General features: G+C 52.3%; 91 protein-coding genes, 1 tRNA gene, 7 pseudogenes and 1 riboswitch (2 of these 100 running past the window's edge). Of the genes and pseudogenes, 44 read left to right on the forward strand and 55 right to left on the reverse strand.

Annotated elements, in window-relative coordinates; genetic code table 11:
• The 3 genes in view from H2P46_RS09250 to H2P46_RS09260 are tightly spaced (at most 31 nt apart) and all read left to right on the forward strand, a layout consistent with a single transcriptional unit that may run on beyond the window.
• Positions 1-96: the 3' portion of an HdeD family acid-resistance protein gene (locus tag H2P46_RS09250; protein WP_238938973.1), read on the forward strand. It extends 1293 nt beyond the left edge of the window; 96 of the gene's 1389 nt are visible here — the last part of the coding sequence; its start codon lies off the left edge, out of view; it ends in the stop codon at positions 94-96.
• A complete protein-coding gene (locus tag H2P46_RS09255; RefSeq protein WP_193404809.1) occupies positions 93-1208 on the forward strand; it encodes an MFS transporter in 1116 nt (371 codons plus the stop codon). The genes H2P46_RS09250 and H2P46_RS09255 overlap by 4 nt, the downstream gene beginning before the upstream one ends.
• A gap of 31 nt (positions 1209-1239) precedes the next feature.
• Positions 1240-1689: a GNAT family N-acetyltransferase gene (locus H2P46_RS09260; protein ID WP_193404810.1), complete on the forward strand. Its 450-nt coding sequence runs from the start codon at positions 1240-1242 to the stop codon at positions 1687-1689.
• Between the two features lie 30 nt (positions 1690-1719).
• Here the strand turns inward: H2P46_RS09260 and H2P46_RS09265 are convergent, their stop codons facing one another.
• Positions 1720-3378, reverse strand: coding sequence for a glucan biosynthesis protein D (locus H2P46_RS09265; RefSeq protein ID WP_193404811.1), 1659 nt, complete (start codon positions 3376-3378; stop codon positions 1720-1722).
• Positions 3379-3713: 335 nt separating this feature from the next.
• On the opposite strand from H2P46_RS09265, the gene elaB reads away from it, so the two are divergent.
• A complete protein-coding gene (gene elaB / locus H2P46_RS09270) occupies positions 3714-4025 on the forward strand; it encodes a stress response protein ElaB (RefSeq protein WP_193404812.1) in 312 nt (103 codons plus the stop codon).
• 51 nt (positions 4026-4076) lie between these two features.
• Here the strand turns inward: elaB and H2P46_RS09275 are convergent, their stop codons facing one another.
• On the reverse strand, positions 4077-5513 hold the full coding sequence (locus tag H2P46_RS09275; RefSeq protein WP_193404813.1) for a catalase: 1437 nt from the start codon (positions 5511-5513) through the stop codon (positions 4077-4079).
• 215 nt (positions 5514-5728) lie between these two features.
• On the opposite strand from H2P46_RS09275, the gene H2P46_RS09280 reads away from it, so the two are divergent.
• A complete protein-coding gene (locus H2P46_RS09280; RefSeq protein WP_193404814.1) occupies positions 5729-6925 on the forward strand; it encodes a nicotinamide mononucleotide deamidase-related protein YfaY in 1197 nt (398 codons plus the stop codon).
• Between the two features lie 32 nt (positions 6926-6957).
• On the opposite strand, the gene yfaE is transcribed toward H2P46_RS09280, so the two are convergent.
• The 4 genes from yfaE to ubiG form a co-directional block, all read right to left on the reverse strand.
• The gene (yfaE, locus tag H2P46_RS09285) at positions 6958-7218 is read right to left on the reverse strand and encodes a class I ribonucleotide reductase maintenance protein YfaE (protein WP_193404815.1); all 261 of its coding nucleotides are present in this window, start codon (positions 7216-7218) and stop codon (positions 6958-6960) included.
• A 2-nt stretch (positions 7219-7220) separates the two neighbouring features.
• Positions 7221-8351, reverse strand: coding sequence for a class Ia ribonucleoside-diphosphate reductase subunit beta (gene nrdB, locus H2P46_RS09290; RefSeq protein ID WP_193404816.1), 1131 nt, complete (start codon positions 8349-8351; stop codon positions 7221-7223).
• A gap of 77 nt (positions 8352-8428) precedes the next feature.
• Complete coding sequence (nrdA, locus tag H2P46_RS09295; protein ID WP_193404817.1) at positions 8429-10714, reverse strand: class 1a ribonucleoside-diphosphate reductase subunit alpha; 2286 nt, start codon at positions 10712-10714, stop codon at positions 8429-8431.
• Positions 10715-11184: 470 nt separating this feature from the next.
• On the reverse strand, positions 11185-11913 hold the full coding sequence (ubiG, locus tag H2P46_RS09300; RefSeq protein ID WP_193404818.1) for a bifunctional 2-polyprenyl-6-hydroxyphenol methylase/3-demethylubiquinol 3-O-methyltransferase UbiG: 729 nt from the start codon (positions 11911-11913) through the stop codon (positions 11185-11187).
• Between the two features lie 176 nt (positions 11914-12089).
• On the opposite strand from ubiG, the gene gyrA reads away from it, so the two are divergent.
• Positions 12090-14729, forward strand: coding sequence for a DNA topoisomerase (ATP-hydrolyzing) subunit A (gene gyrA / locus H2P46_RS09305; RefSeq protein WP_193404819.1), 2640 nt, complete (start codon positions 12090-12092; stop codon positions 14727-14729).
• Between the two features lie 292 nt (positions 14730-15021).
• Positions 15022-17874 (forward strand): two-component system sensor histidine kinase RcsC, encoded by a 2853-nt coding sequence (rcsC, locus tag H2P46_RS09310; protein WP_193404820.1) that lies wholly within the window; start codon positions 15022-15024, stop codon positions 17872-17874.
• Between the two features lie 223 nt (positions 17875-18097).
• Here rcsC and rcsB read toward each other — a convergent pair whose 3' ends face one another.
• From rcsB to H2P46_RS09325, 3 genes are read right to left on the reverse strand one after another with little or no spacing between them, the layout of a single operon-like run.
• Positions 18098-18748 carry a response regulator transcription factor RcsB gene (gene rcsB, locus H2P46_RS09315; RefSeq protein ID WP_193404821.1) on the reverse strand — a complete coding sequence of 217 codons (651 nt, stop codon included), beginning with the start codon at positions 18746-18748 and terminating at the stop codon, positions 18098-18100.
• A gap of 1 nt (position 18749) precedes the next feature.
• A complete protein-coding gene (gene rcsD, locus H2P46_RS09320; RefSeq protein WP_193404822.1) occupies positions 18750-21404 on the reverse strand; it encodes a phosphotransferase RcsD in 2655 nt (884 codons plus the stop codon).
• A gap of 19 nt (positions 21405-21423) precedes the next feature.
• Positions 21424-22578 carry an MFS transporter gene (locus H2P46_RS09325; protein WP_193404823.1) on the reverse strand — a complete coding sequence of 385 codons (1155 nt, stop codon included), beginning with the start codon at positions 22576-22578 and terminating at the stop codon, positions 21424-21426.
• Between the two features lie 174 nt (positions 22579-22752).
• Here H2P46_RS09325 and H2P46_RS09330 point away from each other — a divergent pair.
• The 3 genes and pseudogenes from H2P46_RS09330 to ompC form a co-directional block, all read left to right on the forward strand.
• A pseudogene (locus H2P46_RS09330) lies at positions 22753-22989 on the forward strand (beta-barrel domain-containing protein); the annotation flags it as partial.
• Between the two features lie 110 nt (positions 22990-23099).
• A protein-coding gene (locus tag H2P46_RS09335) for an IS5 family transposase (protein ID WP_193403474.1) occupies positions 23100-23905 on the forward strand; the annotation gives its coding sequence in 2 pieces (ribosomal slippage) (positions 23100-23450 and positions 23453-23905; 804 coding nt in all).
• Positions 23906-24457: 552 nt separating this feature from the next.
• Positions 24458-25573 (forward strand): porin OmpC, encoded by a 1116-nt coding sequence (gene ompC, locus H2P46_RS09340; RefSeq protein ID WP_193404824.1) that lies wholly within the window; start codon positions 24458-24460, stop codon positions 25571-25573.
• Positions 25574-25903: 330 nt separating this feature from the next.
• Here the strand turns inward: ompC and H2P46_RS09345 are convergent, their stop codons facing one another.
• On the reverse strand, positions 25904-26017 hold the full coding sequence (locus tag H2P46_RS09345; protein WP_193404825.1) for a response regulator: 114 nt from the start codon (positions 26015-26017) through the stop codon (positions 25904-25906).
• A gap of 145 nt (positions 26018-26162) precedes the next feature.
• On the opposite strand from H2P46_RS09345, the gene apbE reads away from it, so the two are divergent.
• From apbE to H2P46_RS09360, 3 genes are all read left to right on the forward strand, one after another.
• Positions 26163-27197 carry an FAD:protein FMN transferase ApbE gene (gene apbE, locus H2P46_RS09350; RefSeq protein ID WP_193404826.1) on the forward strand — a complete coding sequence of 345 codons (1035 nt, stop codon included), beginning with the start codon at positions 26163-26165 and terminating at the stop codon, positions 27195-27197.
• A 17-nt stretch (positions 27198-27214) separates the two neighbouring features.
• Positions 27215-27856, forward strand: coding sequence for a DNA oxidative demethylase AlkB (gene alkB, locus H2P46_RS09355; RefSeq protein WP_193404827.1), 642 nt, complete (start codon positions 27215-27217; stop codon positions 27854-27856).
• A 91-nt stretch (positions 27857-27947) separates the two neighbouring features.
• Positions 27948-29600 (forward strand): multidrug ABC transporter permease/ATP-binding protein, encoded by a 1653-nt coding sequence (locus tag H2P46_RS09360; RefSeq protein WP_193404828.1) that lies wholly within the window; start codon positions 27948-27950, stop codon positions 29598-29600.
• A 19-nt stretch (positions 29601-29619) separates the two neighbouring features.
• On the opposite strand, the gene H2P46_RS09365 is transcribed toward H2P46_RS09360, so the two are convergent.
• The 3 genes from H2P46_RS09365 to H2P46_RS22965 all read right to left on the reverse strand — a co-directional run bounded on the left by H2P46_RS09365 (position 29620) and on the right by H2P46_RS22965 (position 30991).
• Complete coding sequence (locus H2P46_RS09365; RefSeq protein WP_193404829.1) at positions 29620-30369, reverse strand: 4'-phosphopantetheinyl transferase family protein; 750 nt, start codon at positions 30367-30369, stop codon at positions 29620-29622.
• A gap of 71 nt (positions 30370-30440) precedes the next feature.
• Positions 30441-30644: a hypothetical protein gene (locus H2P46_RS09370; protein ID WP_193404830.1), complete on the reverse strand. Its 204-nt coding sequence runs from the start codon at positions 30642-30644 to the stop codon at positions 30441-30443.
• Positions 30645-30913: 269 nt separating this feature from the next.
• Positions 30914-30991 (reverse strand): hypothetical protein, encoded by a 78-nt coding sequence (locus H2P46_RS22965; protein WP_238938976.1) that lies wholly within the window; start codon positions 30989-30991, stop codon positions 30914-30916.
• A 137-nt stretch (positions 30992-31128) separates the two neighbouring features.
• Between H2P46_RS22965 and H2P46_RS09375 the strand changes: the two are divergent.
• A pseudogene (locus tag H2P46_RS09375) lies at positions 31129-31239 on the forward strand (DUF4113 domain-containing protein); the annotation flags it as partial.
• A 105-nt stretch (positions 31240-31344) separates the two neighbouring features.
• Here the strand turns inward: H2P46_RS09375 and H2P46_RS09380 are convergent.
• The 3 genes from H2P46_RS09380 to H2P46_RS09390 form a co-directional block, all read right to left on the reverse strand.
• Positions 31345-31421 (reverse strand) — tRNA-Pro (locus H2P46_RS09380).
• A gap of 73 nt (positions 31422-31494) precedes the next feature.
• Entirely contained in the window at positions 31495-33246 is a 1752-nt protein-coding gene (gene yejM / locus H2P46_RS09385; protein ID WP_193404831.1) for an LPS biosynthesis-modulating metalloenzyme YejM, read from the reverse strand.
• Positions 33247-33267: 21 nt separating this feature from the next.
• Positions 33268-33495, reverse strand: coding sequence for a YejL family protein (locus H2P46_RS09390; protein ID WP_193405004.1), 228 nt, complete (start codon positions 33493-33495; stop codon positions 33268-33270).
• A gap of 158 nt (positions 33496-33653) precedes the next feature.
• On the opposite strand from H2P46_RS09390, the gene yejK reads away from it, so the two are divergent.
• Entirely contained in the window at positions 33654-34658 is a 1005-nt protein-coding gene (yejK, locus tag H2P46_RS09395) for a nucleoid-associated protein YejK (RefSeq protein ID WP_193404832.1), read from the forward strand.
• Between the two features lie 129 nt (positions 34659-34787).
• On the opposite strand, the gene rplY is transcribed toward yejK, so the two are convergent.
• Both rplY and radD read right to left on the reverse strand, forming a co-directional pair.
• Positions 34788-35072, reverse strand: a complete 285-nt coding sequence (gene rplY / locus H2P46_RS09400) for a 50S ribosomal protein L25 (protein ID WP_193404833.1) — start codon at positions 35070-35072, stop codon at positions 34788-34790.
• 122 nt (positions 35073-35194) lie between these two features.
• Positions 35195-36949, reverse strand: coding sequence for a DNA repair helicase RadD (gene radD / locus H2P46_RS09405; RefSeq protein ID WP_193405005.1), 1755 nt, complete (start codon positions 36947-36949; stop codon positions 35195-35197).
• A gap of 155 nt (positions 36950-37104) precedes the next feature.
• On the opposite strand from radD, the gene rsuA reads away from it, so the two are divergent.
• From rsuA to H2P46_RS09420, 3 genes and pseudogenes are all read left to right on the forward strand, one after another.
• Entirely contained in the window at positions 37105-37824 is a 720-nt protein-coding gene (gene rsuA, locus H2P46_RS09410) for a 16S rRNA pseudouridine(516) synthase RsuA (protein WP_193404834.1), read from the forward strand.
• An 11-nt stretch (positions 37825-37835) separates the two neighbouring features.
• Positions 37836-39029 (forward strand): annotated as a pseudogene (locus tag H2P46_RS09415) (Bcr/CflA family multidrug efflux MFS transporter).
• A gap of 327 nt (positions 39030-39356) precedes the next feature.
• Entirely contained in the window at positions 39357-39677 is a 321-nt protein-coding gene (locus H2P46_RS09420; RefSeq protein WP_193405006.1) for a YejG family protein, read from the forward strand.
• Here the strand turns inward: H2P46_RS09420 and yejF are convergent.
• The 8 genes and pseudogenes from yejF to yeiP form a co-directional block, all read right to left on the reverse strand.
• Positions 39664-41268 (reverse strand): microcin C ABC transporter ATP-binding protein YejF, encoded by a 1605-nt coding sequence (yejF, locus tag H2P46_RS09425; protein WP_193404835.1) that lies wholly within the window; start codon positions 41266-41268, stop codon positions 39664-39666. The genes H2P46_RS09420 and yejF overlap by 14 nt on opposite strands.
• Positions 41269-42291 (reverse strand): ABC transporter permease, encoded by a 1023-nt coding sequence (locus H2P46_RS09430; RefSeq protein WP_193404836.1) that lies wholly within the window; start codon positions 42289-42291, stop codon positions 41269-41271.
• Positions 42291-43414 (reverse strand): annotated as a pseudogene (locus H2P46_RS09435) (microcin C ABC transporter permease YejB). Before H2P46_RS09435 ends, H2P46_RS09430 begins: the two are co-directional and overlap by 1 nt.
• Positions 43415-43425: 11 nt before the next feature.
• Positions 43426-45231: an extracellular solute-binding protein gene (locus H2P46_RS09440; protein WP_193405007.1), complete on the reverse strand. Its 1806-nt coding sequence runs from the start codon at positions 45229-45231 to the stop codon at positions 43426-43428.
• Positions 45232-45661: 430 nt separating this feature from the next.
• Complete coding sequence (mepS, locus tag H2P46_RS09445; RefSeq protein WP_193404837.1) at positions 45662-46237, reverse strand: bifunctional murein DD-endopeptidase/murein LD-carboxypeptidase; 576 nt, start codon at positions 46235-46237, stop codon at positions 45662-45664.
• A gap of 514 nt (positions 46238-46751) precedes the next feature.
• Positions 46752-47459, reverse strand: a complete 708-nt coding sequence (locus tag H2P46_RS09450) for a phosphatase PAP2 family protein (protein WP_193404838.1) — start codon at positions 47457-47459, stop codon at positions 46752-46754.
• A 43-nt stretch (positions 47460-47502) separates the two neighbouring features.
• A complete protein-coding gene (locus H2P46_RS09455) occupies positions 47503-48483 on the reverse strand; it encodes a CobW family GTP-binding protein (RefSeq protein WP_193404839.1) in 981 nt (326 codons plus the stop codon).
• Between the two features lie 78 nt (positions 48484-48561).
• A complete protein-coding gene (gene yeiP / locus H2P46_RS09460) occupies positions 48562-49134 on the reverse strand; it encodes an elongation factor P-like protein YeiP (RefSeq protein WP_193404840.1) in 573 nt (190 codons plus the stop codon).
• A 163-nt stretch (positions 49135-49297) separates the two neighbouring features.
• Here yeiP and H2P46_RS09465 point away from each other — a divergent pair, with 163 nt between their 5' ends.
• The 4 genes from H2P46_RS09465 to fruA all read left to right on the forward strand — a co-directional run bounded on the left by H2P46_RS09465 (position 49298) and on the right by fruA (position 53589).
• A complete protein-coding gene (locus H2P46_RS09465) occupies positions 49298-49552 on the forward strand; it encodes a YkgJ family cysteine cluster protein (RefSeq protein ID WP_193404841.1) in 255 nt (84 codons plus the stop codon).
• Between the two features lie 272 nt (positions 49553-49824).
• A complete protein-coding gene (gene fruB, locus H2P46_RS09470) occupies positions 49825-50955 on the forward strand; it encodes a fused PTS fructose transporter subunit IIA/HPr protein (RefSeq protein WP_193404842.1) in 1131 nt (376 codons plus the stop codon).
• On the forward strand, positions 50952-51890 hold the full coding sequence (gene fruK / locus H2P46_RS09475) for a 1-phosphofructokinase (protein ID WP_193404843.1): 939 nt from the start codon (positions 50952-50954) through the stop codon (positions 51888-51890). Before fruB ends, fruK begins: the two co-directional genes overlap by 4 nt.
• A 16-nt stretch (positions 51891-51906) precedes the next feature.
• A complete protein-coding gene (fruA, locus tag H2P46_RS09480) occupies positions 51907-53589 on the forward strand; it encodes a PTS fructose transporter subunit IIBC (protein ID WP_193404844.1) in 1683 nt (560 codons plus the stop codon).
• A gap of 36 nt (positions 53590-53625) precedes the next feature.
• Here the strand turns inward: fruA and nfo are convergent, their stop codons facing one another.
• Together nfo and H2P46_RS09490 are read right to left on the reverse strand one after the other, a co-directional pair.
• Positions 53626-54471, reverse strand: a complete 846-nt coding sequence (gene nfo / locus H2P46_RS09485) for a deoxyribonuclease IV (protein WP_193404845.1) — start codon at positions 54469-54471, stop codon at positions 53626-53628.
• Between the two features lie 54 nt (positions 54472-54525).
• Positions 54526-55581 (reverse strand): YeiH family protein, encoded by a 1056-nt coding sequence (locus H2P46_RS09490; protein WP_193404846.1) that lies wholly within the window; start codon positions 55579-55581, stop codon positions 54526-54528.
• 103 nt (positions 55582-55684) lie between these two features.
• Here H2P46_RS09490 and H2P46_RS09495 point away from each other — a divergent pair, with 103 nt between their 5' ends.
• From H2P46_RS09495 to H2P46_RS09515, 5 genes are all read left to right on the forward strand, one after another.
• Positions 55685-56056 carry a YkvA family protein gene (locus tag H2P46_RS09495; RefSeq protein ID WP_193404847.1) on the forward strand — a complete coding sequence of 124 codons (372 nt, stop codon included), beginning with the start codon at positions 55685-55687 and terminating at the stop codon, positions 56054-56056.
• 18 nt (positions 56057-56074) lie between these two features.
• Positions 56075-56941, forward strand: coding sequence for a DNA-binding transcriptional regulator YeiE (yieE, locus tag H2P46_RS09500; RefSeq protein WP_193404848.1), 867 nt, complete (start codon positions 56075-56077; stop codon positions 56939-56941).
• Between the two features lie 125 nt (positions 56942-57066).
• The gene (locus H2P46_RS09505; RefSeq protein WP_193404849.1) at positions 57067-58533 is read left to right on the forward strand and encodes an amino acid permease; all 1467 of its coding nucleotides are present in this window, start codon (positions 57067-57069) and stop codon (positions 58531-58533) included.
• A gap of 146 nt (positions 58534-58679) precedes the next feature.
• Positions 58680-59756, forward strand: a complete 1077-nt coding sequence (locus tag H2P46_RS09510) for a FecCD family ABC transporter permease (RefSeq protein ID WP_193404850.1) — start codon at positions 58680-58682, stop codon at positions 59754-59756.
• Positions 59753-60541 carry an ABC transporter ATP-binding protein gene (locus tag H2P46_RS09515; protein WP_193404851.1) on the forward strand — a complete coding sequence of 263 codons (789 nt, stop codon included), beginning with the start codon at positions 59753-59755 and terminating at the stop codon, positions 60539-60541. Before H2P46_RS09510 ends, H2P46_RS09515 begins: the two co-directional genes overlap by 4 nt.
• Positions 60542-60569: 28 nt before the next feature.
• Here H2P46_RS09515 and fghA read toward each other — a convergent pair whose 3' ends face one another.
• The 3 genes from fghA to ptrR form a co-directional block, all read right to left on the reverse strand.
• Complete coding sequence (gene fghA / locus H2P46_RS09520) at positions 60570-61412, reverse strand: S-formylglutathione hydrolase (RefSeq protein ID WP_193404852.1); 843 nt, start codon at positions 61410-61412, stop codon at positions 60570-60572.
• Between the two features lie 12 nt (positions 61413-61424).
• Positions 61425-62549, reverse strand: coding sequence for an S-(hydroxymethyl)glutathione dehydrogenase/class III alcohol dehydrogenase (locus H2P46_RS09525; protein ID WP_193404853.1), 1125 nt, complete (start codon positions 62547-62549; stop codon positions 61425-61427).
• Between the two features lie 83 nt (positions 62550-62632).
• Entirely contained in the window at positions 62633-63544 is a 912-nt protein-coding gene (ptrR, locus tag H2P46_RS09530) for a putrescine utilization regulator PtrR (RefSeq protein WP_193404854.1), read from the reverse strand.
• A gap of 105 nt (positions 63545-63649) precedes the next feature.
• Here ptrR and H2P46_RS09535 point away from each other — a divergent pair, with 105 nt between their 5' ends.
• From H2P46_RS09535 to mglC, 7 genes and pseudogenes are all read left to right on the forward strand, one after another.
• The gene (locus H2P46_RS09535; protein WP_193404855.1) at positions 63650-64777 is read left to right on the forward strand and encodes a YbfB/YjiJ family MFS transporter; all 1128 of its coding nucleotides are present in this window, start codon (positions 63650-63652) and stop codon (positions 64775-64777) included.
• A gap of 125 nt (positions 64778-64902) precedes the next feature.
• Positions 64903-65568: a GTP cyclohydrolase I FolE gene (gene folE / locus H2P46_RS09540; protein ID WP_193404856.1), complete on the forward strand. Its 666-nt coding sequence runs from the start codon at positions 64903-64905 to the stop codon at positions 65566-65568.
• Between the two features lie 40 nt (positions 65569-65608).
• Positions 65609-66769 (forward strand): DUF418 domain-containing protein YeiB, encoded by a 1161-nt coding sequence (gene yeiB / locus H2P46_RS09545; protein ID WP_193404857.1) that lies wholly within the window; start codon positions 65609-65611, stop codon positions 66767-66769.
• Positions 66770-66915: 146 nt separating this feature from the next.
• On the forward strand, positions 66916-67956 hold the full coding sequence (galS, locus tag H2P46_RS09550) for an HTH-type transcriptional regulator GalS (protein ID WP_193404858.1): 1041 nt from the start codon (positions 66916-66918) through the stop codon (positions 67954-67956).
• Between the two features lie 309 nt (positions 67957-68265).
• Positions 68266-69261 carry a galactose/glucose ABC transporter substrate-binding protein MglB gene (gene mglB / locus H2P46_RS09555; protein WP_193404859.1) on the forward strand — a complete coding sequence of 332 codons (996 nt, stop codon included), beginning with the start codon at positions 68266-68268 and terminating at the stop codon, positions 69259-69261.
• A 67-nt stretch (positions 69262-69328) separates the two neighbouring features.
• Positions 69329-70849 (forward strand): annotated as a pseudogene (mglA, locus tag H2P46_RS09560) (galactose/methyl galactoside ABC transporter ATP-binding protein MglA).
• A gap of 19 nt (positions 70850-70868) precedes the next feature.
• On the forward strand, positions 70869-71879 hold the full coding sequence (gene mglC, locus H2P46_RS09565; RefSeq protein ID WP_193404860.1) for a galactose/methyl galactoside ABC transporter permease MglC: 1011 nt from the start codon (positions 70869-70871) through the stop codon (positions 71877-71879).
• 40 nt (positions 71880-71919) lie between these two features.
• On the opposite strand, the gene sanA is transcribed toward mglC, so the two are convergent.
• The 6 genes from sanA to metG form a co-directional block, all read right to left on the reverse strand.
• Entirely contained in the window at positions 71920-72639 is a 720-nt protein-coding gene (gene sanA / locus H2P46_RS09570; RefSeq protein ID WP_193404861.1) for an outer membrane permeability protein SanA, read from the reverse strand.
• A gap of 134 nt (positions 72640-72773) precedes the next feature.
• Positions 72774-74471, reverse strand: a complete 1698-nt coding sequence (locus tag H2P46_RS09575) for an NAD-dependent malic enzyme (protein WP_193404862.1) — start codon at positions 74469-74471, stop codon at positions 72774-72776.
• 181 nt (positions 74472-74652) lie between these two features.
• Complete coding sequence (gene cdd, locus H2P46_RS09580) at positions 74653-75543, reverse strand: cytidine deaminase (RefSeq protein WP_193404863.1); 891 nt, start codon at positions 75541-75543, stop codon at positions 74653-74655.
• Positions 75544-75662: 119 nt separating this feature from the next.
• The gene (locus tag H2P46_RS09585; RefSeq protein WP_193404864.1) at positions 75663-76355 is read right to left on the reverse strand and encodes a CidB/LrgB family autolysis modulator; all 693 of its coding nucleotides are present in this window, start codon (positions 76353-76355) and stop codon (positions 75663-75665) included.
• On the reverse strand, positions 76348-76737 hold the full coding sequence (locus H2P46_RS09590) for a CidA/LrgA family protein (RefSeq protein WP_193404865.1): 390 nt from the start codon (positions 76735-76737) through the stop codon (positions 76348-76350). The genes H2P46_RS09585 and H2P46_RS09590 overlap by 8 nt, the downstream gene beginning before the upstream one ends.
• Positions 76738-76896: 159 nt before the next feature.
• On the reverse strand, positions 76897-78930 hold the full coding sequence (gene metG / locus H2P46_RS09595) for a methionine--tRNA ligase (protein ID WP_193404866.1): 2034 nt from the start codon (positions 78928-78930) through the stop codon (positions 76897-76899).
• A gap of 174 nt (positions 78931-79104) precedes the next feature.
• Here metG and apbC point away from each other — a divergent pair, with 174 nt between their 5' ends.
• Complete coding sequence (apbC, locus tag H2P46_RS09600) at positions 79105-80217, forward strand: iron-sulfur cluster carrier protein ApbC (protein WP_193404867.1); 1113 nt, start codon at positions 79105-79107, stop codon at positions 80215-80217.
• Here the strand turns inward: apbC and H2P46_RS09605 are convergent.
• A complete protein-coding gene (locus tag H2P46_RS09605; RefSeq protein WP_193404868.1) occupies positions 80214-80669 on the reverse strand; it encodes a GNAT family N-acetyltransferase in 456 nt (151 codons plus the stop codon). The genes apbC and H2P46_RS09605 overlap by 4 nt on opposite strands.
• 226 nt (positions 80670-80895) lie before the next feature.
• Between H2P46_RS09605 and ahpC the strand changes: the two genes are divergently transcribed.
• Positions 80896-81459: an alkyl hydroperoxide reductase subunit C gene (gene ahpC / locus H2P46_RS09610; protein WP_193404869.1), complete on the forward strand. Its 564-nt coding sequence runs from the start codon at positions 80896-80898 to the stop codon at positions 81457-81459.
• A gap of 72 nt (positions 81460-81531) precedes the next feature.
• On the forward strand, positions 81532-83100 hold the full coding sequence (gene ahpF, locus H2P46_RS09615; protein WP_193404870.1) for an alkyl hydroperoxide reductase subunit F: 1569 nt from the start codon (positions 81532-81534) through the stop codon (positions 83098-83100).
• A gap of 113 nt (positions 83101-83213) precedes the next feature.
• Here ahpF and H2P46_RS09620 read toward each other — a convergent pair whose 3' ends face one another.
• Both H2P46_RS09620 and H2P46_RS09625 read right to left on the reverse strand, forming a co-directional pair.
• Positions 83214-84173, reverse strand: a complete 960-nt coding sequence (locus H2P46_RS09620) for an AEC family transporter (RefSeq protein ID WP_193404871.1) — start codon at positions 84171-84173, stop codon at positions 83214-83216.
• A 531-nt stretch (positions 84174-84704) separates the two neighbouring features.
• The gene (locus H2P46_RS09625; protein WP_193404872.1) at positions 84705-86180 is read right to left on the reverse strand and encodes a flagellin N-terminal helical domain-containing protein; all 1476 of its coding nucleotides are present in this window, start codon (positions 86178-86180) and stop codon (positions 84705-84707) included.
• 344 nt (positions 86181-86524) lie between these two features.
• A riboswitch (TPP riboswitch) is annotated at positions 86525-86625 on the forward strand.
• Positions 86626-86656: 31 nt separating this feature from the next.
• Here H2P46_RS09625 and thiM point away from each other — a divergent pair.
• The 3 genes from thiM (at position 86657) to fbaB (ending at position 89442) form a co-directional block, all read left to right on the forward strand.
• Positions 86657-87448, forward strand: a complete 792-nt coding sequence (gene thiM / locus H2P46_RS09630; protein ID WP_420846538.1) for a hydroxyethylthiazole kinase — start codon at positions 86657-86659, stop codon at positions 87446-87448.
• A complete protein-coding gene (gene thiD / locus H2P46_RS09635) occupies positions 87445-88245 on the forward strand; it encodes a bifunctional hydroxymethylpyrimidine kinase/phosphomethylpyrimidine kinase (protein ID WP_193404873.1) in 801 nt (266 codons plus the stop codon). The genes thiM and thiD overlap by 4 nt, the downstream gene beginning before the upstream one ends.
• Positions 88246-88389: 144 nt before the next feature.
• A complete protein-coding gene (fbaB, locus tag H2P46_RS09640) occupies positions 88390-89442 on the forward strand; it encodes a class I fructose-bisphosphate aldolase (protein ID WP_193404874.1) in 1053 nt (350 codons plus the stop codon).
• A 104-nt stretch (positions 89443-89546) separates the two neighbouring features.
• Here the strand turns inward: fbaB and H2P46_RS09645 are convergent, their stop codons facing one another.
• From H2P46_RS09645 to H2P46_RS09705, 13 genes are all read right to left on the reverse strand, one after another.
• Positions 89547-90236 carry a GntR family transcriptional regulator gene (locus H2P46_RS09645; RefSeq protein ID WP_193404875.1) on the reverse strand — a complete coding sequence of 230 codons (690 nt, stop codon included), beginning with the start codon at positions 90234-90236 and terminating at the stop codon, positions 89547-89549.
• 59 nt (positions 90237-90295) lie between these two features.
• Positions 90296-91798 carry a mannitol dehydrogenase family protein gene (locus H2P46_RS09650; RefSeq protein ID WP_193404876.1) on the reverse strand — a complete coding sequence of 501 codons (1503 nt, stop codon included), beginning with the start codon at positions 91796-91798 and terminating at the stop codon, positions 90296-90298.
• Positions 91799-91865: 67 nt separating this feature from the next.
• Positions 91866-93149, reverse strand: coding sequence for an MFS transporter (locus H2P46_RS09655; protein ID WP_193404877.1), 1284 nt, complete (start codon positions 93147-93149; stop codon positions 91866-91868).
• Between the two features lie 80 nt (positions 93150-93229).
• Positions 93230-94240 carry a Zn-dependent oxidoreductase gene (locus H2P46_RS09660; RefSeq protein WP_193404878.1) on the reverse strand — a complete coding sequence of 337 codons (1011 nt, stop codon included), beginning with the start codon at positions 94238-94240 and terminating at the stop codon, positions 93230-93232.
• Positions 94241-94250: 10 nt separating this feature from the next.
• Positions 94251-95465, reverse strand: a complete 1215-nt coding sequence (manD, locus tag H2P46_RS09665) for a D-mannonate dehydratase ManD (protein ID WP_193404879.1) — start codon at positions 95463-95465, stop codon at positions 94251-94253.
• Between the two features lie 167 nt (positions 95466-95632).
• Complete coding sequence (gene yegS / locus H2P46_RS09670) at positions 95633-96532, reverse strand: lipid kinase YegS (protein ID WP_193404880.1); 900 nt, start codon at positions 96530-96532, stop codon at positions 95633-95635.
• A 327-nt stretch (positions 96533-96859) separates the two neighbouring features.
• Positions 96860-98260, reverse strand: a complete 1401-nt coding sequence (gene trhP / locus H2P46_RS09675; RefSeq protein ID WP_193405009.1) for a prephenate-dependent tRNA uridine(34) hydroxylase TrhP — start codon at positions 98258-98260, stop codon at positions 96860-96862.
• Between the two features lie 127 nt (positions 98261-98387).
• Positions 98388-99095 carry an envelope stress response regulator BaeR gene (baeR, locus tag H2P46_RS09680; protein ID WP_193404881.1) on the reverse strand — a complete coding sequence of 236 codons (708 nt, stop codon included), beginning with the start codon at positions 99093-99095 and terminating at the stop codon, positions 98388-98390.
• A 6-nt stretch (positions 99096-99101) separates the two neighbouring features.
• Complete coding sequence (gene baeS, locus H2P46_RS09685; protein ID WP_193404882.1) at positions 99102-100490, reverse strand: envelope stress sensor histidine kinase BaeS; 1389 nt, start codon at positions 100488-100490, stop codon at positions 99102-99104.
• Positions 100487-101893, reverse strand: coding sequence for an MFS transporter (gene mdtD / locus H2P46_RS09690; RefSeq protein WP_193404883.1), 1407 nt, complete (start codon positions 101891-101893; stop codon positions 100487-100489). The genes baeS and mdtD overlap by 4 nt, the downstream gene beginning before the upstream one ends.
• A 12-nt stretch (positions 101894-101905) precedes the next feature.
• Positions 101906-104983, reverse strand: a complete 3078-nt coding sequence (mdtC, locus tag H2P46_RS09695; RefSeq protein WP_193404884.1) for a multidrug efflux RND transporter permease subunit MdtC — start codon at positions 104981-104983, stop codon at positions 101906-101908.
• Entirely contained in the window at positions 104980-108102 is a 3123-nt protein-coding gene (locus H2P46_RS09700; RefSeq protein ID WP_193404885.1) for an MdtB/MuxB family multidrug efflux RND transporter permease subunit, read from the reverse strand. Before H2P46_RS09700 ends, mdtC begins: the two co-directional genes overlap by 4 nt.
• Positions 108102-109334, reverse strand: coding sequence for an MdtA/MuxA family multidrug efflux RND transporter periplasmic adaptor subunit (locus tag H2P46_RS09705; RefSeq protein ID WP_193404886.1), 1233 nt, complete (start codon positions 109332-109334; stop codon positions 108102-108104). Before H2P46_RS09705 ends, H2P46_RS09700 begins: the two co-directional genes overlap by 1 nt.
• 239 nt (positions 109335-109573) lie before the next feature.
• Between H2P46_RS09705 and H2P46_RS09710 the strand changes: the two genes are divergently transcribed.
• From H2P46_RS09710 to H2P46_RS09725, 4 genes and pseudogenes are all read left to right on the forward strand, one after another.
• Positions 109574-110533 carry an aldo/keto reductase gene (locus H2P46_RS09710; protein ID WP_193404887.1) on the forward strand — a complete coding sequence of 320 codons (960 nt, stop codon included), beginning with the start codon at positions 109574-109576 and terminating at the stop codon, positions 110531-110533.
• Positions 110534-110757: 224 nt separating this feature from the next.
• A pseudogene (locus H2P46_RS09715) lies at positions 110758-111039 on the forward strand (porin); the annotation flags it as partial.
• Positions 111040-111094: 55 nt separating this feature from the next.
• A protein-coding gene (locus H2P46_RS09720; protein ID WP_239952247.1) for an IS1 family transposase occupies positions 111095-111792 on the forward strand; the annotation gives its coding sequence in 2 pieces (ribosomal slippage) (positions 111095-111344 and positions 111344-111792; 699 coding nt in all).
• 11 nt (positions 111793-111803) lie between these two features.
• Positions 111804-112906 (forward strand): annotated as a pseudogene (locus tag H2P46_RS09725) (carbohydrate porin); the annotation flags it as partial.
• 141 nt (positions 112907-113047) lie between these two features.
• Here H2P46_RS09725 and yegD read toward each other — a convergent pair.
• On the reverse strand, positions 113048-114400 hold the full coding sequence (gene yegD, locus H2P46_RS09730) for a molecular chaperone (protein WP_193404888.1): 1353 nt from the start codon (positions 114398-114400) through the stop codon (positions 113048-113050).
• Positions 114401-114819: 419 nt separating this feature from the next.
• A protein-coding gene (locus H2P46_RS09735; RefSeq protein WP_193404889.1) for a phosphatase PAP2 family protein crosses the window boundary here: on the reverse strand, positions 114820-115343 show its 3' portion. The gene runs 91 nt beyond the window's last position; only the last 524 of its 615 coding nucleotides appear in the window; its start codon lies off the right edge, out of view; its stop codon occupies positions 114820-114822.

The raw sequence follows: 115343 nt of genomic DNA on the forward strand, positions 1-115343 counted from the left end.
AGCCAGTTATGGCCGTTGCGCCTGTGGCAGGGTCTGCGTTTACGTCATGCGCTGTGGCAGAAAAAGCGGGCGCCATCGCGTAGCGTGGTGAAATGACACGTAACCGTCTGGCGGTTCTGCTCGCCGTGACTATCTTCGGCCTGACCTACGGACTCAGCTCGCCGCTGATAGCGTTGCGCCTCTCCGTCGCTGGTTATAGCGAGGCATTCATTGGTATCAATGCGGCGATGCACGCGTTGGGTGTGCTACTGATTGCGCCTGGGTTACCCGCGCTGTGCCGCCGTTTTTCAGCTACCGGCTTACTGATCACCTCGCTGATCGCTGCTGCGCTACTGTTAACTCTTTTTCCTTTTTTGCCGCTGTGGAGCAGTTTTGTGCTGCGTCTGCTGTTAGGAATGGCGACCGAAGTCATGCTGGTGGTCACCGAAACCTGGCTTAATCAGCAAAGTACCGAAAGCAACCGGGCCAAAATGCTGGCGACCTACACCGCCATGCTGTCGTTCGGTTTTGCCCTTGGCCCGTTCATTCTCACCCTTCAGGGCAGTGGAACAGATGCATTTATCACCGCTGCCAGCTTAGCGGCGCTGGCGGCCTTAACGCTATTAGCCTCGCGTCATTTGCGGCTCAACGCCGAATCCAGCGTACCGCATAAACTTTCCCGCTGGCTGCGGTTGTTGCCGCTGGCGCTGGCGGCGACCTTGCTTAATGCCGCGCTGGAAGCGGCAGGTATGAATTTGCTGGCGATTTACGCGATGAATCTTGGCTGGCCCGAAGCGCAGGCAACTTCATTCATTACCATTCTGATGGTTGGTGCGATTGTGCTGCAGTTACCGATTGGCTGGCTGGCCGATCGTCTCGATCGTCATCGTCTTATCATCTGGCTGGCCGCACTCTCGACTCTTGGTGCGTTAGTCTGGCCGCTGGCGTTGCAGCATCTGTGGCTGGCGCGGCTATTGCTGTTTTGTTGGGGAGGCGTGTTTGTCGGAATCTACACGGTCATCATCACCCTGACGGGTCAACATTTCCAGGGCGCGGAACTGGCCGGAGCTTATGCGGCATTGTCTGTGGCGTGGGGCGTTGGCGCTTTGCTGGGGCCGGCATTAGGCGGTGTGGCGATGTCACTGACCGTACACGGTTTGCCGTGGCTGGCCGCCATTTTATGTGCGCTTTTTACCGGTTTCGCGTTGATGCAGAGGCGCCGCAGTTAATTTATAGTGGCGGCTTTAAAAAGGAGAAAGCATGGAAATTAACTGGCTGGATCTTCATCATCGTGACTTAAGCGTGCAACAGCTTTATGCCTTGCTGGCGTTGCGCTGTGAGGTATTTGTGGTGGAGCAGAATTGCCCCTATCAGGATGTCGATGGTCAGGATCTGCTGGCAGAAAACCGTCATCTGCTGGGAATGCACGGCGACCAGCTGGTCGCTTACGCGCGCATTCTTTCTCCGATGGATGCAGCAAGCCCGGTAAAAATCGGTCGTGTCATCGTCTCCGATAAGGTGCGCGGCATAAGTCTGGGCAACCGCCTGATGGAGCAGGCGTTAACCTGCTGTCAGCAGCACTGGCCCGATCGCACCCTATTTCTTTCTGCTCAGGCGCATCTGCAAACATTCTATGGCCGACATGGTTTCACGGCGGTGAGCGCGGAATATCTTGAAGATGCTATTCCGCACGTTGATATGCAGAAATAAAAACGGCGAGGAATTTTCCTCGCCGCCCGGTTAACCCGGCGTCATTTGCCGGTCATCAACGTATTTACGCTGGTCTGGTGGTGGTGGAAAATACTGATACAGCCAGGTTTCACTCAGCGTCTCATCTTTGGTACGCAGGAACAGGCGCATCTCTACCGGCTGGGTGGCGTCGCTGTCTGGATACCAGTCGAACAGAATGCGATAACCGTCAATCGGCTCGACATAAAGAATTTCAACCTGCTTAAACGTACCGGAAGACACGGTAATTACGGGTTCAATCCCTTTCGGCGCTGCGGCTTTAAGATCGCCACCGATGAAGTCGATAGCAAAACGGCGGCACCACGTATCCGGGAAGTGTTCGCCAGGTGCCCAGCCTTCAGGGAAGCCACCAATACCGGTGCGGGTGGCATCAACGCGCGCCAACGCGCTACGAACGGGCGGTAAGCCGCTCCAGTAGAGTTTGTAGGAGAAACTTAATTCGCTACCGGCTTTAACCGGCTCCGCGGGTTGCCAGAAGCAAACCACGTTATCTAACGTTTCCCCGGTAGTGGGGATCTCCATCAAATTGATAGCACCTTTACCCCATTTTCCGACTGGTTCAACCCATAAGCTTGGACGTTTGTCGTACCAGCCAATAACGTCCTGATAATCCTTGAAATCATGATTAAGCTGCAGCAGACCAAACCCGCGGGGGTTCTCGTCCCCGTAGGCGTTGAACTGCAAACGCTGCGGATTATTCAATGGGCGAGCGATCCATTCGCCTTTGCCGGTCCACATCGCCAGTCGATCGGAGTCGTGGATCTGTGGATGATAGGTGTTGCACATCCGCCGTTCGTTGGTGCCACAGCTGAACATACTGGTCATGGGCGAGATGCCAAGCTGACGAATGGCTTTGCGGGCATACAAGTGGTTTTCCACTTCCATTACCACGCGTTTATCTTCGCAATGAATGATGAACTTGTACGCGCCGGTCAGGCTGGCGCCGTCCAGCAGTGCATAACAGGTAAAAGTGGTGTCATCCGCTGCCGGGGTTTCGAACCAAAAAGCGGTAAAGTCAGGAAACTCTTCCTGGCCATTGCTGAAAGTATTCACAGCCACGCCGCGCGCCGACAAACCGTACTGGAAAGTATCATCAACGGCACGGAAATAGCTGGCGCCTAAGAATGAGACGATGTCGCGGCGGGCCAGCTCAGGCTTTTTGAAGGCACGGAAGCCGGCGAAGCCAAGATCAGTTTTGCCTTCCAGCTGTTTAGTATCAACTTTGGCGCTGTTGTAGTTAAACAGCTCGGGACGAAAGTGGATTTCACGCGCTTCGCGACTGTCACTATCAACCGAGAACATACGGATGCGACGCTTAAAGCCCATGCCAACGTGAAAGAACTGCACGTCAAGCTCGCGGTTGGGAATATTATTCCATAAAGAGTGATTTGCATCGTACTGAATGTCGTTGTACGCCTGCGGCGTTAAAGTAGCCAGCGTTTCTGGAAGCGCACCCGGTGCGCCGCCCCAGGGTTGTTTTGCCAGATTAGCCGCTTTTTTCTTCAATACGTCAAAATCGAAGCGTACTGCGGTTCCGTCAGCAATGCCATCTTCTGCCCAGGCGGATTGTGCAAACAGCGTTGACAGGCCGGTCATGCCGCTGACAGCGGAAAAGGCCATTGACGCTTTCATAAACATTCTTCGATTCATGCCAGAGATCTTTCCTTAGCTGTTCGAGTTTGTCGTGACTGTCGTGCGTAATGCACTTACATGGCCTGATAATCGCAGGCAACAGGTGGATACGACAGCCGGGTTATTGAAAAATTCAGTCTGAACAAAATTTATCAGATTAATCAAAGAAGCGAAGGGAAATTGTCGCTTGCAGTGTCTGGCTCAGGTTCTTTGTACAAGTCTCAAGCGTAGCGTGAAAAGGAAAAACACGTTAACGGATGTAAACTCGGGTGATTCCTGGCAAGGGAAAGCGGCAGGGCGAAAATTAGTGGCTATAGTTAATGGACCGCTTCGCAATGTACACGGAGAAAATAATGGTGAAACAGACTGAACCGTTTGAGACTGGCCTGGATGATGATTTAACGCTGCTGACTGAAACGCTGGAAGAAGTGTTGAAGTCGTCGGGCGATCCGACAGACCAGAAATACATTGAGCTCAAAACTAAAGCGGAGCAGGCGCTGCACGATGTGAAATCACGTGTCAGCCAGGCGTCCGACAGTTATTACTATCGCGCCAAACAAGCTGCTTATCGCGCTGATTATTATGTGCATGAAAAACCCTGGCAGGGCATCGGCATCGGTGCGACCGCCGGGCTGATAATGGGACTGCTGCTGGCGCGTCGTTAAGCCGTATCAGCAGTCATAAAACGGCGGGTTTCTCCCCGCCGTTTTTGTTGGCTATTTTTCTTCGGGCAGCGCGCGTTCGACGCCAGCACCATACACTTCATCCACCTGATAAAATAAGGCAATCTGACGCTGCTGGATAAATTCTGGCACCTGTGCCAGTTCTCCGGCGATACGCTTAAACATACGCTGACGTTCTTCATCACCAATCAGCGCAAACAGCGCACGAGGCTGGCTAAAGTAATCTTCATCTTCCCGATGATTCCAGTGATCGGCGGCGCCTTCCAGCGAGAGCGGGGGTTCGCTGAAATCTGGCTGCTCCTGGAATACGCCAAAGCTGTTCGGTTCATACGTTGGGCCATTGCCGCTATTGCCATCAATACGCATCGCCCCATCGCGATGATAATTATGGAACGGGCATTTTGGCGCATTAACCGGGATTTGATGATGATTTACGCCCAGACGATAGCGGTGCGCATCGCCATACGAGAACAGCCGACCTTGCAGCATACGATCCGGCGAGAAGCCAATGCCCGGTACGATATTGGCAGGACTCATCGCCACCTGTTCCACTTCAGCAAAATAGTTATCCGGGTTGCGGTTCAACTCAAATTCACCCACTTCAATCAGCGGATAATCGGCATGCGGCCAGATTTTGGTCAAATCAAAGGGGTTATAGGGCGTCTGGGAGGCTTCCTGCTCCGGCATCACCTGTACATAAAATTTCCAGCGCGGGAAATCACCTTTTTCGATCGATTCAAACAGATCGCGTTGCGAACTTTCACGATCCTGACCGATTAAGGTTGCCGCCTCCTCGTCCATCAGATTTTCGATGCCTTGCTGGCAGCGCATATGGAACTTAACCCAGAAGCGTTCCTGTTGATCATTGATAAAGCTGTAAGTATGGCTGCCAAAACCATGAATATGGCGATAAGAGCGGGGCAGTCCACGGTCGCTAAAATCGATGGTGAGCTGATGCAATGCTTCCGGCAGATGCGAGAAGAAGTCCCATTTGTAGGTTGGATTGCGCAGATTAGTGCGCGGATCGCGTTTTACGACATGGTTAAGATCGGGGAATTTCAGCGGATCGCGCAGATAGAATACTGGCGTATTGTTGCCAACCAGATCCCAGTTGCCTTCTTCGGAGTAAAACTTGATGGCGAAACCACGAATATCCCGTTCGGCGTCGGCTCCCCCGCGTTCACCCGCTACGGTTGAGAAGCGCAAGAAAAGATCAGTTTTCTTGCCCACCTCAGAGAAAATATTGGCCCGGCTAAAACGTGTAATATCCTGGGTAACAGTAAAGGTGCCATACGCCGCAGTCCCTTTCGCATGCATGCGACGTTCAGGGATAACTTCACGGTCGAAGTGGGCCAGCTTTTCAAGGAACCACACATCTTGCAGCAGCATCGGGCCACGTCGGCCTGCGGTCATACTGTTATTGTTATGCGCAACCGGTGCGCCCGAAGCGGTAGTAAGCCCTTTTTTCATCACTATTTTTCCCTCTTATGATAAGAATTGCCGTCTGATTATCTTTTAACGATTGGGTAAACCTTTTGTACGCCCATTTTGTTTTTTTGCGCTTCGTTCGGCAATCTGGCAAAAACTATTGCTGCTATTTGGTAAAACCGTTAATCGCACAGGATTGATTGTGTTTAGTCGGCGGGCTTCCTACAGTAGAGCAACCGGCAAAAGGAGAACTGAACGTGATGAGAGTAGAAATGTTATCAACCGGTGATGAAGTGCTGCACGGCCAAATCGTCGATACCAACGCAGCCTGGCTGGCTGATGTCCTGTTCCAGCAGGGCTTACCGATGACATCTCGCAGCACGGTGGGCGACGCGATGACGTCACTGGTGGATACGCTACTGGCGCGCAGTCACGAAGCCGATGTTTTGATCGTCAACGGCGGGCTTGGCCCCACCAGCGATGATCTCAGCGCGCAGGCGGCCGCAAAGGCCTGCGGCATCGGGCTGGTGATGCAGCAGGCGTGGCTGGAAAAAATAGAGACCTGGTTTGCCAGTCGCGGCCGTACCATGGCGCCCAGCAATCGCAAGCAGGCTGAAATTCCAGCCAATGCTGAGATGCTGGATAATCCGGTCGGCACCGCCTGTGGCTTTGCGCTGCAACTCAATCGCTGCTGGATGTTCTTTACCCCTGGCGTGCCATCCGAATTTAAAATCATGGTTGAGCAGCAAATCATCCCGCGATTAAAAAGTAAATTTGCGCTGCCGGCACCACCGCTTTGTTTACGTCTGACCACCTTTGGTCGGGGTGAAAGCGATTTAGCGGCAGAGCTGGAACCGCTTGTGCTGCCAGAAGGTGTCGTGATGGGGTATCGCACCTCTATGCCAGTCATTGAAATCAAACTTACCGGTCCAGCCAGTCAGCAAGTGGCGATGGAGCAGATATGGCAGCAAATCCGCCTGCAACTGGCGGAGTGCACTATTTTTGAAGGGACGGAAGGATTACCAGCGCTGTTGGCACGTGAATTAACAGCGCGTGAGTTTTATCTGACGATCAGCGAACAATTCACGGCTGGTCTGCTGAACTGGCAGTTAGCCGCCGCAGGCGTGCCGTTGAGCGCCGCAGAAATATTGCCGCACCAGGATGAGACGCTGGAAGCTTTGGTGGCACGGACTAAAGCGCTGGCAACGCGCCAGCATACGCAGCTGGCGTTATCAGTCGGTGCATTAAAGCAAGACGAAGTATCGGTAGCGCTGCATACGCCAGAGGCGACGTGGGGACAACGGGTGAAGTTCACGCATGGTCGGCATAATCAGGAGACACGGCAGAAAGTGGTGGCGATGATGGCGATGAATATGTTGCGTCGCTGGCTATACGGCAGTGAAGTCAGCACGGGTCATGGCTGGATTGATGTGCTCGAAACGGTAAAAAATTAAAGCAAAATGGGCGCCCCAGGCGCCCATGTCAATTACAGCTCAATTTCGATCTCACCCTTTGCCTTGCAGCAACAGGGAAGAATTTCGTCCTGTTCCACAAATGCCAGCGGCGTCTCTGCGTAGTGCACTTCCCCTTTCAGCAAGCGCGTACGGCAGGAGCCACAATAGCCTTCACGACACTGAAACTCTATGCAGATGTTTTGCTTTTCCAGCATCGTCAGCAGGTTAGGGTGATCTTCTGAACACTCCAGCCGGGTGCCGGAAGTGCGCAGGATAACAACAGAACGGCTCATGCTTACAGCTGGAAGTCGTTAAAATCGTCTTCGCCCACTTCAGAGTCGATTTGACCCACCAGGTACGAACTCACTTCCACTTCCTGCGGCGCAACCTGAACGTTATCAGACACCAGCCAGGAGTTAATCCACGGGATTGGGTTAGAACGCGTCTGGAATGGCAGGTCGAGACCCACCGCCTGCATACGGATGTTAGTGATATATTCGATGTACTGACACAGAATATCTTTGTTCAGGCCGATCATCGAACCGCCACTGAACAGATATTCTGCCCACTCTTTTTCTTGCAGCGCCGCTTTCTTAAACAGTTCGAAACATTCATCACGACATTCCGCCGCAATCTCTTTCATTTCCGGGTCGTCTTCACCCGTGCGCAGCAGGTTCAACATATGCTGAGTGCCGGTCAGGTGTAGTGCTTCATCGCGTGCAATCAGGCGAATAATTTTTGCGTTACCTTCCATCAGTTCGCGCTCAGCGAACGCGAATGAACAGGCAAAGCTGACGTAAAAACGAATGGCTTCGAGTGCATTCACGCTCATCAGGCAGATATAGAGCTGTTTTTTCAGCGCCCGCATGCTAACCGTAACCGTTTTGCCGTTTACCTGATGCGAGCCTTCACCCAACAGATGCCAGTAGTTAGTCATTTCGATCAGATCATCGTAGTACTGCGAGATGTCCTGCGCGCGTGCAAGGATCTGCTCGTTCGTGACGATGTCATCAAAAACCACCGCCGGATCGTTGACGATGTTACGAATGATATGGGTGTAAGAGCGAGAATGAATGGTTTCGGAGAAGGCCCAGGTTTCAATCCAGGTTTCCAGTTCCGGGATAGAAATCAGCGGCAGCAGCGCGACGTTCGGGCTGCGGCCCTGAATCGAGTCCAGCAGCGTCTGATACTTCAGGTTACTAATAAAAATGTGTTTTTCATGCTCCGGCAGCGCCTGATAATCGATGCGGTCGCGGGAAACATCAACCTCTTCCGGGCGCCAGAAGAAGGAGAGCTGTTTCTCAATCAGTTTTTCAAAGATGTCATATTTTTGCTGGTCAAAGCGCGCCACATTAACCGGCTGACCGAAAAACATCGGCTCTTTCAGTTGATCATTTTTGTTTTGTGAAAAAGTGGAGTAAGCCATAAAAAACTGTCCAAAATTGAACGGGACGCACAAAGGCCCCGTGAAATGACTAAGGCGGGAGAGCTCCCGCCTGACCGTTAGATTTTACATGCGCCGCTTTCGCAGCCGTCATCCTGGATTGAAGGTGCCAGATCGTCCTGCGCATCTTCTGCACCGTCACGGGTGTTTTGGTAATAAAGCGTTTTTACACCGAACTTATATGCCGTCAGCAAATCCTTCAGCAGCTGCTTCATTGGCACTTTACCGTTTGCAAAGCGTGACGGGTCATAGTTGGTGTTTGACGAAATCGCCTGGTCGATAAACTTCTGCATCACGCCAACCAGTTGCAGATACCCGTCGTTGTTTGGCATTTCCCACAGCAGCTCATACTGATCTTTCAGACGCTCGTACTCTGGCACTACCTGACGCAGAATGCCGTCTTTGGACGCTTTAATACTGATGTGACCGCGTGGCGGCTCGATACCGTTAGTGGCGTTGGAGATCTGCGAAGAGGTTTCAGACGGCATCAACGCGGACAGCGTAGAGTTACGCAGGCCGTGGGTTTTAATCTGCTCACGCAGGCCATCCCAGTCCAGATGCAGCGGCTCGCTACAGATGGCGTCGAGATCTTTCTTGTAAGTATCAACGGGCATAATGCCTTGCGCATAAGTGGTTTCGTTAAACCACGGGCACGCGCCTTGCTCTTTCGCCAGCTCGCTGGAAGCTTTCAACAGATAGTACTGAATCGCTTCGAACGTTTTGTGTGTCAGACCATTGGCGCTGCCGTCAGAGTAACGCACGCCATGCTTCGCCAGGTAGTAAGCGTAGTTAATGACGCCGATACCCAGCGTGCGACGCCCCATCGCGCCACGCTGTGCGGCGGGGATGGGATAATCCTGATAGTCGAGCAGGGCATCAAGCGCACGCACCGCCAGCGTTGCCAGCTCTTCTAAATCGTCGAGGCTTTCAATAGCACCAAGGTTAAACGCCGATAGCGTACACAGCGCAATTTCACCGTTTTCGTCGTTAACATCATCCAGCGGCTTGGTTGGCAACGCGATCTCCAGGCACAGGTTAGACTGGCGAACCGGCGCGATGCTGGCATCAAACGGGCTGTGAGTATTGCAGTGATCGACGTTTTGAATATAGATACGGCCCGTTGAGGCACGTTCCTGCATCATCAATGAGAACAGATCGACCGCTTTCACGCGCTGCTTGCGGATGCTGTCATCTTTTTCGTATTTGGTGTACAGGCGTTCAAATTCATCCTGATCGGCGAAGAACGCATCGTACAGGCCCGGCACATCGGAGGGGCTAAACAGAGTGATCTCTTCGCCTTTTAGCAGACGTTGATACATCAGTTTATTGAGCTGCACACCGTAATCCATGTGACGCACGCGGTTGCCTTCTACGCCGCGGTTGTTTTTCAACACCAGCAGACTTTCGACTTCCAGATGCCACATGGGGTAGAACAGCGTGGCTGCACCACCGCGCACGCCGCCCTGCGAACAGGATTTCACCGCCGTCTGAAAATGCTTATAGAACGGAATACAACCGGTGTGGAAAGCTTCGCCGCCACGAATTGGGCTGCCCAGAGCGCGGATACGACCGGCGTTGATGCCGATACCTGCACGCTGAGAAACGTATTTCACGATTGCGCTGGAGGTGGCATTAATGGAGTCGAGACTATCGCCACATTCGATCAAGACGCACGAGCTGAACTGGCGCGTTGGGGTACGCACGCCAGACATGATAGGCGTCGGCAGCGAGATTTTAAACGTTGAGATCGCATCATAGAAGCGCCTGATGTAATCCATACGCGTATCGCGCGGATAACCTGAGAACAGGCAAGCGGCGACCAGAACATACAGGAACTGCGCGCTCTCATAAATCTCACCCGAGACGCGGTTCTGTACCAGATATTTGCCTTCCAGCTGCTTAACCGCAGCGTAAGAGAAGTTCATATCGCGCCAGTGGTCGATAAACGCGTCCATCTGTTCGAATTCTTCAACGCTGTAGTCTTCCAGCAGATGGCGATCGTATTTACCCTTATCCACCATTTTCACAACCTGATCGTACAGCTTCGGCGGTTCAAACTGGCCGTATGCTTTTTTACGCAGATGGAAAATCGCTAAACGTGCAGCGAGGTACTGATAATCGGGGGCATCGCGAGAGATGAGGTCTGCAGCGGCCTTGATGATAGTCTCATGGATGTCAGATGTTCTGATGCCATCATAAAACTGAATATGGGAGCGCAGTTCAACCTGTGACACGGAGACGTTGTTTAGCCCTTCGGCTGCCCAGTCCAGTACACGGTGAATTTTGTCGAGATCAATGCGCTCCTGGCGGCCATCGCGTTTAGTAACGAGCAGACTTTGGTTCATGTCGCGTTTTTACCTTTGCGTGAGTATCCAAAAATTAAAAGAAATCCCGGCTTATGCACAACATATTCATTGTGAATAATGTTGTGGATAAACACTACATCTAGGGGGTAAAGAGGAAATGCATAACAATATGGGGGTATATACTAGTAATTTGCGGCGGCATAACAAGAGGAAAAAATGATGATTCAAGGGTTGTTTTTTTTGCGGAATTTCTTAAGCCGCGTGTTGTAAGGCTCGCCATCGTGTCAACCGGTTTGATAAAAAATTCCGTTCCTTGATCGACCGCTGATTTTTCATTCATCGTCGCATTTTTCCAGACAGCAGGCTGGCGTTTCCTACGGCTGGGCTTAAAACGCATCGGCTGCCTGCTGACATGCACATCCGCTAAAGAGGGCGTTACCTACGCTAAGAAGACATCATGACAGGAAAATGACGACGGCGCACAAACGCGATGCTGTGCGCCGCTGAGATTAATTTTTACTGTGACGGGTATGAATCATATAGTTAACATCAACGCCACGACCCAGCCGGAATGCATTGGTAAGCGGGTTATAGTGCAAACCAATTATGTTCTGCTCGCGCAGCGGGGTTTCATCGACCCAGGCCAGCAACTCTGACGGGCGGATAAACTTTTTCACATCATGTGTGCCGCGCGGCACCATGCGCAACACATATTCCGCGCCAAATATGGCCAGCAGCCAGGCTTTAGGGTTGCGGTTGAGGGTAGAGAAAAATACCTCTCCACCGGGCTTAACTAAACGTGCGCAGGCGTGAACGACCGAACGCGGATCGGGAACGTGTTCCAGCATCTCCATGCAGGTCACCACATCGTATTTTCCGGCGCTGGCTTCGGCGTGCTCTTCCACTGTTTGCTGCACGTAATCGAGTTTTACGCCGCTTTCCAGTGCGTGCAGGCGTGCTACTGCCAGCGGCTCCGCGCCCATATCCAGGCCGGTGACCAGAGCGCCTTCTCGCGCCATGCTCTCCGCCAGAATACCGCCGCCGCAGCCGACATCCAGCACCGTTTTGCCAAATAAACCGTTGCTGTGTTGCGCAATATAACCGAGGCGCAGCGGATTAATGCGGTGCAAGGGCTTAAATTCACCTTCGAGATCCCACCAGCGCGAGGCAACGGCCTCAAACTTGGCAATTTCCTGTGCATCGACGTTCTGCTGATGATTCTGCGGCTGTGCATTCATTGAATCGTAACTCCTGACAAAATGTGGACTCAGTATAAACGCTTAACCTGCTGCGGCGCATCTTTCAAACACAAGGAAAAGCGCGTGAAATCGGTGGTTAACATTCACCAGATGAATGCAGTGTGATATACTTTCGCACCTTTAAATCCGGGATTAAGTAGAGGGATAGCGGCTCCATGAGCGACCTTGCGAGAGAAATTACACCGGTCAATATCGAAGAAGAATTAAAAAATTCTTATCTCGATTACGCCATGTCGGTCATCGTTGGCCGAGCTTTACCCGATGTGCGTGACGGCCTGAAGCCGGTGCATCGCCGCGTACTCTTCGCGATGAGCGAACTGGGTAACGACTGGAATAAACCCTATAAAAAATCTGCCCGCGTCGTGGGTGACGTTATCGGTAAATATCACCCACATGGTGATTCTGCCGTTTACGACACCATCGTTCGTATGGCCCAGCCTTTCTCCCTGCGTTATATGCTGGTGGACGGTCAAGGCAACTTCGGCTCCATCGACGGCGACTCCGCTGCTGCGATGCGTTATACCGAAGTGCGCATGTCTAAAATCGCCCACGATCTGTTAGCTGACCTGGAAAAAGAGACCGTCGATTTCGTCCCGAACTACGACGGCACCGAGCAAATTCCTGAAGTTCTGCCAACTAAAATTCCTAACCTGCTGGTTAACGGTTCGTCCGGTATCGCAGTGGGCATGGCAACGAACATTCCGCCACACAACCTGCGCGAAGTGATTAACGGCTGCCTGGCTTACATCGAAGATGAAAACATCAGCGTTGAAGGGTTGATGGAGCACATTCCGGGGCCTGATTTCCCTACTGCGGCCATCATCAATGGTCGTCGCGGTATCGAAGAGGCGTATCGCACCGGTCGCGGCAAAATTTACATTCGCGCCCGTGGCGAAGTAGAGGCTGACGCGAAAACAGGCCGTGAAACCATTATCGTCCATGAACTTCCTTATCAGGTAAATAAAGCGCGCCTGATCGAGAAGATTGCGGAGCTGGTAAAAGAGAAGCGTATTGAAGGCATCAGTGCGTTGCGTGACGAGTCTGACAAAGACGGCATGCGCATCGTCATTGAGATCAAACGCGATGCGGTCGGCGAAGTGGTTCTGAATAACCTGTATTCCCTGACACAGCTGCAAACTTCGTTCGGTATCAATATGGTGGCGCTGCATCAGGGCCAGCCGAAGATTATGGCGCTGAAGGAGATTCTGGAAGCCTTTGTTCGCCATCGCCGTGAAGTTGTTACGCGTCGTACTATTTTCGAACTGCGTAAAGCGCGCGACCGTGCACACATCCTTGAAGGGCTGGCGATTGCGCTGGCGAATATCGATCCGATTATTGAGCTGATTCGTCGGGCGCCAACGCCTGCAGAAGCGAAAAGCGGCCTGATCGCGCAGCCATGGAAACTGGGTAATGTTTCCGCCATGCTTGAGCGCGCCGGTGATGACGCCGCCCGTCCAGAGTGGCTGGACGCCCAGTTTGGTATTCGCGACGGCCAATATTATCTGACCGAACAGCAGGCGCAGGCCATCCTTGATTTACGTCTGCAGAAGCTGACGGGACTTGAGCATGAAAAACTGCTCGACGAGTACAAAAACTTACTCGATCAGATCGCCGAACTGATTAACATCCTGCAAAATGCGGAACGTTTGATGGAAGTCATTCGTGAAGAGCTGGAGTTAATGCGCGATCAGTTTGGCGATGAACGCCGAACCGAAATCACGGCTAACAGCGCTGACATCAATATTGAAGATCTTATCAATCAAGAAGATGTTGTCGTAACGCTGTCACATCAGGGTTATGTCAAATATCAGCCGTTAACGGATTACGAAGCGCAGCGCCGTGGCGGTAAAGGCAAATCAGCAGCCCGTATTAAAGAAGAAGACTTTATTGATCGTCTGTTAGTTGCTAATACGCACGATACGATTCTGTGCTTCTCAAGCCGTGGTCGTCTGTACTGGATGAAGGTCTATCAGCTGCCGGAAGCCAGCCGTGGCGCGCGTGGACGACCCATCGTCAACCTGCTACCGCTGGAAGCCAACGAGCGCATCACTGCTATTTTGCCGGTCCGCGAGTACACTGAAGGCTTTAATATCTTCATGGCAACCGCCAGCGGTACGGTGAAGAAAACGGTCCTGAAAGAGTTCAGCCGCCCACGTAGCGCCGGTATTATTGCGGTCAACCTGCGTGAAGATGATGAGCTGATTGGCGTGGCGCTGACCAACGGTAGCGATGAAACCATGTTGTTTTCCGCGGCGGGCAAGGTGGTGCGTTTCGCCGAAACGGCAGTCCGTGCAATGGGACGTACCGCATCGGGCGTTCGTGGCATCAGGCTGGCAGAAGGCGATCGCGTTGTGTCGCTGATTGTGCCGCGTGAAGATGGCGCCATTCTTACCGTGACGCAGAACGGTTACGGTAAACGTACCGCTAACACGGAATACCCAACCAAATCGCGTGCGACTCAGGGCGTTATCTCGATCAAAGTCACTGAACGTAACGGCCCGGTAATTGGTGCGGTGCAGGTCGTTGACAGCGATCAGATCATGATGATTACCGATGCGGGTACACTGGTTCGCACGCGCGTTTCAGAAGTCAGTATCGTGGGCCGTAATACGCAGGGTGTCATTCTGATTCGTACCGCAGAAGACGAGAACGTAGTGGGTCTGCAGCGTGTGGCTGAACCGGTTGAGGAAGAAGAGTTAGATTCCATTGATGGCAGCGTCGCAGAAGGTGATGACGATATTGCACCGGAAGCTGACATCGACGATGAAGACGAAGCGGCTGACGACGAAGAGTAATGTTGTGCCAGGCTGAAATTCAGGCTTAACGGTAAACGGCAGGTCAGGGGAAACCCGACTTGCCGTTTTTATCTAATGGCTTACCTGCCTCAACTGAACCGCATTAAATTTTACGCAGCGCCTGTTAATACGGGTTGCTGGATCGTTACGTCTGAAACCCTGATACGCCAACGTTCCCTGTTCCTAAATCCCTGTCAGATCAGCCCCCGGCTGGCTTTTTTCGCATGATAAAGCTAGTGTATGGGCATTCCACATTCATCACGCGATTCACCTTGCCAACTGCGAGTTTCCTTTGAAATATCTTGTCTCTTTTCGCACCACACTTCGCATTTCGCGCTACTTATTCAGAGCGCTGGCGCTATTGATTTGGTTGTTGGGCGCGGTGCTTACCTCGTTCCATATCATCAATGTGCTTCATGAAAAAGAGAACCAGGTGCGTCAGGAATTCTCCAGTAATTACGGCCTGACAGAATGGTACGTTCGGCACTCAGCCGACATGTTGCGTGAACTGAAATTTATCACCGAAAACCGCTTAACCAATGCCAACAATGGGCTGGATGTTTTGACCGGCATGATGCCCGGCAAATCGACTCAACCCCAATTCACGCCGCTGTTTTCCGATGGCGATTGCACTTCAATGAGTAAAGCCTGGCGCAGCTCACTGGATTCGCTGAGCTATTACATCAACTACTGGAAAAGCAATTTCGCCTCGTCTTACGAACTTAATCGCATGTTCTTTATTGGAGGAGAAAATCAGTGCCTCGCCGATTTCACCATCGGCAGCAGCAGTGTCGATCGTGAACGCAGCCTGAAAACCTTGCGCGAGCATGTCCTGCACTACCGCAACAGCAATGAAGAAGAACGGCGCAATCCGATATACTGGATAAACAACAGCACGCAGCCTGGCATTGGCAATTTCTATATGGTGATGCCGGTATATGTTGCCAATAAACTGCAGGCGCTGCTTGGCGTTGAGCAGAATATCCGCCTCGACGAATTTATTCAGCCGGGTAATTTGCCTGTCGTTGCTACCATTACCGACAGTAACTATCGTCCGTTAATTACGTCGCGCCGTTGCGGCGTTGGCTTTGCAATGGATGATTTGCCCGATGAAAAAACCTGGTTTGGCTACCTGGATGGTTATCGCCAGCTGGTGCTGAAAAAGCCGCTGCCACCGTCTGACTTAAATGTAGTGTGGTCGGTTTCCACCGATGTGCTGGTTGATCAACTCAAGCTGTTGATGATTAGCGCGTTGCTACTGAATGTACTTAGCGCGGTATTGCTGTTTACGTTTGCCTGGCTGTTTGAGCGCCGTATGTTTCTGCCTGCTGAAGAGAACGCCCATCGGCTGGAAGAACATGAACAGTTCAACCGTAAAATTGTCGCTTCAGCACCGGTAGGCATTTGTATTCTGCGCACCAGCGACGGCACCAATATTCTGAGTAACGAACTGGCGCATAACTATCTGACCCTGCTGACGCAGGAAGATCGCCAGCGCCTTAATGAAATCATTGGCGGGCAGCAGGTTAACTTTGTTGATGTGCTTACCGGTAGCAATACCAACCTGCAAATCAGTTTTGTGCATTCACGCTATCGCAACGAAAACGTAGCGATTTGCGTATTAGTGGATGTTTCTGCGCGCGTGCGCATGGAACAGTCATTACAGGAGATGGCGCACGCAGCAGAGCAGGCCAGCCAGTCAAAATCCATGTTCCTGGCGACCGTCGGCCACGAGCTGCGAACGCCTTTGTACGGCATCATCGGCAACCTTGACTTGCTGCAAACCAAAAAGTTGCCAGCCAGCGTGGACTCTCTGGTTACGGCGATGAATAACTCTTCCAGCCTGTTGCTCAAAATCATCAGCGATATTCTCGACTTCTCAAAAATTGAGTCGGAACAGCTAAAGATTGAGCCGCGTCCGTTTGCGCCGCGTGAAGTAATTACCCACATTGTGGGCAATTATCTGTCGCTGGTAGTGAAAAAACGCCTGACATTATATTGTTACATCGAACACGATGTGCCGCAGTCGCTGGATGGCGATCCGCTGCGCTTGCAGCAGGTCATCTCTAATCTGTTGAACAACGCCATTAAGTTTACCCATACCGGCTGCATTATTCTGCACGCCTACGTGTGCGAGGGGTATCTGGCGTTCCGCGTACGTGATACCGGCGTCGGCATTCCGGCGAAAGAAATGCCGCGTTTGTTTGATCCGTTTTTCCAGGTGGGTAGCGGCGTACAGCGTAATTTCCAGGGAACCGGCCTGGGGCTGGCAATTTGTGAAAAATTGATCAACATGATGGATGGCGATATTGAGTTTGACTCTGAACCCGCTATGGGTAGCCAGTTCATCGTGCGCATTCCCATTTATAAAGGGCAACAGCCTTCGCCGCCGCTGCTGGAAGGAATGCAGGATAAAACTATCTGGCTGGCGATGCGTAATGAATATCTGGCGCAGTTTATCGAACGGTTATTGCAGCAGCAGGGGATTCAGGTCGCTGAATATAATGGCAAGGCGGGCAGCGATGACGTCTTGCTGTCTGATTATGAGCCAGAGATCGATACACCGCTGCGTGCCGGTATCATCTTTAATGGTGGGCATGCCGATATGCCGCGTGAATACCAGCCGGGGCGCTGGGTTCATAGCACAGCCACTTTACATGAACTGCCAACGTTGCTGGCACGCATCTATCGCATTGCTGTCGAGAGTGAGGCCGCTGATACGCTACTGCTAGTGGGTCCTGTCGAAGAAAAAGTACATAACGACGATCTGATGGTCCTGATCGTTGACGATCATCCGATAAACCGTATGTTGCTGTCTGAGCAGCTGGGAACATTAGGTTATCAGGTCAAAACGGCTCAGGACGGCGTGGATGCGCTCAATGTATTAAGTCGCAATGAGATCGATATTGTCCTTACCGACGTTAATATGCCAAATATGGATGGTTACCGCCTGACACAGCGTTTACGCCAGTTAGGTCATGTTTTCCCTGTCATTGGCGTTACGGCGAATGCCTTAGCGGAAGAGAAACAGCGCTGTATGGATGCGGGGATGGACAATTGCCTGTCGAAACCGGTGACGTTAGACGTGCTAAAAGTGACGCTGGCAATTTATGCTGAACGGGTACGCAAAGCGCGGCAAGGATAGCGCGGTAAGGGTAGGGCGAAAGAGAAAGGCGGTACTGAACGCACCGCCTGAGCCTGCCAGCGCAAATCACACAGACGATAGTAAAGTTGCAGAAACGTCATCCCTGACGGCTCGGTTCGCGCCGTTCATGGCGCGGAACGCTTTACTTTTCGGCCTGTGCTTTCCGCGCTTCAGGTTTGTCAGCAGCCGAAGCGTGGCTGGATGTATGACTGCCGGAAACCACTTAGTCTCTTTCGACTTGCGTCGCGCTCACGGAAGAGAGGTAGTTCAGCAGAGCAATGTCATTATCCACGCCCAGTTTCATCATCGCCGACTTTTTCTGGCTACTGATGGTCTTAATACTGCGATTCAGCTTTTTAGCGATTTCCGTTACCAGGAAACCTTCGGCGAACAAACGCAGGACTTCACTCTCTTTCGGCGATAAACGCTTATCGCCGTAACCACCGGCACTGATCTTCTCAAGTAATTTTGCTACGCTTTCTGGCGTGTATTTTTTGCCTTTCTGCAGGGCAGCCAGCGCCTTCGGCAGATCGGTAGGTGCGCCTTGCTTCAGCACAATCCCTTCAATATCCAGATCCAGTACTGAACTCAGAATGGCCGGGTTATTGTTCATGGTCAGAACGATAATCGACAGATCGGGATAGTGGCGTTTAATGTATTTAATCAGCGTGATGCCGTCGCCGTATTTTTCACCTGGCATAGAAAGGTCGGTGATCAGAACGTTAGCATCCAGTTTGGACAAGTTGTTAATCAGTGCTGTTGAGTCTTCGAACTCACCTACAACATTAACCCATTCAATCTGTTCCAGTGATTTTCGGATACCGAAAAGAACAATTGGATGGTCATCGGCAATAATTACGTTTAAGTTATTCATCTTATTGGTTACCTTGCTGCAGCAGTTGGTTGACGTAAGCGTCAATATCACTGATGGTATTTGTAATGTTTGAATCGTCACACACATTAATGTGCTGTTCTAACTCTTCACAAAGCTGTTTGCCTGGTAGCAAATTGAGCATGGCAAACACGCCTTTTAGGCGATGCGCTGTCTGAGCAAGCGAGGCGTAATCCTTTTCCGCCGACTCAGTATACAATCTCTTTACATCATCCGGTACTGTCTCAGTGAATAGCTGGAAATAACCCCCGCTCATAAGTGGCGTGGCAGCCTCTGTTTCAGTGTTATCCTCCATAACATCATGGGACAATTGCTTCTCAATCAGCGCCAGCAGCGCATCAAGTAACGCGCTGCTCAGATTGAAATTGACCCGATATTGCTGGTCGTTCAACGCATGATGGCCAAGTTCATCCTCAGCCAGCAGCAGTGCCCAGCCCGTTAATTTTGCCGGATCGTCTGTCACCAGCACGTCATGATCTTGTCCTGAAATACGTTCATCAGGCGTCAGGCAACGTGCGCCCCAGTTTTCCAAATGACGACACACGATTTTGTGCACATCTTCCATAGCGATTTCCACTAATGCGGTCACGCCATCAAGAATTTTCTCTTCTTCCTCTACACTTCTTTGCTCCAGCGCGAGCGGCAACTGGATGTTATAACGCGTACCGATGTCGGCTTTTGCCACGATTTCCAGGCTGCCGCCCATCTGTTTACAGAGCTGTTTGCACAAGAAAAACGCCATGCCAGAAGCCTGACCGTAGCGATCCTGGCTGGTATCACCCAGGAACGGGAAATCAACATTGGCCAGTTCATCTACTGTTAAGCCTGCACCGGTATCTACCAGCTCAATGCTCAGGCGATCGGCATGTTGTTCAGGCGTTTTTACATCAAGTGAAATCTTACCCCAGCGCGTGGTGGTCAACGCATAATGCACCAGCGTGGTCAGCACTTTTCGCAGCGCACGACGATCGCCAAAACGCATTTCATCATTAGGTTGATGATTATTAACCACCAGTGATAAGCCTTTGCGGCGCATCAGCGGCAAACTTTCCAGCGCGATTTCATCTAACAATTCTTGTAAATTAAATACCGTGGCGTCAGGCGACCAGTCGTGCGCTTCAAGGCGATTCAGCAGCACAATATCATCGACCAGGCGTGATAAACCCTGGCTTTCATCCAGCACGTCAAGCACGGCTTCGTTGTGATCGTGCTGACTCAGTTGCACCAGTTGGGCCACCATTTTTTCCAGCGGCACATTTATCGCATGGCCCAGATTCTGTAGCAGTTGCTGACGCATCTGGTGATTACGATCCAGTACCTGCTGCGCTTTTTGCAGCTTCTTATTCACCAGCAACTCACGATCCTGATCGCGCATCATAAATAGCTGGGTATGCGGCGATAGCATGCTGCGTGCGTGACGGATTTCATACACTTCGTTATTAATGGTTGCCTGCAATACGCCCTGATGTTGGTCTGACATATTGATGATTTTTTGTAAATTAAGATGAGGCAACAGGTGCTCTGCAATTTTATTGCTCAGCAAAGTACGGTTGCTGGCAAAGTCATATACCAGTAAGCCGACCGGCAAGCTGGCGACGATCTCTTCATTCAGAACCCGCAGCGAATCAAGTTCCGCACTCTGGTTCTCGCTGGGACGCAGCGACTGCTGACGCAGCAGCACCATGCCCGCAAGCGACAGCAGGAACAGCAGCAGGTTACTCAGCAGCGGCCATAACAAATTGTGTAGCGTATCGATAAATAAGCGGGTAACCGGAACGCGATATACCAGCTGTAACGAGGTGCTCGGCAGCGTGGCGGCAATTTCTAAGTTAGGGTTTGCCAAAGAAATTTGCGTGTTCTCTGCCTCTTCCTGATCGGTACTGCTCGGCAACGCCGCGACCTGACGCAGCTGGAAGTTTTCCAACGGCATATTCTGTGGGATCAGGTCATTAATTGGCAGATCAAATGCCACCACCGTTGCCAGATGGCCTGGCTGATTGAAGGTGGTGCGCACGGTAAAATAGTGGTCGTTCTGAAAGGATAAATGGCGCAGCGGCGAAAAGCTTTCTCGCTCGTCCAGCGCATTGGCCTGCTGAAGCATCTCAGCACGGCGTCCATCAACCAGCGAACTGATGGCGCTTTCTTTATAACGTGTCGCCATATCTTTCAGCGGCAGCGTTGAGATCATAATCAGACTGTTATCCTGCCCATTCAGAAAATACATCGACCAGGTTGGATTTTCTGTACCCCACAACGTATCCAGATAACTGGACATACGCATGGTCATGTCGAGCGTGCTGCTGTCATGTGATCCAAAAATCAGCGCTTCGGTTTTGCGACGGGTTTTTTCGAGATAATAAACATCAGGGCGCAGACGCGTCTCCTGCAGGCTGCTGGTCGGCGTCGATCCCGCTGCACTGGTAGCCAGATTTTCATAAATCTGCCAGGTGGCGAAACGGTAAGCATCAATGCGTTTTTGCATGGCGCGCGCCACGTCAGTCATGGCATAACGTTTTTCGGTCAGCCAGGCGTTCACCGAGTTGTGCACCACAAAGCCCAGCGCCAGTAACAGCACCAGATTGAAAACCACAAAAAAGCGGGTGACATTGCCTGATGTCAGGGGAAACTTATACAACATAACGTCTCAGATACCTGAATTATCGCGCAATAGGTCGCGCACTGGCCGCCACAGCTAGCAGTAATAGCGCAATTAGCAAAAACGCGCCGCTGAGGCTGAACCATTGAGAAATGAATCCGATTAAGGCCGGACCTGAGAGAATACCCGCATATCCCAGCGTTGTCATGGCTGAAATCGCCAGGTTTGCTGGCATATCCTGTTGATTCCCGACAGCATTGAACAACATCGGCACCGTATTAGCTAAACCAAAACCGACCAGCAAAAAGGCGAGCAGCGCCATCTCAGGCCAGGGCAGCAACACAGCCAGCGACATGCCCGCCGCTGCGGCTAAGGCGCCAGTCAGCATGACCGGATAGCGACCAAAGCGATGAATGACGCTGTCGCCAGTGAAGCGTCCCAGCGTCATCGCCACCGAAAACAACGCATAGCCGAGACCCGCATGAGCGGGCGGCATCGTCGGGCTTTGTAGCAGCAGTAGCGCACCCCAGTCCAGCACCGCGCCTTCGGCCAGAAACAGGATAAAGCACAGCACACCGAGAAACGCCACCCAGCCGCGTGGGATCACCAGCCACGGCTGTTCGGGCTGATGCAGCCGATCGTTCATAAAACCAGGAAGACGCCATATCAGTAGCAGCAGCATGACGGCCATCACGACTAAAACGGCAGTGAGCGGTGTGAATGCGGCACTCAGTAACAGACTAACCGTTCCCGCGCCTAAGATGCCGCCCAGGCTGAAGAAGCCATGAAAGCCTGACATCAACGGGCGACCCGCTGCTTTTTCTACCTCGACCGCCTGATAGTTCATTGCCACATCCAGTGTGCCCAAACCGGCACCGAACAACATCAGCGCAGCAGCCAGTAATAGATGAGATGCTGTGGTTGCCAGCAGCGGCAGCATAATCAACACCAATAGCGTTGATACCAGCATGACGCGGCGGCAACCAAAACGTGCCACCAGCTTACCGGTGACCGGCATCGCTGCCAGCGATCCAATCCCTAAACACAGCAGCAGCGCGCCCAGCGACGCACCCGTAAGCTGTAAACGATCGCGTGCGAAAGGCACCAGAGGGGCCCAGGCAGACATGGCTAATCCGTTAATTAAAAAGATAGTGCGCGTGCCCCAATGCAGGCGGCTGGTATGTCTGTTCTGCTGTGCGGTATTCAGTGCGGTCATAGCTTAAATTCATCGGTGACAAAGCGGCCAATTGTAGCATTGAAGCCGTTAATTCTCTGCGCGTAATAGGTATTCATCAAACGGGTGATCATTAGCGAACAATCGGCAAAAAAGGGAGTTTACCGACTTTTTCCCCGCCGCGATTTTTTTCCAGAACTTTCCTGGCATAAACCTGGCGAAGTAGAAATCGTCTCGCCAGATACCCTTCAGGACGAGGCAAAACGCGATCAATATTACTATCGTGTCTATGTTCGTACCCAGAAAGCAGAGCTAACGAACCGGGCAGGCCGAAAATTCCCGATTGTGCCGGGTATGGTGGCGAATGTGGAAATTAAAACCGGTCAGAAATCAGTAATGGATTATTTACTTAAGCCCCTGAATAAAGCCAAAGAATCGATGCGTGAGCGTTGATCATTCGATCCAGCGCTATATCTACCTCTCTTTATTACCAGCATAAATTAAGAACCTATCCCAAAAGGAATTGTCAGATCGTAAATAATGGCAATTTTTGAGGGCGAAGTATGGCGGGCAACAAGTGGCAGATCAGCGATGAACTCTGGGAGAAAATGGCTCCACTTCTCCCGGAACATAAAACCCACCATCCGCTGGGCACGCATCGTAGACGTGTTGATAATCGTGCCGCAATGAACGCCATTTTCTTTGTGCTCAGAACCGGTTGCCAATGGAATGCCCTGAATGCCACGGATATTTGCTCATCCAGCTCAGCCCACCGCCGCTTTCAGGAATGGCGGGATGCTGGAGTATTTGAACGCTTCTGGCAAAACGGGCTGCTTGCCTGCGAGAAGCGGGATGCCATTGACTGGTCATGGTTGTCGATGGATGGCTGCATGACAAAATCGCCCCTTGCAGGCTCAAAAAAACAGGTCGCAACCCGACTGACAGGGGGAAGCAGGGAGTAAAGCGGAGCCTGATGACCGACGGGAACGGGCTTCCGCTCTCGCTGGCTGTCGCAGGGGCAAATACCCACGACATAAAACTGGTTGAAGATACGCTGGACGCGCTACAGACCGGCAGGCCGGGTCGCAGGCTGCATCTGTGTATGGACAAAGGCTATGAGGCTGAATGGGTGGAAATTTGTTTGAAAGCTCGTCGTTATGAACCTCATATCCAGTCGGGGAAAGAGGAGTCTGAGGCAATTAAAAACAGCGAGTTCAGGGCTCATCGTTGGGTTGTGGAAAGAACGCATAGCTGGATGAATCGCTTTCGCCGCATACTGACGCGATGGGAGAAGAAAGTCGAAAACTACGAGGCGATGCTGCATTTTGCTTGCAGCATCATTGTCTGGAATAAAATCCTTTTGGGATAGGTTCTAAGTCGAATATTGTTTGCCGGTTAAATGAATAATCCGTGCTGAATTTGACCTTTAGTGCGGTCTGCAAACGCTGTTATTTTAAGGAAGAAGTTAAGTTTACGTTTAAATAAGACAGGAAGACATTTTGTGCAAAAAAAATGCCGGACAATCATGTCCGGCGGGAAATTAGGGTAAATATCTCATTCGGGGTGAATGAAGGTAATAATGAAATAAATGATGATAGCGGGATCTATTGTAGGCACTGATGAGATATAAGTTTTATCATTCAGTGCTGAGAAAAACATAACTCAACTTTTTGATTTTAAAGCTAATTAAATTAAGTAAACATTTTGTGCGATATTTATTATCAATATGTGCTGGTTATTAGTTCCCCAAAATTTACTTATTGAAAAAACTATTGCGGTTTATGAAACAGTTTCGGAAATTTAGTAGCATTTTCGCGGTGGATTATTGCCCTTTATAAAAGAACAATGGCTTGCCGGCTGAATTTTTAATCGTTCAGTTTGCAGTGGCAAATTATAAAGGCACATAACAGAGGGTAATAAAATGAAACTTCGCATTCTCTCCCTGATGGTTCCTGCGTTGCTGGTCGCCGCAGGTTCAGCAAACGCAGCTGAAATCTATAATAAAGACGGTAATAAATTAGACCTGTTCGGGAAAGTTGATGGTCTGCACTATTTCTCAGATGACGATGGCACCGATGGTGACCAGTCGTATCTGCGCTTTGGTTTCAAGGGCGAAACCGAAGTTAATGATCAAATTACTGGTTACGGCCAATGGGAATATCAGGCTGCACTGAATACGGCTGAGTCTGAAGGCACTGCAAATAGCTATACCCGTATTGGTTTTGCCGGTTTGAAATTTGGTGATGCAGGTTCACTTGATTATGGTCGCAACTATGGCGTGACGTATGACATCGGCGCATGGACCGACGTACTGCCTGAGTTCGGCGGCGATACCTATGGCGCAGATAACTTCCTGTTCCAGCGCGGCAATGGCATGGCAACCTATCGCAACACCAACTTCTTTGGCCTGGTTGATGGCTGGAACTTTGCCGTGCAGTATCAGGGGAAAAACGGCGACGGTGACGAATCACCGAATGGCCGTGACGTACTGGGTCAGAACGGCGACGGCTGGGGCCTGAGCACCACTTATGATCTGGGTTCTGGTTTTGGTATCGGTGCGGCTATGTTCCAGTCTGATCGTACTAATGACCAGAATGGCCGGAACAATCCAGCCATACTGGGTCGTGGTGATAAAGCCGAAGCCTACACCGGCGGCCTGAAATATGACGCGAACAATATTTACCTGGCAGCGATGTACACCAAGTCTTACAATGCGACGCGCTTCGGTGACAGTGATTCAGCCGCTTACGGTTACGCAGATAAAGCAGAAAACTGGGAACTGGTTGCACAGTACCAGTTTGATTTCGGCCTGCGTCCATCACTGGCTTACGTGACTTCTCGTGGTACAGATATTCAGGGCTGGGGCAAACAGGACCTGAAAAAATATATTGATGTAGGTGCGACTTACTACTTCAACAAGAACATGTCTACTTATGTTGATTATCAAATCAACCTGTTAGACGACAATGATTTTACTGATGCTGCCGGTGTTAATACCGACGACGTTGTCGCCCTGGGCCTGGTTTACCAGTTCTAAGCGGACAGGGAGCGTGACTCTCTCACGCTCCCCTTTTTTTATTCCGCTGAACGCCATTTCTTTTGCTTCCGCGCCCTGTTAACGGGTGGAACGCTTCCTTCAAAGGCCGAACCTGCTAAGGTGAAGGCTGAAAAATCCAGCCAGCGTTGCCAGCCTATATGCTTTGGTTGTGTCTTATCCATTCCGCACCTCTCAGAGTTAAACGCTGATTTAACAATGCAGAATTCATGCCAGTTTCACCGCTCGTAACGCCACGGAGACCGACTGGAAACTGGTAAACTGCCGCCGCCCTGATGAAGGGAACAATGTTCTGTTTTGGTGCAGAGAGCGTTAATGCTGGCGCGGCTGGGAGGGCGCAATATGTCTGATGCGCTTTTGCTGCCACAGTTTATAACTGCTGAAGGCAAACAGGCCGAGAGCGATGGCGAGAATTATATAAATCATCTGATGCTCCTTTAATGTCATGCCCCGGTTGCGAGCGGAAGCCTTCATGGTGGCAATGGCCTGACAATGGATCAAGACGATTTTCACGGATTTACGAGTTGTTTATGCTTTGTATCAGCTTGGAATAAAGTTTTACAGGTGAGGAATGATGCGTATTCAGATTAATCTGCCGTTAGTGGTTTTGGCAATGTTTTTATTAGCAGGCTGTGATCAAGGTTCGCCCTCGCAGACCCTGGTACTGGAAGGCAAAACCATGGGGACCGTATGGCGCGTCAGTATGGCAGGCGTGGAAGCCGGGCGTAAAATTGCCTTGCGGCAGGCGATACAAAAGCAGCTTGATGCCGATGATGCTGAGCTTTCTACCTGGAAGCCGGACTCGACGTTATCGCGTTTTAATCAAAACCAGAGGAGGGAGCCGCAACCGGTAAGCGCCAATATGGCGGATATTGTCACCGAAGCGTTGCGCATTGGTCATAAAACGTCGGGCGCGATGAATATCACCGTCGGGCCGTTGGTCAATCTCTGGGGGTTTGGACCGGACAGGCAGCCAGCGCGTACACCCAGCGAGGCACAAATTGCTGCCGCTAAAGCCTTAACCGGCTTACAGCATTTACGCGTGCTTCAGGGCGTAGATGGGCAGTGGCTACAAAAAGATCTGCCAGGTTTGTATGTTGATCTTTCAACGCTGGGCGAAGGATTTGCTACCGATCATCTGGCACGTTTACTGGAGCAGCAGGGCATCAGTAATTATCTGGTGTCGGTGGGCGGGGCAGTATTGAGCCGCGGCAACAATGCCAGCGGTCAGCCGTGGCGCGTGGCAATTCAAAAACCTACCGATCGTGAAAATGCGGTGCAGGCGCGCGTTGAACTGCACGGTCATGGCATCAGTACGGCGGGCAGCTATCGCAACTATTATGAACTAGACGGCAAACGCATTTCCCACATCATCGACCCCGCCACAGGGCGGCCAATTGAGCACAGGCTGGTTTCGGCAACCGTAATTGCGACGACCGCGCTTGAAGCCGATGGCTGGGATACCGGGCTGATGGTGCTGGGCAGTGAAAAGGCGAAAGCGCTGGCGCTAAAAGAGCATCTGGCCGTGTATTTAATCAGCAAACAGGGCGACCAGTTTGTTAGCTGGATGTCTCCGCAGTTTGCCGCTTTCCTTATTAAACAGTGATCGACAGGAGGGCCACTATGCTGGATCTGTTTAGCGAAGATGAACCATGGCAAGAACCGCTGGCGGAAGGGGCCGTCATTTTACGCCGCCGCGCACGCGACAATGCTGATGCGCTTTATCAACACATCTTGTCCATCTCCGCGCAAAATCCGTTTGCCTATCGCATCACGCCAGGCGGTCATCGTATGTCGGTAGCCATGACCAACTGCGGCGATTTTGGCTGGTCTACTGATTCGCGCGGTTATAAATACAGCGAACAAGACGATCAAAACAACCGCAAATGGCCGCCGATGCCGCACTTATTTCGCAGCCTGGCGCAGGAGGCCGCCCGCGAAGCAGGTTTCCCTCTGTTCAACCCAGACGCCTGCCTGCTTAACCGCTATGAACCGGGGGCAAAACTGACGCTGCATCAGGATAAAGATGAGAAGGATTTGCGCCAGCCGATTGTGTCGGTATCACTGGGTTTGCCGGCGGTATTTCAGTTTGGCGGGTTTGAACGTGGCGACAGCGCTCAGCGTATATTGCTGGAGCACGGCGACGTGGTGGTGTGGGGCGGGTCATCGCGCCTGCGCTATCACGGGATTTTACCGCTGAAACCGGGCGTGCATCCGCTGATCGGCGCCTTCCGTTATAATCTGACCTTCCGTCGCGTGCATTAACAGGGGCGTCAATACGCCCTGCGAATAATTATTGCTATCATTCCGCATCGCTTTAAACTGCAGGCTGCTTTTTGACTGCTGGATACTTTTTATGACGTTGTTAAACGTTGTTTTTCGCCAGTTCCGCTGGCCATTTATCGGGGTTATTTTCCTTACCTTGCTGAGCGCGGCGTTAGGTATTGGCATGATCGCCTTTATCAATCGTGAAATGATTGTCGCCATCAATACCTCCTTTAGCGTACTGCCGCAGTTCCTGTTTCAGCTGTTGCTGTTAATGGCAGTGACGCTGGCTTCACAGCTGGCATTAACGCTGCTTGGGCATCAGTTTGTCTGGCGCATGCGTGGTCAGTTTATCAAACGTATTCTGGATACACGCGTCGAGCGCATTGAGCAAATTGGCAGCGCGCAGTTACTGGCAGGATTAACCAGCGACGTACGTGCGATTACCATCGCCTTTGTCCGCTTGCCGGAGCTGATCCAGGGCATCATCCTTACCCTCGGCTCGGCGATATATCTCGCCTGGCTGTCACCTAAAATGCTGATAGTGACCAGTTTATGGCTGACCGTGACACTCTTCGGCGGCTGGTTACTGGTATCGCGTGTTTATCAGCATATGGCGAAGTTGCGTGAAGTTGAAGATAACCTGTATCGGGATTATCAAACGGTAATTGATGGGCGCAAAGAGCTTCAGCTTAACCGCGAACGCGCCAGACTGGTGTACGACACCGTTTATCTGGAAGATGCTAACACCTACCGTCATTATATTGTGCGTGCCGATACTTATCATCTCAGTGCAGTGAACTGGTCAAATATTATGACGCTGGGCGCGATTGGCATGGTGTTTTTTATGGCTAACAGTCTTGGCTGGGCCAACACGGCAGTTGCGGCGACCTTCTCGCTGACGTTGCTTTTTTTGCGCACGCCGCTACTTTCTGCTGTTGGCGCGCTACCCACCTTGCTTAGCGCACAGGTGGCATTTCGTAAACTCAACACCTTCGACCTGGCGCCTTATCAACCCGAATTTCCTACGTTGCCTACGCTAACCCACTGGCAAACGCTGGAACTGCGTGACGTCAGTTTTCATTATGGCGAAAACGGTTTTCAGGTCGGGCCAATTAACCTGACGTTGCGCCGGGGTGAATTAGTTTTCCTGATTGGTGGCAATGGCAGCGGTAAATCGACGCTGGCTATGCTGCTAACCGGTTTGTACCAGCCCCAGTCCGGCACGTTACTGCTGGATGGCAATGTGATTGATGCAAGCGACCTTGACATGTGGCGCAGGCATTTCTCGGCGGTATTTACCGATGTGCATGTGTTTGATCGCCTGATTAGCCGGGAAGGCGAACCCGCTAACCCGGCGCTGGTGCAGCAATGGCTGGAAAAACTGAAAATGCAGGACAAGCTGAAGATTGAAGGTAACCGGGTTCTCAACCTGCAGTTGTCAAAAGGGCAGAGCAAACGACTGGCATTGTTACTGGCGGCGGCGGAAGAACGCGACGTGCTACTGCTGGATGAATGGGCTGCGGATCAGGACCCACATTTTCGACGCATTTTCTATCGTGAGCTGCTACCGTGGTTACAGCGTTCCGGTAAAACCGTATTGGCTATCAGCCATGACGATCATTACTTTATCCATGCCGATCGGCTACTGGAGATGCGTGACGGGCAGCTTAATGAGCTTACCGGCAAAGAACGAGCGATGGCGACGCTGGACGCAGTAATACGAACGGATACCGGCCATTAATACCTGCTGTCGGCTGTAGTTATACCGGTTTAGCCTGCCCGCTAAGCCGGTTTTTACCATCATGGGTTACCAGGGTAATGACATATTTATCCTGTAACAGAAATTCCGCCTGAAGCAAACAGCCTTCCTTAAAGGTTTCACTAAAGCGATGCGTCAACTGCAACGTGGCACACTGTGAGGCTAAATCCATCTGTATCAACTCGGCCTGATGAAAATCCATTGGCTGATGCAGCTGTGGCCATAACGCTTTGTAAACGCTCTCTTTCAGCGAAAACAGCAAGGTCGCGGCGAGAGAAAAATCCAGCGGCAGGGTATGTAAATAGGCTTTTTCGGCGGCACACATAAGCATCCCTGCAGTTTCATGTGCGGTTTCCGCTGTCATTTTCTGTTCAACATCGACCCCTACGCACAGCGACCGGCTGGTTGCCGCTACTACCACAACGCTATCGCTGTGTGACAACGATGCCTGTATGCCAGTTGGCCACAGCGGAGAGCGATCCGCCGCGTTATGCAGGATGAATCCGCTGTGTCCCAGCCGCGCCATGATTTGCCGGGCTAATACCCGGCTGGCAAGATATTCAGCACGGCGCTTTTTCACCGCTTTTTGCAGGCGCGGCGGCAACGGTAAACACCATTGTCCGCACAGCTCATCATGATAGCGGCTAGCGTCAAAGCGACCGATCGCCAGCAACGGATCGCTGTCATTCAGGTGTTGAGAAAGCACAAAGCCGCTTGCAGGAAGCGGCAGGGGAATGTCGGGATAGCGCATGCGGCATCACAATTAAGGTGAAAAAGGCATTTAATCAGCCCGCCGCAATAAGGGCAAGTGGCCCTGAATAGTCAGTCGTTAGGCGGGATGGCAAAACTTTTTAGTGAAACGACAAAGTGGTCATGCCCTTTGCTGATACGCGCACCGCGATCGCACCAATGAGACGCCAGACGAAAGAAATCGTCGCTGCCAATGTCGTATGCCAACTCAATTTTGCTAATGCTCGAATGCAACATATCTTCTGCATCTTTAAGGCTTTTCGCTTTGATGACCATAAAATATACCGTCAAAATCAAGGGCCTTTAGCATAAGGCAGAGAAGTGACTTTTTTGTTTCAATTTAATGAAGAGTTAGTAGATTTGAGATTTTTGTGACGGATAACATAAAAGGCCGTGCTGTGTAACCGACTGAATATCCAATTAAAATAACAGCGTGTATGGCATTTTTCTGAGAATGCGACCAGCGCGAGAGAGCAGGGACATTCCGCAGTGGGCAGCACGATTCACGCAGTGAAAGGCCGCGCAATAAATGGCGGCCTAGTGGGTTACTTCTTGTCCGGCTGGGATGTCTTATCGCCGGACTCTGGTGCTTCAGATGGATCGTCTTTTTCGACTCGATGCATAAACTCTCCTCTTGTTACCCACACAAATCTGATTATAGTCGCGATTGCCGGTATAGAAGAGTTTCAGGCGATAAATGTTACAAGCCGATGAAAGTGCGGGTGAAATAAACCACTTTTACGTGTGCTTCCTGTCATGCGGGAAGTGGTGGTTTGCCGGGCTGGGGAAGCAAAAGGCATGGGCTATGAAGCGCGAAATGCTTGCATCTGCTTACACGACCCGGTTGTCTGATCTGCCAGTAGCAAAATGAGCCAGAACCGTGTGGCAAGGTGCGGTAGTTTTTACCATCATTTTGCCATCGCGAACTTAAGCCAATAAAAAAGCAGCCATAACAGGCTGCTTTAGTTGGGAATTTTGGTCGGCACGAGAGGATTTGAACCTCCGACCCCTGACACCCCATGACAGTGCGCTACCAGGCTGCGCTACGTGCCGAACTGTGGAGAATGAGTCTACTGATAATTGCACTGATTGCAAGCTATCAGCAAACTAACTGCCTCATAATTAATCAGTTTGCGATAAAACGCTTCTCTTCCGTTAGCACTTGTAACAACAGCGCCAGCTGCAGCTTATGATCCTTTAGCGTATTTCCTCTGGCATCATAGGCGTGATAGCTACCATTGTTATCCAGCACCAGCGTGATTTGCGGCGTGGTAATCACTAATTTATTATCTTCACTACTGGCGACCCAATCGTGGTGGCGCTGAGCGGCAAACAGATCTTCACCCTGAGAATAATTTACTGGATTGGTACGCACGTGCAGCAAGCGCTGCATCAGAGTGGTCATCACGTCTTGATGATCGGTTAAGCGATTTACCGTTTGCGCTGGCGTATCCGGCCAGTGAATCACTAACGGCACCTGCAACGCCGCGCGATTGCTGGCAATTTCGCCATCGCCATCCAGCGCCAGTCCCCGCTGTGCGGTAATGACTACCACGGTATTTTTCAATAAGTCTTGCTGCTCTAACGTATTCAGCACGTTATGAATTTGCGCATCTATCGCCGAAGTCTGATGTAAATAGCTACGTTGACGCGCTTTAGCCGTGTCGCCACTTAAATCTACACCGTTTAATGACACCCAGGAGAACCACGGATTGCCGTCATCTTTCTGCTTCAGCCAGTTCTGCCATTGCGTCACCGTTGCGCTATTTGGTTGGCTATTGCCGGCAGGTAAGGAGTAATCCGCCAGCAAGGCCTGGCGATAGAGCGGCGGATTAAAACCTTCCGACGAGAACAAGCCAAACTGATACCCCTGGCTGCTCAGTGCGCCGAGCAATGCCGATGGAGTCCGTGAGGCCAAAACGCCATTCATATAGCTGGCTGAAATGCCATAGAACAGACCAAACAGGCCTTTCTCAGGGGTATCCCCCGCGCTGAAGTGCTGGGTAAAACGTATATTATCGTTAGCAAACTGGTTCAATTGCGGCAGCGCTTTCTGCAGAGTGGCCCCGTTCAGACCGTCAACGGTAATCACCAGCAAATTGTTACGTGTACCGCCGTCGCGAAAGGTAATATCACTAAGCGGATATTGCACCGACAAGGCTTCTGGATCGCCTTGCTGCACCAAACGGCGTTGATATTCCTGGGCATCTAATAAACCATGACGCTCAAGAAAGCGGCGGGCCGTCATCGGATAAGAAAGCGGCAGGTTCGCGCGCTGCATGGTAATTGGACGATAGAAGTTGGCATCTGCCCAGATATACATCAGGTGACTGGCAAAGAAGGCACAGATAAACAGCGCTGCCAGCGGTTTACCAAACGAACGGCGATTAAGGCTGCGTAACTTCTGCCAGCTCCAGGTGGCAAACAGCAACTGCACGAGGAATATCAGCGGTACGCAGATAAACATGAGTTGCCAGTCACGCGCCATCTCGCTTTGGTCGGGATTGATAACCAGCTCCCACACCACCGGGTTCAGGTGCAGGTGAAAGCGGCTAAATACCGCGCTGTCTACCATCACCAATGTCAACCCGACGGTGGCAATCACCGCCGATAACACCCTTAACAGCCGTTGCGACATCACCACAAAGGTGAGGGGGAAAATAAGCAGCAGATAAACGGCAAATACGATAAAGCTAAAGTGGCCAATCCAGCTGCTGTAAGCGTAAATACGTCCGGCCAACGAAGAGGGCCAGTCGGCGACCAACAGATAGCGACTGCCTAAAATCAGCACGAATAAGATATTAAACAGCGCAAACCAGTGTCCCCAACTGATCATCTGGGAGATTTTTTCGCGGTAGCGCTGCCGGTTGGTTACCATATTATAGGGTCAAATCAACTGTTAATGAGCGTTGTCGTCACGAACTGAAGACTGCAAAGCTTCAGCGAAAGATCGGGCCAGCGAACGGCGTTGAGCCGGGGCCACATCGTTATTAATCAGGTTGGTGACCATGTTTCCCAACACCATCAGGGAAAGGTCCGTCGGTGCCTGATCTTTTTCCAGGATTTGCACCATTTTCGCGAGGAGCTGCTCCACGCGTTCGTCACTGTAACGGGATGATTGTGGCATATCGTCGTCTAGGCTCATTTCAAAAGGCGATATATTACCGTAACAACGCGGTTTTTTCTGCAATTTTATCGAAAGTGCACCGTTGGTTTTACGCATGGAGTTGAAAGCCGTTGCAGGCGGTGTTTGAATACGCGCCTGAGCTTAAAGGAGAGTCTACCATGAGTCTGGATATCGACCAGATCGCCCTGCATCAGTTAATTAAACGCGACGAGAACCAGTTAGAGCTGGTGCTGCGCGATTCCTTGCTGCCTGCTACCCACACCGCTGAAGCGATGGTGGAAGAGTTGCACCGTGTTTACAGCGCCAAAAGCAAAGCTTACGGTTTGTTTAATGCCGACAGTGAACTGGCACAAGCGCTGCGCAACTGTCGCAAAGGAAACGATGATTTTCTCGCCTTCAGCCGCGCGGCAACCGGCCGTTTGCGTGATGAGCTGGCAAAATATCCGTTTGCTGAACGCGGCGTGGTGCTGTTTGTTCATTATCGCTACCTGGCGGTGGAATACCTGCTGATCGCCGTGTTAAACAGCCAATCCAGCATGCGCGTCAATGAACAGATGGACATCAGCAGCACCCATTATCTGGATATTAATCATGCCGATATTGTGGCGCGTATTGATTTAACCGAATGGGAAACCAATCCAGCATCCACCCGCTATCTGACTTTTCTGCGTGGTCGCGTAGGCCGCAAGATCGCTGATTTCTTTATGGATTTCTTAGGTGCGGAAGTGGGGCTTGACACTAAAGCGCAAAACCGCGGCCTGTTGCAGGCAGTGGATGACTATTGCGATGAATCGAATCTTGATAAAAACGAGCGGCAGAACTATCGCCAGCAAGTGTACAGTTACTGCAACGATCAGCTGCAGGCGGGCGAAGAAATTGCGCTGGAAGATCTGTCGAGCGAGCTACCCCCGCTGGGCGAAAAAACGTTCCAGGCTTTTACTCAGGAACAGGGCTATGAGCTGGAAGAACACTTCCCGGCGGATCGCAGCACGCTGCGTCAGCTGACAAAATTTGCCGGTAGCGGCGGGGGGCTCACCCTGAACTTTGATGCCATGCTGCTTGGCGAACGTATCTTTTGGGATCCTGTCACGGACACGCTGACCATTAAAGGTACGCCACCGAATCTACGCGATCAGCTACAGCGTCGGACCAGCACTAAATAAGTGAATATCCGGGTAGGGCAGGTTCCCGGATTTTATCGCTAACTGAAAAAAGCTCCCAGAGCAGGTTTTCAGCTGGCAATAAAAAAGCCGGTTTCGCAACCGGCTTTTTTACTTCAATCCACTCGGCGATTAAGCACGAATGAAATCGATGTGGAACAGTTTTGGCTTGAACGGGTGACGCTGAACAGCCTGAACTTTTACTTTAGTTTCTTTACCGTCGACAACCAGAGTCAGAACGTCAGTATAGAAACCAGGTTTATCCTGGATATTCATCACGCTATCGTGATCCAGATCGATAGAAACAGCGGCTTCATTACCACCATAAACGATGGCCGGGAAGCGGTTCGCTGTACGCAGGCGGCGGCTCGCACCCTTACCCTGCTCTTTACGTTCTACTGCATTGATAGTGAACATTGCTATATCTCTTTATGATCCCTGCTACAGGCGACCCAGCAGCAGGAGGGTTATTCAAAATCGCTTTTACCCATGCAAAAGCGGGCGGCATTATAGCCGTTATAGGGTGGACGGGCAAATGATTATCCCAGCTCATTTGCCCGGCGAAAGCGGCCCTGATAATCAAATACTTTTTCACGGATCTGCCAGAAACGGCCTTTAGCCCGTGCCACGACGAAATCGGGATAACGCAGCAAGGGTTGCAAAGCCAGTACATCGGCGGCCGTTTGCCAGCCAAGCGGCACCCCTGGCGCACGCTGATGCGGACGCATAAACAGTTGTTCGAACGCTTTGCGCTGTCCGGCAGTTTGCAGGCGAAAGCGCTCGCTGACGTGGGTACCGTCCTCATCAAAATAGGTGGCTTTAAGCCATTCACCCTGGTTATCGCGCCCTTGCTCCAGCGTCATGCCGCCGCAGCGCAGCACTAAGGCATCTTTCAGTTTTAGCGCGGCTTTTAGCATGTCATCGGGATCGACAAGAATTTTGTCGCACTGATGGCAACGCCGCGCGGCGATGTCGCTTTCTGCCCCGCAATCCGGGCAACTTTTAAAACGAAAACGGTAATCACACTGCTCTCTTTCGCCATCGTCATCTTCCAGCACGCCCTGACAGCGACGACCAAAATGTTCGATAATCATGCCGTCGGCGGTCGTCTTGCCCCAAAAAGTATTGGCAAAACCGCAGGCCGGGCAAAACACCTGGACGGGCTGATTATCACTGGCGCCTTTGGGCATGCCGACTTCCGGTGTGAAGAGATCGTGCGGATTTCCCGCATAATCCAGAATAAGGCAATCAGTTTTACCGGGTGACAGGCGCAAACCACGTCCGACAATTTGCTGGTATAAGCTCACCGACTCGGTGGGGCGCAGAATAGCAATCAAATCAACATGGGGTGCATCAAAACCCGTGGTCAGCACCGCGACATTCACCAGAAATTTTAGCTGCTGTGCTTTAAACGCCACAATCAGCGCATCACGCGCTTTGGCGGGGGTTTCTGCTGATACCAGCGCGCTGTTGTCCGGCAGTAAGCGCAAAATTTCTCGGGCATGCTCTACCGTAGCCGCGAAGATCATTACGCCCAGGCGATCCGCCGCAAATTCGACGATCTGACGAATAATATGCGGCGTGACGCGCTGCTGCTGCTTCAGTTCGCGGTTGAGATCGGCGTCGCTGAACAAGCCGTTAGTCTGCACGCTGAGGCGACTAAAATCGTATTGTACTACCGGCATATCCAGCCGCTCTGGCGGCACCAGAAACTGATGCTTGATCATGTAACGCAGCGGTAATTCATAAATGCAGTCGCGAAACAGCGCTTTTTCATCGCCGCGTACCATGCCGTGATAATGGAAATGGTAAATCCAGCCTTTGCCGAGGCGAAAAGGCGTCGCGGTGAGACCGAGCAGTCGCAGTTGCGGATTGTGCTGTCGCAGGTGAGTAAAAATTAGCTGATACTGGCTGCTGCTGTCATCCCCGATGCGGTGACATTCATCAACGATCACCAGTGAGAAGGCGCTGTCGAATTGCTCAAGGTTACGCGCTACCGACTGCACGCTGCCAAACACAACTTTACGCTGGCTTTCTTTACGTTGCAGACCTGCGGCAAAAATATCCGCTTCCAGGCCGTACGCCTGATATTTGGCGTGGTTTTGTGCCACTAACTCTTTGACGTGAGCCAGTACCAGCACCCGGCCACGCGCCAGCCGCGCCAGTTCAGCAATCACTAAACTTTTCCCCGCCCCGGTTGGTAAAACAATAACGGCGGGTTCATGATGACGCCGGAAATATGCCACGGTGGCATTAACCGCGTCCTGCTGATAAGGACGTAAGGTAAAAGACATACCGATCACTTTTCTAAAACCGGTGGCAATTATGCCATGAAAGTGCAGCAAACGCTCTGTCAGGCGACGCCGGTTCAGGCTATACTTCCCGCTCAATTTCAACGGTTAAAAACACCGTTTCAGTTTCCCTCCGCAGTAACAGGCAAAACGAATTCATGCGACTTGATAAATTCATTTCTCAGCAGCTGGAAGTCAGCCGTGCCATCGCCGGACGCGAAATCCGTGCTCAAAAAGTTACCATCAACGGTGAAGTGGTACGCGATGCTGCCTTTAAGCTGCTGCCCGAACACGAGATAGAGTACGACGGCAATATATTGCAGATGCAAACAGGGCCGCGCTATTTTATGTTCAACAAACCGCAAGGTTATGTTTGCGCGAATGAAGATCCCGATCATCCCACTTTACTTTATTTCATCGAAGAACCGATGGCGTTCAAACTGCACGCCGCCGGCCGGCTGGACATTGATACCACCGGGTTAGTGTTATTAACCGATGATGGCCAATGGTCGCACCGCGTCACTTCCCCGCGTCATCACTGCGATAAGACTTATCGTGTGATGCTGGAATCGCCAGTCAGTGACGACACGGAAGCGCAGTTTGCCGCTGGCGTGCAGCTGCATGGCGAAAAGAATTTGACTCAGCCCGCGCAGTTGCAGGTGATTACCCCAACAGAAGTGCTGCTGACGATCTGCGAAGGGCGTTATCATCAGGTTAAACGCATGTTTGCCGCTGTCGGTAACCGTGTGGTGGAATTACATCGTGAACGGATTGGCGGGATTGTGCTGGACGATGATTTAGCGCCAGGCGAATACCGTCCGCTAACCGAAGAAGAGATTGCCAGCGTCGGCCTGCCCGACGAGTTAAAACAAAAATAACGGGAGCCTGTGTGCGCAAGGAAAAAAATTCACCGGTGGGTCTGGTGGTCATCCTCGGTTTATTAGCGATGTTGATGCCGTTATCGATTGATATGTACCTGCCTGCAATGCCGCAAATCGCGCGTGAATTTGCGGTATCGGCCGGCAGCGTGCAGATGACGCTTAATCTGTATATTCTGGGTTTTGCCGTGGGTCAGCTGGTGTACGGCCCGCTGGCTGACAGCTATGGCCGCAAACCGGTGATCTCCCTGGGCACATTGATTTTTGCCGGTGCGGCCGCCGCCTGCGCGCTGTCGCAATCCATCGATTAGCTGATTGCCATGCGCTTCCTGCATGGTTTATCTGCTGCGGCTGCCAGCGTGGTGATCAATGCGTTAATGCGTGACAGTTACTCGAAAGAGGATTTCTCACGCATGATGTCTTTCGTCATGCTCATCACTACCATCGCGCCGCTGCTGGCCCCGATTATGGGGGGCTGGCTGTTGCTGATTTGGAACTGGCACGCTATCTTCTGGTCACTTTCTGTGGCCGGGGTGATTACCGCTCTGCTGGTGGCGACACAGATCCGCGAAACCCTGAAACCTGAACAGCGCCAGCGTTTTCATCTGCGTACCACGCTGGGCAATTTTGTGACCCTGTTTCGCCACAAACGCGCGTTCAGCTACATGTTGTCGAGCGGCTTCTCTTTTGCTGGTTTGTTTACCTTTCTCAACGCCGGACCCTTTGTCTATATCGAACTCAACCATGTCTCGCCGCAAAGCTTTGGCTATTATTTTGGCCTGAATGTGGTGTTCTTATTTGTGATGACGCTAATCAACAGCCGCGCGGTACGCCGTTTTGGCCCGGTTGCGCTGTTCCGTTTAGGCCTGTTAATTCAGTTTTGCATGGGCATCTGGCTGCTGGTGGTGAGTGCGCTGAACCTGGGCTTTTTGCCGCTGGTGTTTGGTGTGGCGATGTTTATTGGCTGCGTGTCGATGGTGTCGTCAAATGCTATGGCGGTCATTCTGGATGAATTTCTGCATATGGCGGGCACGGCGTCATCGCTGGCTGGTACGTTGCGCTTCGGCGTTGGGGCATTATTGGGGGCATTACTGTCGCTTGCCAGCTTTAACAGCGCCTGGCCGATGGTCGGAACTATTGCTCTGTGCGCAACCCTTTCTGTCCTGCTGTTTTTCTATGCTTCCCGCCCGCGTGCCGCTGCCTGATTAGGCCACAGTCTGCATTGTACAATACAAAATTTTTTTATCATCGTCCTCAAAACTGAGGACGATGTTTCGCTTATGTAAAAAAATATAGCCAAAAAAAGTAATCATATTGCGTCTAAAATGATTGTTAAGTGCTGCTGAACGCGGTACATATAGCCTTAAATTGCGAGACCACTCGCAAAAAAATAATATTACCGACGCGCTTTATTTTGAAACGAGAAGGCAAACCTTGACGTCCGTATTCTATTTTGACCGGGAAAAGGGATTCACTGCGCTAGATGCCGTTCGTTGTGAATTAAGCGTTAATTTCTGGGGACATTAATGACAATGCTGCAACTTTCAGTTGTGCATCGCCTACCGCAGCGTTTCCGCTGGGCCAGCGATCGCCACAGCGCCATCGAAGCAGAGGATGGTGCTACAGATGAACAGGATGTGATTGCGCTGCGTCTGATCAGCCATGATGGCAAGCCCGCATGGGAAATTTTACATCAGCTTCAGGACGTGCTGGCCGCGATTCAGGTCGATTGCAAAGTCGCCGAATGTGAAGGGCAACCTTGCCTGTTTATTCAGCGCAGCGACGAAAGTGCGACCAATTGCTGTTTGAAGAACCAGGGCGTCGCCATTGCGGAAACTTTTAATGGTCACTAAATTGCGCCGAGGCGAGCAGCTCACGGGTATAGGCTTCGCCAGGCGTCGCAAACAATGTTTCACATTCACCCTGTTCAACCACTTCGCCTTGTCGTAGCACAATCAACTGATGGCAGAGCGTGCGCACGACGCCCAGGTCATGGCTAATAAACAGATAGCTTAGCTGATGCTGCTGCTGTAACCGGCGCAGTAGCGTCAGGATCTGTTTTTGTACGGAGCGGTCGAGTGAAGAGGTCGGTTCATCCAGCACAATGAGCTCCGGCTCCAGAATCAGCGCACGTGCAATAGCGATACGCTGGCGCTGTCCCCCTGAAAACTCAGCCGGATAACGGTGTCGGCTTGTCGTTTCCAGTCCCACTTCCTCCATCACCGCGATGACACGCGCTTCCTGTTGCGCCGGGCTGAGCATCGGCTGATGTACCGCCAGACCTTCAGCGATGATTTGTTGCACCGTCATGCGAGGATCCAGAGAAGAATTAGGATCCTGAAACACCACCTGGATCCGGCGACGCAGCGGCAATAACTGTTTGCGCGGTATCTGGTGCAGCGGATGACCATCGAACCAAATTTCCCCTTGTGCCGGAATCAGACGCAGCAGGGCCAGACCCGTGGTACTTTTTCCCGAGCCAGACTCCCCGACTAAGCCCAGACTTTCACCGCGTTTCAGGCTGAAGGTGAGATTATGTAGCGCAATTTTTTCGCCAACCTGACGCTTTAGCAACCCCTGGCGCAGCGGGAAGCTAACGCGCAAATTCTTCACTTTAAGAATCACCGGCGCGTCGGCGGCAAGCAGTAGGGCGTGACCTTCCGGCTCGGCGGCGAGCAACTGCTGGGTATAGGGATGTTGTGGCTGACTGAGCAGTGTCTGGCAGCGATTGTGCTCAACTACGCTGCCGTGACGCATCACGCTGACGCTGTCTGCCAGCTGGCGTACGATATTCAGGTTATGGGTAATAAACAGCATGCCCATATTGAGTTCACGCTGTAATTCGCGCAGCAGGTTGAGAATTTGCGCCTGAACCGTGACGTCCAGCGCGGTGGTCGGCTCATCGGCAATCAGCAGTTTTGGCTGAGTCAGTAATGCCATTGCAATCATTACGCGCTGACGTTCGCCGCCAGAAAGCTGATGGGGGAAATCATTAAGTCGCGAAGCTGGCTGGCGAATACCCACGCGATCGAGACAGCTAATGATTTCTGCTCGTGCTGCATTGCGCCGCATGCCACGATGTAGCGACAGCACTTCATATAGCTGTTTTTCAACGTTATGCAACGGGTTAAGCGACACCATCGGTTCCTGAAAAATCATCGCGATTTTGTTCCCGCGAATGGCGCGCAGTTCACGTTCATGGCGATGTAACAGATCTTGCCCTTCAAATAAGATTTCACCGCTGGGATAAGTTACCGACGACGCATGTAACAGGCGCATAACCGACAGCGCGGTAACGCTTTTACCCGAACCGGATTCACCAACCAGCGCCAGGGTTTCACCGGCATTGATCTGCAATGACACGTCATTCACTACCGAACGCAGCGTTTCTCCCTGGCGGAAAGCCACGGAAAGATGATTAACAGTAAGCAGCAACGATGACATTTAATTTCCTTTGCTGGGATCAAAAGCGTCGCGCACCGCTTCGCCGATAAAAATGAGCAACGACAATAAAATCGCCAGCGAGAAAAATCCCGCCAGCCCAAGCCACGGCGCCTGCAGATTGTTTTTGCCCTGCAATAACAGCTCACCGAGTGAGGGTGAACCGATGGGTAAACCAAAACCGAGGAAATCGAGCGAGGTGAGCGTAGTAATCGATCCACAAAGAATAAACGGCAGAAAAGTCAGCGTGGCGACCATCGCATTGGGCAGCATATGACGTAGCATGATACGACTATCGCTAACGCCCAGCGCCTGCGCCGCACGAATATAATCAAAATTGCGCGTGCGCAGGAATTCGGCGCGTACCACGCTGACCAGGCTCATCCAGCCAAACATCACCGTCACCAGCAACAGCCACCAGAAACCGGGCTGAATCACGCTGGAGAGCAAAATCAGTAAAAACAGCGATGGCATGCCCGACCATACTTCAATCAGCCGCTGCCCGACTAAATCTACCTTGCCGCCAAAATAGCCTTGCACTGCGCCCACCACGATACCGATTACGCTGGAGAATAGCGTCAGCATTAAGCCAAACAGCAGTGAAATCCGCGTGCCATATAGCAATCGAGCCAACACATCGCCGCCATTCGCGTCGGTGCCGAGCCAGTTTTGCTTTGATGGCGGCGAAGGGAAGGGGACCTGGCTGGCGTAATTGATCGTGCTGTCGCTAAAGCGGATCGGCGCCCATATCGCCCATCCTTGCTGCTCAATGCGCTGCTGCAACCACGGGTCCTGATAATCGGCCGCGGTGGCTAACGCTCCGCCAAAATCGGTTTCGCTGTAATTGAAAAACAGCGGCGCATACCAACGCTGCTGATAATGCACCAGCAGCGGCTTATCGTTGGCAATCAGCTCGGCCGCCAGTGACAACACAAAAATAATCAGGAAAAGCCAGAGCGACCAGTAACCACGGCGGTTATAACGAAAACGCTGCCAGCGCTGCTGATTCAGGGGAGACAAATGCATCAGCGGCCCTCGAAATCAATGCGGGGATCGACCAGCGTGTAGGTCAAATCACTGAGAATATTCATCAGCAGTCCGATCAAGGTAAATATATATAACGTGCCAAACATCACCGGATAATCGCGCTGAATAGTGGCGTCGTAACCCAGTAATCCCAGCCCGTTCAGTGAAAACATCACTTCAATTAATACTGAACTGGTGAAAAACATGCTGATAAAGGTGGCGGGGAAGCTGGCGATCACCAACAGCATGGCATTGCGAAAAACGTGATGATAGAGGATACGCTGTTCCGTCACCCCTTTGGCACGCGCGGTCACGACATATTGCTTGCGGATTTCATCAAGGAAGGCGTTCCTGGTCAGCATGGTCAAGGTGGCAAAGCCGCCAATCACCGTCGCCAGTACCGGCAAACTGATGTGCCAAAGATAATCCAGCGCTTTACCATACCACGGCAAGCTGTCGAACTGTGGAGAGGTCAGTCCGCGTAACGGGAACCAGTCGAGATAGCTGCCACCCGCGAGCAGCACAATCAGCATGATGCCGAACAGAAACGCCGGAATCGAATAGCCAATGATAATAAAGATGCTGCTCCAGACATCAAAAGTGCTGCCGTTGCGCACCGCCTTTTTGATGCCCAGCGGAATCGAAACCAGATAAATGATCAGCGTGCTCCATAACCCCAGGCTCATCGAAACCGGTAAACTCTCTTTGATCAGCTGCAGCACCGAGGCGCTGCGAAACAGGCTGTCGCCAAAATCAAAGCGCACGTAGTTCCACAGCATATCGACGTAGCGCTGCCACAGCGGCTTGTCGAAGCCGTAACGCTGTTTGATTTCTGCAATGACTTCCGGGTCGAGACCACGCGCGCCACGGTATTGATTATCTCCGGGATTGGCGTGACTGAAGCTGGCGCGCGCGCTATTATCACCGCCGCCGCCGCCGCCGCCGCCGCCGCCGCCGCCGCCGCCGCCGCCGCCAAACCGCTGGTTTGACCGAACTGAATATTGGCCAGCGCCTGATCGACCGGCCCGCCGGGCGCAATCTGCACAATGAAAAAGTTGAGGGTGATAATGGCCCACAAGGTAGGAATAATCAGTAAAATCCTGCGCAGAAAATAAGCCGCCAACTGCGTTCCCCTTAGCGTCGATCAGCCGGCAATCGTCCGGCTTTGTTCACGTCATACCACCAGTTATCCAGCCCGGTACTGTAAGCCGGTTTGATAGCAGGGTGTGAAAATTTATCCCAGTAAGCCAGCCGCTGTTCAGCATTGAACCACATGGGGATCATATAGGCATTCCATAGCAGGATGCGATCCAGCGCCCGGCCGAGCGGTAGCAGCGCGTCGGCGTTACCCTGCTGCGCCACGATTGCTTTCACGACATGATCGACGATGGGATCTTTCACCCTGGCGGTATTCCACGACGACTGAATATAATCTGACTGCCAGTTCATTTGCAGGTTGGTTGACGGCGTTGGCATGGCTAAATAGACCGACCCAATCATGTCGTAATCACCTTCACGCAGACGTCGCAGATATTGTGACGTATCCACCTGGCGCAGCGTGAGCGTGATACCCAGGCGTGCCAGGCTGTGTTGAAATGGCAGCGCCCATTCATTACTGCTGCCGCCGCGCAATAACAATTCAATAGTAAATGGCTGGCCCGTTTTATCATTAGTCAGTCGCTGATTTTTGATCGTCCATCCCACCTGCTTCAGTAGTGCCAATGCCTTAAGTAAACCAGCACGATCGTAGCCGCTGCCACTGGAGCGGGGCGGGGCATATTTTTCTGTGAACAATGCGGCCGGTAGTTGTGTTTTATACGGTGCCAGCAACGCCAGCTGATCGGCATCGGGATAACCGGATGCCGCATATTCAGTATTTTGGAAATAACTGCTGGTGCGTTTGTAAGCCCCATAGAACAGCGCTTTGTTCATCCACTCAAAATCAAAGGCTAAGCTCAGCGCCTGGCGCACGCGGCGATCGCTAAACTGTGGCTTTTCATTGTTAAAAGCCAGCCAGCGTGTGTCGGTAGAAGCATTATTTGGCGTGGTTTCTTTAATGATTTGATGATTGTCAAAGTTGCGCCCGCGATACTGCGTCGCCCATTTTTTGGCTGAAGATTCTTCGCGCAGATCAAACGCTCCGGCTTTAAACGCTTCAAAGGCCACGTTGTCATCAAGATAATAATCGTAACGCATGACATTGAAATTGAAACGACCACGATTAACCGGCAGGTTAGCCGCCCAGTAATTTTTTACCCGGCTGTACTCAATAAACTGGCCCAGCTTCCAGTTGCTGATGCGATAAGGTCCGCTCGACAGCGGCGGCGAACTCAGTGGCTCGTTGAATTTTTTATCCCGCCAGAATTTTTCAGGAATCACCGGTAGCGTCAGCAAACCGAGGATTAAATCTTTATCCGGTTTCGACACATCAATACGTACTGTCAGGCGATTTAATGCTGTAACGCGGACGCCTTTATACACCACACGAAATTGCGGTACGCCTTCGCGCATGAACTTTTTAAAAGTGAAGGCCACATCGCTGGCGGTGACAGGTGTACCGTCCTGGAATTGCGCACGTGGATTGATGTTAACTTCCATCCAGTGAAAATCGCTGGGATAACGTGCTGACTGCGCAATCAGCGGGTAATAGCTACCGGGCTCATCATCGGAAGTGGTAAATAAGCCGTCATACAGCGTGCCGGTGCCGACGCCGGGATTGCCGCGTGAAGCGTAGCGATTAAAGTTATCGTAGGTGCCAGTCACGGCCATGACGATTTTGCCACCCCTGGGCGCAGCGGGATTCGCGTAGTCATAATGCGTAAAGTTGGCGGCATACTTCGGCTCGCCCAGCTGAGCAAAGGCATAGCTTTCATGAATAGTGGCCGCCTGTAACGGGGCAACGAGCGTGCAAAGCAGCAAGATTACAAAGCGAAGCAGCATAAGCATGACATTCTTTTATCGGTTTCCGCCGCAAAGGTAGCAATAACCAAAGCATAACGGCAGATTAGGCGCTGTGAAACTGAAAATACTCGGGTTTAATCTGTATATCACCGTCACGCCTCGCATGGGTTAACAGGGAAATAAGCAGCCGATAAAAGCGAGCGTGGCAGAGAAATTAAAAGCTTGTCCTGTGATCTGCACAGATTTTTGGCAAAGTCAGCGCGTGAAGTCAATTTATGATGGATGACAGGGAGAGCAACGCACTGCTGCTTCAGTGTAAACGGCTAACTTACAGGAAAATAACCGTTATCCGGCGGGTTAATTACCTCCTTTCCGCATAGTGCTAAGGCTTGCAACAAAAGGCGAAAAAAAACGCTGCATCGGCAGCGTTTTAATGTTCTCTGGCTGAGAAGGTGCCCGAAACCGAGTTTTAACCTGGATTGCGGCTTAACACCCGGCGTCCTTCACGGTAGCGCTTCTTCCAGTAACTGTCGTTCAGGCTGGAGATCATCACACCGCTACTGGTAGACGCATGAACGAAATTATCGTTCCCAAGATAGATGCCAACATGACGACCAGTGGAACCTGCACGGAACAGGACAAGATCCCCTGGGCGCAACTTCGTACGGGAAATTTCTCTGCCGCTATCCTTCTGCTGAGAAGTTGAGCGCGGCAATTCTAAACCAAACTGTTCGCGAAAGGTACGCTGAACAAAGGCTGAGCAGTCAATACCCCGTTTGGTCTCACCACCAAGGCGATAGCGCACACCTTTCCAGACGGCATATTGATCCATGATACGCGACTTAACATCGACGTTGCGTACCATCTCTTCAAATTCATCCTGAGACGCTTGAAGTAAAAAACCATTCTGGTTGTTAACTTCATGTTTCTCGTTATTCGCGTTCTGACCGTTATGAGTACTACTACAAGCTGAGAGCAGAGTTGCCAGCGCCATTGCGGGCACAATCCGCCAGATATATCTCAGTATTGGTTGAGATTTGACCATTGTTCGGGTTTTCCTTCGATGTCCTTACGACAAGATTGTCGCCAGCCAGATGACAAAACGGAATGAGATTAATAAGCGAGTCAGCCTAAGACAATTCCTTAATTACTAAATTGTGTTAATGCCCACAATTTAACGATAAAAAAGACCGAATTTTCTGCTGCTGTTGCCTCATTGCGACTGAGGTTAACTGATTACAGACGCCGTGGCGAGTGCTTTTAGTCAAATTTTTATAGGTTTTTATGATGTGAAATCAATCTGTAACATGCTGGTTAATTTATTAGCAATTAACAGGAAATAATGGAGGGAATAGCAGAGGAAACTGGCGTTAATTCTCGTCCTGGCGGGTTTTTAAGAATGTTTACGCTGGACAACGCGGTCATCAGACGCGCTAGCCGCTAACACGGTCATAATCTTTTCTTTTAGTTCTTTTGCTTAGCTTGCTAATAATATATTTTCGTTTTTAATAAGCGCGGGCAGGTCAGTTAATCTCCGATTTAATGCCCGCGCTAATCAGTTACGCTTGTCGCTTATGTCTTGCAGGAAGCTTGCGATAAAACCAGTTCACCACCACATCGCTCGCTGGCGTTAATAGCCACCAGCTTAACCCCACCAGTATTATCGAAAGCGAACCGACGGCAACATCAGAAAACCAGTGCGCCCCCGCCATGATGCGTGGCAGAGCGAAGATAATCACAATAGCCGCAGCGATCAGAAATGGTCGAAAACCAAAATAGCGCCACATAAAGCAGGCAAAGATGATCAGCATCATGCCATGATCGCCAGGAAAACTGTTTTTTGATGCGTCCTTAGTAGGAATGCCCGTGAGTTCGCTGACGCGATGTACATTTTCAAAAAACAGCGTTGGGCTGGCATGTTGTACTGGCAATAAATGACCAAGCTGGTTGAGAACAACCGCCGTCAGCAGCATGGTGATGCCAATCGCCAACAGTTTGCGGCGACCTTGCGGCGTTTCACGACGCCAGAAAGTCAGGTAAAGCAAACCCATTGCCAGCAGTGAAATCAAATCAAAGCCACGGAAATTAGTCATCGCAACCAGCAAGGCAAAGCCTGGATGTGCGACCATCTGTTTGTTAAAACTAAAAAATATCGCTTTATCCACGCCAAACCAAAAACCGTGTTCAGGCGGTAAATACCAGGATAAAAACAACACAGCACCCAGTGCGTTAAGCAACAGGATTGTAATAAGACGGGAAGCGGCCATAATCCAACTCATAACTGAAAAACAACCGCAGAACCTAACCTGGTTAGGATAAACGGCACTTCAACAATGCGGATTGTAGTTTATTCCAGTTAACTGGCTCTGGCTGCGAATGGATCATCTCCACCCGACTGTCGAGGGGCGCGGTCGGGAGTGTTTCAATATGCCAGTCCTCGCCTTGACGATTAATGCTTACCGCGCCAGCCGCGATCCGCAACACACCTTTTACCCGATCAACGGGTGCCAGGCGTGCCCATTCCAGCAGCGGGATAGTGTCGAACACCGTTTCGCTATCAAAAATCCAGCCACAGGCAACGTAGCCCTGGCCTTCATTTAACGCACGACGCCAGCGCGATGGGCCTTCAGGACGTAGCGCAGCCATTCCGCTGGTAGAAGCTGAGGCATGATGATGTTGCGGCTGCGGAATATCGCGTGGCTGACCGCGCGGTGTGTCTAACAAAGCCGTTGAGATCTGACCAAATGCCGTGGTGACAAACGGGCGATCGGCAAGAAACTGTGTCTGCCAGCGCTGTAACGCCTGGCGATCGCTATCACTCCAGCGGTCGCTTTTATTTCCCACGATAATATCCGCAGCCACCAGCTGATCGCGAAAGTTTTCATTTGCCACTACGCGCGCATCGGAAAGCTGGCGTGCGTCAAGAAGCGTGATGGTGGCGTTGAGTTCTAACCAGTCCTGATAGACCGGCGAACTCAGCATTGTAAGCAACTGGCGTGGATGGCCCAGGCCAGTGGGTTCAATCAGCAGGCGATCCGGTTTGCTTTGTTTCAGCAGCATGTTCAGCCCCACCTGCATTGGCAGGCCGTTGACACAGCACATGCAGCCGCCTGGGATCTCTTTTAATGCCACGCCGTGACCGGCTAACAGCGCACCATCAATACCAATCTCACCGAACTCATTGACCAGCACCGCCCAGTTTTCGTTTTCAGGTTTGTGTGCCAGCAGATGGATCAGGGTGGTGGTTTTGCCGCTGCCAAGAAAGCCAGTGAGAAGGTTAACGCGCGTCATATGAAAAGCTCCGGTAGAAAATCGCCAACGGTAAGATGTTATCTTATAACATTATTCGTTGGCGAAAAGGCGGGGCAATTAATCTGCGCGACTCATATAGCGACGTTCAGCGACATGAATGCGGATGCGATCGCCATTGCTGAGGTATTCCGGCACCTGAATGCTTAAACCGGTACTCATACCTGCCGGTTTAGTGCGTGCGCTGGCAGAGGCGCCTTTAATGCCCGGCGAGGTATCAACAATTTCCATATCCACCGTCTGTGGCAGCTCTAACGCCAGCACCTGGCCATCCATCGTCAGCACATGGATGCCAGGTATACCGCCCTCAGGAATAAACAGCAGTTCCTCTTCAATCTGCTCTTTTTTGAAGGTGAAAGGCGTATAGTCCTCATCGTCCATAAATACATATTCATCACCATCGATATAAGAGAAGGTGACGCTGCGGCGGCTGAGCGAAATCGCTTCAACAATATCGTCGCCTTTAAAGCGCTCTTCTACTTTCATGCCGGTGCGAACATCGGTAAAACGCATTTTATACAGCGTCGCGGCGCCACGCGCGCTCGGGCTTTGAATATCAATATCTTTCACCAGTAGCAGCTTGCCATTATGGGTTACCGCCATTCCTTTTTTGATTTCATTGGCTTTTGGCATTGCAGTTCTCGCTTTCTCTGAGATTAAATTGCGCGTCACGTTACTCGCGCGGATGAAAACAGGCAATATGCCGCGCGGGAATTTTTATTTGTGCTGACAGAAGCATGGCAAAAAGTGTATTGGGCTGCTATTATCGCGACGAAATTTCCGGCCGGAGCGCAACATGCAATGTCGTAGCCAATGCGGCGCCTGCTGTACGGCGCCTTCCATCTCTTCGCCCATTCCGGGTATGCCAAATGGCAAGCCAGCAAACACGCCGTGCATCCAGCTTGATGACAATCTACGCTGTAAAATCTTTGCATCCCCTTTGCGGCCTGCGGTGTGTGCGGGCTTACAGCCGCAACCTGAAATGTGCGGTGTTTCGCGCCATGACGCCATGATCTTCCTGCTGAAGCTGGAAGCGGATACCGCGCCTTAATTCGCTGAAGTTTGCTGATTCTCCTGTCGTTGATGACGCTGTGGTTACAGCAAAGCGTCAGCATAAATTTAATAAACGCCTAAATAACCGGTGAAATGTGCGTAGCGTCAAAAATCTGGTATGCCGTTTGCGCATTTTCTTGCCTGCTTTCGTTCACTGCACCAGAATCCTTGAAACGTTTCAGCATCGTCTGCGAAGCCTTCCTGATCTTATTCAGAAAATGTTGCCGCCATTAAGCTGAAACGATTCAATTTCAGCAAGCGAGGAGAATTATGTTCCAGCTCGAGTTGCAGGCCATCCATACCGGAGCCAGTGCGCAAAACAAAGAAGACGCTATTCGTCAGGTTGCGGCAGCGCTTACCGCTGCAGGCAACGTGGCGGAAGATTACGTTAATGGGATGCTGGCGCGTGAACAGCAAACCTCGACGTTTCTTGGCAATGGGATCGCCATCCCCCACGGCACTACCGACACCCGCGATTTGGTGTTGAAAACCGGCGTCCAGGTCTTTCAGTTTCCCCAGGGTATTCGCTGGGGCGAAGATCAAACCGCTTACGTCGCGATTGGTATCGCAGCGAAATCTGACGAACACCTGGCGCTGCTGCGTCAGCTTACCCACGTATTGAGCGACGACAGCATTGCCGGGCAGCTTAAAACCGCATCAGCTGAAGATCTACGCGCGCTGTTGATGGGTGAAAAACAAGCCGCTGAATTCAGTTTTGACACCTCTTTGATCAGCGTTGAGGTTGCAGCCAATGACTTAATGACGCTGCAAGCGCTGAATGCGGGTCGTTTACAGGCTGCTGGCGTGGTTGATGCAGGTTATGTTGCCAGCGTGGTGACGACCGCGCCGTTAAGTCTCGGTCAGGGCATCTGGCTGAGCGACAGCGCCAGCGGTAACTTGCGCAGCGGTATCGCGGTAAGCCGTGCAGCAACCCCCTTCGACTATCAGGGCGAATCAGTCGCGATGCTGGTAAACGTGGCTGCTACCGACGATCGACCCTTAGAAGTGTTGGGCTATCTCAGCGCCTTGTTGCTGAACAAGAAAGCCGATCGTTTATTGAAAGCGGATGCTGCGGGCGTCTACGCGCTGCTGACCAGTGATGTTGATGAACAGGCCGAGGTGTTAACGGCCGAATTCACCATCCGTAACGAGCATGGTTTACATGCACGTCCAGGAACCGCGCTGGTCAGTGTGATCAAACAGTTTAATAGTGAGGTTACCGTCACCAATCTTGATGGCAGCGGTAAGCCAGCCAATGGCCGCAGCCTGATGAAAGTTGTGGCGCTTGGTGTCAAAAAAGGGCATCGCCTGCGTTTCGCCGTCAGTGGAGAAGATGCACAACAAGCGTTGACCGCAATTGAAGAAGCGATCAACAGCGGACTGGGCGAGGGGGCAGCATGAGCAGGCGCGTAGCAACCATCACACTTAATCCAGCCTACGATTTAGTCGGCTATACGCCGGAGATCGAACGCGGCGAAGTCAATCTGGTAAAAACCGCCGGATTACACGCGGCCGGTAAAGGCATCAACGTGGCGAAAGTGCTGAAAGATCTGGGTATTGATGTCACCGTCGGCGGTTTCCTGGGTAAAGAAAATCAGGACGGCTTTCAGCAATTGTTTAGCGAGCTAGGCATTGCTAATCGCTTTCAGGTGGTATCAGGCCGTACCCGCATCAACGTTAAACTCACCGAACAAACCGGTGACGTAACCGATCTGAATTTTTCGGGCTTTACTGTCAATCCGCAGGACTGGGATCGTTTTACCAGCGACTCGCTGACCTGGCTGGGTCAGTTCGATATGGTCTGCGTCAGCGGCAGCCTGCCGGAAGGCGTTGACCCCGACGCATTTACCCGATGGATGAGTGAGCTGCGCACGCACTGTCCGTGCATCATTTTTGACAGCAGCCGCGCCGCGTTGGTGGCGGGCCTGAAAGCCGCGCCGTGGTTAGTCAAGCCAAATCGTCGCGAGCTGGAAATCTGGGCAGGTCGCAAACTGCCAACGCTGCAGGATGTGATCGGTGCCGCACATGAGCTGCGTGAGCAAGGCATTGCGCATGTGGTGATTTCGCTGGGTGCTGAAGGCGCGCTTTGGGTGAATGCCTCTGGCGAATGGCTCGCCAAACCGCCGGTGTGCGAGGTTGTCAGCACCGTGGGCGCAGGCGATTCAATGGTGGGCGGCCTGATTTACGGCCTGCTGATGCGTGAATCCAGCGAACACACCTTGCGCCTTGCCACAGCCGTGGCGGCAATGGCCGTCAGCCAGAGCAACGTCGGTGTGTCCGATCGTACCCAGTTGGCCGCGATGATGGCGCGCGTCGACTTACAACCCGTTAACTGACAGCAGGAGAGCGATAATGAAAACGCTGCTGATAAAAGATCCTATACTCGGTCTGGCCTCTGCCTACATGGCAACACAGCGCCTTAGCGCGGCGGCTGCCCAGGCCGGGCTGACAATAACTGAGAAGCCTGCTGACGCTGAGCTGGTTATCGTTATCGGTAATCAGGTGCCCAATGACGCGACGCTAAATGGTAAAGCGGTATGGCTGGGCGATGTACAGCAGGCAGTACGCGCGCCAGAACAGTTTCTGCATCGCGCCAAAGACGAAGCCAAAACCTGGCAGACGGCCCCAGCCGCTTCCGCAGCGCCAGCGAATGCGCAAAAACGTATCGTGGCGGTAACGGCCTGTCCAACCGGCGTAGCACATACTTTTATGGCGGCCGAGGCGATTCAGGCGGAAGCATCCAAACGCGGCTGGTGGGTAAAAGTGGAAACCCGCGGTTCGGTCGGCGCCGGTAATGCGATTACCCCGGAAGAAGTGGCTACAGCCGATCTGGTCATAGTTGCGGCTGATATTGAAGTCGATCTGGCAAAATTTGCCGGTAAACCGATGTATCGCACCTCAACCGGTTTAGCGCTGAAGAAAACGTCTCAGGAGCTGGACAAAGCGGTAGCAGAAGCGAAACCGTACAAGCCGTCTGGCGCGCAAGGCAATAACAATCAGGAAGAGAAAAAAGAGGGCGCAGGCGCGTATCGTCACCTGTTGACCGGCGTCTCTTATATGCTGCCGATGGTCGTCGCGGGCGGTTTAAGTATTGCGCTCTCGTTCGCCTTCGGTATCACCGCGTTTAAAGAACAGGGCACGCTGGCTGCGGCATTGATGCAGATTGGAGGAGGCAGCGCCTTTGCTTTGATGGTGCCGGTACTGGCGGGTTTCATTGCCTTCTCCATTGCTGACCGCCCTGGCCTGACGCCGGGATTGATTGGCGGTATGCTGGCGACCAGTATTAACGCCGGTTTCCTGGGTGGCATCATCGCCGGTTTTATTGCCGGTTACGCTGCCAGACTGATCAGTAGTAAAGTGAAGCTGCCGCAAAGTATGGAAGCGTTAAAGCCAATCTTAATCATTCCGCTGTTTGCCAGCCTGATTACCGGCCTGCTGATGATTTATGTGGTAGGCAAACCGGTTGCAGGCATCATGAGCGGCCTGACCAGCTGGCTGGCGAATATGGGAACCGCGAACGCCGTGCTGCTGGGCGCAATCCTTGGCGGCATGATGTGTACTGACATGGGCGGCCCGGTTAACAAAGTAGCGTATGCGTTTGGTGTGGGTTTACTGAGTTCGCAAACTTACGCGCCAATGGCCGCGATTATGGCGGCGGGTATGGTGCCACCGTTGTCGATGGGGCTGGCAACGCTGGTTGCACGCCGCAAGTTCAGTAAAGGTCAGCAGGAAGGTGGCAAAGCTGCGCTGGTGTTGGGCTTATGCTTTATCTCCGAAGGGGCGATTCCGTTTGCGGCGCGTGATCCCATGCGTGTTCTGCCATGTTGCATTATCGGCGGCGCGGTAACCGGTGCTATCTCTATGGCGGTGGGCGCTAAACTGATGGCGCCGCACGGCGGCCTGTTCGTGCTGTTGATCCCTGGTGCTATCACGCCTGTACTGGGTTACCTGGTGGCGATTGTGGCTGGCACGGTGATTGCGGGCCTGGGCTACGCCGTATTGAAACGGCCTGAAGACGAGCTGGTCAAAGCGTAAACTTAAGATAAGGGAGCCGGTTGGCTCCCTTAGCATTTAGGTTGATTGTTCGGACTTCAGCCAGGCAATTTCATCTTTCCAGATAGCTGGGTTGATGGTTTCCAGAATCAGCGGAATGCCGTCGAATCGCGGATCTTTCATTAGCCAGCTAAATACCGTTTTACCAATATTGCCTTCACCGAGGCTGTTGTGGCGATCAACACGACTCCCCAGTTCACTTTTGGCATCGTTGAGATGCATCCCGCGCAGATATTTAAAACCGACAATGCGTTCAAATTCCGCAAAGGTGTCAACGCAGGCCTCCTCCGTACGCAAATCATAACCCCCCGCAAAAGCGTGACAGGTATCAATACATACGCCAACCCGCGATTTATCTTCAACGTGGTCGATAATGGTCGCCAGATGCTCAAAGCGAAAACCTAAATTGCTACCTTGACCGGCGGTATTCTCGATTACCGCTGTTACGTTGTGGGTTTTATCTAATGCCTTATTGATTGACTCGCCGATACGCTTCAGGCATGCCAGCTCATCTATCTGCTGCAAGTGGCTGCCAGGATGGAAGTTTAACAGCGTAAGGCCAAGCTGCTCGGCACGCTGCATCTCATCCAAAAACGCCTCACGCGATTTTTCCAGCGCTTCCATCACCGGATGGCCAAGGTTAATCAGATAGCTGTCGTGCGGCAGAATTTGCTGCGGGCCGTAATGATATTTTTCACAGGCGGCGCGAAAAGCATCGATGACCTGAGTCGAAAGCGGGGCGGCTTTCCACTGACGCTGATTTTTGGTAAACAGAGCGAAGGCGGTGGCTTCCAGCTCATGGGCGCGAATCACTGCCTGGTCTACCCCGCCAGCCGCGCTGACGTGTGCGCCAATATATTTCATGCCGATCTCCTGAAGTCGCTATGCACAGATGTGCCGGCATAATACCTGATGCGCTTAATCCATGAAATGTTGCACCAGCAGATTGATGCTGCCGCCGCCAACAATCAGCCAGACAAATATTATGGCCCCCAACAGCAGCGGTTTGATGCCGGCATCACGCAGTGCGCTGAAACGCGTGGTGAGGCCCAGCGCGGCCATTGCCATGGCCAGCAGCAGATTCGCCAGCTGATTCAGCATTGCTACTGCGCTTACCGGCAAAATATGCAGCGAGTTGAACATGGCGGCCAGCACAAACAGCAAGGCAAACCACGGAAAGGTCACCGGTCCACGCGACTGTGTGCCGCGCTGATGGCGACGCAGTACGCCGCCGAGACATAACAGAAACGGTGCCAGCATCATCACGCGCAACATTTTGGTAATCACCGCGCTGTTTTCCGCATCCGCTCCCATCGCATGACCCGCCGCAACCACCTGCGCCACTTCATGAACCGTTGATCCGGTAAAAATACCAAACTGCGTCAGGCTGAGAGCAGGATACAGGCTCTGAACCAGCGGCCACAGCAGCGGATAGACAAAAATGGCTAACGTACCAAACAGCACGACGGTAGCAACCGCCACCGCCACTTTCGACGGGGCAGCTTTAACGACCGGTTCTGTTGCTAATACGGCTGCGGCGCCACAAATGCTGCTCCCTGCGCCAATCAGCCAAACAGTTTCGCGATCCAGCTTTAGTAATCGTCGGCCGATCAGGCAGGTCATTAAGAAGGTGCTACTTAATGTCAGCGTATCAATAACAATGCCGCTGACGCCAATATCCATGATTTGCTGCAACGTAATACGAAAGCCAAACAGGATGATGCCAAGTCGCAGCAATTTTTGTTTCGCTAACACCACACCCGCATCACAGCGTGATGCCAGCGGTGAATAGACACTGTTGCCCACTACGATGCCCAGCATGATAGCCAGCGTCAGCGCCCCTAATCCTAACCCGCTTAACCACGGCTGTTGTGCCAGCCAGGCCGCCGCAGCGCCAATCGAGGCGGTCAGTAATAAGCCGGAAAGCCAGTGCTGGAAGGGCAAATGCGTTTTGTGAATACTGAATTCGGCCATAATCGTTGCTCCTGATTGAAACCCGATCATGACGCTGTCTGGCTTAAAAGAGAAATTGATAATATATTTAATATTAACCGCTATAAGTGATAAGGCAGAAGATATGCTGTTTGGACGACTTCGCCGTTGGGCCAGTTTAATTAAAAAAGATGTTCTGATTCTGTGGTTCGCCTGCCGCGATCCGCGCACACCCTGGTGGTTCAGAATAGTCGCTGTAGGACTGGCTGCCTATGCGATCAGCCCGATTGATTTCATCCCTGACTTTATCCCGATCGTTGGCCTGCTGGATGACGCCATTATTATTCCGCTGGGGGTGATGATTTTGCTCAGGCTGCTGCCGCGTGAAATCCATAGCAGCGCCGCCGGGCGGGCCGAAGTTCAGCGCGCGCGTGGTAAAAAAGTGGTGGGCGGGTTCGGGTTACTTTTGGTGTTGCTTATCTGGCTCGCCGTGGTGATTTATTTTGTGAAGCATTAAGTAATATGAGGAAAACGCATGCATATTACGCTGCGTCAGATTGAAGTGTTTACGGAAGTATTAAAAAGCGGTTCGACAACCCAGGCTTCACAGATCTTAGCATTATCGCAGTCTGCGGTGAGCGCCGCGCTGGCGGATCTGGAAGGGCAGCTTGGCGTGCAGCTGTTTGATCGCGTGGGCAAGCGGCTGGTATTGAACGAGCATGGCCGCTTACTCTATCCGCGTGCGGTAGGATTACTGGAGCAGGCGGGTGAAATTGAGCAGCTGTTTAAAGAAGATAACGGTGCGATACGTATCTTCGCCAGCAGCACCATTGGCAACTATTTACTGCCGGGAATGATGGCGGGGTATCGTCGTGACTTCCCCGGATTACCGCTGGAACTGAGCGTCGGAAATAGCCAGGACGTTATTAATGCGGTATCTGATTTCCGTGTCGATGGCGGCTTGATTGAAGGCCCCTGTCACATGTCTGATCTGGTCAGTGAAGCCTGGCTGGAAGACGAGCTGGTGGTGTTTGCCGCGCCAGACGCCGGGATTTTGCAGCAGCCGGTTACGCTGGATACGCTAGCCTCCGCGCCCTGGATCCTGCGCGAGCGCGGTTCCGGCACCCGTGAAATCGTCGATTATCTGCTGTTGTCGCATCTGCCTGCCTTTCAACTTGGCATGGAGCTGGGTAATTCGGAAGCCATCAAACACGCCGTTCGTCACGGCATGGGCATCAGCTGTTTGTCGCGTCGGGTAATAAGCGATTTGCTTGAAGCCGGCACGCTGGTAGAGCTGCAAATCCCGCTGCCACGGCTGACGCGCACCCTTTATCGCATCCATCATCGGCAAAAACACATTTCAAAAGCGTTAACGCGTTTTCTCTCTTATTGTCGGGAATAACTCAGGGGCTGGCTAATAATGTAAGGGAAATTATGAAGGTAACTTATAACAGCGCACCTTTGCTATACAGAGCAGGCTTAGCTGCTACAATCGCGCCTCATTTTTACCTGACGTAGCGTTTACATATGCATAACGACTCAAATACAACACAACAACCTGCGTTAAAACGTGCGTTGAAAGCGCGTCATCTGACGATGATCGCCATTGGCGGTTCCATAGGAACCGGTCTGTTTGTGGCTTCTGGCGCCACCATTTCACAGGCGGGACCCGGCGGGGCGCTGCTCTCCTATGCGCTGATTGGATTGATGGTCTATTTTCTGATGACCAGCCTTGGCGAGCTGGCGGCATTTATGCCGGTGTCCGGTTCTTTTGCTACCTACGGCGCGAAATATGTTGAAGAAGGCTTTGGTTTCGCCCTGGGCTGGAATTACTGGTACAACTGGGCGGTCACCATCGCGGTTGACCTGGTCGCATCGCAACTAGTGATGAACTACTGGTTCCCGGATACGCCAGGCTGGATCTGGAGTGCGCTGTTCCTCGGTTTGATGTTTCTGCTGAACTACATCTCGGTGAAAGGGTTTGGTGAAGCGGAGTACTGGTTTTCGCTGATCAAAGTCGCCACTGTTATCATTTTTATTGTGGTTGGCGTGCTGATGATTACTGGCATTATGCGCGGCGCAGAGCACGCGGGCTGGCATAACTGGCAGGTTTGCGATGCGCCATTTGCGGGTGGATTTGCTGCGATGATTGGCGTGGCAATGATTGTTGGTTTCTCCTTCCAGGGCACCGAGCTGATCGGTATCGCGGCGGGGGAATCTGAAGATCCGGCGAAAAACATTCCGCGCGCAGTACGCCAGGTATTCTGGCGAATCCTGCTGTTCTATGTGCTGGCTATCCTGATTATCAGCCTGATCCTGCCTTATACCGATCCGCAATTGCTGCACAATGACATCAAAGATATTAGCGTCAGCCCGTTTACCTTAGTGTTCCAAAACGCCGGTCTGTTGTCGGCAGCAGCGGTAATGAACGCAGTGATCCTGACAGCAGTATTATCTGCGGGGAACTCAGGCATGTACGCCTCAACGCGTATGCTTTATAACCTGGCGAGCGAAGGTAAAGCGCCGCGTATTTTCGCCAGGCTGTCAAAAGGTGGCGTGCCGCGCAACGCGTTATGGGCAACCACCGTGGTGGCCGGGCTGTGTTTTCTCACCTCAAAATTCGGCAATCAGGAAGTGTATCTCTGGCTGCTGAATACCTCCGGCATGACCGGTTTTATTGCCTGGCTGGGTATTGCTATCAGCCATTATCGCTTCCGTCGGGGTTACGTCGCTCAGGGCCGCGATCTGAATGCTTTGCCATACCGTTCCGGCTTCTTTCCGCTCGGGCCGATCTTTGCCTTTGTGCTGTGCTTAATTATCACGCTGGGGCAAAACTATCAGGCCTTTCTCAACGACAGTATTGACTGGTACGGCGTGGCGGCAACGTATATTGGCATTCCGCTGTTCCTGATTATCTGGCTGGGTTACAGGCTGGTGCGCAATAGCCGTTTCGTGAAGTACAGTGAAATGGAATTTCCCCAGCATCAGGACTAACAATGTCGGACTGAAAAAAGCGCGGTGCATTCACACCGCGCTTTTTTGTTTTAAGCGCACGGTTTACCTTATCGAATTGAGAAGAAGGATTACCTAAACTAGCGTGGCTGCGTTTACTGTCCCGCTCGCCACCACGGGGTTTAAGCATGACAACGGAATCTTCACCGGTCGCGGAAAGCGATCAACATTACAGCACCATGTTTCGCTACCAGCGGCTATTGCGCCGCCGCATGTTGTGGATTGGCGTGTTGCTGTTGGCCATTGTGGCCTCGCTTGTTCTCGACTTCACTCTCGGCCCGGCTGGGCTTTCACTGCCTACGTTAGGAAATGCGCTGCTGCATCCCGACAACGTGGATGCCGGAACGCGCGTTATCGTCTGGGATATTCGTCTGCCCTATGCCTTGATGGCCATCATCGTCGGCTTTTCGCTTGGCCTTGCAGGGGGTGAAATGCAAACCATCCTGAATAACCCGCTGGCAAGCCCCTTCACGCTGGGAGTTTCCTCTGCTGCTGCCTTTGGTGCAGCGCTGGCGATTATTTTAGGCATTGGCCTTCCCGGTATCCCTGCACAGTGGTTTATTTCTGCCAATGCGTTTGTGTTTGCGCTGTTTGCCGCGCTGATGCTGGATGGCGTCACGCGCTGGAGCCGCGTTTCTTCGTCTGGCGTGGTGCTGTTTGGCATCGCGCTGGTATTTACGTTTAATGCGTTGGTCTCAATGATGCAATTTATCGCCAGCGAAGAGACCTTGCAGGGGTTAGTTTTTTGGACCATGGGAAGTCTGGCCCGCGCGTCGTGGGAAAAACTGGGTGTGCTCAGCGCGGCCTTCATCATTCTGATGCCATTCTCAATGTTAAGTAGCTGGAAGCTAACCGCACTGCGCCTGGGTGAAGACCGTGCGGTAAGTTTCGGGATCGACGTGCGTCGTTTGCGCCTCGCAACATTGCTGCGCATTAGCATTCTTTCTGCGCTGGCGGTGGCATTTGTGGGACCGATTGGCTTTATCGGCCTGGTTGCGCCGCATATTGCCCGCCTGATGTTTGGCGAAGATCACCGCTTTTACCTGCCAGCCAGCGCGTTAACCGGCGCGCTGGTGCTGTCGGTGGCTTCGGTGGCCGCTAAAAATCTTATTCCCGGCGTGATTATTCCGGTTGGCATTGTGACTTCGCTGGTGGGCGTGCCGTTCTTCCTTAGCACTATTTTGCGCCATCGGGGGAATGTATGAAGGAAGGGCTGATTTTACGTGGCGTTAACGCGGGTTACCCGAAACGAAATGTGATTAACAATCTCGACGTGGCAGCCTTGCCGCCAGGTAAAATCACGGTGCTACTCGGTCCGAACGGCTGCGGCAAGTCAACGTTATTACGCGCGCTGGCAGGTCTGAATCGGGGACGCGGCGAGATGTGGCTGAATGGCGAAGAGTTAATGAAACAGCCCTTTGCTCGCCGGGCGCAACGCGTGGTGTATTTGCCGCAGTCGCTGCCAGCGGGCGTACATCTGCATGTGCTGGAATCAGTGATTGTGGCACAGCGCGCATCAGGGGGAGCGTATCGCGCCGCCAGCGAAGCGGAAATTATGCATCTGCTGGCGCAGTTAGGCATTGCGCATCTGGCGATGCGTTATCTCGATCAGCTCTCAGGCGGTCAGAAACAGCTGGTTGGCCTGGCGCAATCGCTGATTCGCCGTCCAGAACTGCTGTTACTGGATGAGCCGCTCAGCGCGCTGGATTTGAATTACCAGTTTCACGTGATGGATCTACTGCGGCGCGAAACCGCCCAGCGCAATATCGTGACGGTAGTGGTGTTGCATGACATCAATATCGCGTTACGTCATGCGCAACATGCGCTGATGCTGAAAGAGGGCAGGTTAATCGCCGAAGGTCAGCCAGACAACGTGATTACGCCGGACACGCTAGCGCAAGTTTATGGCATTAAAGGACGGATAGAACACTGTTCGCGTGGCGTACCGCAGGTGATGATTGATGGGTTAGTGACAGAAGGGCTGATATAACAAGGGCCGAAAACCGGCCCTTACAGCTCTACACCAGCAAATGTTGCGCATGAAAGCGCAGGTGATCTTCCACAAAGCTGGCGATAAAAAAGTAGCTATGGTCGTAGCCCGGTTGAATACGCAGCGTAAGGGGGAAATTCATCTCCTTAGCGATCGCATCCAGACGCTCCGGCTGAAGCTGGTCGGCCAGGAACTGATCGCTGTCGCCCTGATCGATCAGAATCGGTAACCGGTGCTGCACTTCACGCATCAGCTGGCAACTGTCATATTCACGCCATGCCGTGCGGTCCTCGCCCAGATAAGCCTGAAACGCTTTTTGTCCCCATGGAACTTCAGCTGGATTCACAATGGGCGCAAACGCAGAAGCCGAAGCAAAGCGCCCGCCAAGACGCAGCGCCAGCATGAGCGCGCCGTGTCCTCCCATTGAATGTCCCATGACTGACTGACGTTCGCTGACCTTAAAATTGTTCGCGATCAGAGCAGGCAATTCCTGGCTCAGGTAATCGAACATGCGGAAATGGCTCGACCAGGGCTGTTGTGTGGCATTGAGATAAAATCCCGCCCCCTGTCCCAGATCGTAACCTTCATCGTTCGCCACCCGATCGCCGCGCGGGCTGGTGTCCGGCATAATCAGCATCAATCCCAGCTCCGACGCTACGCGTTGCGCACCGGCTTTGGTCGTGAAATTCTCATCATTGCAGGTTAGCCCGGCAAGAAACCAGATTACCGGCGGCGGGGCGTCGCCTTTTGGCGTTGGCAGGTAAATACTAAACGTCATCGGGCAGTTCAGTACGTCCGACTGATGACGCCAGCGCTGCTGCCAGCCGCCAAAAATACGATGTTCTTCCAGAAGCTCCAGTGAGGATGCCATAACCTCTCCTGATTACTTATTAAAGTGCACCACTGAGCGAATGGATTTGCCGTTATGCATCAGATCAAAAGCGTCGTTGATCTCTTCCAGCGGCATGGTATGCGTAATGAAATCGTTCAGCGCAAATTTGCCGTCAAGATAATCCTGCACAATGCCGGGTAACTGGCTACGGCCTTTTACGCCACCAAAGGCAGATCCGCGCCAGACACGGCCGGTTACCAGTTGGAATGGCCGGGTTGAAATCTCTTCACCGGCGCCTGCTACTCCGATAATCACGGATTCGCCCCAGCCTTTATGACAGCATTCCAGCGCGGAACGCATCACATTGACATTGCCAATACATTCGAACGAGAAATCTACGCCGCCGTCGGTCAGCTCAACAATCACTTCCTGAATCGGCTTCTCATAATCTTTTGGATTGATCAGATCGGTTGCACCGAGTTTACGTGCCAGATCGAATTTACTGGTATTGAGATCGATACCGATAATGCGACCGGCTTTCGCCATTTTCGCCCCGATAATTGCCGACAAACCAATTCCGCCCAGGCCAAAGATTGCCACGGTGTCGCCTTCTTTCACTTTGGCGGTATTCATCACCGCGCCCATGCCAGTGGTTACGCCGCAGCCCAGCAGGCACACTTCTTCCAGCGGCGCTTCTTTACTGATTTTCGCCAGCGAAATTTCTGGGATGACAGTGTATTCAGAGAAGGTTGAGGTGCCCATATAATGGAAAATAGGTTTGCCATCTTTGAAGAAGCGGGTGGTGCCATCGGGCATCAGGCCCTTTCCCTGGGTGGTACGGATTGCCTGGCACAGGTTGGTTTTACCAGACAGACAGAATTTACACTGGCCGCATTCTGGCGTGTAAAGCGGGATCACATGATCACCCACCTCAACGCTGGTTACCCCTTCGCCCACCGCTTCCACGATACCGCCGCCTTCATGGCCCAGGATCGCCGGAAACACACCTTCAGGATCTTTACCGGACAGGGTGTAGGCGTCGGTATGGCACACGCCCGTCGCGACGATACGTACCAGCACTTCGCCTTTTTGTGGCGGCATTAAATCCACTTCTTCAATTTTCAGTGGTTCGCCAGCGGCCCAGGCAACGGCGGCACGAGTTTTGATCATGTTCATGCAATCCCTCTTCAATCAATTGTGACGCGCCAAAAAGGATCGCGCACGGATGGTCGTAATGGTTTAAAAACAGCGCGGAACGGTTATTCCGCGGCTGACAATGGATGCATCAGCTCATCGTTAAGCGGCCGATCATCAATCTGTTCAATGAGTAAATATTTTAGTGCTTCAACGTTAGGGGTGAAGGCATCGCGCCGCCACATCAGCCAGGTGGCGGTATCTCGATATTCAGGGGGCAGGCTATGCGCCTGCACGCGCGAGCGGTCCGGCATCTGTTTCAATACCGATGCCGGAATCATCGCTACGCCCGCACCGCCCGCCACGCAGGCTAACATGGCATGATAAGACTGAATTTCCATAACATTGTCAGGCGCGGTGTGGCTATCGCGATACCAGGATTCCAGCTTAACGCGGTAAGAGCAGCTGTTACGAAAAGCAAACAGAGTGTCACCCTGGGTGTCGCGCGCACTGGTAATCGGCATGTGATCAAGGCCGGTGATTAATATCATCTCTTCGCGAAAGGCGATGCAGCCATTAAGATCGTCGTGCGCAACCGGGCCGTCAACCAGGGCCGCAGCCAGGGTGCCTTCCCGTACCCGCTCAATGATCTCTCCTGAAGTACCGGTAATCAGGGACAGCGCAACCTTGGGAAAGCGTTGATGATAGGCTGCCAGCAGACCCGGCAAACGTGTTGCGGCGGTACTTTCCATGGATCCGAGCGCAAAATTACCGGCGGGTTCGCCGGTACGCGTCATGCTCATCGCTTCATCGCTTAACGCCAGAATGCGTTGCGCATAATTGAGAAAGTTGTGGCCCATTGGCGACAGACGAATGCGCTGCTTCTCACGAATAAAGAGATCGACGCCCAGTTCTTCTTCCAGCTGGCGCAGCCGCGTGGTGAGATTGGAGGGCACACGATGCAGTTGTTCTGCTGCGCGTACCAGCGAACCGCTTTCAGCAACGGAACAGAACATGCGTAACTGGACAAAATCCATATATTCTCTTTTCGTAATTAACTTTGTTAATATTGTTCACTTTTCGTGAGTTTAATCATCCTGCATGTTATAAGCAAGTCAGAATAAACCATCAGGAGAAGGGAAATGGCGTTCCGCGTCGCGCTTAGCGCGTTTATTACTCTATTTGTGGCAATGGGAATAGGGCGTTTCGCCTTTACACCCCAGGTTCCATTGATGATCCAGGCGCATCAGCTGACATTAACCAGCGCCAGCCTGGTCGCGGCGCTGAACTACCTCGGCTATTTATGCGGTTCATTTGATGCGATGCGCGCGCACCGTCGTGTTGAATTACGTTTGCAGCTGGGTGTCTGGGGGGCCGTGATATTAACCTTGCTTTCAGCCTGTGCCAGCGGGCCGTGGCTGCACGGGTTGATCCGCTTTTTGATTGGCTGTGCCAGCGGCTGGGCGATGGTGCTGGTTGCCGCGTGGAGCAATGAACAGCTGCACTATCATGGACGGCCTGGCTTATCTGCAGCCGTATTCGCCGGACCAGGCTGCGGCATTTTTATCAGCGGTATGCTTGCGGTGCTGTTACATAGCTTGCAGGTGAGCGCGACCCTGGCCTGGGCAGTTTACGGCGCGCTGGCGCTGATTTTGGTGGCATTAATTGCGCGTAATCTGCCGCGCCGTGGTGATCTGCATCGGCCCGATCATGACCCCGAGCCGTTAGTCATGAACGGCAATCTCAAACGTCTGGTATGGAGTTATAGCCTGGCGGGATTCGGCTACATTCTGCCCGCCACGTTTTTATCGCAAATGGCCGCGGCACGTTTCCCTGGCAGCCTGTTCGCCCAGTTTGTCTGGCCCGTTTACGGCGGCGCAGCGATGACAGGTATCGTTATCGCTATCGTGACGCGACAGTGGGGCAGCAGCAATGCGCGTCTGGCTATTGCCTTATGGGCGCAGGCGGCCGGCGTGCTGGCGGCCGCAGCTTTGCCCGGTTTTAGTGGGTTGCTTATTGGCGCTTTGCTGGTTGGCGGCGGTTTCCTGGGGGTAGTGCAGTTATCACTGCTGTATGCACGCGAGCTGGCCCCGCAGCACATGCGTTATATGGCGGGCTTACTCACCACCGGCTACGCGCTTGGGCAACTGGCTGGTCCGGTGCTCTCTTCGCTGTCAACCGCCTTATTGCATCGGCTGGAACCGGCGCTTTGGGTTGCGGGGGTGGGATTGCTGGTAGCTGGACTTCTGGTCTGGCGAAGATCAGCATGAAAAGCTTTCATCACCAATCTTATTGATTACTGGATTACCGCTGCGGAAAGTTTCACAATACGCGCTCAGTAATTCAGCCCGCAGTGAAAGTTCTGCGGGCGCATCACCTGCCGGAGAAGAGTAAGATGAGCACCTTAAGTCAGGAAGCCGCCCTGGTTCATGAAGCGCTGCTGGCGCGAGGCCTGGAGACGCCGTTACGCGCGCCAACCCGTGCGCTGGATGACGAAACCCGCAAGAGCCTGATCGCTGGCCACATGACAGAAATCATGCAGCTACTGAACCTTGATCTGGACGATGACAGCCTGATGGAAACGCCGCATCGCATTGCCAAAATGTATGTGGATGAAGTGTTTTCCGGCCTCGACTACGCCAATTTCCCTAAAATCACCGTCATTGAAAATAAGATGAAAGTGGATGAAATGGTAACGGTGCGCGACATCACCCTGACCAGCACCTGCGAGCATCACTTTGTGATTATCGACGGTAAAGCTACCGTGGCGTATATCCCGAAAGAAAAAGTGATCGGCTTGTCAAAAATCAATCGCATCGTGCAGTTTTTTGCGCAGCGTCCCCAGGTGCAGGAGCGTCTGACTCAGCAGGTGCTGGTGGCGTTACAAACGCTGCTCGGAACCACTAACGTTGCGGTTTCCATTGATGCGGTACATTACTGTGTGAAAGCACGTGGCGTAAAAGATGCCACCAGCGCCACCACTACCACTTCGCTTGGTGGCCTGTTCAAATCCAGCCAGAACACCCGTCAGGAATTCCTGCGCGCGGTACGTCATAGCTGAGCCTGCTGGCGGAGACGAATCCGCCACGTCTGGATGCCATATGCAACGCTACCTTGCGCTGGATTTCATTCGCGGATGCGCCATTCTTGGCATCCTGCTGCTGAATATCGTCGGTTTTGGTTTACCTTCCGCGGCTTATCTTAATCCCGCCTGGCATAACAGCATCAGCGTTGCGGAGATCTGGACATGGGGTCTGCTTGATGCGTTTGCCCAGTTAAAATTCCTTACGTTATTCGCGCTGCTGTTTGGCGCCGGCCTGCAATTGCAGTTGCCACGCGGTAGCCGCTGGCTGACAGCGCGCTTGTCCCTCCTGGTTTTGCTGGGTTTTATTCACGGCGTGTTCTTTTGGGAAGGCGATATTCTGCTGGATTACGGCATTGTTGGCCTTGTGATATGGCGCATGTTACGTGATGTTCCTTCCACCCGATCGCTGATGCATACCGGCATCATGCTTTATCTGATGGGTTGCGTGGTGCTGCTGGTTTTTGGTTCTCTCTCTGATCCTGAACCGACGCGTTCATGGCTGCCGGGCGCGGCGGATTTACAATATGAACAATTCTGGAAGCTGAATGGCGGCTGGGAGGCGGTACAAAATCGCCTTGATCATCTTTCATCAGGTTTGCTGGCTCTGGCATCGCAATATGGCTGGCAGCTGGCAGGATTGATGATGCTCGGTGCTGCGCTGATGCGTTACGGCTGGTGGAAAGGGGAATTTTCGCCGCAGCATTATCGCCGTAGTGCAGTGATCCTGCTGGTGACAGGCTTTGCAATCGCCATTCCCGGCGTGCTGGCGCAATGGCAGGTGGGCTGGGCGTTCCGCTGGACGGCTTTTTACCTGCAAGCGCCACGCGATCTTGCCAGCCCGTTTATCAGCCTCGGTTATGCCGCGCTGTGCCTGGGTTTCTGGTCGCAGATTTCACGCTGGCGCATAAGTTACGCCATGCAATGCGTTGGCCGCATGGCATTGAGCAACTATTTGTTGCAAACCTTTATCTGTACCACGCTTTTTTATCGCTTCGATCTGTTTATGCATTTTGATCGGCCAGGCTTGCTGATGTTGGTTCCGGCTATCTGGGTAGTTAATATTCTGTTTTCGGTCATCTGGTTACGCTACTTTCCCCAGGGTCCATGCGAATGGATATGGCGTCGCCTGACTAAACTGGCAGCCGGTAAAACAGCCGCTCGTCTTTCCGACAGATAATGACAGACATCACAAAGGTTGCAGAATGATATGTAACCGCTTTCATTGATGTGACGCAATTCACGCTGCCTTTTTCCCTTTCCTGACAAAATAGCGCCGGTATTCTTATCCGGCGTAATGCCTTTTTTCCTCTGTGGAACTGCTGCATGATAACGATTCGTGATGTTGCCCGTCAGGCTGGCGTGTCGGTGGCGACCGTCTCGCGCGTACTTAATAATAGCAGCGCGGTGACTTCTGACACCCGGGACGCTGTGTTACAAGCGGTTGCTGTGTTGGGTTACCATCCTAACGCCAACGCGCAAGCCTTAGCTACGCAGGTCAGCGACACCATCGGCGTGGTGGTAATGGACGTTTCCGATCCTTTCTTTGGTGCGCTGGTAAAAGCGGTTGATACCGTGGCACAGCGCGTACATAAACATGTATTGATCAGCAATTCCTGGCATCAGGAAGAGAAAGAGCGTCATGCCATTGAGGTGCTAATACGTCAGCGATGCAATGCGCTGGTGGTGCATGCGAAAACGCTTTCAGACGCAGAGCTGGCTAAGTTTATGCAGCATGTTCCGGGCATGGTAATGATCAATCGCATTGTGCCGGGTTTTGAATCACGCTGCGTCAGTCTTGATAATGTAACCGGTGCATTAATGGCGTCCAGAACCTTGTTACAACAAGGTCATACGCGCATCGGCTATCTTTGCTCCAGTCATCCCATCGAAGACGTCGTACAACGTCGGAAAGGATGGTGGCAGGCCATGAGCGAACAAAATATTCGTCCCCCGGAAAGCTGGATTGCCAGCGCCGAACCGGATATGCAGGGCGGCGAAGCTGCCATGGTTGAGCTGCTAGGCCGCAATCTTAACCTCAGCGCCATCTTTGCCTATAACGACGCTATGGCGGCGGGCGCCCTCACTGCGCTGAAAGATAACGGCATTCAGGTGCCGCAACATTTCTCTGTTATTGGCTTTGATGACATTCCCATCTCCCGCTATACCGATCCCCAGCTTACTACAGTGCGCTATCCCATTGTTTCTATGGCTAAACTGGCAACAGAATTAGCGCTACAAGGCGCAACAGGGGAACTGGATGAAAGCGCAAAACACATTTTTATGCCGACTCTGGTGCGTCGTCATTCGGTGGCTCAAAAGCAAAATGTGGAGTCGGTCACTAATTCAGCTAATTCCGCCATGTAACCGCTTTCAATCTGTGATTTTATTCACAGTTAATTAACATCTCCCTCTCTATGATGGCAACGTCTTACCAGACTGAAACATTATGTAACGCCACGGTAACGCGAAGGGTGTGGTTTCAGCCGCGGAATGAAATGGTTCTTAACATCTTTCAGGAAGCGTTAGCGCACAGGGAAGTTAGCTTTGGATGGCGTTTCAGCGGTATTACGCACGAGTCAGAGCAGACCGCCTCGCCAAATTATTTTACTGATCACTCTCCCGCCGTCTGGCGCGGTAGAGCTAAAAAGACCCTGCAAAAAAACCGGAGATACCATGAAGAAGAAGGTTTTCACGCTCACAGCACTGGTTGCCAGCATGATGTTTGGTGTAACTGCGCATGCAGCTGACGCACGTATCGGCGTGACCATTTACAAATACGATGACAACTTTATGTCAATGGTGCGCAAAGACATTGAGAAAGAAGCGCAAACGTTGGGCGGCGTACAGCTACTGATGAACGACTCGCAGAACGATCAATCCAAGCAAAACGATCAAATCGACGTGCTGATGGCGAAAGGGGTAAAAGCGCTGGCGATTAACCTGGTTGACCCGGCGGCAGCGGCGGTTGTGGTGGATAAAGCGCGTAGCAACGATGTGCCAATTGTATTTTTCAACAAAGAGCCCAATGCGAAAGTGTTAGCCGGTTATGACAAAGCCTACTACGTCGGCACCGATTCTAAAGAATCCGGCATTATCCAGGGCAAACTGATTGAGAAGCACTGGAAAGCGACGCCAGCATGGGATTTGAATAAAGATGGTCAGATTCAGTTTGTGCTGCTGAAAGGCGAGCCAGGGCATCCTGATGCGGAAGCACGTACCAAATACGTGATTGAGACGCTGAATAAGGATGGCCTGAAAACGCAGCAGCTCGCAATGGATACGGCGATGTGGGACACCGCGCAGGCGAAAGACAAGATGGACGCCTGGCTGTCTGGCCCGAACGCTAAAAAAATCGAAGTGGTTATCGCTAACAATGACGCAATGGCGATGGGCGCAGTTGAGGCGCTGAAAGCCCATAATATGTCCTCTGTGCCGGTGTTCGGCGTAGATGCGCTGCCAGAAGCGTTAGCGCTGATTAAAACAGGCGCAATGGCGGGAACGGTGCTGAATGATGCGGAAAACCAGGCAAAAGCCACGCTGGATATAGCTAAGAACCTGGCCGACGGCAAGCAGGCGACCGAAGGCACCAACTTCAAAATGGTTGATAAAATCGTCCGTGTACCTTACGTGCCGGTAGATAAAGAAAATCTGTCTCAATTCCAGAAATAAATTTGAATCTGGGCGCGGTGCATACCGCGCCTTTTTCACGTGACCACGTTTTTTAGCCAGGTAAATTATGGCCAGTGATAATACGACCGCGCAGCGTGAATATCTGCTGGAAATGACTGACGTCAGTAAAACATTTCCGGGCGTTAAAGCGTTAGATAATGTGAATTTAAAAGTACGCCCGCATTCCGTTCATGCCTTAATGGGCGAAAATGGTGCCGGAAAATCAACATTATTAAAATGCCTGTTTGGCATTTATAAAAAAGATACGGGGAGTATCTTATTTCAGGGCAAGGAAATAGACTACAAAAGCTCTAAAGAGGCGCTGGAAAATGGCGTTTCGATGGTGCATCAGGAGTTAAACCTGGTGCTGCAGCGCACCGTAATGGACAATATGTGGCTAGGGCGTTATCCACGGAAAGGCTTTTTTGTCGATCAGGACAAAATGTATCGCGATACTAAAGCGATCTTTGACGAGCTGGATATTGATATTGATCCGCGTGACAAAGTCGTTAATCTTTCCGTCTCGCAGATGCAGATGATTGAAATCGCTAAAGCCTTTTCCTATGACGCTAAAATTGTGATTATGGATGAACCCACTTCCTCCTTAACCGAGAAAGAGGTGAATCATCTGTTCACGATTATCCGTAAGCTGAAAGAGCGCGGCTGCGGCATTGTTTATATTTCGCATAAAATGGAAGAGATATTCCAGCTGTGTGACGAGATTACTATTTTACGCGATGGACAATGGATTACTACCCAGCCGCTGGACGGGCTGGATATGGACAAGATCATCGCCATGATGGTGGGACGTTCGTTAAATCAGCGTTTCCCGGATAAAAGCAATGTGCCAGGCGAAACCATTCTTGAGGTGCGTCATTTAACTTCGTTGCGTCAGCCTTCGATTCGCGACATTTCGTTTGATTTGCGTAAAGGGGAGATCCTCGGCATTGCCGGGCTGGTAGGCGCTAAACGTACCGATATTGTCGAGACGCTGTTTGGCATCCGGGAAAAATCGGGCGGCACCATTAAACTGCACGGTAAAGCGATTAATAATCACAGCGCCAATGAAGCCATTAATCATGGTTTTGCGCTGGTGACGGAAGAGCGCCGCTCAACCGGTATTTATGCTTTTTTAGATATTGGTTTTAACTCCCTTATCTCCAATATTAAAAAATATTAAGGCACTATGGGGCTGCTGGATAATAAACGCATGAAAAGCGATACCCAATGGGTTATCGATGCCATGCGGGTGAAAACCCCAAGCCACCATACGCAAATTGGTTCCCTCTCTGGTGGCAACCAACAGAAAGTTATTATTGGTCGCTGGTTATTAACCCAGCCTGAGATTCTGATGCTTGATGAGCCGACGCGCGGTATTGATGTTGGCGCAAAATTCGAAATTTACCAGTTAATTGCTGAACTGGCGAAAAGAGAAAAGGGCATCATTATTATCTCTTCCGAAATGCCCGAGCTATTAGGTATTACCGATCGTATTTTGGTAATGAGTAACGGCATGGTAGCAGGCATTGTTGATACGAAAACGACCACGCAGAACGAAATATTGCGTTTAGCGTCATTACACCTTTAATGAAGCAAGGGCTGTTAACATGAAAGCGACTACAAAAAAGAATGCGCTAACCTGGTTAAAAGAGGGCGGCATTTATGTCGTGCTGCTGGTATTACTGGCCATTATTATTTTCCAGGATCCGACATTTTTAAGTTTAATGAACCTGAGTAATATTCTGACCCAATCCTCGGTGCGTATTATTATTGCCCTGGGTGTGGCAGGTTTGATCGTGACGCAGGGTACTGACCTGTCAGCCGGTCGCCAGGTCGGTTTAGCAGCGGTTGTGGCGGCAACGTTATTGCAGTCAATGGACAATGCCAATAAAGTCTTTCCACATATGGATGCCGTGCCTATTCCTTTGGTTATTTTAGTTGTCTGTGTTATCGGCGGTGTGGTGGGACTGGTAAATGGTGTGATTATCGCCTATCTCAAAGTGACGCCATTTATTACGACGCTGGGCACGATGATTATCGTTTACGGCATCAACTCGCTGTATTACGACTATGTGGGCGCGTCGCCTATTGCCGGTTTCGATGCAGGCTTCTCTAAATTTGCCCAGGGGTTCCTACGCTTTGGCGACTTTAAGCTGTCATTCATTACGTTTTACGCCATTATCGCCATTGTGTTTGTCTGGATAGTGTGGAATAAAACCCGCTTCGGCAAAAATATCTTTGCTATTGGCGGTAACCCGGAAGCAGCCAAAGTATCCGGCGTGAATGTTCCGTTGAACCTGATTATGATTTATGCACTGTCAGGCGTGTTTTATGCCTTCGGCGGCATGCTGGAAGCCGGTCGTATCGGTTCGGCGACCAACAACCTCGGCTTTATGTATGAGCTTGATGCTATCGCCGCCTGTGTGGTTGGCGGTGTTTCCTTCGCCGGTGGCGTGGGAACCGTGGCGGGCGTGGTTACCGGTGTACTGATCTTTACCGTTATTAACTACGGTTTGACTTATATCGGTGTGAATCCTTACTGGCAGTACATCATCAAGGGCGGCATCATCATCTTTGCCGTGGCGCTGGATTCGCTGAAATACTCACGTAAAAAATAATGTGTCAAAAACAAAAAGAGCGACTTTCGGGTCGCTCTTTTTATTTCTCTTGCTTCTGTTCTTGCTCCAGCAGCTGTTCGGGGGTCACCGCCGGATAGCTTTGTGCATCTTCGGGCACGTTATGCAAGGCCGGAATAGGGACCAGCGGGCCTAAAAAGCGAGGCTCACGCTTTAATAAAAACAGATCGCTCAATGCCCCCAGACGCGCTGCAACTTCACGCACGCGAACACTCAGCATATTTTTTGGCGACGGCACGGCATAACACTGCGCCTGAATACCTAAATGCAGCGCAATAAACAGCGCACGTTCACAGTGAAAGCGCTGTGTGATGATAATGAAATCATTGGTGTCGAATACTTTACGTGTCCGCACAATTGAATCCAGCGTGCGAAATCCGGCATAGTCCAGCACAATATCAGCGGGATCAACGCCAGCTTTGATCAAATCACGTCGCATCGTTCTCGGCTCGTTATAACTCTGCAACGCATTATCTCCGCTTAACAGCAGATAATTTACTTTGCCACTGTTGTAAGCGTTAAGCGCGCCTTGCATACGATAAAGGTAATACTGATTGAGGACACCGGTTCGGTAATATTTGGCCGTACCTAATACCACGCCAACCTGACGATGCGGTAACGATGAGACATTTTCATAAATATAGGGCGCGGTTTTCCAGCTGATCCAGCGATCAAGGCCGAGCGCCGTCGCCATCATCAATAAGATGATGAAAAGCAGACCAGTGAAAACGCGTTTCAACATGCGCTCAGGCACTCAACATCAGGAAAATTCAATGGGTCAAGGCTACTTGAGGTCGATTGGGGAAGCAAGTTTGAGCCGGTTGGCTGGCGTATTTTTGAGCGTTGCCGGGCCTGTTTTGGCCCGGCAGGCACCCATTAAATTGAGGTGCGACGATAATGACGATACTGCGGTAACCAGAAGTTGTTCGAAATGGCTAAAGAGAGCACATCTTCTGATGTTACCACCGCAACCCCCGCTAATTGCGCAGCCTTGCCCACTTCCATCGCAATGATTTTCGATACGCCCTGAATATCCTTGATCTCTGGCAGAACAGGGCCTTCACCGTCATTTACCAGTGGTGAACAATCAGCCAGCGCACGGCTGGCAGTCATTAACATGCTGTCAGTGACGCGGCTGGCACCCGCTGCAATGACGCCCAAACCGATGCCTGGAAAAATATAGGCGTTGTTACACTGGGCAATTGGATAGGTTTTTCCGTTCCAGCTCACAGGAGAGAAAGGGCTGCCTGTTGCCACAAGTGCGGCACCATCGGTCCAGGCAATGATGTCGGCAGGCGTGGCTTCGACGCGTGACGTCGGGTTAGACAGCGGCATTACGATAGGCCGTGCACAGTGCTTGTGCATCTCGCGGATAATCTCTTCGGTGAACAAACCGGGTTGACCTGATACGCCAATCAGAATATCAGGACGTGCATTGCGCACCACGTCCAGTAGCGAGATGGAGTCGCTGGTCACATCCCAGTTTTTTAATGCTTCACTCTTTTGCACCAGCTTGCTCTGGAAGTCGAGCAGGTTGGGCAGCTTATCGGTCAGCAAGCCAAAACGATCAACCATCATTACACGGCTGCGCGCTTCATCGTCGCTTAAACCTTCGGATTTCATCTGCGCGATGATTTGCTCAGCGATGCCGCAACCGGCTGAACCGGCACCGAGGAACACCACTTTTTGCTCACACAGGCGGCTACCCGCAGCGCGGCTGGCGGCGATTAAGGTGCCAACGGTAACGGCAGCCGTGCCTTGAATATCATCATTGAAGCAGCAGACTTCATCGCGATAACGCTCCAGCAATGGCATGGCATTTTTCTGCGCGAAGTCTTCAAATTGCAGCAGTACTTTTGGCCAGCGACGCTTAACAGCCTGAATAAACTCATTAACAAATGCTTCGTATTCTTCACCGGTAATGCGCGGATGACGCCAGCCCATATACAGCGGGTCGTTCAGCAGTTGCTGGTTGTTCGTACCAACATCAAGGACTACCGGCAAGGTGTAAGCCGGCGAAATGCCGCCACAAGCGGTATACAGCGACAATTTACCAATTGGAATACCCATGCCGCCAATGCCCTGATCGCCAAGACCGAGAATACGCTCGCCGTCGGTTACCACAATCACCTTCACGTTCTGCTTGGTGGCATTTTGCAGCATATCTTCAATATGATCACGGTTCGGATAGGAGATGAAAACGCCGCGCGCACGGCGATAAATTTCCGAAAAATGCTCACACGCCGCGCCGACAGTAGGCGTGTAGATGATGGGCATCATCTCTTCCAGATGATTGTCCAGCAGTCGATAGAACAGGGTTTCGTTGGTGTCCTGGATGTTGCGCAGATAGACGTGCTTATCGTTATTGTTTTTGAAATCCTGGAACTGACGCCAGGCGCGCTTCGCTTGTTCTTCGATGCTTTCAACCGCTTCAGGCAGCAGCCCATTGAGATTAAATTCATTACGTTCTTCAATGGAGAAGGCACTGCCTTTATTCAGGAGGGGAAATTCAAGTAGGATCGGGCCAGCGTAAGGGATATATAGCGGACGTTTACTTTCGTAGTCGAGTTCCATGCAATGATGCTCCGGTTGCAGTAGTGTCTGGCGTGACGCCGGAAAGGTAACGCCAGTTTTTGTCCCTGGAAGGGGAAATTATTATGAAGTTAATTCTGGCGCCAGATCCTATAAATTTTCCTACAGAAGTACAGCATTTGTTTATAAAAGGTGACAAAACTGCGGATTGTGTGACAGATGGTTATGCTTTAAGCAATTCAATCTGCAACAGCTCACGACAGCCAAGTGCCTGAAGTGTCGCCTGGGTGGCAGCGAATTGACTTAAAGTGGCATTTTTCTTTTCTGCCAGAACCGCACTTTTTATCTGATCGCACGCTTCCCCATGCATATTCAACAAAATTAACGCGCCTTGTAACGGTGGAAGGCTGGGGTTAAACGCTGCATTTTCAGCATACCGGCCTGCGAAAAGGGTGCCTGAAGTGGTTAGCAGCGCAACGCCGCTATGGGACTGGCTGTAAGGAGCATGGCTGCGATTCGCGGCGGCGACAGCGGCCTGAGTCAGTTCATCACCTTGGGCGCTGTAGCCGTGATCGACCTCATCCATTAAAAACGTGGTAATTTCCAGATCGCGCGGGCCAAAAGCATCCGGCAGATAATCCGCCAGCGTTCTCACGGCGCGTTGCGGCAGGCTGATACGTATAGCGGTACCGCTGTTCAATTCGTTCATGAACTGACGACAATGCCCGCACGGCGTGTAATTTACGGTGATGGTTTCCAGACGACGTTCACCGCGCAGCCAGGCGTGCGTAATGGCGCTCTGTTCAGCATGAACAGTTTGTTGCAGCGGCGTGTCAGCGAACTCCATATTGGCACCAAAATACCAGTTGCCACTGACGCCACGCGCAATGGCGCCAACGTTAAAATGGGAAACCGTAGCAACCGCACAGGCCGCCGCCAGTGGCAACAATGCGAGCGCCAGATTATCGGCATCCAGCTGCGTTTGCTGCTGTAAGCTGGCGACCTGATCGGCTGTCAGCACAGCATGAAAATCGGTGTCATCCAGAATGGGCTGAAGCGCGGTTTGCAATAAGGACGGTAATGCGTCAAAGGCAGGAAGGAAACGTGGATGCATAATAGCCTCTTAAAAATCAACCGGGCGAGATGCCGGATAACGTTTATATGTGATCGCCATCGCTATGACAATGCAACCTGTTTCGCTTGTTTCAACTTTGCGAGAGCTCTCGCAAAGTTTTAGCCCATCCAGCGTAGTAACAACGGAAAAATAAACGGCGCGAACAAAGAAGTAATAATGCCGCAGATCACCAACGCCAGTGAACTGAACGCGCCTTCCTTAAAGTCAATCTCCGCGCTGCGTGCGGTGCCTAACGCATGTGAAGCATTGCCAATCGCTAATCCCCGTGCCGCTTTGGTTTTAACGCCAAGCAAATTGAGCAGCATATGCCCGAAAACGGCCCCCAGCACGCCAGCTATCAGCACGCAAATCGCGCTAATGGCAGGGATACCGTGTAACGAGCCGGATACCGCCATCGCTATCGGCGTGGTAACCGATTTTGGCATGATAGTGGCGGCAATTTCCGGTGTTGCTCCCATCCATAAAGCAATGGCGGTGCCGGATACCACGGCCGTCAGGCTGCCAATAAAGCAAACGCTAATAATCGATTTCCAGCGTGCGCGAATCTGATGCATCTGCTCATACAGAGGCAGCGCTAAAGCTACAACCGCAGGCTGCAATAGCTGATTCAGTAATTGACTGCCGGCAAAGTAGCGGGCGTAGGGCAAATGTAACAACAGCAGAATGGGAATAATGATCGCCATCGCCACTAACAACGGATTGATTAATGAAATTTTTAGCCGGGCGGCTAAGCGACGCGCAATTAAAAACGCCACTACGGTTAAGGGGAGCGACCACCACATCTCATTCATCGCGTGGTTCCTTCACAGAGCGGGTATGCAGTTTGTGCGCGCTTAAGCCCACCACCGTTAATACCAGAAACGTACTGATAACGCAGGAGATGACAATTGGGCCGAATTGCGCGGTCAGAATATCGGTATAACTCATCACGCCAACGCTAATCGGTACAAACAGCAGCGCCATATAACGAATGATGAGATGACAACCGGGTTTTACCCAGGCCACGGGTAAAATTTGTAAAGCCAGCAAGCTGAATAACACCAGCATGCCGATGATGCTGCCGGGAAGCGTAACAGGCAGTAACAGCGCAATGCCATTTCCGGCATATAAACAGAGATAAATGATGATAAAGGCGCGAAGGTAGCGCCAGCAGACAGATAGCACGGTGGGCATGACAGGCTCCTGTTTTCACTGAGCTTCATCATACGCATTAATGGCTTAGCGTGCTAGCGATCACATTTACGGGAAGGGGGTGGCGGTTATTACGCAGGGGAGAGCAGCAGGATTATGCAGAAAAAGAACTCTCTCCCAGGGGGGAGAGAGTTAACAAACTTACTTAACGGGCATCCCCGGTACAGCGCCGCTATCAACGGACAGGACAAACAGATCTTTTCCGCCAGGACCCGCTGAAAGCACCATGCCTTCCGAAACACCAAAGCGCATCTTACGCGGCGCCAGGTTGGCAACAATAATGGTCATCTTGCCCACCAGTACGGAAGGATCGGGGTAAGCTGCCCGGATACCTGAAAAAATCTGACGCTTCTCACCGCCCACATCCAGTTCCAGACACAGCAACTTGTCAGAACCTTCGACCAGTTCAGCTTTTTCGATCAGCGCGACGCGCATATCGACTTTAGCGAAGTCATCAATAGTAATTGTCTCGCCAATTGGCGCATCTGCCAGCGGACCCGTCACCGCAGGCTTATTCGCTGCGGCGGCATCCTCTTTAGAGGCTTCAATCAAGCCGTTTACCTTGCTCATCTCAATGCGGCTGTACAGCGCTTTAAACGGAGCCACCTGGTGATCCAACAGAGGCTGCTGAATCGCTTCCCAGCGTAATTCACTGTTAAGAAACGCTTCAGCACGCTCACTCAACGAAGGCAGTACGGGCTTCAGCCAGGTCATCAATACGCGGAACATATTGATACCCATCGTGCAGATAGCTTGCAGATCCGCATCACGGCCTTCCTGCTTCGCCACGACCCAGGGCGCCTGCTCATCAATATAGCGGTTTGCCAGATCGGCCAGCGCCATAATTTCACGAATCGCACGGCTGAATTCGCGGCTTGCCCAGGCCTCGCCAATCTTTTCGGAAGCGTCCAGGAAGGTCTGATACAGCGCCGGATCGGCCAGTTCGCTGGCCAGTTTGCCGTCAAAGCGTTTGGTGATAAAGCCTGCGTTACGCGATGCCAGATTCACCACTTTATTGACGATGTCCGCATTTACGCGTTGCACAAAATCTTCAAGGTTCAGGTCAATATCATCGATGCGTGAAGAGAGCTTAGCTGCGTAGTAATAGCGCAGGCTGTCAGCATCCAGGTGCTGTAACCAGGTACTGGCTTTAATGAAGGTGCCGCGTGATTTGGACATCTTCGCGCCATTGACCGTTACATAGCCATGGACAAACAGATTGTTTGGTTTGCGGAAGTGGCTGCCTTCCAGCATGGCTGGCCAGAACAGGCTATGGAAGTAAACGATGTCTTTACCGATGAAGTGATATAGCTCGGTTGTGGAATCTTTATTCCAGAACTCATCGAAATCGATGTCGCCTCGCTTGTCGCACAAGTTTTTGAACGAGCCCATGTAACCGATAGGCGCATCCAGCCAGACATAGAAATATTTGCCTGGTGCGCCAGGAATTTCAAAGCCGAAATAGGGCGCATCGCGGGAAATATCCCATTGCTGCAGGCCCGACTCAAACCACTCCTGCATTTTGTTCGCGACCTGCTCTTGCAACGCACCCGAGCGCGTCCAGGCGCGCAGCATTTCGCTGAATGAGGGCAGATCAAAGAAGAAGTGCTCGGAGTCACGCATTTCTGGTGTGGCACCCGAAACCACTGATTTTGGCTCAATCAGTTCGGTTGGGCTGTATGTCGCACCGCACACTTCGCAGTTATCACCATACTGATCCGGCGATTTACATTTCGGGCAGGTGCCTTTAACAAAACGATCCGGTAAGAACATGCCTTTTTCTGGATCGTAGAGCTGAGAAATAGTGCGGTTTTTAATAAAACCGTTCTCTTTCAGGCGACCGTAAATCAGTTCAGACAACAGGCGGTTTTCATCGCCATGCGTCGAGTGATAGTTGTCATAGCTGATGTTGAAACCGGCAAAATCTGTTTCGTGTTCCTGTTTCATTTCAGCAATCATCTGCTCCGGCTTGAGGCCAAGCTGTTGCGCTTTCAGCATAATCGGCGTGCCATGTGCATCATCGGCGCAGATAAAATAAACCTGATTGCCACGCATTCGTTGGTAACGCACCCAAATGTCTGCCTGGATATGCTCGAGCATGTGGCCGAGATGGATTGAACCGTTCGCGTAAGGCAGTGCGCACGTTACCAGAATTTTTTTAGCGACTTGAGTCATAGTTTGCGTAGCTTTCTGTTGATTGAAAAAACGGGCTTAGATGGTAACCGAAGGCTTCTCTGGCGTAAACATAAGGGATTACGCCTGCGGCACGCGCCGCATAATGGCGGGCTTCTGATATTATTGACACTACACCGCTGAAACACAGCGTTAGAAAAATGAAAAGGAGTAGGGATGACCCCACAATCCCCGGAACCACATTCACCTCAAGCCTTGCGTGCCGTTGTTGTTGGCGTGTTGAATAGCTTCGAACATCCCACCCTTGAGCGTAACCTTACAGCGCTTAAGGCGCTGCATCACGTGGCGCAGCTGGATGGCAAATTGCATATCGAATTAATCATGCCGTTTGCCTGGGCCAGCGGCTTTGAGGCGTTAAAAGCGCAAACCAGTTCAGAATTGCTGCGACTGACCGGCACGCGCGCTATCGACTGGCGGCTTAGCCATGATATTGCCACTCTGAAGCGGGTGAAAAATCAGCCAGGCGTGAAGGGGGTGAAAAACATTATCGCCGTCAGTTCGGGTAAAGGTGGCGTTGGCAAGTCCAGTACGGCGGTGAATATGGCGCTGGCGCTGGCGGCTGAAGGGGCTCGCGTAGGTATACTTGACGCGGACATTTATGGTCCTTCCGTCCCGAATATGCTCGGCACCGACAATGAAAGGCCGACTTCGCCCGACGGAACACATATGGCGCCGATTATAGCGCACGGTCTGGCAACAAATTCTATCGGTTATCTGGTCACGGATGATAATGCGATGGTGTGGCGCGGTCCGATGGCCAGCAAGGCCCTGATGCAGCTACTCAATGAAACGATGTGGCCTGAGCTGGATTATCTGGTGCTGGATATGCCGCCCGGTACGGGTGATATTCAGCTGACCCTGGCGCAAAACGTGCCGGTTACCGGTGCGCTGGTGGTTACCACGCCGCAGGACATTGCACTAATTGATGCACGTAAAGGGCTGGTAATGTTTGAGAAAGTCAGCGTGCCGGTGCTGGGTATTGTGGAAAACATGAGCATTCACGTTTGCAGTCACTGTGGTTTCCATGAACCGATTTTCGGTACAGGCGGCGCGCAAAGGCTGGTGGAAGATTACGGCACGCGCTTGCTGGCGCAACTGCCGTTGCATATCAGTCTGCGTGAAGATCTGGACGATGGCGAACCTACGGTCATTCGTCGCCCGGACAGTGAATTTACCGCACTGTATCGTCAACTGGCCGGTCGCGTTGCCGCGCAGCTTTACTGGCAAGGCAGCGTCATTCCTGACGATATTGCCTTCCGCGCGATTTAAGCGGTTTCCGATCCGCTGGCAGGCGCAGGTGCCAGCGGATAATGCATCAAGATATATTTTCCCTGTTCGCCATCACCTTGCGCAATCATTTGCCAGCCATGCTGTAAGTAAAACCCCTGGGCGGCTTGATTCATTTGTAGGCATTTTAGTGCCCCGGTAGACGTAAAGCGTGCCTGCACCGCCTCCAGCAATGCACTCCCGACGCCGCGTCCTTGATAAGCAGGATCGACATACAGGCTGTGCAGAAAATTGTCATTTTCGAGCAATCCGGCAAAACCTACCCGGTGCCCGTCCAGCTCGGCGACCAGCACCGTTTCGCCGAGGATCACCGCATCAAAATCCTCCAGCTTCCAGTGATCCCCATCCAGCCAGCGCCAGTTATGGCGGCGTGTGGTTAAAAACAGCGTGCGCAGAAAAGGACGGTCAGCTTCGGTAAAAGGACGGATATGCACAAGCAGGCTCCTGAAAACGTCTTTTCTACAAAGCTAGCAGTTAAGTTGAAAAAAGATAAACCGCAATAAAATGAGGCGTTTCAGTGTAAACTGCGCGCCGGAGCCTGTCAGATCGGTACGATCGGCATTTGATAGCTTTCGTTTATTTGATTGATAACGACTGCATATTAGATGTTGGCTCAAAAATTCTGTAACGTGCATCACATCTTTTAACGGAGGCCATCAGATGTCTATTATCAATACCAAAATTAAGCCGTTCAAAAACGCTGCATTCAAAAACGGCGAGTTCATCGACGTAACCGAGAAAGACGTTGAAGGTAAATGGAGTGTTTTCTTCTTCTACCCGGCTGACTTCACCTTCGTTTGTCCAACTGAACTGGGTGATGTTGCTGATCACTATGAAGAGTTCCAGAAACTGGGCGTAGATATTTACTCTGTTTCTACCGATACCCACTTTACCCACAAAGCCTGGCACGGTTCTTCTGACACCATCGCAAAAATTCAGTATGCGATGATCGGTGACCCAACTGGCGCGCTGACCCGTAACTTTGAAATCATGCGCGAAGCTGAAGGCCTGGCTGACCGCGGTACGTTCATCGTTGACCCGGAAGGCGTTATCCAGGCAATCGAAATCACTGCTGAAGGCATTGGTCGTGACGCTTCTGATCTGCTGCGCAAAGTAAAAGCAGCACAATACGTGGCGACTCACCCAGGCGAAGTTTGCCCGGCTAAATGGAAAGAAGGTGAAGCTACTCTGGCTCCGTCACTGGATCTGGTTGGTAAAATCTAAGCCTGCTTCAGCCCTTCGATCTTTCTCTCCATCGGGTGCTACGGCGCCCGATTCTTTGACCAGGAACTCACTATGCTCGACACAAATTTAAAAACCCAGCTCAAGGCTTATCTTGAGAAACTAACTAAGCCTGTTGAGTTGATTGCCACACTGGATGATGGCGCGAAATCAGCAGAGATTCGTGATCTGTTGGTTGGTATTGCGGAGCTTTCTGACAAAGTCAGCTTCCGTGAAGAGAACGATCGTCAGGCACGTAAGCCCTCATTTTTGATTACTAATCCAGGCGCTAATAACGGCCCGCGCTTTGCCGGTTCGCCGTTAGGCCACGAATTTACTTCACTGGTACTGGCGCTGTTGCAGACCGGTGGACATCCATCCAAAGAAGCGCAAAGCCTGCTGGAGCAAGTTGCGGCGCTGGATGGCGATTTCCATTTTGAAACCTATTATTCGCTGTCATGCCATAACTGCCCTGACGTGGTGCAGGCGCTAAACCTGATGGCTATTCTGAATCCCCGCATTAGCCACACGGCGATCGACGGTGGCGTGTTCCAGAACGAAATCCAGGAACGCAATGTGATGGGCGTGCCTGCTGTTTACCTGAACGGTAAAGAGTTTGGTCAGGGCCGTATGAGCCTGGCAGAAATTGTCAGCAAAGTGGATACCAATGCCGATAAACGTGCAGCAGACGAGCTGAACAAACGCGAAGCCTATGACGTGTTGATCGTTGGCAGCGGCCCGGCGGGGGCTGCGGCAGCGATTTATTCTGCGCGTAAAGGGATCCGTACCGGTTTGATGGTCGAGCGTTTTGGCGGTCAGGTGCTCGACACCGTTGACATCGAAAACTACATCTCCGTACCGAAAACCGAAGGGGCCAAACTGGCCGGTTCACTGCGTGCCCACGTTGACGATTACAACGTTGATGTTATTGAAAGCCAGAGCGCTATCAAACTGATCCCGGCTGCGGTTGAAGGAGGCTTGCATGCAATTGAAACGGCCTCCGGCGCGGTACTAAAATCTCGCAGCATCATCCTGGCGACCGGTGCACGCTGGCGCAACATGGGTGTGCCAGGCGAAGAAGAATACCGCACCAAAGGGGTGACTTACTGCCCACACTGCGATGGCCCTCTGTTTAAAGGCAAACGCACCGCAGTTATCGGTGGCGGTAACTCGGGTGTTGAAGCCGCAATCGATCTGGCGGGTATCGTCGATCACGTTACGCTGCTGGAGTTTGCCGGGGAAATGCGTGCCGATCAGGTGTTGCAGGAAAAATTGCGCAGCCTGAAAAATGTAGACGTAATTTTGAATGCGCAGACGACCGAAGTAAAAGGTGATGGCAATAAAGTGACCGGTTTGCAGTACCTTGATCGTGCTAACCAGACCACGCACGAGCTGGCTCTGTCCGGCATCTTCGTTCAGATTGGCCTGCTGCCAAATACGCCCTGGCTGGAAGGGGCAGTTGAGCGTAACCGGATGGGCGAGATCATTATCGACGCGAAGTGTGAAACCAGCCTGAAAGGCGTATTCGCGGCCGGTGACTGTACTACCGTACCGTACAAGCAAATCATCATTGCCAGCGGTGAAGGCGCGAAAGCCTCCCTCAGCGCGTTTGATTATTTGATCCGGACTAAATCTGCGGGGTAAGGTTTGCACCTTACTTTTGCAAATAAGTTTTAAAAATAGTTTTTGCACATAAGTTTTGCAAAAAAGTTTTGAATAGCCACGCAAAAACCCCGGAACCCAGGTGCCGGGGTTTTTTAATATCCCGCCAGCGACATCAGCATCATCCATAATGGCGTCGTTATTGCGGCAAAAATCGTCGAAAATAACATGCTGGCCGCCGCCGGGCCGGTAATCACATTAAATTTCTGCGACATTAAATAAACATTCACGCCTACCGCCATGGATCCCAGCAGGACCACCACTTTGCTCTCCAGCGGTGGCAGATCGGTCAGCCAGGCAATTGCCCATACCGTCATCGGCTGAAAGATCAGCTTCAGCACACAAATGGTATAGCTTTCCTTCAATCCCTCGCGCACCCGATAATGCGCCAGGCTCATGCCAAGCGTGATCAGCGATAGCGGGGCCGCAATCGACGCCAGCATACGCAACGGTTCAGCGGCAATTAACGGCAGCGGGCGCTGTAAAAAGCTCCATGCGGTGCCGCTCAGAATGCCAATGATCAGCGGGTTTTTCAGCACGCTTATCAGCGTGCGGCCTAAACCTTTTTGCGAGACGTTACCCTGCTTAGCCCATTCAACCGAAAGCGTGAGTAGCGTCCAGAGGATCAGGCTGTTAAAGACCAGTACCAGCGCGACCGAGGGCAAGGCTTCTGTCCCTAGCAGGGCGGTTGCCACCGGAATGCCCAACATCACATTATTTGAGAAGATCCCACCGAGTGCGAATACTGAACCGGCTACGCCATCCAGCTTAAATATGTGTGTCGCCAGTATACGCCCCACAATAAATACCAGCAGGCAGCTACCAAAAAAAGCCAGCAACAGGCGAAAATCCACCGGCGGGCTTTTGTAAAAATCACTCATTACGCGAAACAGCATACAGGGCAGGGCGACATTGAAGACAAAGCGGTTCATGCCTTCACTGATGGTGGCGGGCCATTTACCGACGTGCGTCAGGCAGTAGCCCAGCAAGATAAGAACAAACAGCGGTGCGGATAAATAGATTTGATGGCTGAGCGTATTCAGCAAGGTTGGCATAAGCGATGAAGAGTCAGTGGTTCAATGCAACAAGGTTAACAGGTTGTTGCCAGCTTCGTAACGCTTTGATTGTCCGAAATGAGAAAAGCTGTTCAGGATTAAAGAGCAGTGATAAATCCGCGCAGGTGTTTATCTTTAATAACAGTCCGGTAATAACTGGAGAGATATTTTTCTCTGTCAGAATAGAGGAATATAACGCTGAGTTATTATTTTACGCCAAAATTAACAGAAAGTGGACGCATTCCTGACAGAATCACTGGACATAAAAAATAGCAGCATATGTACCGTCAGGATATTAACGTAAACCGGGGAATAATTAACAGATGAACTTTAGTCTGGAAAATAATACCGCTAAGGCCCGGCATTTTATGGTGAATTTGGTTGCCCGGCTTGAACGTAATAAAAAAACTGCCGGTTGAATTCGGTTAATGAATAAAATCTCAACGATTTCATCGGTAAATATATTGCATTAGCAATATTTTTACGGTTGAAACAATAAAGCTCCCCGCAAAAGCGGGGAGCCATGAGCTATTAGCCCTGCAGCAGTGACAGTACCTGCTGTGGAACCTGGTTCGCTTTCGCCAACACGGAGTTACCCGCCTGCTGGATAATCTGTGCTTTAGACATGTTTGAAACTTCAGTAGCGTAGTCAGCATCCTGAATACGAGACTGTGCTTCAGACAGGTTAGTGGTGGTGTTGTTCAGGTTAGTTACCGCTGAGTCCAGACGGTTCTGTACCGCACCCAGGCTTGAACGGAATTTGTCAATCTGAGAAATCGCTTCGTCAAGTTTTGCCAGTGGATCAGATGTAGCAGCTGATGCGATTTGCGAAAGAGCGCTTCCATTTTGGAAATCATGCCCGCTTACTTTATCAGCAGCATAAGTTTTACCATCGACTGTAACCACTGACGTAGTTTTATCTACTCCGCCCAACTCAACTAAACCTTTAGCAGCAGCGCCATCTTTGTCAGTGTAATCAACAGTAGTGACATCGAAGTTTGAACCTGCTGTACCATCAAAATTTGTTTTATAAAGTTTGCCATTATATGACAGACCGTATCCGGCATCCTTCGAATTTCCTTGCGAATCAGTTGTGGTTAACTTTTCCAGCTTCACATCGCTAGCATCAACCATTGTCCCCAAAGCTGTACTTAAAGTTGCTGCAGCATCAGTAGTATCGACAGGAGTACCCGTTTGAACTTTTGACACGTTAGTAGAACCCGCAGGGATGCTACCAGCTTTATCACCCAGAGCTACGGCGCCAGTTGCAGCCGTAACGTTTACTTCATAAACACCATCATCACTAGCATTATCTGAACCAGACACAGTAGTAAAATATTTACCACTTATTGAGTCAAACTGGATTGGTGAAGAAGTCGCGTTATCACCGTTCGCAGCAGTAACGTCTAAGGTGTCCAAATCAGTTGAAGAATCTGTATAGGTACTGCTGATTTGAGTTTGTGAAACCGTTGCGGAATTTTGGACATTGAATGCTGACAAACCTAACGTTGAAGAATCGATTTTTTGCAGGTCAATTGAAATTGTCTGGCCATCATTTGCGCCAACCTGGATTTTCATGGTGCCGTCTTTTGCCAGCACGTTCACGCCGTTAAACTGGGTCTGGCCCGATACACGATCGATTTCATCCAGACGGGAGGTGATTTCGTCCTGGATAGATGACAAGTCGGAATCAGAGTTAGTGCCGTTCTGAGACTGCACGGTCAGTTCACGAATACGCTGTAAGTTGTTGTTGATTTCTGACAGTGCGCCTTCAGTGGTCTGTGCCAGGGAGATACCGTCATTAGCGTTACGTGCCGCCTGAGTCAGACCGTTAATGTTAGAGGTGAAGCGGTTGGCAATTGCCTGGCCCGCAGCGTCATCTTTCGCGCTGTTGATACGCAGGCCAGAAGACAGACGCTCAATAGAGGTAGACAGAGCAGACTGGTTCTTATTAATGTTGTTCTGAGTGATCAGCGAGAGGCTGTTGGTATTGATTACTTGAGCCATGGTAAAAGTTCCTGTTTATCAAGTCATTTGGTTAAGGTGTGGGCTTCAACCCGTCGGCTTCAGCGCCGTCATACCTACTATCGTCACCCTCCAAAAAAACTTTAACTTCCTTTTTTATTTCTTTTTTTCCTGCTCAGCGCTTTCTGAGATGTTGCCTAGTGTTATGGCTGATACATCAGTCGCTTGAAGAGCTCGCTATGCACCATTATTTTTTCAGCCGCTGGATAATGCCTAAAGGGAAGTCGGGGGTATCTGTGTCCGGCGCTCAAGAAGGCATATGCAGTCAGGCTGGCTTGCGTTGCAAGCGACACTTCCCGTATGCTGGTGAAATGTAATGAGAGTGACTTAACGACTCGGGGTGCCGCTTTCCGCAAGGGAAGGGCTGAGAAAAACCCGTTGACCTGAACTGGATAATGCCAGCGTAGGGAAGTCTGATGCCTGACCGCATTTGCCTTCTTGTTCGCCGGTTGGGAGTTATGATGACACATCAACCTGAACGCCTTTCTGACGCGCTCGTCGCGTCCATTTTGCATCAATTCCGTCAACACGCGCCGCTGGTGCACTGCATGACCAATGACGTTGTACAAACCTTCAGCGCCAACGTGCTGCTGGCGCTGAATGCCTCCCCCGCCATGGTCATTGATGTTGACGAAGCCGCTCAGTTCAGCGGTTTTGCCGATGCGTTACTGATAAATGTCGGCACCTTAACGCGAGATCGCCAGCTTGCCATGCAGGCCGCAGTAACCGCTGCGAATAAAGCGGGTACGCCCTGGACGCTCGATCCGGTCGTGGTTGGCGCGCTTAAATTACGCAGCGAATTCTGCCAGCAATTGCTTCGCCAGAAACCTGCCGCGATTCGCGGTAACGCCTCAGAAATTTTAGCGCTGGCGCAGCAGGCGGCTGGCGGGCGAGGCGTCGATAGTCTGCATCAGGCCGATGCCGCCCTGGAGGCCGCTCAACAACTTGCTCGCGACTATCAAACCATTGTCATCGTTACGGGTGAAGTCGATTACGTTACTCATGGCGCGCGTATTTTAAGCGTCGCTGGCGGCAACCCGCTCATGACGCGTGTGGTTGGCACCGGTTGTGCTTTATCTGCGGTGGTGGCGGCGTTTTCCAGTTTGCCGGGGGATGCGTTGCTTAACGCTGCCAGCGCCTGCCGTATCATGGCGTTAGCGGGTGAGAAAGCTGCCGCACAGTCGCAAGGTCCGGGCAGTTTTGTCGCTGCTTTCCTTGATGCGTTATGGCTGCTGGAGGTGGCAGTATGAAGCGGATTAATGCCTTAACTATCGCCGGAACCGACCCCAGCGGCGGCGCGGGAATCCAGGCCGATCTGAAAACTTTCTCTGCGTTAGGCGCCTATGGCACCAGCGTTATCACCGCGCTGGTGGCACAAAACACCTGTGGCGTGCAGTCGGTTTACCGGGTCGAACCTGATTTCGTGGCGGCCCAGCTCGATTCAGTGCTGGATGATGTGCGTATCGACAGCGCAAAAATCGGCATGTTAGCGGAAACCGCGATCGTTGAGCGGGTAGCTAATCGCCTGAAACGAGCCAGTTTGCCGTTTGTGGTACTCGACACGGTGATGGTGGCAAAAAGCGGCGATGCCCTGCTTTCGCCTGACGCCATTGCCAGCGTACGTGAGTTGTTACTGCCACAGGTTTCACTGATTACCCCTAATTTGCCCGAAGCGGCGGCGCTGTTAAAGTGTGAAATGGCGCGTAATGAAGACGAGATGCTGACCCAGGGGGAAGCCTTGTTGGCCCTGGGATGTCAGGCGGTGCTAATGAAAGGCGGCCATCTGAGTGACGAAGAGAGCCCCGATTGGTTGATCACGCGTTCGGCGCAGCAGCGCTTTACCGCACCTCGCGTTAATACGCGGCACACCCACGGCACGGGTTGTACCCTGTCGGCGGCGCTGGCGGCGTTGCGGCCACGTCATCAGAACTGGAACGATACCCTGAGCGAAGCTAAAGCCTGGCTACAACAGGCTCTGTTACAGGCCGACTCGCTGGAAGTCGGGAAAGGCATTGGGCCGGTACATCATTTTCATCAATGGTGGTAGGGCAAAGCGCAAAGGGCCTCTTTTTTCTGCGGATCCGTCTGAAAAATGGAGTCAGCAATTTGCATCGACGGGGCATTCCGGTCCAGGCTGTTGGGGTCGAATCGGCGGGGGGCGGGTCATCTTCGACATTTAACAGGAGCTTACATGACGGACATCGTACAGTTATTGGGTCAGGAAGCTGATTCCCTTCTCCAACATCGCTGCATGACCATTCCAGCGGAAAGCCTGTATTTACCAGGCGGGGATTTTGTCGATCGCGTCATGATCGATAACAACCGTTCTCCTGCGGTGCTGCGCAATATGCAAACGTTGTATAATACCGGCCGCCTGGCGGGAACCGGCTATCTGTCTATTCTGCCGGTGGATCAAGGCGTTGAGCACTCGGCCGGCGCATCGTTTGCTGCAAATCCTCACTACTTTGATCCAAAGAATATTGTTGAGCTGGCCATTGAAGCTGGTTGTAACTGCGTGGCATCAACCTACGGCGTGCTGGCTTCAGTGTCACGGCGCTATGCGCATCGCATTCCGTTTATGGTGAAACTGAACCACAACGAGACGCTGAGCTATCCGGCGCAATATGACCAGACGCTCTATGCCAGCGTGGAGCAGGCGTTCAATATGGGCGCGGTAGCGGTTGGCGCGACGATTTACTTCGGTTCTGAGCAATCACGTCGTCAGCTTGAAGAAATTTCCGCCGCGTTTGAGCGGGCACATGAACTGGGGATGGTCACGGTTCTGTGGGCTTATCTGCGCAATAACGATTTCAAAAAGGATGGGGTGGATTATCACGCCAGCGCTGACCTGACCGGGCAGGCTAACCATCTGGCGGCAACCATTGGTGCGGATATTGTTAAGCAAAAAATGGCGGAAAATAATGGTGGTTATAACGCCGTGAAATTTGGTCATACGGACGAGCGGGTCTACAGCAAGCTGACCACAGAGAATCCAATCGATCTGGTTCGCTATCAGCTTGCCAACTGCTATATGGGGCGCGCTGGCCTGATCAACTCTGGCGGTGCTTCAGCCGGGGAAACGGATATTGCCGAATCCGTGCGCACGGCGGTGATTAATAAACGTGCCGGTGGCATGGGGCTGATACTGGGTCGTAAGGCATTTAAAAAATCACTGAAAGATGGCGTCGCATTGATCAATGCCGTACAGGATGTGTATTTGTCTAAAGATGTGACGATTGCGTAATTCAAACTGGCTTTCCCGCCGACGGGTGAATTCCCGCTGCGTTCGATAAGGCTGAAAAGGCCAGCACCCGCTGGCCCTGGTTGTGGAAGGGGCAGTGAGCTGGCTCAGGATCCTTCTTCAAACCACTCGCTGTTGCGTTCCGCTATTGGCGTAATAGAAAAAATCATCTCCTGCAAATGACGACGCATCGCTGCTTCTGCTGCATCGGCATCATGCTGTTTCAGCGCAGTGAAAATCTCTTCATGCTGCTGGATCAAACGCTCTGGTGGAGAGACTTCGCTTAGCGTTAAAAAACGTACCCGATCCATTGCCGCCTTGATATTTTCTACCGTTTCCCACGCCAGCGCGCAGTTGATGCTTTCGGCGATCAGGCGATGAAATTCATCATCCAGGCTAAGAAACGTCTGGCTGTCGTGTCGTTCAGAGGCCATATTTTGCAGCTGTAAATTGTACTCCAGCGCCATCAGTGCTGGCGCTTCAATTTCCTGCGCGGCGCGACGCACGACGGAGATTTCTACTGCTTCCCGAATAAAGCGGCCATCGGCAACGCCTTTGGCAGAAATTTTACGAACGAAGGTGCCGCGCTGTGGCAACACCTGTACCAGTCCAGCCTCTGCCAGCTTAATAAACGCTTCACGCACCGGCTGACGTGACACATTAAAGCGAGCAGAAACGTCTTTTTCAGACAACAGCGAACCCGGTTGAATCACACAGGTAACGATGTCTTTGCGCAGATACCGATATATCTGCTGATTCACTGGTTCGCTGGTAGTAATGGTATAGGCGATCGACATGCAGCAATATCCGTATTATGGCTGGCAAAAGCCAGCCCGATAAGAAAGAATCAGTCTAATCAGCGCGCTACATCTGCGCCAGCGCTTTTGCTAGTGCGCAATGCTGTCTGATTCATAAGGTGGTGAACGGTAGCGCGGGCACCTTGCTGCAAAAGTTGCTGATAAAAATCCGTTAATCGTGCAACAACCTCGACATTTTGCGGGAGATCTTCGCCGAAAACCGTTTTTATTCCCAGCAGCGCGCGCACGCGTGCTTCTCCTTCCTCGCTGTTTGCTACGCACTTTGTCAGCTCGTTTTTCAGAGGATCACGGATCTCGAACGGCTGGCCTTGCTCATCAACGCCACCGACATAACGCATCCAGGCGGCGATGCCAAGCAATAACAGATCGCAACGACTCCCGTTGCGCAGATGCCAGCGCAGGCTGTCGAGCAGACGCTGTGGCAGTTTTTGGGTGCCATCGGTCGCAATCTGGTAAGTACGATGCTTAATGGCGCGATTTTCATAGCGGGCAATAAGCTTACTGGCGTATTCCTGCAAATTAATGCCCTGAGTGCGCAGCGTCGGTGCTTGCTCGTTCACCATTAAGGCGCGAGCGGCGGCGCGAAAATGGCCGTCTGCCATACAGTCGCTGATGTGTTCACAACCGGCCAGAAAGCCTAAATAGGCCAGAAATGAATGGCTGCCGTTCAGCATGCGCAGCTTCATCTCTTCGAATGGCAGGACATCGTTTACCAGTTCGGCACCTGCGTTTTCCCAGGCGGGGCGTCCACTGACAAAGTTATCTTCAATCACCCATTGAAAAAACGGTTCCGCTTCAACGGCCACGGGATCGGCGGAACCCAGGCGGGCGCTGAGCTGTTCAAAGGCGCTGTCAGTCATGGCGGGCACGATACGATCGACCATGGTCGAGGGAAAGGTAATGTGCTGCTGAATATAGTCGGCTAATGCCTCATCCTGATGCTGCGCCAGCTGTACGATCACGTTGCGCGTGACGTGGCCGTTTTCCGGCATATTGTCACAGGACATCACGCTAAACGGCGCTAAACCGGCAGCGCGACGACGACGAATGGCTGCCAGAATCAGCCCCGGCAGTGAACGAGGGGCATCAGGATGGGCGATGTCATGCACAATATCGGGATGGTCAGGATTGAGATCGCCACTGGCGGGTAAATGGCAATAGCCTTTTTCCGTCACGGTCATCGACACAATCGCCACATCTGGCTGGCTCATTGCCTCAATGACTGCATCGATGCCGTCGCCTTTGCCATGCAGCGCGGTGGTAATGACGCCGATAACGCGGGTATTCAGCGAATCGTCAGCCATTTCAGTGACTGTATAGAGTAAATCCTGTGCCCGCAGCGCCTGAATCAGTGCGCCGCTGTTGAGATTCACTTCGCAATAGCCCCAGTCACTGCCCTGTTCGGCGAGCTTATCGCTACACAGTGCCTGATGCGCGCGGTGAAAAGCGCCAAAGCCGATGTGCACCATGCGGGTTTTAAGTTGGCTACGGTCGTAGCGTGGCTGCTGAATATCAGCGGGAAGGCGATCAATCTGTAACATAGTCCGTCCTTATGGCAAACGGGACGCCGAGCGCCCCGTAATCAATAATGCGTTAACCGCGTGAAGCTCAGACCGAAACCGGTTTATCACTGGTTTTCGGACTGCGGATCACAAAAAGCACCAGGAATGCGCCGACGGCAGCGACACAACCTGCCAGCACAAAGGCGCTGTCAAATTTGCCCGTGTGCTGCACGATAAAGCCTGTGACGACTGGACCGATGATGCCGGATAAGCTGCCTACCAGATGAATAAACCCGCTGATGCTGCCAACTCGGCTTTTATGCACCACATCCTGAATAATCGCCCAGTAGATCGCGCCGGTGATGTAGAGAAAGAAAATGGATACCGACATCATCATCACGGCAGGTACGACATCTTTTATCGTACCTGCCAGCGCGACACAAATGGCGGCAGCAAACAGTGAGACCACTAACACAATTTTACGTGACAACAGCAGCTTGCCGGTGAAATTAAAAATTTTATCGGAGATCCAGCCACCGAGCGCCAGGCCAACAAAACCGACAATCCACGGGATCATCGTGGTGATGCTCATCGCTTTGATGTCAAGGCCATGCGCCTGCACCAGATACGCCGGGAACCAGCTCAGAAAGAAAAACAGAATGTAGTTGTAACAGAAGAAAGCAAACGCCGTGACCAGGATGACTGGCTGGCGCAAATAGTAGCCGAAGGTGTGTGACGTTTGCGATAAGTCGGCTTCATCATTCGGACTTTCGGCTTTCATCTGATCAATCAGCGCTCGCTCTTTTGCCGTTACCAGCTTGCTCTTTGCGGGAGTATCGGCGGCAAAGAAGAGCCAAATGGTCATCCACGCCAGGCCAATACAGCAAACGATGATAAACGCGGGTCGCCAGCCGTAGGCGATCGCCAGATAGCCAATAATGGGCCCCGCGACCGCGCCCCCAAGCGGAGAACCGGCGCTCAGCAACCCCATGGCGGTTGCCGCCTGTTTTTTCGGAAACCAGCCGTTGATGGCTTTATTCGCCGAAGCGCAAATCGGGCCTTCTGCCATGCCGAACAGCACACGCAAAATCAATAACGACCAGAAGCCGGTAGCCAGCGCCGTCATGCCGCAAAAGATTGACCATGCGCCGACAGCGACGGCAAGCACCATTTTCGGGCCATATTTGTCGGTCGCCAGGCCACCCACAAAGTTAAACAGCGCATAGCCGAAGAAGAAACTGCCGAAAATCATGCCGAACTGCTCAGCATTAATCACCAGATCTTTTTCTACCAGCGGCACGGTCAACGACAGCGCTACGCGATCGAGGTAATTGATCATATAGACAAGGAATAACAGTAATACGAGGGTCCAGCGCAGATTCTTAAACATAGAAACTCCGTGATCTGTTTTCTATTTGTAATAGGCCGGCGGGTACGCACCGGCAGAAGACAGCTGGGGTGCGGATTAGGTTAATGCATTTGCAGGATCACCTTGCAGCAGGTACGAGGATCTTTTTCGAACAGCGTCATGGCGCGTTCGATGTCATGCAAAGGAAAATAGTGCGTGACCAGCTTCTCCGGCTGGATCAATCCTTTTTCCATCCATTCAATCACCTGCGGAAAGCGATGGCTGTTCAGGCGCGAAGTAAACAGCGACAGCTCCTTGCTGGTTAAACTTTGCTGGGTAAGGCTGCAGGGTTCGCCAGAGAAGCCAAGCAAACCGATACGTGCTGCGGGCGAAGCGAGGGCAACGGCTTCAGCCAGAATGGTCGGATGGCAGGCTGCATCAATAATCAGTGTCGGCTGCACGCCTTCCAGCTGCGCGGCCAGCGGGACCTCGGCATTGTTAAACACGCGATCGGCACCGTTCTGTAAGGCCAGCTCAAGGCGCTGCGGCAGGCGATCCACCACTAAAACCTGCTCAACATGGTATACGTTTTTCAATACCTGAATGGCGGTTAAGCCCATTGGACCCGCGCCGTATATCAGCGCCATCTCCTGCTGTTGCGGTTTCAGAAAGGCAGTGATGTTAGCGGCAATGGTAAACGGTTCGATCAGACTGGCGAGTCTGTCAGGGATCGTGTCCGGCAGACGATAAGCATTAGCTGCTGGCACGACGGCATATTCGCTGAAACCACCGTCGCGATGCACACCCGTTACCTGCAATTCTTTACAGACGTTAGGGCGACCAACAGAGCACGGATAACAGTGGCCGCAGCTCACCACCGGATCGACCGCTACGCGCTCGCCGAGACGTGTACTCGCCACGCCGTCGCCCAGCGCATCAATAACGCCAAAAAATTCATGCCCAATTACCCGTGGATATTTGGCAAACGGATTATGACCATGCCAGATGTGAACGTCAGAGCCGCAGATGCTGGCAAACTGTACTTTCACCCGTACTTCACCAGTAGCCGGTTCAGGCAACGGTCGGTCGGCCAGCACCAGCTCGCCAGGTCGCTCAATAACAGCACTCTTCATGACGATCTCCTTACCAGTTCCACAACGTGCCGTCTTCAAGGCAGGCTACCGGCAAACAGGCGGGTTCATAGGGATATTTCGCTGCCAGCTTCTCGTTAAATTCAATGCCTAAACCCGGCTTATCACCCGGATGCATGTAGCCATCGTCAAATGTCCAGTTCGCGTCAAACAGCTCCATCATATGTTCGGAGAAGCCCATATATTCCTGGACGCCAAAGTTCGGCACCCAAAGATCAAAGTGCAGTGCGGCCGCCATGCACACCGGCGACAAGTCGGAAGGGCCATGCGAGCCGGTACGCACCTGGTACAGCGAGGCAAAATCGGCAATACGCCGCATACCGGTAATGCCTCCCGCATGGGTAATAGTGGTGCGGATGTAGTCGATCAGCTGCTCTTCAATCAACTGTTTGCAATCCCAGATGCTGTTAAATACCTCGCCTACCGCAATTGGCGTCACGGTGTGCTGCCGAATCAGGCGAAAACAGGCCTGGTTCTCCGCCGGGGTCGGATCTTCCATCCAGAACAGGCGATAATCCTCTACGCTTTTGCCGAAGCGTGCGGCTTCGATCGGCGTCAGGCGATGATGCATGTCGTGCAGTAAATGCTCATCAAATCCGAATTTATCGCGGATGCTGGCAAACAGTTTTGGCGTGAAATCGAGATATTTTTCGGTTGACCATAATTGCTCTTCCGGCCAGCTGCCTTTGGTTGCCGGTTCGTAAGCCAGACCTTTGCCTTTTGCCATGCCATAAGTGGTTTTCATGCCCGGAACGCCGCATTGCGCGCGAATCGCTTTAAAGCCCAGCGCTTTATGCCGGGCGTAGTCGTCAATAACTTCGTCAATGGAGTGACCGGTAGTGTGGCAGTAAACCATCACGCCAGTGCGCGATGCACCGCCAAGTAGCTGATAAAGCGGCATATTGGCGGCTTTTCCTTTGATGTCCCATAACGCCATGTCCACGGCTGAGATCGCTGACATAGTGACCGGGCCACGACGCCAGTACGCCCCTTTGTAGAAGTATTGCCAGATGTCTTCAATCTGATGCGCATCGCGACCTATTAACTGCGGGCAAACGTGATCTTTCAGATAGGAGGCGACAGGTAATTCGCGGCCATTGAGGGTGGCATCACCCACGCCGGTCAGTCCTTCATCGGTGGTGATTTTCAGGGTAACGAAGTTTCTGCCTGCACAGGTTACAAACACTTCCGCGTTAACAATTTTCATCTTTTTGCCTTCATTCAGCGTTCAATGAAGAAAAAGTACGCCCATTAATACTACCATACAAGTTGATGTAGCAGAGTTGTGAACAGACTCACACTGTCAGCCAGCGGGAAAGAGGGAAGGGGTTGAGGAAGCTCAGGGCGGCGTCAATACCGCCCTTTAAAACGCGGTCAGGCCAACAGCGGACACTGCGGCGGTAAGCGACAACGCAATGCGCCGGGCAGAACGTCAATATGAAACTCACGCCCCGACAGCGGTTCACCGTCCAGGTTGAAAGTCATTTCATGCAGCGAACGAATATGCAGTGATTGCAGCTGCTTTCTTACAATGCCTGGATTTTCATCGTCGCCGGTCAGAGAATGCATCAGTGTCGGCAGCAGTTCCTGTGCGGTGACGATGCTGATGTCCAGTTGCCCGTCATCAATCAGCGCAGCAGGACACAAACGCTGGCCGCCGCCCGCCTGGCGACCGTTACCGATACCAATCACCAGGGCATCGCCTTGCCAGTGAAAATCCGGTCCGCTGATGTCGCAGCTGTCCGGCTTAAGCGTATCCATGCGCACCAAACCATGAATGAAATAAGAGACGCCACCAAGCGCGGACTTTAGCTTCTCCGGCGTTTCGGTCGTAATCCGTGTGCCAAAACCACCGGTTGCCATATTGATGAAATAGCGCTGCTGATTGACTCGCGCCAGATCGATCTCGCAGGCTTTACCCTGAATCGCCAGCCGTAGCGCCGCTTCCATCTCTGTTGGAATGCCAGCGCTGGTGGCAAAGTCGTTCGCCGTCCCGAGCGGCAAAATCCCTAACACGGGGCGGCTTGCCACCTCAAGGACCGCCAGCGCAGTGGCAATTTCATTGATAGTGCCATCGCCACCGCCAGCCACCACGGTTTCGGCTTGCAGCGTCATCGCTTCATCTAAATAACGCTGTCCGTCGCCTTTTTCCCAGGTAACGCGCACCGCAATATTAAAGCCTTCATCACGCAGCTTATTGATCGCCACGCGCAGGTCTTCATTGCCTGCACCTTTGCCGTTGAGGATCAATAACGTTAGCGAATTTTTATCCATGATACGTTCCTTGAAGGCCAGTTCAGAAAAAAGGGGGTATATCCTTTAGTGTTCGGGCTGCCTCTGGTTAGCGGCATCTGTCTGCCCAAAACAGTCGTTTACTGTGTTCATTAGCTTTGGTTGGCTCACCGCCTTATAGCGATTTGAACGCTTCAGGTTATAACACAGCTGAGGCTAAAAAATTATTGGCGAAAGGGAGAAAAAAGAAAACCCGCACGGGGGAGCCGGGCGGGTGAAGGAGGTGGTTCCTGGTGTTACCTGCTTTTTTTTGTTACTCGTTAGCAGCAGGCGCGACTATAAAACAGAGCGCAGCGGGGGTCTGTGATCCTACTCTAACTTCGCCGAAACTTTTTCCCCGGTAAATAATTTACCGTGCGGATCGCGGGTACTCAGCCCATCAGTAAAATTGCGTAGCAGCAGGCTAAACGGTAGATCAACGTTTTGTGGCACCTGTAACCAGACGCGATGCCCATCACCCGGCGCAACGTCAATGGCTTCGCCGCGCGCATTTTGCAGCGCATCCAGAGTAAAAATCAGATTGCCGGATGGCGTCATGATCTCCAGGTTGTCATGCAGCATAAATTTATTTTTTACCGCCACTTCTGCCCAGTCGCCCCGGCGTTTGCCGCTGAACTCGCCGACAAACTGCTGACGTTCCGAAACCGAATAACCCTGCTGGTAGTTCTGGTAGCTGTCATGGGTATGGCGACGCAGAAAACCTTCGGTATAGCCGCGATGCGCCAGGCCTTCCAGCGCCAGCAGTAACTGTGGATTGAACGGCTTACCCGCCGCCGCATCGTCAATGGCCCAACGATAAATCTGGGCGGTACGCGCGCAGTAGTAAAATGATTTAGTACGGCCTTCTATTTTCAGCGAATGCACGCCCATCTGGCTCAGACGTTCAACATGTGCCACGGCGCGCAGATCTTTGGAGTTCATGATGTAGGTGCCATGTTCGTCTTCAAAAGCACTCGGCACGTCGCCCGGCTTCATTTTTTCTTCGAGCAGGAACACCTTATCAGTAGGCTGTCCGACACCCAGCGTTGGTGTGACGTTCTGCACCGCAATCGGCTGATGCATTTCGACAATATTGCCCGCATCGTCTTGTTTGCCTTCTTCCACTTTATATTCCCAGCGGCAGGCATTCGTGCAGGTTCCCTGATTGGGATCGCGTTTATTCATATAACCGGAAAGCAGGCAGCGGCCGGAATAGGCCATGCACAGCGCCCCGTGGACAAAGATCTCCAGCTCCATTTCCGGCACCTGGTGACGAATTTCGGCGATCTCTTCCAGCGACAGCTCGCGTGACAGGATCACCCGCGTCAGGCCCATCTGCTGCCAGAACTTCACCGTTGCCCAGTTCACTGCGTTAGCCTGCACGGAAAGGTGAACTGGCATCTGCGGGAAGGCGTCGCGTATCAGCATGATCAAACCCGGATCGGACATGATTAACGCATCTGGCTGCATTTCCACTACGGGCGTTAAGTCGCGGATAAAAGTTTTTAGCTTGGCGTTATGTGGCGCGATATTTACCACGACATAGAATTTTTTACCCAGCGCGTGCGCTTCATTAATGCCTTTAGCCAAATTTTCATGGGTGAATTCGTTATTACGCACCCGCAGGCTGTAGCGGGGCTGCCCGGCATAGACGGCATCTGCACCATAGGCAAAGGCATAACGCATGTTCTTCAGCGTTCCGGCTGGAGAGAGGAGTTCGGGTTTCAACAGATTTTCTCACTGATGTCAGGTCAGCACACCGCCGGATGCGGCATGTACAAGGCCGTTTTGAGCGGCCCCGTAAAAGGTGCGGAATTGTAGGCTGTGAATAGCGTTGGGTAAATTGATCTAAATCAATCTAGATCAAATGACAGCTGTCAGCTTCCCAGCGATACCCCATGCCATAAACGGCACGGATAAACGGCTGTTCCGCATCAAGGTTCTCCAGCTTGCGGCGCAGGTTTTTAATATGGCTGTCAATGGTGCGATCGGTAACGACGCGGTAGTCGTCATACAGATGGTTCAGCAATTGCTCACGTGAAAACACCTTGCCGGGTTCTAATGACAAGGTTTTCAGCAAGCGAAATTCGGCAGGGGTTAAATCCAGCGGTTCTTCGCGCCAGCTGGCCTGGAAACGGCCTTCATCAACTTTCAGCAGCGATGATTTTTGCACTTCTTCTGGGGAACGTTTTACCCGACGCAGAATGGTCTTGACGCGCGCCACCACTTCTCGTGGGCTAAACGGTTTGCAGATATAATCGTCGGCACCAATTTCCAGCCCCAGCAGGCGATCAATCTCTTCGGTTCGCGCCGTGACCATAATGATCGGCAGCTCGGAGAAACGACGAATTTCACGGCACAATGTTAAGCCATCGGTGCCTGGTAGCATCAGATCCAGCAACAGCAGATCAGGCAGTGTATGCTGAACGTAGTCCAGCACCTCGTTGCCATGGGCAATATGATGAGTGCGATAGTTAGAAGCCTGAAGATAATCAATCATCAGCTGAGCCAGTTTCGGCTCATCTTCCACAATAAGAATCAGCGGGTCTTGTTTTTCCTGGCTCATAATCAGCTACGCATGAGGAACATAGCGCAATTGTAGCGTGATTTTCAGGCCACCTAAATCAGAGTGTGTCGCAGAAATGTCTCCGCCATGCGCATCGACGATATTTTTACAGATGGCTAAACCCAGGCCAGAACCGCCGCTGGCACGGTTACGTGAGCCTTCGGTGCGGAAAAAACGCTCAAATATTTGCGCCTGATATTCACCATCTACGCCGGGCGCACTGTCATCAAATGTCAGCATCCAGTAAGGCGCTTCATACCACAGGCGCACCTGGAGACCGCCGCCCGCATCGGTGTAGCGCAGACTGTTTTCCAGCAAATTAGTGAACAGCTGCAATAGCCTGTCTGGATCGCCAAAGAAAGGGGCATCTTCCGGCAGGGATAAGTTAAGCGTTAAACCATGCGAGCGATAGCGTTCGGCAAAGCTCCCCGCTGTGACTTCCATGAGCTGCACTAAATCGGTGGCCTGTTTGCGATAGGCAAGGGCGCCTTCATCAGAAAGGGAGAGCTGGTGCAGATCGTCCACCAGCTTGGTGAGCACAACCACTTCGCTTTGCAGCGAGGCAATGGCTTCCGGGGTCAGTTTCCGCACGCCATCCTGCATCGCTTCCAGCTCGCCCCGTAAAATCGCCAGTGGGGTGCGCAGCTCATGCGATATATCGGCCATAAAGGCACGCCGCATACGTTCATTTTTTTCCAGCGAACTGGCAAGGCGGTTGAAATCATGCGCCAGCTGACCCAGTTCATCGTGGCTGCTGACCTCAACCCGACTGGCAAAATGGCCGGCCGCCAGATGGTGCGTTCCATCCACCAGCCGTTTTACTGGGGCCAGCAGGCCGCGGGCAATCAGCCAGGTCATCAGTGCCGCCAGTAAGGTCGATAACCCGACGATATACCAGCTGGTGCGGCGTTGCTGCTGATCAAAATTGATGTCAGTACTGCGCGTCAGGCGCTCCGGCGGCGATCCGATGACCCATCCGACAATTTTGCCATTGCTTAACGTAATGTTGCGGCGCGATCCCTCCAGCGGCACTGGCGAACGCGGGCCAACCAGCACTTTATACTGCTGATCGATAATCCAGAACTGGGTGCGCCAGCCGTGCGGGGGGAGCTGATTGCTGCTGTCGGGATTCTGCTCCAGCGAACGCAGAATATTAAATACCAGTCGATCGTTATGACGCAGGAAATCCCAGTCGCCATGCTGCTCGAACTGATCCGCTAGCGCATCACTGAGCATATTTAAACGCTGTTCATTGCCGCGCTTAATGTAATCCACAAAGCCATGCTCAAAGCTGAGACGTACGCCCCAGTGCATGGTGATCAACACCATCATGCTGGTGGCGAATATGGCCATAAAAAGTTTGGCACCAATACCGAGGTGCAGAGTCGGTTTCATTGACTTCTCCGGCGTCGCAGATCGACGTTTTTACTGATTTCTTTGGGTACGCGCCAGAATACCAGGGCAGGCAGGATAATAATTAACGCCATGCACAAATAGGCGTAAACAAAGGTTTGGTGTCTGGCTGCGCTGTCGCGGACGGCATCCTGACCGAACGCGCCCAGTAGCAAACCGGCAATGGTAACGCCGATACTCATCGACAACTGCATAATCATCGACAGCAAACTGTTGCCGCTGGAGGCGAGCTCATCCGGCAGCTCTTTTAGCGTTAAGGTATTCATGGAGGAGAAGCGAATTGCGTTCACTGTGCCTTGCAGAAACAACACCAGCGGCAGCAGCCAAACCCAGCCCAACAACGCCGCCAGCGGGAACAGCAGCACGATAAAAGCCAAAGCAATGGTTGAACCAACCAGCACGTTGCGATAGCCAAACAGATTGACGATGCGCACCACGATGCGTTTCATTCCCATATTGCCGAGTACCATGGGTATCATCATCAATCCTGCGTGGAACGGGCTGTAACCCATGCCGATCTGTAAAAAAATGGGCGTCATAAACGGCAACATACCGCTGCCGATACGACCGGTAAAACTGCCAAGTAGGCCAATGGAATAAACGCGGTTCGCAAACAGCCTGAGACTGAAAATGGCGCGTTCGTTGCCGCGCGCGTGCATCAGATAGAGCAGCAGCGAAAAGAAGCCGACCAGGATCATTGCGCCCAGCAATAGCGGTGAACCACCGCTGCTGCGCTGCCCATCCAGTGCCAGCGTTAAGGTCGCCATGCCCGCCGCCAGCAGCAGGAAACCGGAAAAATCAAAGCGGCGGGTGGGCATAGAATAGTTTGGCATTAACATGATGGTGGCAATGGCACCTGCAATGCCAACCGGAATATTGATTAAGAAAATCCAGTGCCAGCTGGCGTATTGTACCAGCACGCCGCCGAGCGCCGGGCCCACCAGCGGTCCAATTTGCCCAGGCAACGTAACGAAGGTCATTGCCGACATGTATTGTTCGCGCGGCACGATTTTCATCACCGTCAAACGGCCCACCGGCACCATCATCGCCCCGCCAATGCCTTGCACTACACGCGCCATAACCAGGTGATTGAGCGTGCCGGCAAAAGCGCACAGCAGCGAACCGAGGCTGAACAACACAATCGCGCTGAAGAAGATATTACGTACACCGAAGCGATCGGCCAGCCAGCCGCTGACGGGCAACGTTACCGCCACGGTTAAGACGTAAGAGACAATAACCGAGTGCATATGCAGCGGACTCACACCCAGGTCGTTCGCCATAGACGGAATGGCCGTATTGACGATGGTGGTGTCCAGCGTCTGCATAAAAAATCCGAAAGCGACAATCCATAATTGCCAGCGCACCGTCGCGTTCTGAGTACCCATCAATTCGTCCCCTTAACTTTGTGTGGCGTTAACGGCATGAGACGGCTTTTTACGCCGCAGTTTATCCATCATCAAATACACCACTGGCGTAGTGTAGAGCGTGAGTAACTGACTCATCACCAGGCCGCCCGCAATAGTGATGCCGAGCGGTTGGCGCAGCTCCGCGCCGTCGCCGCTGCTTAATACCAAGGGTAGCGCACCGAACAGCGCTGCCAGCGTGGTCATTAAAATCGGCCGGAAGCGCAGCAGACACGCCTGGAAAACTGCGTCGCGCGCGCAGAGGTTGCCGTTACGCTCGGCATCCAAAGCAAAATCAACCATCATAATGGCATTTTTTTTCACGATACCAATCAGCAACAAAATACCGATCAAGGCTATCAGGCTGAACGGCGTATCGAACAACACCAGCGCCAGCAGCGCGCCCACGCCCGCCGAAGGCAGCGTTGACAGAATCGTTAGCGGATGCACATAGCTTTCATAAAGTATGCCCAGCACGATATACACCGCCGCGATGGCCGCTAACATCAGCCACACCTGACTATTTTGCGACTGCTGGAACACCTGCGCGGTGCCGGCAAAGCTGCCACGTACGCTGGCGGGTACGCCAAGTGCCGTCATGGTGCGGTCAATGGCTTCTGACGCCTGTGACAGCGACACGCCTTCCGGCAGGTTAAATGAAATTGTCGTCGCGGCAGATAAGCCATCATGGTTTACCGACAGCGGGGCATTGGCGGGTTGCCATTTGGCAAACCACGACAGCGGAATGGCTTTGCCTTCGTTGTTAACGACAAACATCTGATCCAGCGCGCTGATGTCCTGGGTATAGCGCGGGTCGACTTCCATCACGACTTTGTACTGATTGAGCGGCTGATAAATAGTGGAAATCTGGCGCTGACCAAAGGCATTATTTAACAGGGCGTTGGCTTCAGAAACATCAATGCCCAGACGTGCCATACTGTCGCGGTCATAGATCAGCGCCATCTCGCTGCCTTTATCCTGCTGATCGGAGTTCACATCTGCCAGTTCCGGCAAGGCCGCAAATGCCTGTCGGATCTTCGGTTCCCAGGTTCTTAAATCGTTGAGATTGTCCGACAGCAGCGAATATTGATAGCTGGCGTTGGATTCACGTCCGCCGACGCGAATATCCTGAACCGCGTTCAGATAGAGATTTGCCCCCGGCTCTTTTGCCAGCTTTATGCGCAATCGCGCAATCACTTCCTGCGCACTTTCGTTACGCTCCGACAGCGGTTTTAGCGAAATGAACATCGATCCGCTGTTGGTACGTTGTCCACCGGTAAACCCGACCACGCTATCTACCGCCGGATCGGCCCCCACGATTTGCATGAAATCCTGCAGTTTGCCGCGCATCGCCTGAAACGAAATGCTCTGATCGGCAGAGATAAAACCAGAAAGGCGGCCCGTATCCTGTTCAGGCATAAAAGTTTTAGGAATGCTGATAAACAGCCAGACGGTCAGCGCCACGGTGCCCAACAACAGCACCAGTACCCAACGCGCATGATCAAGCACCCAATGCAGTGAACGACCATAGCCTTGTTGCATCGACAGCAAGACACGGCCAAAACCACGCCGACGCGGCTGGCTGCGCGGCGTGTGCGGCTTAAGCAAATAAGCACACATCATCGGCGTGAGCGTGACGGAGATAAAGAGCGAAATGATAATCGCTACCGAGAGCGAGATAGCAAACTCGGTAAAAAAGCGGCCAATCAAGCCGCCCGTCATCAGCAACGGTAGGAACACCGCGATCAATGACAAACTCATCGACAGCACGGTAAACCCGACTTCACGCACCCCTTTCAGCGCCGCAGGCAACGGCTTCATTCCGGCTTCGACATGACGGGCAATATTTTCCAGCACCACAATCGCATCATCCACCACAAATCCGGTGGCGATAGTCAGCGCCATCAGTGACAGATTATTCAGGCTAAAGCCGCACAGATACATTGCCGCAAAGGTGCCAATGAGTGAAACCGGCACCGCTACGGCGGGGATCAGCGTGGCGCGTCCCGAACGCAGGAAGGCAAACACCACCAGAATCACCAGCACCACTGCAATAACCAGGGATTGCTCAACTTCATGCAGCGAGGCGCGTATTGTCGGAGAGCGATCCTGCGCCACCTGCAAGTCAATCGCCGCCGGGATCACTTCATGCAGTTCTGGCAGTTCGGCACGGATGCGATCCACGGTATCAATAACATTGGCTTCGGGCGTTTTACGCACGACCAGCAACACCGCAGGTTTACCGCGTGACATCCCGGCGTTGCGAACGTCCTGCACTGAATCCTTTACCGTTGCCACATCTGACAGTTTTACCGCCGCGCCATTATTGTAATGCACAATCAGCGGCTGGTATTCGCTGGCGCTTTGCAACTTATCATTGGTACGCAGCTGCCAGCGCTGTTCGCGATCCTCCAGCGCTCCTTGTGGGCGACGCTGGTTGGCGTTGGAAATGGCTTCACGCACCGCATCCAGCGAAACGCCCTGATTAAACAGCGCCTGCGGATTCAGCGCCACGCGCACGGCTGGTAATGAGCTGCCCCCTACCGTGACATCCCCGACGCCCTCAATTTGTGACAGCTTTTGTGCCAGTTGCGTTGAGGCATAATCGTACAGTTGACCCGGATTGTAGATGTCCGAGGTCAGCGTCAAAATCATTACTGGCGCATCAGATGGGTTAGCTTTGCGATAGGTTGGTCGAGAGGACATACCGGTTGGCAGCAGGCTTTGTGCCGCGTTAATCGCTGCCTGCACATCGCGCGCGGCACTGTTAATGTCGCGATCAAAGTCAAACACCAGAATGATGCGCGTGCTGCCCAGCGAACTGGTGGAGGAAATTTCACTGACGCCCGCAATGCGCCCCAGCGATCGCTCCAGCGGCGTCGCCACCGATGAGGCCATCGTCTCAGGCGCAGCGCCCGGCAGCGAGGCGGAAATGACGATAACGGGAAAATCCACCTGGGGCAGCGGAGCCACGGGTAACAAACGAAATCCAGGTATGCCCGCCAGCGCAATCGCAATTGTTAACAGCGTCGTGGCGACCGGTCGGTGGATAAACAGCGCGAAGAACTTCACTCTGCCGCCTCCGAACGTCCCAGACGATGGCGCGTAGCGAGCGCCAGACGATCAAACAGCAGGTAGATAACCGGCGTGGTAAACAGCGTCAGGATCTGGCTGAGAATTAAACCGCCAACCATCGCAAGCCCCAGCGGGTGACGCAACTCGGCGCCAACGCCGGTACTGAGCATCAGCGGCAGCGCACCCAACAGCGCCGCCAGCGTGGTCATCAAAATCGGGCGGAAGCGCAGCAGGCAGGCCTGATAAATGGCGTCATACGGAGCCATGCCCTGTTCGCGTTCAGCAGCCAGCGCAAAGTCGATCATCATGATGGCATTTTTCTTCACGATGCCGATCAGCAAAATAATACCGATGATGCCAACAATATCCAGCTCGTTGCCGCTTAACATCAACGCCAGCAGCGCACCGACCCCCGCGGTTGGCAGCGTCGAAAGAATAGTAATCGGATGGATAAAGCTTTCATATAACACGCCCAACACGATGTACATCGCGACAATTGCCGCCACAATCAGCCAAACGGTGCTGCTCAGCGCGGCTTCAAACGCCAGCGTGCTGCCCTGAAATTGCGTCATAACGTCTGAAGGCATACCGAGTTGGCCTTCGGCTTGCGTTACGGCCTTAACCGCATCTTCAAGTGAATAGCCGTCGGCGACGTTAAACGAGAAGGTGGCGGATGGAAACTGATCGAGATGGTTAATACTCAGGGGAGTATAGCGCTGTTCAATTTTGGCGATGGCGCTGAGCGGCACGCTGCCGCCGTCGCTGCTGGCCAGACGGATCGCGTCCAGACTTTCCAGCCCTGGCGTAGTGCGATTGTCCTGCTCCAGCACCACGCGATATTGATTAGCCTGGGTGTAAATAGTCGAAATCAACCGCTGACCAAAGGCGTTATACAGGGCATTATCGATGTCCGCCATGTTAATGCCCAGGCGGCTGGCGCTGGCGCGGTCAACATTTACGTAAGCTTCCAGTCCCTGATCCTGCCAGTTGCTGCTGACATCGCGTAGCTGCGGTAACCTGCTTAGCTCACTCAGCAGCGCTGGCACCCAGGTACTTAATGACTCCAGCGATCCTGATTGCAGCGTGAACTGATACGGCGTGCGGCTGGCCTGAGTTTCAATCGTCAAATCCTGTACGGCTTGTAGCCATAGCTGTACGCCAGGGATCTGGTTTACCTGCTGTTGTAAACGCTGCTCCACTTCAGGAATACGATCATCGCGCTCGCTCAGCGGTTTCAGGTTGATCTGCAAACGCGCGCTATTTAATGCGGCGTTCGTGCCGTCTACGCCAACAAACGAGGTCAGGCTTTGTACCGCGGGGTCTTTCATAATGATTGAGGCGACATCGCGGGTACGCTGCGCCATACTGGCGTAGGAGACCGACTGGGGGGCCTGCAAGGTGCCCTGAATAATGCTGTTGTCCTGCTGCGGAAAGAAGCCTTTCGGGATCGCTATCCACAGCAAAACGGTTAAAACCAGTGTGCCAAGCGCCACCGACAAAGTCAGCCAGGGATGATTCAGCACCCGGCTTAAACCGCGCCCGTAAACCGCAATGATGCGGTCAAACATCGCCTCACTGGCGCGCGAGAAACGATTCTGCTTGCGCAGTGATTCGACGCTCAGCATACGTGCGCACATCATTGGCGTCAGCGTCAGCGATACAATACCCGAAATCAAAATCGCCACCGCCAGCGTGACGGCGAATTCACGGAACAGACGACCAATCACATCGCCCATAAACAGCAGTGGAATTAATACTGCAATCAGTGAGAAGGTCAGGGAGATAATGGTAAAACCAATTTCACCCGCCCCTTTAAGGGCGGCGGTGAGCGGCTTTTCGCCTTTTTCGATATAGCGCGAGATGTTTTCGATCACCACTATCGCATCGTCTACCACAAAGCCGGTGGCGATAGTTAATGCCATCAGCGTCAGGTTGTTGATCGAGAAGCCAAGGAAATACATGGCGGCGAAAGTGCCGATCAGCGATAGCGGCACCGCGACGGCTGGGATGACAGTGACGGGAACGTTGCGCAGGAATAGATAGATGATCATCACCACCAGCGCCATTGCTAGCATTAACTCATGCTGAGTATCGCTGACGGATGCGCGAATATTGGTGGTGCGATCGGTAAGCAACTTCACATCCACCGACTTTGGCAACGTTGCCGTCAACGCAGGCAGCATGGCGCGAATATTGTCAGCGGTAGCGATAATATTTGCGCCTGGCTGACGCTGCACGTTCAGTACAATGGCCGGATCGCGATTGGCCCAGGCGCCGAGCCAGCTGTTTTCGGCACCTTGTTCGATGGTGGCCACATCACCTAATCGCACTGGTGCGCCATTGTTGTAGCTAACGATCAGTTGACGATAATCCTCTGCTGATTTCATCTGATCGTTGGCAGAGAGCGTGACAGAACGCGTTGGGCCATCAAGGCTGCCTTTGGCCGAATTGACGTTAGCATTGCTGATTGCGGTCCGTACGGTTTCACTGGTTAAGCCTGACGCCGCTAGTGCCTGCGCATTCATTTTCACCCGCACTGCGGGTCGCTGGCCGCCGGAAAGCGTGACCAGACCCACGCCAGAAACCTGGGAAATTTTCTGTGCGATGCGCGTTTCCACCATGTCCTGAACCTGGGTCAGCGGCATGCTGCTGGTGGTAACGGCAAGCGTCATAATTGGCGGGTCGGCGGGGTTGACCTTGCTGTAAACCGGCGGATTTGGCAGATCGCTGGGCAACAGATTTGTCGCGGAGTTGATTGCCGCCTGCACTTCCTGTTCGGCAACGTCGAGCGGTAGCGTGAGCTGGAACTGTAGCGTGACCACCGACGCACCGCCGGAGCTTTGCGAAGCCATCTGCTTCAGGCCGGACATCTGACCAAACTGACGTTCCAGCGGAGCCGTTATTGAAGAAGTCACCACATCCGGGCTGGCGCCGGGATAAAGCGTGACGACCTGAATGGTTGGATAATCCACTTCGGGCAGTGCCGAGACCGGCAAAAAGCGGTAGCCGAGCACGCCTGCCAGTAAAATAGCAATCATTAAGAGTGTGGTTGCGACCGGACGCAGAATAAACTGGCGCGACGGTCCACCGCTGGAATCAGGAGGCAACACCTGCATTACTCGCGATCTCCCTTCGATGGCAACGTTGCGCGACTGCTATGTGTAGCGGTGCTTTGCGGCGCGACGACCTCTACGGTGGCGCCTTCAGTCAGACGATCTAATCCGTCGGTGACAACGCGCTCGCCGGATTCCAGCCCGGCGCTGATCACCACTTTTTGGCTATCCTGCAACCCCGCGGTGACGCTTTTTTTGCTGACTTTATTCTCGCTGTTGATCACCCAGACGAAGTGGCCTTCATTCCCCATTTGCAGTGCAGCAGTGGGGATCACAATCGCATCCTGCAAGGTATTGACCTTTAATCGCGCATTGACGAACTGGTTAGGGAACAGTAGATCGTCCTGATTATCGAAGCGTGCTTTGATTTTGATAGTGCCGGTAGTGACATCAATTTGATTGTCGAGGCTAAGCAATTTACCGGTAGTCAAAAGGTTCTGATTACTGCGATCCCAGGCTTCCACCAACAGAGGCTCGCTGCCTTTCTGTGCTTTTAAAATCTGGCTGATGTTGTTTTCAGCCACGCTGAAAACAACATCGACAGGATGCGTTTGGGTGATGACCACAATCCCGCTGGTATCGCCGCTGGTAAGGTAGTTACCCACGTCAACCTGTTTCAGGCCGACTCGTCCGTCAATCGGGGAGGTAATGCGGCTGTAGGTCAGATCGAGCTGGGCGCTGGCGACGCTGCCCTCATCAGCCTTGATGGTGCCCTGTGTCTCACTGACCAGTGAGCGCTGGGTATCGAGCTCCTGTTGTGACACCAGCGAAGTTTTCGCCAGCTTTTCGTAGCGCGCCAGATCGCGTCGGGCATTAGCAAGGGTTGCCTGGTCTTTTGCCAGCTGGCCTTGTGCCTGGGTTAATGCCACCTGATAGGGACGTGGATCGATTTCTGCCAGCAGCTGACCGGCTTTGACTTGCTGACCTTCATCAAAATGAATTGCAACCAAATCACCATTTACCCGGCTGCGCACCGTGACCGTATTGGCTGCGGTAACCGTGCCTAAACCGCTGAGATATTGCGGCACGCTTTGCGTGGTGGCGCTGGCAGCCTGCACTGGCGCCAGCGGACGACGGGCGCGGTTATCGCCTTTTCCACGTTGCGGGTGGGTATCCGCTTGCGTGTCGGTATTGGGCTGCGCCGGATGCTGCCACCAGTAATAAGCGCCTACGGCAGCGGCAAGCACCACCAGAACCATCAGGCTTTTTTTCGTAAAAGGATTGCGGGTGCTCATCTTTTTTATTGCTCTCCAGCAGTGTCGTCGTTCCATAAACAAGCCGAAAGTCGTCGGCCTGCAAACGACAGAGTGTAGCTGTCTCTGTCGGACAGAAATTGAAGGAAATAAGGATAACTGTCAGGTCGGGGTAAGTATTCATATTCTGACAATATTCCGCCCGGATTATGCATAAACGCGCCAAATCCCTTTGCTATGCTGAGTGAGCGTTCCTCTCGACTCGCTTAAAGGAGAACCCCATGAGTCAAATTGAAACCCGGCAGTTAGGTGACAGTGGCATTGAAGTACCGTTGCTAACGTTTGGCGGCAACGTATTTGGCTGGACCATTGACCAAAGCACCTCGTTTTCTCTGTTGGATGCGCTGGTGGATAAAGGATTGTGGTTTATCGATACGGCTGACGTTTATTCACGTTGGGCGCCCGGCAATAAGGGAGGCGAATCGGAAACGATTATTGGTCACTGGCTGAAAAAAAGCGGCAAACGAGACAGCATCGTACTGGCGACTAAAGTCGGTATGGAAATGTCACCGGAAAAAACCGGGCTAAAACCGCAATATATTCGTCAGGCTGTTGAGGACTCTTTGCGTCGTCTGCAAACGGATTATATCGATATTTATCAAGCCCACCGTGACGATGAAGGCACGCCATTGGCGGAGACGTTAAACGCTTTTGATTTGCTGATTAAAGAAGGCAAAGTGCGCGCGATTGGTGCTTCCAATTACAGTGCCGCCCGCTTGCAGGAAGCCTTGCAAACAAGTGAAAAAGAAGGATTGGCGCGTTATGAAACCCTGCAACCGGAGTACAACCTTTACGATCGGGAAGGCTACGAAGCCGAACTGGAAAAGGTGGTAACGGAACACGGTTTAGGCGTCATCAACTATTACTCGCTCGCCAGCGGTTTCCTTAGCGGCAAATACCGTAGCGCCGCAGATGCCAGCAAAAGCGCACGTGGACAAGGTGTGGTAGAGAAATATCTCAATCCACGCGGGTTAAAAATCCTTGCGTCGCTGGATGAGATCAGTCAGGCGCATCAGGTTTCACCGACGCAGGTTGCGCTGGCCTGGCAAATCGCCCGTCCGGGTATTACCGCACCTATCGTCAGTGCGACTTCGCTGACGCAACTCGATGATTTAGTCGGCGCGACACAGTTGAAGCTGACGCAAGCAGAAATTGAACAACTGGCCAACGCCAGCAGTTAATTTTCAGCAGGGGCAGGGATGCTCCTTTTCATACTTTTCATAAAAAAAGCACAATAAAAAAACATACAACCTCACAAAAGTATTAACAATAAGCGATCCAATTCACAAATGCGTAAAGAAACGGTTTCTTAGGGGATTTTTGCGCACTTTTTTATAAAAATTGAACTTTTCCCGATCCTATTCTCTGCGCTTACTATCCAGCAACTCACATAAGAATAAACATCATGAAAAGCAAAAAAGCAGTGCAACGTTTTCCGCTGCGTCGCGTAGCGACCGGCACCCTGATGTTCGCCATGTTAAGCGGCTCGGCTTTAGCGGCTGACGCGCTTAGCCCTGACTCTGAATGGATGTTCGGTGACTGGGGCGGCTACCGAACGCAGCTACAGGATGACGGCATTAAATTTGATGTTAACTACACCATGGAAAGCGCCGCGAATTTAGGGGGTGGTGCTGACACTAATACCACCATGCGCTACAGCGACCAGTGGACATTTTCCACCAATTTCGGTAATGCTCCCAACTTACTGATTTAGTGTATGATGGTGATTTTGAGGTGCTTGCGTGGCTTCCATTTCCATCAGATGTCCTTCCTGCTCCGCTACTGAAGGCGTGGTGCGTAACGGCAAAAGCACTGCCGGACATCAGCGCTATCTCTGCTCTCATTGCCGTAAAACATGGCAACTACAGTTCACTTACACCGCCTCTCAGCCCGGTACGCACCAGACAATCATTGATATGGCCATGAATGGCGTCGGATGTCGCGCCAGTGCACGCATTATGGGCATTGGCCTCAACACGGTTTTACGTCACTTAAAAAACTCAGGCCGCAGTCGGTAACCTCGCGCATACAACCGGGCAGTGATGTGATTGTCTGCGCTGAAATGGACGAACAGTGGGGCTACGTCGGTGCTAAATCACGTCAGCGCTGGCTGTTTTACGCGTATGACAGGATACGGAGGACGGTTGTGGCACACGTCTTCGGTGAACGCACTCTGGCCACACTGGAGCGTCTTCTGAGCCTGCTGTCGGCCTTTGAGGTCGTGGTATGGATGACGGATGGCTGGCCGCTGTATGAATCACGCCTGAAGGGAAAGCTGCACGTTATCAGCAAGCGTTACACTCAGCGCATTGAGCGACATAACCTGAATCTGAGACAACATCTGGCAAGGCTGGGACGGAAGTCACTGTCGTTCTCAAAATCGGTGGAGCTGCATGACAAGGTCATCGGACATTATCTGAACATAAAACACTATCAGTAAGTTGGAGTCATTACCCCAATTTCGATCTGGAAAAACTGCTGAACTGGCAGGATGCGGAATTCCAGATGACCGTTACCAATCGTGACGGACATAACGTGTCGGATCAGGTTGCTGACAAACGCACCGGGATGTTGTCATCCGTTCAGGAAGTGTATGGACGTGGACAAACCTGGCGTCTGACCCAGTTCTGGTTACGTAAGGGCTTGTTTGATGACGTCGTGGATATTAAAGCTGGCCGCGTCACCGTTGGCGAAGACTTTGATAATTTTGACGGCAACCTCTTCCAGAACCTTGCGCTGGGTAGCGGTCAGGCCGGTAACTGGCGTGGCGATCGGTGGTTTAACTGGCCAGTTTCGCAAATCGGTGGTTTAACTGGCCAGTTTCGCAATGGGGTGGCCGTATCAAGCTGAATTTTACCCCTGAGGTGTTCTTCCAGGTTGGTTTCTATAACCAAAACCAGGCGAACTACAATCGCGGTGACGGCTTCCGTCTTGATACCAGCAATTCCGAAGGGAACATGGTTCCGGCTGAACTGGGCTGGATGCCGCAGTTTGGTCCACAAAAACTGCCGGGTAACTATCGCATCGGCGGTTACTACTCTTCTGCTAACGGGGATGTTTATGGCAGCTGGCGCAACGGCGCGTATCAGGAGCAGGACCACGCTTACGGCGGTTACGTGTTGTTGCAACAACAGTTAACAGCACAGGATGGCGATGTGCATCGTGGTTTAGGCGTGCGCGTTCAGGCGGTAATGAACGACCACAAAACGTCGAAAACGGATAACTATCAGTCCATTGCGTTTACCTGGAAAGGACCGTTTGATGCGCGTCCCGATGATGAGATTGGCATCGGTGCCGCACGTATTCACGTAAACAGCACCTATACCCGCTCGCTGCGTCAGCAGAATGCGGCTAATGGTGAAACCGACTACAATAGCCCAACGTATTTGCCGATTCAGGATGGTTCTGAATACGATTACGAAATCTATTACAACGCTAAAGTGACGAAATGGATGTCGCTGCGTCCGAACCTGCAATATGTCACCGCGCCGGGTGCGGTGAGTGAAGTGAAAGATGCGTTTATTGGCGGCATCAGCGCGAATATCGCCTTTTAATTAAGTTCACAGGGTTAGCGAGAGCGATCCGCCAGCAGTTTATTCGCGATCAAACAGGCTAACCCTATTCGTTCTATGCCGTTACAGCCATAAAAAACGGTCCGTTAAGGACCGTATCACTTTATTCAAACTCATCAGCCATTAAGCAAACATCACTTCCGCCCAGCGCGCTAATCCTGCCGTTACCGAGGCAAAATCATCGCCACCCGCAATAGGCGTATCCGGTAATGCCTGCTGCAACGCTGCACGCAACAGCGGCGAACGTGCGCTGCCTCCGGTCAGATAAATGACATCTGGTTTAATATGGCTGGTCGCCAGCGCCAGATGCACCTGCTCAAGGATCTTTTCCAGCGGCTGATTGATGGCTTCGCGCAACATCTCCACGCTGATGGCTGCCTGTAAAGAAGGGGCAATAAAGTCGAGTGGCGTGTCGGTTTCAACGCGATCCGATAGGGCAATTTTGCTCTCTTCCGCTGCACGTACCAGACGATAACTCAGCTTCTGCTGCCACACCTTTAACAGGCGGGCAACGGTGTCGCTGTTCTCTGCATCGCGAACTAAATCACGCAGCAATTTACCGCAGGCCACGGAGTAAAATTCACTTTGCGCCGGAACGTCATTGATTGCGACAGCGTTCCACCAGGGGAGCGCGGGCAGGGCGATGCCTTTCTGGGTATTACCGCCAAGACCAAGCAATGGCATCAACGTTTTGAACGCCAGCATAATATCAAGATCGTTACCGCCAATACGGCAACCGCTGTGACCTAGCAGGCTTTCACGACGATCGGCCTGATTGCGCCATTGCGGTCCCATTAGCAGCATTGAGCAGTCAGTTGTGCCGCCGCCAATATCAACAACCAGCACGCGCGTCTCTTTTTCCAGCGTTGCTTCAAAATCCAGGCCAGCGGCCACCGGCTCAAACTGAAATTCGACATCACGAAAACCGGCACGCTTAGCCGCACGCAACAGAATCCCTTCTGCCTGCTGGTTAGCGTCCTCGCTACCTAAACCCTGGAAGTTAATCGGGCGGCCAATTACCGCCTGATCAATCGTCTGGCCGAGCTGACTTTCACCTTGCTGACGAATATGCAGCATCATGGCGCAGACCAGATCTTCAAATAACGCAATCTGTTGTGGCTTCAGGCCGCTGGCACCGAGAAATGACTTAGGGGATTTAACGAACCACACGTCTTCAGGATCGACCATATAGTTTTGCAGTGCGGTCAGACCAAACTGCACGCTACCAGGCAGGACTTCAATATCTTCTTCACGGTTATAACGCAGTGCTCGCTGTAATAACGCGGTAGTTTCACTGTCGGGCGTGGCGACTTGATGATGGCGGTAAAGCCATTCGCTGATGGATTCACGCGTGGGCGCACAGAGCATTGAAGGCAGCAGGCGCTGACCATTTTCCAGCGTCAACAGGCGCGGCGCACCTTGTTCGCTTACCGCAATAGAACAGTTGGCCGTGCCGTAATCAAATCCTATAAACATCTTTGCCCCCGAGCCGGAAAAAAGGGGGCGACTTTAGCGTAGCCTGACAGGGCTGGCAAGCGGCTTACTGCGCTGCCCCGGACATCACGCATTAAGGCTGGCTAACGTATGCAAAAGCCCCAGGCCGGACCTGTCAGTCGCACTGTCGCAAGTCGTAACAGGCTAATAAGGCTGAAAATAGCCTGTCCAAAGACAAAAGGCGAGACCGCCTTGCCGCTCACCAGCATCAATACCAGGCAAAAAACGTCAGGAAAATGGGATTCCATGGTAGCAATCCGCAAAATCCGCTGTGAGTTATGGGAGACGAGAGGGTAGGTATAGTCCCAGCAGTGTGCGCCGCTTTGCAGTGGCGATTGTGTTGTCAGAGGCGTTATTCGGCGATGACGTGGCCTTTCAACTACGGAAGGCCATTTTAGTGATTACTGGCGGAAAAGATCGGCGCGGGTAAACGGTTTTTCTAAGCCAGCCAGATCGGCGGAAAAGCGCTCAAGGAATTGTTGAGTGGTGGCAACACGGCCATGGCTTAACAGCAGCACCGGCACCAGTAATGCAGCGCTAATCTGCGGCCAGCTAAAACCTTTTAATGCTGTCCGGCGCTGCGAAATCAGGAAAGCGGTGCTTAAGGTAAAGCCGAGCAGCAAGCCGGTAGCCACTTCGCTTTTTGAGTGCGCATGAATAACCAGGCGCGAAAACCCCACCAACAGCGGAATCATATAGCCCATACCAATGGCGAATCCGCGCCATAAACCGGACCAGCGTCCAGAGATTAACCACAACATTACCGGCCATAAGGTGGCAGACATTGCGCTGTGACCACTGAAGCCCGTGAAGTTAAACCGGGCGCTACCAATACCAAAGCCGAGAAACAGAATTTTAGACAGACTGACAAACAAACCCGCCAAACCAAACGCCACAATCCAATATAACGCGGTGCGGCGATTAT

Source organism: Mixta mediterraneensis (genome assembly GCF_014946725.1).
Taxonomy (GTDB): domain Bacteria; phylum Pseudomonadota; class Gammaproteobacteria; order Enterobacterales; family Enterobacteriaceae; genus Pantoea; species Pantoea mediterraneensis.

Bases quoted from the DNA above. Each gene is read 5' to 3' on its own strand.
- galS (WP_193404858.1), top strand. From the start codon at position 66,916: ATGATAACGATTCGTGATGTTGCCCGTCAGGCTGGCGTGTCGGTGGCG.
- mglB (WP_193404859.1), top strand. From the start codon at position 68,266: ATGAAGAAGAAGGTTTTCACGCTCACAGCACTGGTTGCCAGCATGATG.
- nrdA (WP_193404817.1), bottom strand. From the start codon at position 10,714: ATGAACCAAAGTCTGCTCGTTACTAAACGCGATGGCCGCCAGGAGCGC.
- H2P46_RS09660 (WP_193404878.1), bottom strand. From the start codon at position 94,240: ATGAAGAGTGCTGTTATTGAGCGACCTGGCGAGCTGGTGCTGGCCGAC.
- fruK (WP_193404843.1), top strand. From the start codon at position 50,952: ATGAGCAGGCGCGTAGCAACCATCACACTTAATCCAGCCTACGATTTA.
- baeR (WP_193404881.1), bottom strand. From the start codon at position 99,095: ATGAGCCAGGAAAAACAAGACCCGCTGATTCTTATTGTGGAAGATGAG.
- cdd (WP_193404863.1), bottom strand. From the start codon at position 75,543: ATGCATCCACGTTTCCTTCCTGCCTTTGACGCATTACCGTCCTTATTG.
- H2P46_RS09505 (WP_193404849.1), top strand. From the start codon at position 57,067: ATGCATAACGACTCAAATACAACACAACAACCTGCGTTAAAACGTGCG.
- yejM (WP_193404831.1), bottom strand. From the start codon at position 33,246: ATGGTAACCAACCGGCAGCGCTACCGCGAAAAAATCTCCCAGATGATC.
- H2P46_RS09465 (WP_193404841.1), top strand. From the start codon at position 49,298: ATGCAATGTCGTAGCCAATGCGGCGCCTGCTGTACGGCGCCTTCCATC.
- manD (WP_193404879.1), bottom strand. From the start codon at position 95,465: ATGAAAATTGTTAACGCGGAAGTGTTTGTAACCTGTGCAGGCAGAAAC.
- H2P46_RS09325 (WP_193404823.1), bottom strand. From the start codon at position 22,578: ATGACCGCACTGAATACCGCACAGCAGAACAGACATACCAGCCGCCTG.
- fruB (WP_193404842.1), top strand. From the start codon at position 49,825: ATGTTCCAGCTCGAGTTGCAGGCCATCCATACCGGAGCCAGTGCGCAA.
- H2P46_RS22965 (WP_238938976.1), bottom strand. From the start codon at position 30,991: ATGCATCGAGTCGAAAAAGACGATCCATCTGAAGCACCAGAGTCCGGC.
- yfaE (WP_193404815.1), bottom strand. From the start codon at position 7,218: ATGAGCCGTTCTGTTGTTATCCTGCGCACTTCCGGCACCCGGCTGGAG.
- ahpF (WP_193404870.1), top strand. From the start codon at position 81,532: ATGCTCGACACAAATTTAAAAACCCAGCTCAAGGCTTATCTTGAGAAA.
- ptrR (WP_193404854.1), bottom strand. From the start codon at position 63,544: ATGGATTTTGTCCAGTTACGCATGTTCTGTTCCGTTGCTGAAAGCGGT.
- H2P46_RS09645 (WP_193404875.1), bottom strand. From the start codon at position 90,236: ATGTCGATCGCCTATACCATTACTACCAGCGAACCAGTGAATCAGCAG.
- H2P46_RS09705 (WP_193404886.1), bottom strand. From the start codon at position 109,334: ATGAGCACCCGCAATCCTTTTACGAAAAAAAGCCTGATGGTTCTGGTG.
- rcsB (WP_193404821.1), bottom strand. From the start codon at position 18,748: ATGAATAACTTAAACGTAATTATTGCCGATGACCATCCAATTGTTCTT.
- H2P46_RS09585 (WP_193404864.1), bottom strand. From the start codon at position 76,355: ATGAATGAGATGTGGTGGTCGCTCCCCTTAACCGTAGTGGCGTTTTTA.
- mglC (WP_193404860.1), top strand. From the start codon at position 70,869: ATGAAAGCGACTACAAAAAAGAATGCGCTAACCTGGTTAAAAGAGGGC.
- yejF (WP_193404835.1), bottom strand. From the start codon at position 41,268: ATGTCATCGTTGCTGCTTACTGTTAATCATCTTTCCGTGGCTTTCCGC.
- H2P46_RS09515 (WP_193404851.1), top strand. From the start codon at position 59,753: ATGAAGGAAGGGCTGATTTTACGTGGCGTTAACGCGGGTTACCCGAAA.
- H2P46_RS09430 (WP_193404836.1), bottom strand. From the start codon at position 42,291: ATGCATTTGTCTCCCCTGAATCAGCAGCGCTGGCAGCGTTTTCGTTAT.
- sanA (WP_193404861.1), bottom strand. From the start codon at position 72,639: ATGTTGAAACGCGTTTTCACTGGTCTGCTTTTCATCATCTTATTGATG.
- gyrA (WP_193404819.1), top strand. From the start codon at position 12,090: ATGAGCGACCTTGCGAGAGAAATTACACCGGTCAATATCGAAGAAGAA.
- H2P46_RS09655 (WP_193404877.1), bottom strand. From the start codon at position 93,149: ATGTTTAAGAATCTGCGCTGGACCCTCGTATTACTGTTATTCCTTGTC.
- apbC (WP_193404867.1), top strand. From the start codon at position 79,105: ATGACCCCACAATCCCCGGAACCACATTCACCTCAAGCCTTGCGTGCC.
- H2P46_RS09590 (WP_193404865.1), bottom strand. From the start codon at position 76,737: ATGCCCACCGTGCTATCTGTCTGCTGGCGCTACCTTCGCGCCTTTATC.
- yegS (WP_193404880.1), bottom strand. From the start codon at position 96,532: ATGGATAAAAATTCGCTAACGTTATTGATCCTCAACGGCAAAGGTGCA.
- nrdB (WP_193404816.1), bottom strand. From the start codon at position 8,351: ATGGCTTACTCCACTTTTTCACAAAACAAAAATGATCAACTGAAAGAG.
- yeiP (WP_193404840.1), bottom strand. From the start codon at position 49,134: ATGCCAAAAGCCAATGAAATCAAAAAAGGAATGGCGGTAACCCATAAT.
- H2P46_RS09575 (WP_193404862.1), bottom strand. From the start codon at position 74,471: ATGGAACTCGACTACGAAAGTAAACGTCCGCTATATATCCCTTACGCT.
- rcsD (WP_193404822.1), bottom strand. From the start codon at position 21,404: ATGTTGTATAAGTTTCCCCTGACATCAGGCAATGTCACCCGCTTTTTT.
- H2P46_RS09525 (WP_193404853.1), bottom strand. From the start codon at position 62,549: ATGAACATGATCAAAACTCGTGCCGCCGTTGCCTGGGCCGCTGGCGAA.
- H2P46_RS09260 (WP_193404810.1), top strand. From the start codon at position 1,240: ATGGAAATTAACTGGCTGGATCTTCATCATCGTGACTTAAGCGTGCAA.
- ubiG (WP_193404818.1), bottom strand. From the start codon at position 11,913: ATGAATGCACAGCCGCAGAATCATCAGCAGAACGTCGATGCACAGGAA.
- alkB (WP_193404827.1), top strand. From the start codon at position 27,215: ATGCTGGATCTGTTTAGCGAAGATGAACCATGGCAAGAACCGCTGGCG.
- yeiB (WP_193404857.1), top strand. From the start codon at position 65,609: ATGCAACGCTACCTTGCGCTGGATTTCATTCGCGGATGCGCCATTCTT.
- H2P46_RS09510 (WP_193404850.1), top strand. From the start codon at position 58,680: ATGACAACGGAATCTTCACCGGTCGCGGAAAGCGATCAACATTACAGC.
- H2P46_RS09420 (WP_193405006.1), top strand. From the start codon at position 39,357: ATGCTGCAACTTTCAGTTGTGCATCGCCTACCGCAGCGTTTCCGCTGG.
- ompC (WP_193404824.1), top strand. From the start codon at position 24,458: ATGAAACTTCGCATTCTCTCCCTGATGGTTCCTGCGTTGCTGGTCGCC.
- H2P46_RS09265 (WP_193404811.1), bottom strand. From the start codon at position 3,378: ATGAATCGAAGAATGTTTATGAAAGCGTCAATGGCCTTTTCCGCTGTC.
- nfo (WP_193404845.1), bottom strand. From the start codon at position 54,471: ATGAAATATATTGGCGCACACGTCAGCGCGGCTGGCGGGGTAGACCAG.
- H2P46_RS09495 (WP_193404847.1), top strand. From the start codon at position 55,685: ATGCTGTTTGGACGACTTCGCCGTTGGGCCAGTTTAATTAAAAAAGAT.
- H2P46_RS09450 (WP_193404838.1), bottom strand. From the start codon at position 47,459: ATGGCCGCTTCCCGTCTTATTACAATCCTGTTGCTTAACGCACTGGGT.
- mepS (WP_193404837.1), bottom strand. From the start codon at position 46,237: ATGGTCAAATCTCAACCAATACTGAGATATATCTGGCGGATTGTGCCC.
- H2P46_RS09255 (WP_193404809.1), top strand. From the start codon at position 93: ATGACACGTAACCGTCTGGCGGTTCTGCTCGCCGTGACTATCTTCGGC.
- H2P46_RS09620 (WP_193404871.1), bottom strand. From the start codon at position 84,173: ATGCCAACCTTGCTGAATACGCTCAGCCATCAAATCTATTTATCCGCA.
- H2P46_RS09345 (WP_193404825.1), bottom strand. From the start codon at position 26,017: ATGATTTATATAATTCTCGCCATCGCTCTCGGCCTGTTTGCCTTCAGC.
- H2P46_RS09455 (WP_193404839.1), bottom strand. From the start codon at position 48,483: ATGACGCGCGTTAACCTTCTCACTGGCTTTCTTGGCAGCGGCAAAACC.
- H2P46_RS09440 (WP_193405007.1), bottom strand. From the start codon at position 45,231: ATGCTGCTTCGCTTTGTAATCTTGCTGCTTTGCACGCTCGTTGCCCCG.
- rsuA (WP_193404834.1), top strand. From the start codon at position 37,105: ATGCGACTTGATAAATTCATTTCTCAGCAGCTGGAAGTCAGCCGTGCC.
- fghA (WP_193404852.1), bottom strand. From the start codon at position 61,412: ATGGCATCCTCACTGGAGCTTCTGGAAGAACATCGTATTTTTGGCGGC.
- folE (WP_193404856.1), top strand. From the start codon at position 64,903: ATGAGCACCTTAAGTCAGGAAGCCGCCCTGGTTCATGAAGCGCTGCTG.
- yejK (WP_193404832.1), top strand. From the start codon at position 33,654: ATGAGTCTGGATATCGACCAGATCGCCCTGCATCAGTTAATTAAACGC.
- thiM (WP_420846538.1), top strand. From the start codon at position 86,657: ATGATGACACATCAACCTGAACGCCTTTCTGACGCGCTCGTCGCGTCC.
- H2P46_RS09490 (WP_193404846.1), bottom strand. From the start codon at position 55,581: ATGGCCGAATTCAGTATTCACAAAACGCATTTGCCCTTCCAGCACTGG.
- baeS (WP_193404882.1), bottom strand. From the start codon at position 100,490: ATGAAACCGACTCTGCACCTCGGTATTGGTGCCAAACTTTTTATGGCC.
- H2P46_RS09390 (WP_193405004.1), bottom strand. From the start codon at position 33,495: ATGCCACAATCATCCCGTTACAGTGACGAACGCGTGGAGCAGCTCCTC.
- H2P46_RS09710 (WP_193404887.1), top strand. From the start codon at position 109,574: ATGAGTCAAATTGAAACCCGGCAGTTAGGTGACAGTGGCATTGAAGTA.
- thiD (WP_193404873.1), top strand. From the start codon at position 87,445: ATGAAGCGGATTAATGCCTTAACTATCGCCGGAACCGACCCCAGCGGC.
- elaB (WP_193404812.1), top strand. From the start codon at position 3,714: ATGGTGAAACAGACTGAACCGTTTGAGACTGGCCTGGATGATGATTTA.
- radD (WP_193405005.1), bottom strand. From the start codon at position 36,949: ATGTCTTTTACCTTACGTCCTTATCAGCAGGACGCGGTTAATGCCACC.
- H2P46_RS09275 (WP_193404813.1), bottom strand. From the start codon at position 5,513: ATGAAAAAAGGGCTTACTACCGCTTCGGGCGCACCGGTTGCGCATAAC.
- yieE (WP_193404848.1), top strand. From the start codon at position 56,075: ATGCATATTACGCTGCGTCAGATTGAAGTGTTTACGGAAGTATTAAAA.
- rplY (WP_193404833.1), bottom strand. From the start codon at position 35,072: ATGTTCACTATCAATGCAGTAGAACGTAAAGAGCAGGGTAAGGGTGCG.
- fbaB (WP_193404874.1), top strand. From the start codon at position 88,390: ATGACGGACATCGTACAGTTATTGGGTCAGGAAGCTGATTCCCTTCTC.
- ahpC (WP_193404869.1), top strand. From the start codon at position 80,896: ATGTCTATTATCAATACCAAAATTAAGCCGTTCAAAAACGCTGCATTC.
- mdtD (WP_193404883.1), bottom strand. From the start codon at position 101,893: ATGGGTACTCAGAACGCGACGGTGCGCTGGCAATTATGGATTGTCGCT.
- H2P46_RS09700 (WP_193404885.1), bottom strand. From the start codon at position 108,102: ATGCAGGTGTTGCCTCCTGATTCCAGCGGTGGACCGTCGCGCCAGTTT.
- H2P46_RS09365 (WP_193404829.1), bottom strand. From the start codon at position 30,369: ATGCGCTATCCCGACATTCCCCTGCCGCTTCCTGCAAGCGGCTTTGTG.
- H2P46_RS09650 (WP_193404876.1), bottom strand. From the start codon at position 91,798: ATGTTACAGATTGATCGCCTTCCCGCTGATATTCAGCAGCCACGCTAC.
- fruA (WP_193404844.1), top strand. From the start codon at position 51,907: ATGAAAACGCTGCTGATAAAAGATCCTATACTCGGTCTGGCCTCTGCC.
- H2P46_RS09370 (WP_193404830.1), bottom strand. From the start codon at position 30,644: ATGGTCATCAAAGCGAAAAGCCTTAAAGATGCAGAAGATATGTTGCAT.
- H2P46_RS09360 (WP_193404828.1), top strand. From the start codon at position 27,948: ATGACGTTGTTAAACGTTGTTTTTCGCCAGTTCCGCTGGCCATTTATC.
- apbE (WP_193404826.1), top strand. From the start codon at position 26,163: ATGATGCGTATTCAGATTAATCTGCCGTTAGTGGTTTTGGCAATGTTT.
- H2P46_RS09625 (WP_193404872.1), bottom strand. From the start codon at position 86,180: ATGGCTCAAGTAATCAATACCAACAGCCTCTCGCTGATCACTCAGAAC.
- H2P46_RS09535 (WP_193404855.1), top strand. From the start codon at position 63,650: ATGGCGTTCCGCGTCGCGCTTAGCGCGTTTATTACTCTATTTGTGGCA.
- yegD (WP_193404888.1), bottom strand. From the start codon at position 114,400: ATGTTTATAGGATTTGATTACGGCACGGCCAACTGTTCTATTGCGGTA.
- metG (WP_193404866.1), bottom strand. From the start codon at position 78,930: ATGACTCAAGTCGCTAAAAAAATTCTGGTAACGTGCGCACTGCCTTAC.